This is a genomic window from Shewanella zhuhaiensis (genome assembly GCF_022484835.1).
In the GTDB taxonomy this organism is placed as follows: Bacteria; Pseudomonadota; Gammaproteobacteria; order Enterobacterales; family Shewanellaceae; genus Shewanella; species Shewanella khirikhana.
Genome location: NZ_JAKUDL010000001.1, coordinates 863,886 through 979,228 on the forward strand (window position 1 = coordinate 863,886; position 115,343 = coordinate 979,228).

The window sequence follows — 115,343 nt, forward strand, 5'->3', positions numbered from 1 at the left end:
AGGAAGCAGCAAAAGCTTGAATACCGACGCACGCACAGCAGACCTCTTATACATTCGGGAACTGGATTTTGGACTGATTATACCTATCGGAAATACCAAGGGCAGGGGATAGAGAAAGAAACGATGTAAAAACGATGCCATAGATAAAAGGCTATTGCATTGATTTTATTAAGCTAAATAAAAAGGAGGCCCAAAGGCCTCCTTAATGGTTCAAGCCATGCGCTTAAGCCAGGCTTATTTGGTCATGCGCTTGTACTTGAGGCGATGCGGCTCAACCACATCGGTGCCGTAGGTGTTCTTCAGCCAGGTAGAGTACTCGGTGTAGTTACCTTCGTAGAAGTTCACCTGACCCTCATCACGGTAGTCGAGGATGTGGGTACAGATACGGTCGAGGAACCAACGGTCGTGCGAAATCACCATGGCGCAGCCGGGGAATTCCAGCAGGGCTTCTTCGAGGGCACGCAGGGTTTCCACGTCCAGATCGTTGGTGGGTTCGTCGAGCAGCAGCACGTTGCCGCCGGCCTGCAGTAGCTTGGCCAGGTGCACACGGTTACGCTCACCACCGGAGAGGGTGCCGATGATCTTTTGCTGATCCGCACCACGGAAGTTAAAGCGGCCCACGTAGGCGCGGCTTGGGATTTCCATGTTGTTGATGCGCATGATGTCCTGACCGCCGGAAATTTCTTCCCAGATGGTGGCCTTGTTGTTCATCGAATCACGGAACTGCTCAACCGAGGCGATTTTCACGGTTTCACCGATGTCAATTTCGCCGCTGTCTGGCTGCTCGGCGCCGCTAAGCATGCGGAACAGGGTCGATTTACCGGCGCCGTTGGCACCGATAATGCCCACAATGGCACCCTTGGGCACGGTGAACGACAGGTTGTCGATAAGGATGCGATCGCCGTAGCTCTTGGTGAGGTTACGCACCTCAATCACCTTGTCACCGAGACGTGGTCCGGGCGGAATAAACAGCTCGTTGGTCTCGTTGCGGCGCTGGTAGTCAGAGTTGTTCAGCTCTTCAAAGCGGTTCATACGCGCCTTGCCCTTGGACTGACGGCCCTTGGCACCCTGACGCACCCACTCGAGTTCCTTGGAGATGGTCTTTTGACGGGCGCTCTCGGTGGCGGCTTCCTGCTTCAGACGGGCGTCTTTCTGCTCAAGCCAGCTCGAGTAGTTGCCCTGCCACGGGATACCTTCTCCGCGGTCGAGTTCCAGAATCCAGCCGGCGGCATTATCAAGGAAGTAACGGTCGTGGGTAATGGCCACTACAGTACCTGAGTATTCCTGCAGGAAGTGCTCAAGCCAGGCCACAGACTCGGCGTCCAGGTGGTTGGTGGGTTCGTCCAGCAGCAGCATCTCGGGTTTTTCCAAGAGCAAACGGCAGATGGCCACACGGCGGCGCTCACCACCGGACAGCACTTCAATCTTGGCATCCCACTCTGGCAGACGCAGGGCGTTGGCGGCGCGCTCGAGGATGTTGTCCAGGTTATGGGCATCCTGGGCCTGAATGATGGCTTCCAGCTCGCCTTGCTCTTTGGCCAGGGCGTCGAAGTCGGCGTCCGGCTCGGCATAGGCGGCGTAGACCTCATCGAGACGGGTCAGGGCGCGCTTGGCTTCGCCAACGGCTTCTTCGATGGCTTCACGTACTGTCTGGTTCGGGTCAAGCTGTGGCTCCTGGGGCAGGTAACCAATCTTGAGACCTGGCATGGGGCGGGCTTCACCTTCGATTTCGGTGTCGATACCGGCCATGATGCGCAGCAATGTGGATTTACCCGAGCCGTTCAGACCCAGAACACCAATCTTGGCGCCGGGGAAGAAGCTTAGGGAGATGTCTTTAAGGATTTGCTTCTTGGGCGGCACGATTTTGCCAACCCGCAGCATGCTGTAAACAAACTGAGCCATGTCGTCTCTCTGCGATTTACAAATAGAATTAAGCGCTGAAAATTGGCCGAAGTTTACCAAGTCGGGGCGTTATTCTCCAGATGGCGATGTGAAATCCCATCCCGTTGCAGGTTGTTTTGATGATGAAACACAGTCATCCGCACCGAGACGGATTTTCATCATATTGCGGCTGGGATTGTGATCGATTGCAGAGTAGAATACCGCGCAACCCTACCTATAAGATTTGCCAGCTGGAGTGACCAATGCTGAAGAAGACCATGAATATTGCCGACTATGATCCCGAGCTGTTCAAGGCGATTGAAGACGAAACCCGTCGTCAGGAAGAGCATATCGAGCTTATCGCCTCTGAGAACTACACCTCTCCCCGCGTGATGCAGGCTCAGGGCTCACAGCTGACCAACAAGTACGCCGAAGGTTATCCTGGCAAGCGTTACTACGGTGGTTGCGAGTATGTCGACATCGTGGAAAGCCTGGCCATCGAGCGCGCCAAAGAATTGTTCGGCGCCACTTTTGCCAACGTACAGCCACACTCCGGTTCTCAGGCCAACAGCGCCGTGTACATGACTCTGCTGCAGCCAGGCGACACTGTACTGGGCATGAACCTGGCCCACGGTGGTCACCTGACCCACGGCTCACCGGTTAACTTCTCCGGCAAGCTGTACAACATCATTCCTTACGGTATTGATGAGTCCGGCAAGATTGACTACGACGAAATGGAACGCCTGGCCGTTGAGCACAAGCCCAAGATGATGATTGGCGGTTTCTCTGCCTACTCTGGCATCGTTGACTGGGCACGCATGCGTGAAATCGCCGACAAGATTGGCGCTTACCTGTTTGTAGACATGGCCCACGTGGCCGGTCTGATTGCCGCTGGCGTGTATCCAAACCCGGTGCCACACGCTCACGTTGTGACTTCTACCACCCACAAGACCCTGGCCGGTCCTCGTGGCGGTATCATCCTGTCTGCTGCCAACGACGAAGACCTGTACAAGAAGCTGAACTCAGCGGTATTCCCAGGTGGTCAGGGCGGCCCACTGATGCACGTTATCGCCGGTAAAGCGGTGGCCTTCAAAGAAGCGCTGGAGCCAGAATTCAAGGTGTACCAGCAGCAGGTTGTGGTTAACGCCAAGGCCATGGTGGAAGTATTCCTCGAGCGCGGTTACAAAATCGTATCCGGCGGTACCGACAACCACCTGATGCTGGTTGACCTGATTGGTCGCGAGCTGACCGGTAAAGAAGCCGATGCCGCTCTGGGCCGTGCCAACATCACAGTGAACAAAAACTCTGTGCCAAACGACCCACGTTCACCATTTGTAACCTCTGGTATCCGTATCGGTACCCCAGCCATCACCCGCCGCGGTTTCAAAGAAACTGAAGCCCGTGAGCTGACTCACTGGATCTGTGACGTGCTGGACAACGCAAGCGATGACGCTGTTATCGAACGCGTGAAAGGCCAGGTGCTGGAACTGTGCGCTCGTTTCCCTGTTTACGGTTAACCTTTTAACCTGAATAGGATAAACTCAATGGCCGCTGCGATAGCGGCCATTTTTATTTGTATTGTGGTTCAATTTGCCCTTCAACCAGCGCGCCAGGAGGCCCCATGCACTGTCCATTTTGCAACGCAACCGACACCAAGGTGATCGACTCCCGTTTGGTGGGAGAAGGGCATCAGGTCAGGCGTCGGCGGGAGTGCACCGAATGCCACGAGCGTTTTACCACCTTTGAAGGCGCTGAACTGGTGATGCCGAGGGTTATCAAGCGTGATGGCACCCGTCAGCCATTCGATGATGAAAAGCTGCGCAGCGGTATGCTCAAAGCCGTGGAAAAACGCCCTGTGTCCATCGATCAGATTGATCAGGCGATGAACAAGATTAAGTCGACCCTGCGCGCCACCGGCGAGCGGGAAATCCCCTCAGAGATGATTGGCAACCTGATGATGGACAGCCTGATTGAGCTGGATAAAGTGGCCTATATCCGCTTTGCTTCTGTTTACCGCGCCTTTGAAGATGTTTCTGAGTTTGGTGAAGCCATCGCCAGACTGCAGAAATAAGTACATCAGCAATCATCAGGGTTTCAGAAAAGACAGCAGCGCGGCAATCATCCATGAGCACATCCGTCACAAGCCAGTTTTCCGCACATGACCATGCCATGATGGCCCGCGCCATCATGTTGGCCAAACGTGGCCAGTACACCACCCGCCCCAATCCTAATGTGGGTTGCGTGATAGCGAATGACGCAGGTGAAATTGTCGGTGAAGGCTGGCATATCCGCGCAGGTGGTCCCCATGCCGAAGTGCATGCACTGAGACAAGCCAGTGACCGCGCCCGCGGCGCCACAGCCTATGTCACCCTTGAGCCCTGCAGCCATTATGGCCGCACACCTCCCTGTGCCAAGGCGCTGATAGATAATGGTTTAAGGCGTGTAGTTGTCGCTATGACCGACCCGAACCCTCAGGTGGCGGGCAGGGGGCTTAAGCTGCTTCAGGACGCAGGTGTCGAGGTGGCCCATGGCTTGATGGAAGCCGAGGCTCGGGCGCTGAATCCGGGCTTTTTGTCGCGGATGGAGCGTGCTCGCCCGTTCGTTAGCGTAAAAGTAGGGGCAAGCCTCGATGGTAAAACCGCACTCTCGAGCGGTGAGTCCAAATGGATAACCGGCCCCGAGGCGCGCCGCGACGTGCAGCGCCTGCGAGCCAAATCCTGCGCCCTGATCACCGGCATAGATACTGTGCTGCTGGATGACCCCAGCCTGAATGTGCGCCATGGTGAGCTTGGCAGCCTGGGCAATACTTTATCCGCAGCCGAGCTTATCCAACCCATCCGGGTGGTGCTCGACAGCCAGCGGCGCATGAGCGCCGATGCCAAACTGTTCGGCATTGCCGGCCCGATTTTGCTGGTATCGGCCGAGCCCTACGATGCCCATTTTTTGCACTCACTGCCGGATTTTGTCACCTGTTTGACCCTGCCGGGCGGTGATGGTCGTATCGACCTTGTCGCTCTTTTGAGTCACCTCGGTGAAAACTGCAACCGGGTGCTGGTGGAAGCCGGCGGCACCCTCGCCGGTGCCTTTATCGCCGCGGGGCTTTGTGATGAGCTGGTGCTGTATCAGGCGCCCAAGCTCCTTGGCAGCCATGGCCGCGACATGCTGCAGCTGCCCGATTATCAGACCATGGCCGAGTTGCCGGGTCTTAAGCTTATTGATGAGCGCAAACTGGGCCAGGATTGGCGCTTTACCTTCACTGTGGCCTGAGTGTCAGCAGCCGCTGCATCGAGCCTAAAGAGGATTTATGTTTACCGGGATCATTGAAGCCGTAGGCCATTTAAGACGAATCGATCGCAAGGGCGATGATATTCGCCTGACGGTAGCAAGTGGCAAGCTGGATTTATCCGATGTGCGCCTTGGCGACAGTATTGCCACAAACGGCGTGTGTCTGACCGTAGTGGAATGTCTTGCCGATGGTTATGTGGCTGATGTGTCAGCTGAAACCGTGAAGCTGACCGGCTTTGGCGAGTATCGCCCCGGCCTGGCGGTGAACCTGGAAAAGGCGGTGACCCCGACCACCCGCCTCGGCGGACACCTGGTGAGCGGTCACGTGGATGGCCGCGCTGCTGTGGTCAGCCGCAGCCAGCTTGGTAAAGCCATCGAGTTTTGGCTCGAAGCGCCCGCCGAGCTTGCCCGCTACATTGCCCACAAGGGGTCGATTACCATCGATGGCGTGAGCCTGACGGTGAACGAGGTAGACGGCAGCCGTTTTCGTCTCACCATAGTGCCCCACACAGCCGGTGAAACCACCCTGATTGATTTGGCGGTGGGCGACAAGGTGAATCTCGAAGTGGATCAGATTGCCCGTTACCTCGAGCGCTTGATGCAACGCGGCGAAGAAACCGCGTCCGGCGGTGTGACCCTGGACTTGCTTGCCCGCAGCGGTTTTATGCGCTGAGCGCTGATGCGCCGGTCAGTCAAAGCACCGCTTTGTGCGCCCGGCCCTGTTTTTTGGCCCGCAGGCCGCTAAAATTCACAACACTCTTAAAAGAAAATAAAGGTCTTACAATGGCGCTACACAGTATCGAAGAAATCATCGAAGACATTCGTCAGGGCAAAATGGTGATCCTGATGGACGATGAAGACAGGGAAAACGAAGGCGACCTGATTATGGCCGCCGAACTGGTGACCCCGGAAGCCATTAACTTTATGGCCACCTATGGCCGTGGCCTGATTTGTCAGACCATGACCCGTGCCCGTTGCCAGCAGCTGAATCTGCCGCTGATGGTGAGCAATAACAACGCCCAGTTCACCACCAACTTTACCGTATCCATCGAGGCCGCCAAGGGCGTGACCACAGGGATCAGCGCCCATGACCGCGCCGTGACAATCCAGGCCGCCGTGGCCAAAGATGCCAAGGCTGCTGATTTGGTGCAGCCTGGCCACATCTTCCCCCTGATGGCCCAGGAAGGCGGCGTGCTGACCCGCGCAGGCCACACCGAAGCGGGTTGTGATTTGGCACGCTTGGCCGGTCTTGAGCCCTCCGGCGTAATTGTTGAAATCCTCAACGAAGACGGCACCATGGCCCGTCGTCCGGATCTGGAAAAATTCTCTGAAAAGCACGGTATCAAGATTGGCACCATTGCCGACCTGATTGAGTACCGCAACAACACAGAAACCACAGTCGTACGTGAAGCAAGCTGCAAACTGCCGACCCGTTTTGGTGAGTTTGTGATGCATACCTTCCGCGACACCATCGACAATCAGCTGCACTATGCGCTGGTTAAAGGTGAGGTGGATGATAATGTGCTGGTGCGGGTGCACCTGACCAACACCTTCAACGATATTCTGCACTCAGAGCGGGATCAGGAACGCTCCTGGCCGCTCGAGAAAGCCATGGCCCGTATTGGCAGCGAAGGTGGCGTGCTGGTTATCCTTGGTAATCGCGAGCACGACAGCGATATTCTCGCCAAGGTGAAAGCCTTTGAAGCCGAAGACAAAGGTGAAGCCGCAGCACCAGCCAAGTGGCAAGGAACCTCCCGCCGGGTGGGTGTGGGCTCGCAGATTCTGTCGTCCCTCGGTGTTCACAAGATGCGTCTTTTAAGCTCTCCCAAGAAGTACCATTCACTGTCGGGCTTTGGCCTTGAAGTGACTGAGTACGTCGCCGGCGAGTGAGATAAAAAACACGAATTCATTTAAATAGCATAGGGATTGGGGCAAAAGCCTGTGGTATGATATGCGCCACTTTTGCCCCGGCTCTGTCCGGGCACACTGCACCAAGCCGGGTGCCATAGCTTAACCAGGTGAGAGAATGCACATTTTAGAAGGTCAAATCGAAGCCAAATCTGCCAAAGTGGCCATTGTGGTATCACGCTTCAACAGTTTCGTGGTCGAGAGCCTGCTGTCAGGCGCCATCGATACCCTCAAGCGTTTCGGTCAGGTGAGCGAAGACAACATCACTGTTGTACGCGTTCCAGGTGCCTTCGAGCTGCCTTTGGCCGCTAAAAAAGTTGCCGCTTCCGGCAAGTTTGACGGCATCATTGCGCTGGGCGCCGTGATCCGTGGCGGTACCCCTCACTTTGATTTTGTTGCCGGCGAGTGCAACAAGGGGCTGGCCCAGGTTTCCCTGGAGTTCAACACCCCAGTATCTTTCGGTGTATTGACCACTGATACCATCGAGCAAGCCATCGAGCGCTCAGGTACTAAGGCAGGCAACAAGGGCGGCGAAGCGGCTCTGGGTCTGTTGGAAATGGTCAATGTGCTGAGCGCCATTGATAAAGAGCTGTAACAGTAGGAAAAAACATGAAGCCTTCAGAGCGCCGTAAGGCCCGTCGCCTGGCGGTCCAAGCCATCTATTCCTGGCAACTGAGCGGCAATAACGTTGCCGATGTCGAGCACGAGTTCCTTACCGAACAAGAGCTGGACGGTGTCGATGTTGCTTACTTCCGGGAGTTGTTTGCTGGCGCTGCGACCAAAACTGGTCAACTCGACGAGCTGTTAACCCCTTTGCTTGACCGTCCTTTAGAGGAAGTTTCTCCAGTGGAGAAAGCCATCCTCAGATTGGCAGCTTACGAGCTGACCTTCCGTAAGGATGTGCCATACAAGGTGGTGATTAACGAAGCCATCGAGCTGGCCAAATCCTTCGGAGCCGAAGACGGACACAAGTTCGTTAACGGTATCCTGGATAAGCTGGTTGCGCGCAACTAAATGAAAGACGGTGCCCCCAGGGTGCCGTTTTTCATTTTCGGGTGTTCATTTTTTCTATGGGCCGGAAGTCTGACTCAGACGCCGGAAATACAGTGAAAGAATTCCAACTCATCGATCAGTACTTTTGCGGCCGTGGCCCGGTCAGACGTGACGTTAAGCATGGCATTGGTGATGACTGCGCCCTGGTGCAGCCCGCCGAACACAAGCATATTGCCGTTTCCTGCGACACCCTGGTTGAAGGGGTGCACTTCTTTGCCGACATGCCCGCCTGGGCACTGGGGTATAAAGCGCTGGCGGTTAATCTTTCCGATCTGGCAGCCATGGGCGCCGAACCTGCCTGGTTCACCCTGGGGCTGAGCTTGCCCTCTGTAGATGAAGCCTGGCTTGCTGCCTTCAGTGAAGGCCTGTTCGAAGCCGCTGAATACTATGGCATTGCACTGATTGGCGGTGACACCACCCAAAGTCCGGTTAAGGTGATTGCCATTACCGTCAATGGCCAGGTGCCCGAAGGCAAGGCGCTGACCCGCTATGGTGCCCGCAGCGGCGACTGGATTTATGTAACCGGTACTCTGGGCGACTCTGCCCTTGGGCTTGACCTGCTCAGGGGCCGACAGCAAAGCCGCCCTGAGCATAAAGAATATCTGATGGAACGTCATTACCGGCCAACCCCCAGGGTGCTGGCGGGGCAATCGCTGCGCGGTTTGGCGTCCAGTGCCATCGACCTGTCAGATGGCTTGGTGTCGGATATCGCCCACATTCTCAAGGCATCCAACGTGGGGGCGAATATCGAGGTCGATAAGTTGCCGCTGTCGCAGGCGATGAAAGACTCGGTACCACTGGAACAGGCGCTGGGTTACGCGCTCACCGGTGGTGAAGATTACGAACTTCTCTTTACTGTGCCTGAGGCGCAGCGCGGCGCGCTGGAAATCGCACTGGCCCATGCCGGTGTGAAGTTTGTGCGTATTGGGCAGATTGGCGCCAGTGGCGGCCTTAAACTGACCTTGAATGGCGAGCCCTTCACGCCGGTAAACAAAGGTTTTGAGCATTTCTGATGGCGTTTTTCAGTGATGATGAGGCGTTAAAGCGCCTGTCTTTAACCAATCCGTGGCATTTTCTTGCGCTGGGCTTTGGCAGTGGTTTGGCCAAAAAGGCCCCCGGCACCTTTGGCACGCTCGCTGCCATTCCACTCTACCTGCTGCTAAGTCCGCTGCCGCTGGTGTGGTATTTGCTGGCCACTGTGATTGCCGTGGTCGCCGGGGTGTATATTTGTGACCGCGCCTCCAAAGATATGGGGGTGCACGACCATGGCGCTATCGTCTGGGACGAAGTGGCAGGGCTGCTTATCACTATGATTGCTGCGCCTGCCGGTATTGTCTGGCTGCTGGTGGGTTTCGTGCTGTTTCGATTCTTCGATATCCTCAAGCCCTGGCCTATTCGGGTGCTGGATGCCAGGGTACATGGCGGGCTTGGGATTATGGCCGATGATGTACTGGCCGGGCTGTTTGCCCTGGCGTGCCTCCATGGGTTGGCATACTTTTTCGCCTGAGCTTTTCAGCTGGCACTGCTAACTTCAGTACAAAACAAAGGGCGCTCAGGCGCCCTTTGTCGTTGTGAGCCGAGTGAACCGGCGATGCTATGAATGGCTAACAGGACGCTCGCTTGGGGCATATGAGCCGTTCTGCAAAACGTCACTGGGTGCTTAAATTTTACAGCTCGCCCTCGACTGTGACCTGAGTTTTGCCACAGAGTGAATACCAGGCGGCAACGGCGTCTGGCGCACCATTTTTGAATCCTATGTAGGTGTTCAGCTTCACGGCGATGGGGCTTAGGCTATCGTTGCTGGTGGCGGTCGGGATTTCAATCAGATGCAGTCCGCCAAGGCAACAGGTGTGCAGCACATCGACCAGTCGGTCGCGGCTGTCGCATTGGTGATAATGCCCGCCATAGGCTGCTATCAAACTCGCTGGACTGAAGTTTTCATCGTTGCAGTGATAGATGGGGGCATCGCCTGCTTTACCCAAATGAAACAGGTTATTGCGCATGTATAGAATGATGAGGTTTGCGCGCTGTTTTTGAAGGTTTATCAGCTCATTACACTGAAAGTTAAAGCCGCCGTCTCCGGTGATGAGCAGAATAGGTTGACGACTGTTTTTAACGGCAAGCTCATCGGCAATGGCCCGTGCGTAAGGCAGGCTGGTGCCCATGGCCGCATACCAGGGATTGGCAAGAAAGCTTCTGCCCAGATCAGAGCTTCTGGCTTCAAGGGCAAAGGCGGCAAAAAGGGCATTGCCCACTTCAGGCACCAAAATCAGATCCTGGCCGGCACTGCGCTGAAAATAGTTGATGGTGTCAGCGAGGTTGGCGTAACTGAGCCTTGCCTCGACAGGGCTGCTTTCTTCAGCATGTTCGGTTGGTGGCAGCAGTTCTGCCAGTGCAAGATTTCGTACTGGAAGTTTCGCTCGTTCCAGCTCCTCGATCACCGCCAATAAATCCAGTTCACTGCGAGCCGTGCCTTTCAGCAGGGTTTTATTCGGGTGCATGTCTATGGTGTGGGTGCCACTGGCAAAGGCATTGTTGGTATCTGAGTCATAAATTGCGGTGGCAAGTTCCAATACATAGTCTGCGTGCTGGTCAATGTATTCCTGCCCGCGGCAGGCGCTGAATACGCCATTGTAGGCACCAAGGCACAGGGGATGGGATTCATCTACCATGCCCTTGGCGAACCAACTGGTGGCGTATGGCAGCCCCAATCGCTGGCAAAAGGCCAATACCCGGGTCAGCAGTGCAGGGTTCATTCTGAGTCGCTCACCCAGGTAAAGCAAAGGCGCACGGGCTCGAATCAGCCGCTCGGTGATGTCGCTTGCAATAAGCTCAGCACCTTCCAGACCAAGACGGGTGTATGCGCTGAGCGCTTGCAAGGAGGAGGGGAGCCTGAGTGTTTGGGTAGGCATATTCACCAGATCCCGTGGCACTTCAATATATACCGGCTGACGGGTTTGCACGGCATCGCATACCAACTCAAAAAAGCGTGCAGCGGCCACATTGGGTTGCCCCTGATGACGCTGCCCCTGAAGCCGCTCGGCTCTGATCCCAAGCGCCTTAAATGCATTGAGCGCGGCATTAACATCGGTATGCCAGCCACAGGCGGGATACACCATATGATGCAGTGCCTGACCGTGGATTTCGCCTTCCCCCGGTGCACCGGACAGAAAAATCACCGGCAGGCCTTCGGTGCGGGCAAGGGCCGCTGCCGACACACAAGGCAGGCTGCCAACCGTGTAAGTGGTCAGGCAGGCGCCAAGGCCGGTTAGCTCGGCTTGGGCACAGGCGCTAAAACCCGCGTGCATTTCGTTACTTGAGGGCAGCACGCTGATGCTTGGGTCCAGCGCATTGATAAGGTTGGCGACAAAGTCGCCGCCGACACCGTAGATGCGCTCGAGTCCGAAAAATGTCAGCACTTCACACAGGCTTTGCCCCAGAGAGGGTAACTGTGCACGGTAGGCGTTACCGAGATTTTGACTGATGGCGTTCATCGCTTGTCCCGTTGAAAACACAATGGCATCAGCTTAGAGGGCGCTTTTCCGGCGGGTGTTGATGTAGATCAGTTCTGACAACAAGCCCCGGATGAACGACTGTCACCGGGGCTTGACAATAGAAAGGGATTTTTAGTTAACCATCTGACTTTTATGGGGTAATAACTGGCATTCTGCAGTTACGCCCCTTGCAGCAACTCGCGGGCATTGGCCAGCGTATTACTGGTGATGGTGTCGCCACCCAGCAACCTTGCCAATTCCTGCACCCGCTGCTCTTTGTCCAGCGGTTGCATGGAGGTCTCTGTTTGCCCGCCCTTGCTGGTTTTGTTGACGAACATATGTTGATGGCCGTTACCGGCGACCTGCGGCAGGTGCGTGACACAAAACACCTGAGTCGCTTCGCCCAGTGAACGCAGCATGCGACCCACAACGGCGGCGGTGGGGCCGGAGATCCCTACATCCACTTCGTCGAAAATCAGTGTCGGGGTGGACACCTTCTTGGCGGTGATCACCTGAATACCCAATCCAATGCGGCTGAGCTCACCACCGGAGGCGACCTTGGCCAGCGGCGATAACGGCTGGCCGGGGTTGGTTGTCACCAGAAACTCGACGCTGTCACTGCCGCTGGGGCTTAGCATCTTGTCGTTGAAACTGACTTCGATGGTGAACTTGCCCTTGGGCATATTCAGCTCCTGAATAGACGCTGTCACCAGCTTATCGAGCTCTTTGGCGTAACGGCTGCGGCTCTGGCTCAGTTTCTGGGCGTGATTGAGATAAGCCTCTCGGCTGGTGATCACTTGCTGTTTCAGCTCATCCAGCTGGGCTTCATCTGAATCCAACCCGGCGAGTTCCTGTGCCAGCTCCTGATGATGCGCCGCCAGCTTGTCGGCTGCCACATGGTGCTTACGCGCCAGGGTCATGGCCTTGGACAAACGCTCTTCCAGCGCGGCAAAGTGCTCTGGATCCAGCTCAAGGTTGGACAGGTAGCGGCCAAGTTCGCTGCTACTTTCCTGAACCTGAATAAGGGCGTCATTGAGCATATTGCCGATGGGAGCCAGGCTTGGGTCGAGGGATTCCAGGGTAGCTGCCAGTGACAATGCCCGGTTCAGCAATGACTCGATATTGCCTTCATCGGATTCACTCAGAAGCGATAAGGTGTGCTGGCAATCTTCAATCAGCGCTGTGCCATTGGCCAGGCGTTTGTGCTCGGCCTCAATTTGTTCGAACTCACCTTCGGCAAGGGCAAACTCATCCAGCTCTTCAACCTGATATTGCAGCAACTGCTTACGGGCGATGCGTTCCTGCTGGCTTTGTTCGAGTTGTCTGAGCTCGGATTCAACCTGACGGCAGCGCTGATAGGCGCTGGAGACCGATTCCTGCAACATGCGGTGGTTGGCATAGCTGTCGAGCAGTTGTAATTGATGTTCATTTTTCAGCAGTGCGTGGTGGGCATGCTGACCATGAATACCCACCAAATACTGACCTAGGGCCTTTAACTGCGATAAGGGCACTGGATTACCGTTGATGTAAGCGCGGGAGCGGCCATCTGCGGTTATGGTGCGTCTGAGGATGCATTCATCTTCCAGCTCAAGATCGTTATCTTCCAGCCAGCGGCGGGCTAAAGGCACATCGTCCAGTGAGAAGCGGGCACTGACTTCGGTTTTTGACGCGCCCGGGCGCACGGCGGCGGCATCGGCCCTGTTACCCAAACACAGACCAAGGGCATCGATGGCAATGGACTTACCGGCACCGGTCTCGCCGGTAATGCTGGTCATGCCGGGGCGGAAATCCAGTTCCAGAAATCTGACGATGGCAAAATTATTGATGCTGAGCTGACAAAGCATGATGGCAATCCTGTGTGATACGTCACCAAACCACTGTATTGATAAACAGTATATACTGATTTTTTGTACAGTAAATCTTTGCAAACATCCCGATGAAAATATTTTTTATCGTTTTGATTAAACGATGAATTTAAGTCCGCTTGCCAACATCGGCAGGCTGAGCAGGGTTAACACTGTACCTGTTACTATGCCGCGGGCGGTTTGTTTATCCAAGGTTTGGTCGCGGTACGCCAGCAAATACACACTGGCGGCGGTTGGCATGGCGGCCAGCAACACACCCATGATCAGAAGCTCTGACGACACCCCCAGCACGGCCAGCAGACCAAGCGCCAGCAGCGGCTGGATAGCAAGTTTTGCCAGGTTTATGGGCCAGAAGGGTAAATCTTTCGCTGGCAGTGGTGGCTCTTTGAGTGACCGGGCCAGGGCTATGCCGATTGCAAACAGGGCGCAGGGGCTGGAGCTTTGGCCGACAATCCTCACCAGCGTTTCGACTGAGGCTGGCAGTATGAGCTCAAGATACGAGGCCAAAACCCCTAATGCGCTGCCAAGTACAATGGGATTTTTTCCCACTACTTTGGCCATCAGCCACAGGCGCTGAACGGGCGGCAGTGACTCGTGCACCAGCCTTAGCTGCACCACGGTGACGGCAAACATCAGCACAGATAACAGGCTCGCCACTGCGGCGGCCATCATGGCGGTGTTATTACCTGGGTAGAGCGCCATTAATACCGGAATGCCAATAAAGGCGGTGTTGCCGAAGGTGGCTGCCAGCGCACGGATGGCGGCGGGACGCGCTTTTCCTTCGGCGCGGCAATAGATTTGATACACGCTAAAGTAGGTCAGCGCCATCGCGCCGAGATAACCAAGCACAAAGCCTGGGTTCACGATGTCATCGAAGGGTGTGGCGGCCAGGCTTATGAATAAAATCGCCGGAAATGCCACAAAGTACACGTATTGATTCAGCACCCCTTCCACCGGCCTTGGCAGGATGCGATTGCACAGGGCGCCTGCTGCCATAATGGCAATCACGGCGAGGAGCGGCAAAAGCAGTTGCGACATACAGGCCTCTTGGGGTCACAAATTCGGTAGGGGGATCACGCGTAAGGGGCAAATTAGCATATGATAAAGCGGCCTGACCATTGGCAGTTGGTCGCAGTAACAAAGGAGTGCGGGTGATGAGAGAGCATCCCGGCAGCGAACTCGAGCTGATTTACCTATTTGTGCAGTTGGTGGATGCCGGCAGTCTGTCGGCACTGGCTATGCGCCTCGACATGCCGGTGGCTACCGTGAGCCGCAAATTATCCCGCCTCGAGCAAAGCCGTGGTCGTCAGCTGCTGATGCGAAGTACCCGCAAAATCCGCCTCACCGAAGAGGGCATGGCGCTGTACGAGCGTTACAGGGCGCTGGTGAGCGCGGTGGATACCTTGTATGGCGGTGGTGAAGATTTGCTGGAAGGCACCTTGAGGATTGCTGCGCCCATTTCCATTGTCTCGATGATCTTTATGAAGACTATCAACGAGTTTCGTCGCACTTATCCGGGCATTCGATTACACATTACCCAGAAAAACGAGGTGGTGGACCTTATCGATAAGGGTATCGACATTGCCATTGTAGGCGGCATTCAGCCGGACTCATCCTGGGTGGCAGTGCCTCTGGGCACCTTGGATTATCGGCTGGTTGCTTCACCTGCCTACATCGAGGCCAGGGGTAAGCCTCTGCATCCCAGCGCGCTGGCAAGCCATGACATCATTAAGGTGTGGCCGCTGTATAACTGGTCACTGCGTCACCCCCAGGGGGAAGCATTTTACTATGATGGCCCCGCCAGTTTGACCCTGACCGATTTACAGGGCGCCATCAGCGCCTGTGTGGACGATGGCGGTATTCTTTATGGGCCGGAGCTCTTCTTCAAGCAGGAGCTGCAATCGGGTGCCTTAGTGCCTGTTCTCACCGATTGGGTTGGCGAGCGGCGGCGGATCTCGATTCTGTGTCATCAGCGCCAGCAGCAGCCCGCCAAGGTCAAAGCCTTTATCGACTTTATGAAATCCCGTGCCGATGGCCTGTTTTCGATGACTGGTGTGGTGGATTAGAGCGCGCTGTAAGCCAAAGTCGCAAGACCCGCAACTGGCGTTTGCGGGATATTGGGGGCATGAGGACCTTGCGCAAGCGGGAAAGCGGGAAAGCGGTTAAGCAATGAAGACTGAGGGCGGGAGTTAAGGGCGGCTGTTGCAATTGGCAGCAACTGCGCCTGAGCCTGCAGCTTATCGCCACAGGTCAATAGGCCTGTTATCGCTTTATTTTGAGGCTGCCTGCGGCCTTGCGCGGCTTTTCGCCCGGTTTGCCTCTGAGCTTGAATCCGGCTTCGCCGCTGGCGTATTCCTTTACAGGCGGCAGTATCCCCAGCTGCTGAAAAAATGCCACCTGACGCCTGAGCTCAAACAGGGAGCCAATACGCACCTCGTCACCTATGGTGAGCTTCCAGCTGTTGGTCTTGCCGTCGCTGTTGGTGAGTACATATCCCTGATAGAGCAAGGTTTTCATCGATTAACCCTTTCAGGCCTGCGCAGTGTCCTGCACGCTGATCCCGATGTTGGATACGCCACTGCTGACGATTTCCTTTCTGAGCGCCTTGATAAAGTCGGCGGACATATCCGGGTTATCTTCAACCAAATCCAGCAGTGACGCCTGCAGTTCGCGCTCGGCGACCATGGCTTCGTGGGCGAATACAAAGTCGTCCAGCGCCTCATCGTCCAGCTCTACATCACTGATGGCTTCGATATAGTTGGCCACGGTTGCCGAAGACAATTTACTGATGTTGGTGATGTCTTCTTCGATTTTGCTCTCGATGCCGCTGAGCAGACTCACCAGAGCCACAGCTGCATCCATGGCAGGGTAGGCGCCATAAACGTCAAATTGCTCAGGCTCAGGCGTCACTTCTTCCAGGCGATCTAGGTGCAGCTCAAGGTTCAGCTTCAGCTTGCGGTCGTAAAGCGACTGCCACAGCAGGTTCAGTACGGTATCCAGCACCTTGGGGTCGCCAAACTCGCATACCTCGGAGAACAGTTGGTAGTTGGGGTACATGCGCTGGCACAGAGCCACGGCAAACAGTTGCTTTTGAGGCAGGGACAAGGCCTTGAGGCGCTTGAAAAATCCGGGTTTAGAGCTCATTGGGAACTTCCGCTGACATCTGGGAAATAACTTGGGTTGCCGCCGATTCTACCTTAGTCAGCTCATCAAGTAACTCAAGGATTTCCGGTTCTACATCTGCCACCTCGGCGCCGCGCTTGAGCGCAGACTCGATTTGCTGGCAAAGTTTCTGGGTGGTGGGCACGCCGCAATAGCAGCTGGCACCATGGAGTTTGTGTACCGTGTACAACATGGCTTCGTTGTCGCTGCGGGCCATGGCAAGTTCGATATCGTTTACTGTGCCGGGCAAAGATTCCAGCATCATCTTCAACATGTCGATGGCGAGGTCTTCTTTTTGGTTGGCCTGGCTTAAACACAGCTCCCAGTTGAGGGTGTTGCTGTCGAAGTGGGTGAACTTGGGGCGGGTCAGCCAACGGGCAATCACGCCTTTAAGGGCCGCTTCGTCAATCGGTTTCGGCAGGTAGCCATCCATGCCGCTGGCCTGAATGCGCTCGCGCTCTTCGTTAATCGCATGGGCGGTCACGGCAATAATCGGGGTATTGCGATTCAGCGAGTCCTGACGGATAAGCCTTGTTGCTGTAATGCCATCGGTGCCTGGCATTTGAATATCCATAAAAATCAAATCAAAGGCGCGACTCTTGGCAAGAGCAACCGCCTGATCGCCACTGCTGACGGCCACCACGTTGGCAACCAGTTCTTTAAGCAGCGTATCAATCAGTTTCAGGTTGGCGAGGTTATCGTCCACCGCCAGCACGTTCAGCGGATGGCGGGTGGTCGGCGCCTTGGTAATTTGCGGCTTGGGTGCTACATCGCGCTTCACCGGCGGGAAAATCAGGTTTTGCGCCAGCTTAAGCTCGCTCACAGGCAGCTGCAGTACCAGGTCAACAAAGGGCTCCATTTCCTGGGTGTAGACCTCTGGGTCGAGGCAGTCGTTCAGCAATAGTAAAGAGCCAGTGTGATCTTTTACCTTGGCCAGATGGCGCTGCAGATCTTCGCAGGTTTCGCAGCTTTGGCCCGACAGCAAAATTGCATCGTAGTGTCTGTCGCCAAGGTGTTGCTCAAGTTCATCTTCGCTGCTCGCCAGGGTCACCATCATGTGCCAGTCCTTGAGCTTGCGGGCGATGGATTCACGGGTAAGTTTACGTGGCTCGAACAACAGCACCGAATGGCCAATGAGTTTTTCCAGCGGCAGGGTGTCGTGGGCCGGGAAGGGGCTCAGTTGCAGTGGCACGGTAAACCAGAAGCTTGACCCTTTGCCCACCTCGGAATGAAACCCGATGCGGCCGCCCATCATCTGCACCACCAAACGTTTGGTGATCACAAGGCCTAATCCGGTGCCGCCATAGCGACGGGAAATCGATGAGTCGGCTTGACCGAAGGCCTGGAACAGCAGCTCCTGCTGCTCGGGGTCAATGCCTATGCCTGTGTCGGTTACTTCACAGCGCAGGGTAATGTTGTTCTCTTCCTGAGACAACAGGCTGATCCTGAGATGCACGCTGCCCTGCTCAGTGAACTTGATGGCGTTGCCCACCAGGTTGGTGGTGATTTGCGACAGCCGCATCACATCGCCGCTTAAGTTTTCGGGTACCTTTGAGTCGACATCCACCACAAATTCAAGCCCCTTGGCGTGGGCGCTGCCAGCCAGCAGGTTGATGGTGTCTTCCAGCGATGAGCGCAGCCCAAAGGGCATGCTCTCCAGCACCATCTTGTTGGCTTCAAGCTTGGAGAAGTCGAGGATATCATTGATGATTTGCAGCAAACTGGTGGCGCTGCGCTCGATGGTCTTGATGTATTCCATCTGGCTTGAGTGCAGCGGCGTCTTCAGCAATTGTCTGGCAAAACCAATCACCCCGTTGAGCGGGGTTCTGAGTTCGTGGGACATATTTGCCAGGAACTCGGATTTAATCCGGCTGGCTTCCTGCGCATCCTTCTTGGCTCTGTCCAGGGCGATGTTCTGGATTTCAATCTGCTCCAGGGTTTCACGCAAATCTGAGGTGGCCTGGTCGATGTTTTGCTGCATCTCGTCGTGGTATTCCGACAGCGACGAGGCCATGGCGTTAATACCGCGGTTTAGCAAATCCAGCTCGCCGATAAGGTTGCCTTCGAGTCTGGCGTCGAGCTTCCCTTCGCGAATTTTGCCCACCAGTTTCACCATGTCGGTGATGGGTTGGGTCACGTTTTTCACCAGGCGGAAGGTAAACAGCAAGTTCAGCTGCACCCCAATCAGCACGATAATAAAGGCGGCAACCGCGGCCCTGTGCTGCTCCAGCAGCGCCTTCTCTTTGTTGAGCATCAAAGAGACGTAACCCAGCAGGGTGGCGTTGGAGTTGTCGGGCATCACCACAGCATCGTTAAAACGGCCGCTGCCATCGTCGCTGCGATCGGCGCCGCTGGGGGCTTTGCTGTTAATGGCGAAAATAGGCGTGCGCACTATGAGGGTATCGCCCTCATGCTCAAATTGGGTTTCCTTAAGACTGTCCAGCGCCTCTTTGTAGCGCATTACTTCGAAGTCTTTGTGGTAATGGGAGGTAACAAACAGTTGATTATTAATGTCGAAAATCGCAATGGATTTGACCAGGGTCGACTTATTCAGCTGTGCCCGGGCCAGCAGCACCTTGGTAATTTCGCGATTGTTGGTCGACAGACTTTGCTCTGCAGAAATGGCCAGCGGTTCGATGATGTTGCTGCCCATCTCTTTGAGCGTGTCTTCGAGATCATAGAAGCGGTTTATGGTAAAGTAGCTGCCCAAAAGAATACCAACGAGGATCGTGGGCGCCAGCGCCAACACCAATACCCAGGACCGCAGACTGTATTTTGTCATATTGTGCGCGGTATTCATGTGCTGGGTTATCCCTGTTTTCCTTTGAGTTTGAATGTTCTAAGACTGCCAGAAACCCGGCCGTCTTAACAGATTTTTCTTGTGTGAGACCACAATGGCACAGTTTTTCAAAGCAAAGCCCAATAACGCGAAAAAGCTTTCCCAAAAGATAGCACTCAAGGTGCAAAGGCTCGATCATTTGGGGGCAGGAATTTCCGAATATCAGGGCAAGGTAGTCTTTATTCCGGGCGCGTTGACGGGTGAAACCGTTGAAGTGCAGCTTACCGACCAGAAGAAAAACTATGCTCACGCTCGCCTGATTAACGTGATTGAGCCGAGCGAGTCGCGTCAGGCTGCGGATTGCCCCTGGTATGGCCGCTGCGGTGGCTGTGATTTGCAGCATTTGTCGCTTGCATCCCAGCGAGAGTACAAATCTGCCGCCCTGGCTGACATTCTCGGCCGGGGTCTTGGTGAAGCCGTGACCATCAGTGAAGCCCCCTTAGTGGCCGAAGGCTGGCATTATCGTCGCAGGGCGCGTCTGGCTACTCTGCTCAGCAAAGACAATCAGCGCCTGTCGCTGGGCTTTCGTGAAGAGGCCAGCAAAACTGTGGTGGGGATTGAGCACTGCGCCGTGCTGGCAAAGCCTTTGTCCGATTTGATAGCCCCTTTCTCCGAGCTGCTTAACCGCTTGAAGGGCAAGCAGCGCCTTGGGCATCTGGAGCTGCTACACACCGAGCGTGGCATTTATGCGGTACTTCGTATCACGGCAGCGCTGGCTCAGAGCGATAAAAAGCTGCTGCAGGCCTTTGCCGATGACAAGCAGATAGCGTTGCTGCTGCAGGGTAACGAAGGCGAGCTTGAATTCATGTCCACTGACAGCGCACTGCCGGCGTATCAGCTGAGCGATGGTATTGAGCTTGAGTTCGCTCCCGGTAACTTTATTCAGGTCAATAGCAAGGTGAATCAGGCCATGGTCACTCAGGCCATTGACTGGCTTGATATTCAGCCCGGTGAGCGGGTACTGGATCTCTTTTGCGGTGTGGGCAATTTCAGTCTGCCGCTGGCAAAGCGTGGCGCTGAAGTGATTGGGGTGGAAGGCGTTGCCGAAATGGTGGAACGCGCCCGTAGCAATGCCGCTAAAAATGGCCTGGAAAATGTGGCATTTTACTGCGCCGATTTGAGCGCCGATTTAGCTGCCGAACCCTGGCTTGGCAAAATCGACAAGCTGCTGCTGGACCCAGCCCGCGCCGGCGCCTATGAAAGCTTAAAGTGGCTTAAAAAGATGAAGCCTGCCAGCGTGCTTTATGTCTCCTGTAATCCAGCCAGCCTGGGCCGGGATGCAGCGCTGCTGAAAGAGGCTGGTTATCGTTTGAGTCGTTTGGGGCTGGTGGATATGTTCCCCCAGACTCACCACAGTGAAGGCATGGCACTTTTCGAACTTGTAAAATAATCGATGGATTTTGCGTGATGTAGCAAATTTAATGGCCAATTGGCCTGCTATGGTTTGACAAGTTCGCAGCAATCCTGAAGATAAAGGCTTTAGCTGTTTTAGTCGCTGTGAAAATAGCAGTGAAGAGGGATCCTTAAACCTATGGTGTCAGTCCGCGAAGCACACTTCACCGACGTCGATTTCAACCTCGAAGACTGGGTTGCCCGCTATGTGGAGGAACCACAGGACGCCGAGGTCCTGCTTGCGCTGCTGCGCAGCGTGCAAGCCATGCCGGTCAAGGATGTGAAAGCCCATCAGGCGCTGATGTTCCGTGCCCGGGAGATGATTGAAATCCTGGCACCGCTGAATATGGATCTTGAAACCCTGCAGGCGGCGGTGCTGTTTTCGGTGCAGGAAGCCGGGCTGCTGCCACAGGAAAAACTCATCGAAAAGTTCGGTGACAAGCTGGGCAATCTCGTTGCCAGCGTGGTGACCATGAACGCCATCGGCAGCCTCAAACTCGGTGAGCAGTCGCGCTCCGCCGAAGTGCAAATCGACAACATCCGTAAGATGCTGCTGGCTATGGTGGAAGATGTTCGCGCCGTGGTGATTAAGCTTGCCGAGCGGGTGTGTTTGCTGCGGGCGGTGAAAAACGCCGATGAAGAAACCCGGGTGCTGCTGGCCCGTGAAATCGCCGATATTTATGCGCCGCTGGCAAACCGTTTGGGCATAGGTCAGCTCAAGTGGGAGCTTGAGGACATTTCCTTCCGCTATCTGCATCCTGAAACCTATAAAGAAATTGCCAAACAGCTTGATGGTAAGCGCATCGATCGCGAAACCTTTATCGAGCAGTTTGTAAACGACCTGCAGGCCAAGCTCGACGAAGAGCATATTCGCGCCAAGGTCTATGGCCGCCCCAAACACATCTACTCCATCTGGCGCAAGATGAAGGGCAAGCACCTCAAGTTCGATGAGCTGTTTGATGTACGCGCTGTGCGGATTGTGACCGACCGCCTGCAGGACTGCTACGGCGCCCTGGGTGTGGTGCACACCCTTTATCATCATATTCCGCGGGAGTTTGACGACTATGTCGCCAACCCCAAGCCCAACGGCTATCAGTCTATCCACACAGTGGTGGTAGGGCCTGAGGGCAAAACCGTCGAAATTCAAATTCGTACCGAAGAGATGCATCAGGACGCCGAGCTTGGCGTGGCGGCCCACTGGAAATATAAAGAGGGCCATGCAGGCAAACAAAGCGGCTACGAAGAGAAAATTAACTGGCTGCGTAAAATTCTGCAGTGGCAGGAAGACGTGGTGGAAAGCGGCAACCTGGTGGAAGAAATTCGCAGCCAGGTGTTCGAAGACCGGGTGTATGTGTTCACTCCCTCCGGCGAGGTGGTGGACTTGCCTGCTGGCAGTACCGTGCTCGACTTTGCCTATTACATCCACTCTCAGGTGGGCCATAAGTGTATTGGCGCCAAGGTGGATGGCCGCATTGTGCCCTTCACCTATCAGGTGGAAACCGGTGAGCGGATTGAAATCATCACCTCCAAGCACCCCAATCCCAAGCGCGATTGGCTCAACCCCAACCTGGGTTATATCAAGACTTCCCGTGCCCGCAGTAAAATCCAGCACTGGTTTAAGCAGCAGGACAGGGACAAAAACCTGGCCGCCGGCCGCGAGATGCTGGAGGCTGAGCTTAGCCGTGTCGGACTGACCCTGAAGGATGTTGGCAGCGCCATTGAGCGCTTTAACATGACCAATATGGACGACCTGCTGGCGGCTATTGGTGGTGGCGATGTGCGTCTTAATCAGGTGGTGAACCACATCCAGAGCCGGATGCGGGTGCATGAGATTTCCGATGAAGAGGCGGTGGATGAGCTGGTTAAAAAAGGCCAGCACAAGCCGATTGCCAAGACCCGGGATCAGATTGAAGTGAATGGCGTGGGTAACCTTCTAAGCCATATCGCCCAGTGCTGCCGCCCTGTGCCCGGTGATGAAATCTTTGGCTTTATCACCAAGGGCCGCGGTATTTCGGTGCACCGCGCCGACTGCGAGCAGGTGAAAGAGCTGATGCGCGCCCATCCCGAGCGGGTGGTGGATGTGGTCTGGGGTGAGAATTACTCAGGCGGTTACAAAATCCGTCTGCGGGTGCTGGCCCATGACAGAACCGGTTTGCTGCGGGATTTAACCTCGGTGCTGGCGGCGGAGAAATCCAATGTGCTTGCCATGAGCAGCTCCTCGGATATCAAAAACCAGACCGCGGCCATTGAGCTTGAGCTCGAGCTTTATAACGTTGATGGCCTCTCAAGGGTGCTGTCGAAGCTCGGTCAGGTCGATGGCGTGATTGAGGCCAGACGCCTGTGATACCGGTGAACCCGTGAATATTCGATAAAGGCTGCTGTGCAGCCTTTGTTTTTACCGTCTTGTACGTTTTGGCTGCGTGCCGAGCGCAGTTAATGGGGATAGCAAAATGAGCACCGAAATCAGTGCAAATGAACAGCCAAACGCCGACATCAATCCGCTGCTGGCCATTATGGCCAAATTGCGCGACCCGGAGCATGGCTGCCCCTGGGACAAGGCGCAGCGCTTCGACACCATAGTGCCCTTTACGCTGGAAGAGGCCTACGAAGTGGCCGACACCATAGAGCGCATGGATCTTGATGAGTTGCCGGATGAGCTGGGCGATCTCTTGTTTCAGGTCGTATTCTACTGCCAGCTTGGCAAAGAACAGGGCCTGTTTGACTTCGAAGAGGTGGTAAAACGCATTTGTGCCAAGCTCACCTCCCGCCATCCACACGTGTTTGGCGATATTGAAGTGAACTCCAGTAAAGAAGTGAAAGACAACTGGGAAGCCATTAAGGCCGCTGAACGTAAAGCCAAAGACAAACACTCGGTTTTGGATGACGTGCCGGTTGGACTGCCGGCCCTAAGCCGCGCCGCCAAAATCCAGAAGCGGGTTGCCCGGGTGGGCTTTGACTGGGGCGAGTTGCCGCCGGTGGTGGCCAAGGTGGAAGAAGAAATTGCCGAGGTACTGGCCGAAGTGCAGGTGGATAATCCCGACCCGGAGCGGGTTGCCAGCGAAATGGGCGACCTGTTGTTTGCTGTGGTGAACATGGCGCGCCATCTGGGGGTTGAGCCTGAGCAGGCGCTGCGCCAGGCCAATCAAAAGTTTGAGCGCCGTTTTCGCGGCGTAGAGGAACTGGCATCCCAGGGGGGCAGACAATTGACTGATTATTCCCTTGCTGAGCTTGATGGCTTCTGGGAACAGGTAAAAGAGCAGGAAAAATCTCCCCGTTGAGGTTTGTCGAAAGCACAGGGCTTTGATATACTGTCGCCCCGTCCTGGTGCTTTCTTACAAGCACATATTTTCACACTCATATTTTCTCAGGTTCAGCATGACGACAAGGTATATCTTCGTGACTGGCGGCGTGGTTTCGTCGCTGGGCAAAGGCATTGCAGCAGCATCATTGGCAGCCATTCTTGAGGCACGGGGCCTCAACGTGACCATCATGAAGCTGGATCCTTACATCAACGTTGACCCAGGTACCATGAGCCCGACACAACACGGTGAAGTGTTTGTGACTGAGGACGGCGCAGAGACGGATCTGGACCTGGGTCACTATGAGCGTTTCATCCGTACCAAGATGAACCGCCGTAACAACTTCACCACAGGTCGTATTTACGAAGAAGTTCTGCGTAAAGAGCGCCGTGGTGACTATCTGGGCGCCACCATTCAGGTGATTCCACACATCACCAACGCCATCAAGGCCAAGGTGCTGGAAGGCGGCGAAGGCCATGACGTGGCCATCGTTGAGATTGGCGGCACCGTGGGTGATATCGAATCCCTGCCGTTCCTAGAGTCTATCCGCCAACTGGGCGTTGAACTGGGCCGTGACCGCTCCATGTTCATGCACCTGACTCTGGTACCATTCCTCGGTGCTGCCGGCGAAGTGAAAACCAAGCCAACTCAGCACTCGGTAAAAGAATTGCGTTCTATCGGTATTGCGCCTGATATCCTGGTTTGCCGCGGTGACCGCGCCATTCCTGCCAACGAGCGGGCCAAGATTTCCCTGTTCTGTAACGTGGAAGAGCGCGCCGTTATCTCTTTGAAAGACGTTGACTCCATTTACAAGATCCCAGCGCTGCTGACTTCTCAGGGCCTGGATGACCTGGTTTGCAAGCGTTTCCACCTGGAATGCAAAGAAGCAGATCTGTCTGAGTGGGAAAACGTGATTTATCAGGAAGCCAACCCCAACGGTGAAATCACCATTGGTATGGTGGGTAAGTACATCGAGCTGCCAGACGCTTACAAGTCTGTGAACGAGGCGCTCAAGCATGCGGGTCTGAAGAACCGCGTGACCGTAAACATCAAGTACATAGATTCACAAAGCGTAGAAGCTAAAGGCGAAGAAGCCCTGGCTGGCCTGGATGGTATTCTGGTACCCGGCGGCTTCGGCGAGCGTGGCGTGGAAGGTAAAATCCTGGCCGCCAAGTATGCCCGTGAAAACGACCTGCCTTACTTCGGTATTTGTCTGGGTATGCAGGTGGCGCTTATCGAGTTCGCCCGTAACGTGGCAGGTCTTGAAAATGCCCACTCAACCGAGTTCAACAAGCAAACTCCGCACCCGGTTGTGGGTCTGATCACAGAATGGATCGACGAAGAAGGTAATATTGAGCAGCGCGACGAAGCGTCCGATCTGGGCGGCACCATGCGCCTTGGCGCTCAGCTGTGTCACCTCAAGGCCGGTACCAAGGCTGCCGAGGCTTATGGCTCAGAAAGCTGTATCGAGCGTCATCGTCACCGTTTTGAAGTGAACAACAACTACGTGAAACAGCTTGAGAAAGCCGGTCTGGTATTCAGTGGCCTGTCTTCTGACCGCAAGCTGGTTGAAATGATTGAGCTGCCGAACCACCCCTGGTTTGTGGCTGGTCAGTTCCACCCAGAGTTTACTTCCACACCCCGTGACGGCCATCCGCTGTTCGAAGGTTTTGTGGCAGCAGCCAGAGCGCATCAAAAACGCAACCTGAGCTGATAAATACAAGCCGGCGCTGTGATGGCAGCGCCGGCTTTTTACTCTGGGGTTGGCGCAAAAATAAGCACGGGTAAATCCTGCCTGTGTGCGATGGACAAACAGAAAAAATCAGATACCCATATCAGGGTGCATTCAATTTGGTACATGAGCTCAATGTAGCGCTGAGATGGGTATGGGTTTTTTCTTTTCAACTTAACCTTTAATTCAAGACTAAATCGAGGACATTATGGCTAAGATTATCAAAGTGATCGGTCGTGAAATCATGGATTCACGCGGCAACCCAACCGTGGAAGCCGAAGTACACCTGGAAGGTGGCTTTGTTGGTATGGCAGCTGCGCCATCCGGTGCTTCTACCGGTAGCCGCGAAGCGCTGGAACTGCGTGACGGCGACAAAGCCCGTTACCTGGGTAAAGGCGTGCTGAAGGCCGTTGACAACGTAAATGGTCCTATCCGTGAAGCCCTGCTGGGTAAAGACGCCACCGCTCAGGCCGAGCTGGATGGCATCATGATTGCCCTGGACGGTACCGAGAACAAAGACAAGCTGGGCGCCAACGCCATTCTGGCTGTGTCTCTGGCCGCTGCCAAAGCCGCTGCCGCTGCCAAAGGTATCCCACTGTACGCTCACATCGCTGAGCTGAACGGCACCCCAGGTCAGTACAGCATGCCTGTGCCTATGATGAACATCCTTAACGGTGGTGAGCACGCTGATAACAACGTGGACATCCAGGAGTTCATGGTGCAGCCAGTGAGCGCCAAGAGCTTCCGTGAAGCCCTGCGTATGGGCGCCGAAATCTTCCACAACCTGAAGAAAGTGCTGAAGGCCAAAGGTCTGAACACTGCCGTGGGTGATGAAGGTGGTTTTGCACCAAACCTGGCGTCCAACGCCGACGCTCTGGCTGTTATCAAAGAAGCCGTTGAAGCTGCCGGTTATAAGCTGGGCACCGACGTGACTCTGGCGCTGGACTGCGCTGCCTCTGAGTTCTACAAAGACGGTCAGTACGACCTGTCTGGCGAAGGCAAGGTATTCAGCTCAAACGGTTTCTCTGACTTCCTCAAATCACTGACCGAGCAGTATCCAATCGTGTCTATCGAAGACGGTCTGGACGAGTCTGATTGGGAAGGTTGGGCATACCAGACCCAAATCCTCGGCGACAAGGTACAGTTGGTAGGTGACGACCTGTTCGTGACCAACACCAAGATCCTGAGCCGCGGTATTGAGCAGGGCATTGCTAACTCAATCCTGATCAAGTTCAACCAGATCGGTTCTCTGACCGAAACTCTGGCCGCTATCCGTATGGCCAAAGAAGCCGGTTACACTGCCGTTATCTCTCACCGCTCCGGTGAAACCGAAGATGCGACCATTGCCGATCTGGCCGTCGGTACCGCTGCCGGTCAAATCAAGACAGGCTCACTGTGCCGCTCTGACCGTGTTGCCAAGTACAACCAGCTGCTGCGTATCGAAGAGCAACTGGGTGAGAAAGCACCATACCGCGGTCTGACCGAAATCAACGCCAAGGGCTAATCGCCTGATAAAATTTGATTGAATGCGCAAAAGGCCACCCCCAAGGTGGCCTTTTTTGTTGTAATATCTCCCCAAATTCACCCAATCACCTCAATTCTTCCATGAAGCGATTCGTTCTGGTTCTCTTTGCCTTGCTGGTGCTGCTCCAGTACCGGCTATGGTTTGGCGATAACAGCCTGACCGAATACTTCAGCCTTAAAGACAAAATCCAGATGCGTCAGCAAACCAATGCGGAACTGCAGGAGCGCAACGACGTGCTTAAAGAAGAGATTCTGGATCTGAAAAGCGGCACCGAGGCGCTGGAAGAGCGCGCCCGCAACGAATTGGGGTTGATTGAGAAAGGCGAAACCTTCTTCCGGGTTGTGGGCAGCGATGGTCGCGGCACCCAAGCGCAGGAACAGCCACAGGACAGTCAATGAATTCCCAAATACCTTCCGGTGGCAATATCGTGGCCATAGTGCCCGCCGCCGGTATTGGCAGCCGCATGGGCGCCACTATTCCCAAGCAGTATTTGCCATTGTTGGATAAACCGATTTTAGCCCACACCCTGGCAAGGCTGCTGTCTCACCCTGCGATTGATAAGGTCATAGTTGCAGTGGCGGCAGACGACAGCTGGTTCGACAGTTTAGCTGAGGCGCACCACCCCAAGCTCACCCGGGTTTTGGGCGGCAAAGAGCGTGCCGATTCGGTATTGGCGGCCTTGTCTGGCTTGCCGGATAACAGCAATAGCTGGGCACTGGTGCACGATGCGGCCAGACCCTGCTTAACCCATGGCGACATAGACGCACTGCTCGAAAGTCGGCAAGGTTTCCCCCAGGGGGCGATCCTCGCCATGCCGGTGCGGGACACCATGAAACGGGCGGCAAAGGATGGCAGCATAGAGACCACTGTGTGCCGTGAAGCCCTGTGGCATGCATTAACGCCGCAGCTGTTTCCCGCCACGAGCCTTAAACTGAATCTTAAGCAAGCGCTGGATGCCGGCGTTGCAGTAACCGATGAAGCGTCGGCGATGGAATGGGCCGGAGTGCATCCGGGGCTGGTCAGTGGCCGGGCTGACAATATCAAGGTCACCCATCCGGACGATTTACAGCTGGCGGCCCTATTTTTAGAAGCCCAGCAGGTTCTGCAGGCCCAGCAGCAACACAATTAAGGAATTTCGATGAAAATCAGGATTGGCCACGGTTTTGATGTGCACAAGTTTGGCGCCGACCGTCCACTCATTCTCTGCGGCGTTGAAGTGCCTTATGAGACAGGGCTTATTGCCCACTCCGATGGTGATGTAGTGTTGCATGCCATCAGTGACGCCATCCTGGGCGCCATGGCGCTCGGTGACATAGGCAAGCACTTTCCCGACACCGATGCCGCCTATGAAGGCGCCGACAGCCGGGTGCTGTTACGCCACTGCTTTGCGCTTGCCCGTGAGCGCGGCTTTGCTATTGGTAACTTGGATGTGACCATCATCGCCCAGGCGCCGAAAATGCTGCCTCACATAGAAGCTATGCGCGCAGTGCTGGCGCACGATCTGCAAACTGAGCTTGATAATATCAACGTAAAAGCGACCACCACCGAGAAGCTTGGCTTCACCGGTCGCAAAGAAGGCATCGCCGTGGAAGCTGTGGTGTTGATGGAGAATGTGAAATGACTGAGCTGACTTATCTTTACGGCAAGCCGGCTGTAAGCGCCGATATCCGCACCCATAACAGCGATTTTCAGGTGAAGGAAATCCTGCCATTCCTGCCCGATGGTGAAGGCGAGCATCACCTGCTGCATATCCGCAAAGATGGCCTGAACACGGCTCAGGTGGCGGAGATGATTTCCAAATTTGCCAAGGTGCATCCCAAGGAAGTGACCTTTGCCGGTCAAAAAGACAAAAATGCCATTACCGAGCAGTGGTTTGGGGTGCGCATTCCCGGTAAAGACACCCCGGACTGGGCTGCAATGAGCAATGAGCAGATGCAGGTGTTGTCGTTTGCCCGCCATGGCAAAAAGCTGCGCACCGGCGCACTTTCAGGCAATCGTTTTACTTTGGTGCTGCGCAACGTTTCCGACCCACAGGCGCTGGTTACCCGCCTCGAGCAGGTGCGGGATGGCGGCGTGCCCAACTATTTTGGTGAGCAGCGCTTCGGCCATGATGGCGGTAATCTGGTGAAGGCGCGGCAGATGTTTGAAGGCCGCAAGGTAAAAGACAGGAATAAGCGTAGCCTGTATCTGTCGGCGGTGCGCTCGGAGCTCTTTAATCAGGTAGTCAGCGCCCGTTTGGCAAAGCAAGATGCGTCCGGTTTGGGTTTGCTTGAAGGGGACTGTGTGATGCTTTCAGGCAGCCGCAGCTTCTTTGTGGCCGAAACTTGGGATGAGACGCTCAAAGGCCGTCTGGCCGAGAAAGATATTCAGCTGTCGGCACCCCTGTGGGGCCGCGGTGAGATGCTCGCCAAGGGCGACGCCGCCGAGTTTGAAGCTTCGGTGCTGGCGTCTTACGAGCTTGAGCGCAGCGGCCTTGAAAAAGAAGGCCTGACCCAGGAGCGACGCGCGCTGCTGCTGCGCCCTGAGCAGCTGAGCTTTAAGCTGGACGGTGATGCCCTGACTCTGGATTTCTGCCTGCCGGCCGGAGCCTTTGCTACCAGTGTGCTCAGAGAGCTTTGCGAGTACAGCGACGTGAAAGAGCTGGAGTGGCGCCGCGCGGTGGCCGAACGTCAGGCACAGGAGGCGGCCAATGCGCCTGTTGGTGAGTAACGATGACGGGGTGCATGCTCCGGGTATCAAGGCACTCGCCGAGGCCTTAAAGGCCATTGCTCATGTGGACGTAGTGGCACCGGATCGCAACTGCTCCGCCGCCAGTAACTCGTTAACCTTGACTAATCCATTGAGAATTAATAGGTTAGACAACGGCTATATCGCGGTTAACGGTACGCCATCAGATTGTGTGCACATTGCCATTCGGGAGATTTGCACCGAAGAGCCGCAGCTTGTTGTCTCGGGAATTAATGCCGGGGCTAACATGGGGGATGACACCCTCTATTCCGGCACTGTGGCTGCGGCCATGGAAGGGCGGTTTCAGGGACTGCCGGCGATTGCGGTGTCTTTGTCTGCCCGCAACCCGCAGCACTATGATGCCGCTGCGCAAATAGCGCTGCGCATCGTGCAGGGGCTCAAGGCTCACCCTTTGTCTGCTGATCAAATACTCAATGTGAATGTACCCGATTTGCCCCTTGAGCAAATCAAGGGCATCAAGGTTACTCGCCTGGGCGCGCGTCATAGGGCCGAAGGCGTGGTACGAACCACCGATCCGGCCGGGCGTGAAATCTTCTGGCTCGGCCCGCCGGGTGAGGAGCTTGATGCCAGCGAAGGCACTGACTTTGGCGCCGTGGCCGACGGCTATGTGTCCATTACGCCATTAACCGTGGATTTAACCGCTCACAGTCAACTTAACGCACTGGCAAATTGGATAGAAAAGATATGAACCCGACCGGCTCGACGGTGGCCATGAATCTGGCAAAAAAGCTGTATGAAGCGGGGATCCGCGACTCAGCCGTATTGCAGGCCATTGCCAATACCCCAAGAGAATTGTTTCTCGACGCGGCATTGGCGCATAAGGCCTATGAAAACACCGCCTTGCCGATAGGTCAGGGGCAAACCATTTCTCAGCCCTATATTGTGGCGCGCATGACCGAGCTTGTGATGCAGGCCAGGCCGCAGCGAATGTTGGAAGTGGGTACAGGCTCAGGTTATCAGGCCGCCATTTTGGCACAGCTGGTACCTGAGCTTTGCACCATAGAGCGCATCAAGGCGCTGCAAATTCAGGCGCGGCAACGGCTCAAGCGCCTCGACTTGCACAATGTGTCTTTTAAATACGGTGATGGTTGGCAGGGTTGGCCCAACCGTGGCCCCTTCGATGCCATCATGGTCACAGCGGCCGCGTCTTCGGTGCCCAGCGCGCTGCTTGAGCAGTTGGCCGAAGGTGGCTTATTGGTTATCCCGGTTGGGGATGACTCTCAGCAGCTGATGGCGATACGCCGCCAGGGACAGGACTTCAGTTCGGAAATCATTGAAGCCGTGAAGTTTGTGCCACTGGTTAATGGCGTCTTGGCTTAATCAAGGAAAAGAGCAGCTCGCCATGGCCAGACTGACACTGATGTGCCTATGTTTGTTACTGTTTGGAGGTTGCAGCCTGCAATCTCATCAACCTGCGCCAGTCGAAAGTGCGACATCCAAAAAAAAACCTGCCTATCCCAAAGGAAGTCTGACCAGTTCCACTTATCGGGTCAAAAAAGGTGACACCCTGTACTCGATAGCCTGGGGGGCAGGACGTGACTTCCAGGAAATTGCCAAGATTAATCAACTAAATAAACCGTATACCATCTTTCCTGGGCAGGTCCTCAAGCTCACTTCTAAAGCCTCTGTTACAAAAGGTTCAACCGCTAAAACCGGTGTCAAAAATCAACCTACGACAGCGGTGTCAAATAGCAAAATTAATAATAAACAATCTGTTACGGTAGTATCATCTGGTAGCAATGCTGCTACAGGGGCGTCAAAAAAAACACTTGATCCCAAAAATAAAGCTGATTACGCTGTAACAAGTTCACAACAAAAAGCTAACCGTAGTGCTACGACACCTGAAGGTTTGCCTGAAGAAGTCAGTCGCTGGTTATGGCCTGCCAAGGGTCGCTTGGTTGGAACCTTTTCTGCCAGAGAGCAGGGAAGTAAAGGGATTAAAATTGCAGGGCGACGGGGCGACCCCATCAGAGCAGCGGCAGAAGGCAGAGTGGTTTACGCCGGTAACGCGCTTCGTGGATATGGCAATCTCGTGATTATCAAGCACAGTGAAGATTTTCTCAGTGCTTACGCTCATCTCGATAAGATCCTGGTGAAAGAGAAGCAACAGGTCAGTGCTGGACAGACAGTTGCGAAAATGGGAAATACCGATGCTCAACACGTGATGCTCCACTTCGAGATCCGTTTGCACGGTGTGTCGGTTAACCCACTGAAATATTTGCCTAAGCAGTAACTTTATGGCAGCCAATTTTGGCATTTGGAGGATAAAAAAGTGTATTAGATTCATTAACATATTCGGGTTTGGGAGAGTATATTATGAGCTTGAAAAACAATACCCTTGTTGCCGAAGAGCTTGTAGATTTTTCCGGAAAGGAGCCAGGATTCGATGCCAATGCGGAAGGTGAAGAAGTCAATCTGGTTCAAGACCTGGAGCTGGAACAACAGGTTCAGGACGATTTACAACGCAATCTCGATGCCACTCAGCTCTACTTGAGCGAGATAGGCTTTTCCCCACTGCTGACCGCGGAAGAAGAAGTTTATTATTCCCGTAAGGCACTTCGCGGCTGCGAGAAATCTCGCAATCGAATGATAGAAAGTAACCTCCGTTTGGTAGTGAAAATAGCGCGTCGCTACAACAATCGCGGTTTGGCTCTGCTTGATCTTATCGAAGAAGGTAACCTTGGCCTGATCCGGGCCGTCGAAAAGTTTGACCCTGAACGGGGCTTCCGTTTCTCTACTTATGCGACCTGGTGGATCCGTCAGACCATTGAGCGCGCCATCATGAATCAGACCCGCACCATACGTCTGCCGATTCACGTGGTAAAAGAGCTCAATGTGTACCTGCGGACTGCAAGGGAGCTGGCGCACAAGCTGGATCACGAACCCACAGCGGAAGAAATTGCCGCCAAACTGGATTTGCCCAGTGTTGAAGTCAGTCGGATGTTGAAACTGAACGAGAAAATTACTTCGGTCGACATTCCCCTTGGTGGTGACAACGACAAGGCGCTGCTGGATGTGTTGCCGGATGATGACTCAGTAGGCCCTGATTATAAGGTTCAGGATGAAGACATCTCCAACTCAGTAGTGAATTGGCTTAATGAGCTCAATACCAAGCAGCGGGAAGTGCTGGCACGCCGTTTTGGATTGCTTGGCTATGAGCCCTCAACCCTGGAAGACGTAGGCGCTGAAATCGGTCTGACCCGTGAGCGGGTACGGCAAATTCAGGTAGAAGCCCTGAAACGCCTGCGGGATATTTTGAGTGCCCAGGGGCTGTCAGTAGAGGCTTTGTTCAGAAACTGACGTCCCCTATTCACGCCATATAAAAACGCCTCTGTTTTCAATAAAAACGAGGCGTTTTTTAATGTGCCTTAATTGGCGCTGTTATTTATACTCGTCGCTTACATCAAGCGCTTCAGTTCATAAATCAGCTCAAGTGCAGCCCTTGGGGTCAGGTCGTCGGCAACAATTCGCTCGAGCCTTGCTTCCACTGCAGAAGGCTCCGGCTGGGCGGCCGACAGTGGCAAGCTTTGCTGCGCCGGGTTGCCTGACTGGTGGTCGCGGCTTTCCAGTTGATGCAGCTTATGTTTGGCCGCCTTGATGACATTTGCCGGAACCCCGGCAAGCGCCGCCACTTGCAGACCATAACTCTTGCTGGCAGCGCCTTCCTGTACGGCGTGCATAAAGGCGATGGTATCTTCATGCTCAATGGCATCCAGATGCACGTTGTGCACCCCGGGCAGTAATTCAGGCAGCTGGGTCAGCTCAAAATAGTGGGTGGCGAACAATGTCATGGCGCCGAGTTTCTGTGCCAGGTACTCAGCCGCTGACCATGCCAGCGACATCCCATCATAGGTGGAGGTACCGCGGCCAATCTCATCCATCAATACCAGGCTGTTTGCCGTGGCGTTGTGCAGGATGTTGGCAGTTTCAGTCATTTCCACCATAAAGGTCGAGCGGCCGGACGCCAAGTCATCACTGGCACCAATGCGGGTGAAAATTCTGTCCACCGGACCAATCAGTGCACGCTCCGCCGGTACAAAACTGCCGATATGCGCCATCAGGGTAATGAGCGCGACCTGACGCATATAAGTGGATTTACCGCCCATGTTGGGGCCGGTCACAATCAACATACGGCGCTGGCTGGACAACTCCACTGGGTTGGGGATGAAGGGGCTTTGGCTGACACGCTCGACCACAGGATGACGACCTGCTTCAATCAGGATCCCGGTGGTGTCGCTGAGTTCCGGGCAGTGATAGTTGAAGATATCGGCCCTATCGGCAAAGTTTGCCAGTACGTCGAGCTCAGAGGCGGCGCGGGCAAAGTCCTGCAATTCCTGAAGCTTGGGCAATACCAAATCGAACAGCTCTTCCCACAGCTGCTTTTCAAGCGCCAGTGCCTTGCCCTGGCTCGACAGTACCTTCTCTTCGTACTCTTTAAGCTCAGGAGTGATGTAGCGCTCGGTGTTTTTCAACGTCTGGCGACGCTGATAAGCAAGAGGCACCAGGGCTGATTGCGCACGGCTGACTTCGATGTAGTAGCCGTGAACCCGGTTGAAGCCAACCTTGAGGGTGGCGATGCCGGTTCGCTCTTTTTCACGCAGCTCCATCTGCTCCAGATAGTCGATGCCGCCATCGCTGAGTTTGCGCCACTCATCCAGTTCACTGTGGTAGCCTTCACGAATAACGCCGCCATCACGGATAAGTACCGGTGGATTATCCACAATTGCGCGGCTAAGCAGTTCATATTCCTCGGGGAAGTCACCCAGAAGAATATTGAGTGACTTCAGATGGCGCGACTCACAGCGCTGCACGCGCTCGCGGATAAGCGGCAAAATTCCGAGGGCATCTCTTAACCGGGCAAAGTCCCGTGGGCGGGCGCTTCGCAGCGCCAGACGCGCCAGAATACGCTCGATATCGCCAAGGGCTTTAAGTTCAGCACGAAGATCGTCATAGAGTCCGGTTTCCAGTAATTCCTGCACTGCCTGCTGGCGACCACGAATGGTATCGTGGCAGCGCAGTGGCTGGTGGATCCAGCGCTGCAGCATCCGACTGCCCATGGCGGTAACGGTATTATCCAGTACGCTGGCAAGGGTGTTTTCCCGCGAGCCCGACAGACTGATGGTCAGTTCCAGATTGCGGCGGGTGGCGGCATCCAGAATGATGCTATCGCCCTGATTGAAGCGCACGATGGAATTGATGTGGGGCAGGGCGGTGCGCTGAGTGTCTTTCACGTATTGCATCAGACAGCCTGCGGCCTGCAGCGACAGGCGGGCGTCGGTAATGCCAAAGCCACGCAGATCGCGGGTACCAAACTGCTCAAGTAGCAGCTTGATGCAGGTATCATAGTCAAATTCCCACTCGGGGCGGCGGCGCTTGCCCTTGATATGATTAATCAGCGCCATGTCGGCAAAGTCTTCGCTGTATAAAAGCTCTGCCGGGCATGTGCGCTGAAGCTCGGCCTCAAGTGCTTCACGGCTTGGTAATTCAGCAATGACAAAGCGGCCGGATGCCACATCCAGAGTGGCAAAACCATAACCCACCTTGCCCTGGTAAACCGCAGCCAGCAGATTATCCTGGCGCTCCTGCAGCAGCGCTTCATCGGTCAGCGTACCCGGCGTGACGACGCGCACCACTTTACGTTCTACCGGGCCTTTTGAGGTGGCCGGGTCACCTATTTGCTCACAAATGGCAACCGACTGACCCAATTGCACCAACTTGGCCAGATAGCCTTCCACCGCATGGTAGGGGATACCGGCCATGGGGATTGGATCGCCGCCGCTCTTGCCGCGGGCAGTAAGTGAAATGGCCAGCATTTCCGAGGCACGCTTGGCATCATCGTAAAAGAGTTCATAAAAGTCGCCCATGCGATAAAACAGCAGCATGTCGGGGTGCGCTGCCTTCATGGTCAGATACTGACGCATCATGGGGGTGTGTTTTTCGAGATCAAGCAGGTCTGTGCTGTTCATTGCCACTCTGTTATTGCGATGGGGCTTGTCTGGTCAAGCCGCGGGTAAAGCCTATGGGCGCCCAGTCTACCAAGTTTTTCGCTAAAGTGATCCTTTTCAATTCAAGGCGATGAAACAGCGGATTTCGGCGCCGCAGAAAATTATTTCATCCAGGGGTTGATACTGTATGATTGTACAGTATACTAGCTTTCAATATGTACAAATACACAGGGCTTTTGCCTGAACCGCATTAACCGTTGCGTCTTCACAGCGCCTGCTGTGTGTGAGAGGGAACAATGAAAATCGATCCAAATAAAGAGAAAGCACTTGCCGCCGTTCTTGGCCAAATTGAAAAGCAGTTTGGTAAAGGCTCTATCATGAAGCTGGGTGAAGACCGCTCCATGGATGTGGAAACCATCTCCACCGGCTCGCTGTCTCTGGACGTGGCGTTGGGTGCCGGCGGTCTGCCAATGGGCCGTATCGTAGAAATCTATGGTCCTGAATCATCAGGTAAAACTACCCTGACTCTGGAAGTGATTGCTGCGGCTCAGCGTGCAGGCAAAGTGTGCGCCTTTATCGATGCTGAACACGCCCTCGACCCAGTATATGCCCGTAAGCTCGGCGTAGATATCGACAACCTGCTGTGTTCTCAGCCAGACACGGGTGAACAGGCGCTGGAAATCTGTGATGCCCTGACCCGTAGTGGCGCCGTAGACGTTATCATCGTCGACTCGGTTGCAGCACTGGTTCCTAAAGCGGAAATCGAAGGTGAAATCGGTGACTCTCACGTAGGTCTTGCGGCCCGTATGATGAGCCAGGCGATGCGTAAGCTTGCCGGTAACCTCAAGCAATCCAACACCCTGCTGATTTTCATCAACCAAATCCGTATGAAGATTGGTGTGATGTTCGGTAACCCAGAAACCACTACCGGTGGTAACGCTCTGAAATTCTACGCATCCGTGCGTTTGGATATCCGCCGCACCGGCGCCATCAAAGAAGGCGACGAAGTGGTGGGTAACGAAACCCGCGTGAAAGTGGTTAAAAACAAGATTGCAGCGCCTTTCCGTCAGGCTGACTTCCAGATCCTTTACGGCCAGGGCATTAACCGTACCGGTGAGCTGGTTGACCTGGGTGTACTGCACAAGCTGATTGAGAAATCCGGTGCCTGGTACAGCTATAAGGGCGACAAGATTGGTCAGGGCCGTGCCAACGCGACCAAGTTCCTGGCCGAAAACGGTGAAATCGCTGCCGAGATTGAAAAGTCACTGCGCGATCTGCTGTTGTCTCACACCAGCTCTGCGGAAGCGACCAGCGCCGAAGGCGATGAAAACATCGACTTCGAAACCGGAGAAGTGTTCTGAGTCAGGAACTGATGAATCACGCACTGGCATCTCTTGCCAGGCGTGATCACAGCCGCAACGAACTTAAGCTTAAACTGCTCGCCAAGGGGCATGAGGCCCTCGAGATTGAGCGAGTACTGGATGAGTGTGAAGCCAAAGGCTACCTGAATGACAGTCGCTATGGCGCATCAGTTATTCGCTCGTCAGTATTGAAAGGCCATGGCGCTGCCCGAGCGCGTCAGGCCATGATAGCCAAGGGATTGGATAAAGAGGTTATCCAAAGCAACCTCGAAGGCTGTGATGTGGATTGGTATGCCCAAGCCAGGGAAAAGGCACTGAAAAAGTTTGGTGCCACCAAACCTGTCGATGCCAAAGACAGGGCGAAACGCATCCGCTACCTTGCAGGGCAGGGGTTCAGTTTCGATGAAATATCCCACGCGTTGGATTTTGACCCTTACGATATGGATTAAAGACCGCACCCGAGGCGGTCTTTTTTATTTTAATCAGCCTTGTCCGCTGACTTTGTTTCTCTAGTGATTGAGAACCCCTGTTCCCACCCCGATTGACCCGGATTTCGCGGCCTGTGCGCTATCTTATTCGAAACTCTTGAGGTTATAATGAGCCCCAAATTTTTGTCGGCAGCCCGTGGAAGTGGCTGCGGCTTGTCGTATCAGGCTTATCCAACTCAGGACGTTTTCATGTATCAAACCACAGCCGCGCTTCGCAGTGCTTTTCTCGAGTATTTCAGGCAGCAGGGTCACCAGGTAGTAGACAGCAGCTCTCTGGTTCCCGGTAATGATCCAACACTGCTGTTCACCAACGCCGGTATGAACCAGTTCAAAGACTGTTTCCTTGGCATGGAAAAGCGCAGCTACGTTCGCGCCGCGACTGCACAGCGCTGCGTTCGCGCCGGTGGTAAGCATAACGACCTGGACAACGTGGGTTACACCGCCCGTCACCACACCTTCTTCGAAATGCTGGGTAACTTCAGCTTTGGTGATTACTTCAAAGAAGACGCCATTCGCTTCGCCTGGGAATTCCTGACCGGCACCCTGAAACTGCCGAAAGAGAAGCTGTGCGTTACCGTGTACCACACCGATGACGAAGCATTCGATATTTGGAATAAGCAAATCGGTGTTCCAGCCGAAAACATCATCCGTATCGGTGATAACAAGGGCGCGCCATTCGCATCAGACAACTTCTGGCAGATGGGCGATACAGGTCCTTGTGGTCCCTGTACTGAAATCTTCTACGATCACGGCGCGCATATTTGGGGTGGCCGTCCCGGCAGCCCTGAAGAAGACGGCGACCGTTTCATCGAGATCTGGAACATCGTATTCATGCAGTACAACCGTCAGTCCGACGGCACCCTGGATCCGCTGCCAAAGCCAGCCGTAGATACAGGTATGGGTATCGAGCGTATCTCTGCCATCATGCAGGGCGTGCACTCAAACTACGAAATCGATATTTTCCAGAAGCTGATAGCCAAGACCGCCGAAATCATCGGTGTGACTGATTTGGAAAACAAATCCCTGCGCGTTATTGCCGACCACATTCGCTCCTGTGCCTTCCTGGTTGCCGATGGCGTGATGCCATCCAACGAAGGCCGTGGCTATGTGCTGCGCCGTATTATCCGCCGCGCTGTGCGCCACGGTAACAAGCTGGGCGCCACTGACACCTTCTTCTACAAACTGGTACCAACCCTGATTGATGCCATGGGCGATGCCGCCAAAGACCTGGCTGCCACTCAGGCCATCGTGGAAAAGGCCCTCAAGGCTGAAGAAGAGCAGTTTGCCCGTACCCTCGAGCGTGGTCTGGGTATGCTCGATGCCGCATTGGCTGAGCTGAAGGGCGACACCCTGGACGGCGATACCGTATTTAAACTCTATGACACCTACGGCTTCCCGGTGGATTTGACTGCCGACGTGTGCCGTGAGCGTAACCTCAAGGTAGACGAAGAAGGCTTTAATGCCGCCATGGCCGAGCAGCGCAGCCGCGCTCAGGCCGCAGGTCAGTTCAGTGCCGACTATAACGCCGCACTGAAAATCGATACTGCCACCGATTTTTGTGGTTACTCCGAGCTTGCCGCTGAGAGCAAGGTCGTGGCCCTGTACCGTGATGGCGAATCTGTCGATGCTGCCCAAGCTGGTGCCGATTTGGTTGTGGTACTCGATAACACCCCATTCTACGCTGAGTCCGGTGGTCAGGTTGGTGATAAAGGTCAGCTGCTGGCTGAGGGCGTTGAATTCACGGTTGTTGATACCCAGAAGTTTGGTCAGGGCATTGGTCATAAGGGCCAGCTGGCGCTTGGTAGCATCAAGGTTGGCGATAGCCTCAAAGCCATGGTGGATAAAAAGCTGCGTCACCGCACCGAACTTAACCACTCTGTGACTCACCTGCTGCACGCTGCGTTGCGTCAGGTGTTGGGTACCCACGTAACCCAGAAAGGCTCTTTGGTTGACCCAGAGCGTCTGCGTTTCGACTTTTCCCACTTCGAAGGCGTTAAGCGTGAAGAGCTCAAAGCGGTTGAAGATCTGGTGAATACCCAGATTCGTCGTAACCACGAGCTGAATTTCGCCGAGATGGATATCGAAGAAGCCAAGGCTAAAGGTGCCATGGCGCTCTTTGGTGAGAAATACGACTCCAAGGTACGCGTTGTGACCATGGGCGACTTCTCTATCGAGCTGTGTGGTGGTACCCACGTTGGCCGTACCGGTGATATTGGTCTGTTTAAGATCACCTCTGAAGGGGGTATCGCTGCAGGTATCCGCCGTATCGAAGCTGTGACCGGCGCCGCTGCCATGGCCTATGTTGCCGAGCAGCAGTCAGAGCTCGAAGAAGCCGCTGCACTACTCAAGGGCGATGTTGCTTCCGTCGTTGCCAAGCTCAAGGCCCAGCTCGACAAAGCCCGCCAGCTTGAGAAAGAAAACGCGCAGCTCAAAGACAAGCTGGCAGCTGCTGCCAGTGCCGACCTTGCCGGTGACGCCCAGGAAATCAATGGCGTTAACGTACTGGTTAAGCGTCTCGAAGGCGTGGAAGCCGGCGCTCTGCGCGGTTTGCAGGACGAGCTTAAGCAGAAGCTTAAGTCCGGCGTTGTGGTGCTGGCCATTGGCGCTGGCGATAAGGTGAATCTGATTGCCGGTGTGACTCAGGATCTGACCGGTAAGGTCAAGGCTGGAGAGCTGGTCGCCATGGTGGCCGCTCAGGTGGGCGGTAAGGGCGGCGGACGTCCTGACATGGCCCAGGCCGGTGGCAGCGAGCCTGCCAAGCTCGATGGCGCACTGGCATCTGTGTTGCCTTGGCTGACTGAACGCCTTTAATCCCGTCGGGGTCTGAGCAGTAGCAGGCTTTTTGTGACAAACATTTATGTGAAAAAGTTCGGAGGAACCTCTGTGGGTTCCTTCGAGCGCATTGATGCAGTGGCCGATGCCATTGCCCGGGCCCATTTCAGTGGTGAGCGACAGGTACTGGTGCTCTCAGCCATGGCAGGGGAAACCAACCGCCTTTACGCTATGGCGGCCAACGTTGACACAGTCGCGCCCGCGCGGGAGCTGGACATGCTGGTTACCGCTGGCGAGCAGGTCAGCATTGCCCTGATGGCGATGGCGCTGCACCGGCGTGGCGTTAATGCCCGCTCTTTGCTTGGCAGTCAGGTAAAGGTGCGTACCGACAGTCAATTCGGCCGTGCCAGTATTGAATCTGTTGATACTGAGCTGCTGACTCAGCTGCTGGATGATGGTGTTGTTCCTGTGATTGCCGGATTTCAGGGGGTGGATGCAGCAGGTGAAGTGACCACCCTTGGACGCGGCGGTTCAGATACCACTGCCGTTGCTGTTGCTGCCGCTCTCAACGCGGCCGAGTGCCAAATCTTTACCGATGTGTGCGGCGTGTTTACCACAGACCCCAACATCGACCCCAATGCCCAGAAGCTCGACAGCATCAGCTTTGAAGCCATGTACGAAATGGCGCGTCAGGGCGCCAAGGTGCTGCACCCTGATAGCGTGGCCTGTGCCCGTCGTCATGGGGTGGTGCTGAGGGTATTGTCGAGTTTTGAGCCCGGCAGCGGTACTTTAATCCGGTTTGATGAGCCGGATCACACGGTATCCGGCATTGTAGGTATTGCAGTGTCGCGCGCTCAGGGGCTAGTCTCTGTAGCTGGGGTGCTGGAAAACCCTCAGGCGGAAGTCGCGCTGTTTCAGGCGCTTTGCGCCGCTGGCATAGATACCGATCTGGTGGTGCAGGCCCGCGCCGACAGGGCATTGGCCTTTACCTTAAGCCAGGGGGCTATCGAGTCAGTATTGGCCGAGGTTGATAAGTTGGCTGTGGTTCATGCGTTGGGCGAGGTGCATTTTGAGCCCAGTTTAGCCAAGGTGTCACTTATCAGTACCGGCAAGCCAGCCATGGCTGAAGTGGCGATGCGGGTTAACGAGCTTTTGGAAGCCGAGAACATCCGTGTTAAGTTGACATCCATGTCGGAAATCAAACTGTCGGTGATGATCGATGAGGCGCACCTTCAGCAAGCCGTAAGAAGTTTGCACAGGGCATTTGGCCTCAATAAAGTATGAATATCCAAGAGTTTTGGTATTCAATACTATAATTTGTACTAAGCTGACTTTATAATAGAGCAATGTCCAGGCGTCAGTCCTGGCGTATGGAATGGGACTAAAGGAGCAAGCGAATGCTGATTTTGACACGTCGTGTTGGCGAAACACTGATGATCGGTGACGAAGTCACGGTGACAGTGCTGGGTGTAAAGGGAAATCAGGTGCGCATTGGTGTGAATGCACCTAAAGAAGTGTCTGTTCACCGCGAAGAGATCTACCAGCGTATTCAATCTGAGAAAACGGGCTCACCTGAGGGTGGCAACTACTAAGCCGGTTTTCATGCTCCTTGAGGGGCGTCCGGGACGGACAATAGAAGAGTCAGCCAAGAGCTGGCTTTTTTATTGGCTGCGACTTAAGAATGGCAACTTGTGACGGCGCGCAAATGCTGATTGTGCTTGGCTTTCAGGCATGTGATTAAAAACAGGGCAATCAGATCTGCTTTGGGAAAAAGGGTTTGACTTATTTTCTTCAAACAGTAATATGTGCGCCAAGAAAAGACGGAGAGGTGGCCGAGTGGCCGAAGGCGCTCCCCTGCTAAGGGAGTATGGGCTTTATATCCCATCGAGGGTTCGAATCCCTCCTTCTCCGCCATTTTCCTAAGCGATTAAAGTGTGCGCATGTAGCTCAGCTGGATAGAGTACCTGGCTACGAACCAGGCGGTCGGAGGTTCGACTCCTTCCATGCGCGCCGCGCATGTAGCTCAGCTGGATAGAGTACCTGGCTACGAACCAGGCGGTCGGAGGTTCGACTCCTTCCATGCGCGCCATATTAAAAGCCCCTGATAATTCAGGGGCTTTTTCTTTTTCAGCAACTTGCTGCATTCCGTATTGCATAAATCCCTCCGCGCTTTGACTTAAGCTGGCTGATTGTCCCGGTCAATAAACGCTGTATCTGCCTTAGCCGTTGCCAGTATTGCTTTTTCGAATTCATCGCTATCAAATTCTCCTTTGTGTAATTTCACGGCTATATTTTTGAGAATTACTCAAACTCATCCTGCTTAATCAATAAATATTGGTAAGACCAATTTACAAGGCGTTGCCTTCATCGTTAATAAAAGGTTATCTTTCGGGATGCTATTTTTGCCGTCTGTTACATTTTGGCGTCGATAACGCTGAATGAAATGTGTAAATGTGCGCATTTTTATGCGAGAAGAGCCAACAAACCTTTGAGGGGAAGTCATGACATCAGTTATGGATCAAATGGGCGAGGCCCTGTGGATCATGGTGCTGGGCATGGTGCTGGTGTACTTGTTTCTGGGGATTTTGATCCTTGGGCTTAAGTTGATTGCCAATCGTTATGCACCCAAAGCCACAGACACAGTCAACAGGCCAGAGGCGCCCAGTATTTCATCTAAGCCCCAGGGGCTGGATCCGCGTCTGGTGGCCGCCATCACCTCTGCCGTACAACAATATCGAGCCCAGGAGGGACGTTCATGACCAAAGCCTTGGCCCTTACCGATGTGGTGCTGCGCGATGCGCACCAATCTCTGCTAGCTACCCGTTTACGTATTGAAGACATGTTGCCCATCGCTGCCAAACTGGATCAGGTGGGCTATTGGTCACTGGAGACCTGGGGCGGCGCGACTTTCGATGCCTGTATTCGCTATCTGGGGGAGGACCCCTGGGAGCGGCTGCGACTGCTCAAGCAAGCCATGCCCAACACCCCGATGCAGATGCTGCTGCGGGGGCAGAACCTGCTGGGTTATCGCCACTATGCCGACGATCTGGTGCACAGGTTTGTAGAGCGCGCCCACGACAACGGCATGGACGTGTTTCGGGTATTCGATGCCATGAACGATGTGCGTAACCTGCAAGAGGCGGTGCGTGCCGTGAAGCAGGTGGGCGCCCATGCCCAGGGCACCATTTCCTACACCACCAGCCCGGTACATAATCTGGATACCTGGGTGGATATGGCCAAGCGCCTTGAGGATCTGGGCTGCGATTCGCTCTGTATCAAAGACATGGCCGGTCTGCTGCGCCCTATGGAAGCCTTCGAGCTGGTGAGCAGGCTTAAGTCGCAAACCGGGCTGATGGTGGCCATGCACAGCCATGCCACCACCGGGCTTTCTACCGCCACCTATCAAAAGGCGATTGAGGCCGGTATTGATGTGCTGGATACCGCGATTTCGTCCATGAGCCAGACCTATGGCCACAGTGCCACCGAGACCCTGGTGGCCATGGTAGAAGACACTGAGCGCTCAACCGGATTGGATATGGCGCTTTTGGAAGAGATTGCCGCCTATTTCCGTGAGGTGCGTAAAAAGTACGCCAAATTCGAAGGCGCGCTTCAGGGCATTGATTCCCGAATTCTGCGAGCTCAGGTGCCAGGTGGCATGCTAACCAATATGGAGAGTCAGCTTAAAGAGCAGGGCGCCAGCGATAAACTTGATTTGGTACTCGATGAAATCCCCCGAGTGCGTGAAGACCTGGGCTTCCTGCCTCTGGTGACACCGACCTCGCAGATTGTGGGCACCCAGGCGGTGATCAACGTGCTGACCGGTGAGCGTTACAAGTCGCTCACCAAGGAAACTGAAGGGGTGCTTAAGGGCGAGTACGGTGCCACCCCGGCGCCGGTGAACGCCGAGCTGCAGCAGCGGGTGCTCAAGGGTGCCGAGCCTGTCACTTGCCGTCCTGCCGATTTGCTGACCCCAGAAATGGAGCGGCTTCGCACCGAACTGGCGCAAAAGGCAGCTGCTGACAACATTAAGCTCAGTGAAGATCTCGATGACGATGTGCTCACCTATGCGCTGTTTCCGCAGATTGGCCTGCAATTCCTCAAAAATCGCGGCAATGCCGATGCCTTTGAGCCTGCTCCAGTGGCAGTGGCTCAGGCCGCCTCTGCCCCAGCCAGGGCAGCCTCTGGGCCGGAAACCTATACGGTGAAGGTGGATGGTCAAACCTACGTGGTTGAAGTCGCCGCTGGCGGTGAAATCAGTCAAATCCAGCCACAGGGAGCGAGTCAGTCCAGCGCAGCAGTTGCCCCTGCCGCCACAGCGGCTGCGCCTGTAAGCCACGAAATCAAACTGGAAATGAGCGCGCCCCTGTCTGGTAATATCTTCAAAATTCACGTGTCGCCCGGCGATACTGTGAAGGCCGGGGATGTGGTCATCATCCTTGAAGCCATGAAGATGGAAACCGAGATCCGTGCCCAGGCCGACGGGGTTATTGCCCGTCTATGGGTGAAAGAAGGCGACTCGGTTGCCGTTGGCGCTCAGCTGTTGTCGTTGGCCTAAGGAGGCATCATGGAAGGATTGATGGCTTTTTGGGCCGAAACAGGTATTGCCCACTTCACACTGGGGCAACTGCTGATGATGGCGGTGGGGCTGGTGCTGCTGTATCTCGCCATTGGCAAGGGGTTTGAGCCCTTGCTGCTGCTGCCGATTGGTTTTGGCGCTGTGCTTGCCAATATCCCCAACGCCGGATTTACCGACGAAGGGGGCTTACTCTACTACCTCTACCACGTGGGGCTGGAAACCGGCATCTTCCCGCTGCTGATTTTCCTCGGCGTCGGGGCGTTGACCGACTTTGGCGCCCTTATTGCCAACCCCAAAACACTGCTGCTGGGGGCGGCAGCGCAGTTCGGCATTTTTGCCACACTGCTGGGGGCGATTGGGCTCAACCTGGTGCCCGGCTTTGAGTTTTCCATGAAGGATGCGGCGGCCATTGCCATTATTGGCGGCGCCGATGGACCGACGGCCATCTTCCTCTCTACCAAGCTGGCCCCAGAGTTGTTGGGAGCCATTGCGGTGGCCGCTTACTCGTACATGGCGCTGGTGCCCATTATCCAGCCGCCCATCATGCGGGCGCTCACCACCAAGGAAGAGCGTGCCATCAAGATGGAGCAGCTGCGGGAAGTGAGCAAGATGGAAAAGGTGCTGTTTCCGCTGATGGTGCTGGGGCTGACAATCCTGTTTTTGCCTGCGGCAACGCCTTTGGTGGGGATGTTCTGCCTTGGCAACCTGATGCGTGAATCCGGCGTGGTTGACCGTCTGTCCAACACCGCCCAGAACGAGCTGATTAACATAGTTACCATCTTCCTCGGACTGGCGGTGGGCTCCAAGCTGTCGGCCGAGCAGTTCCTGCGGGTCGAGACTCTGGGCATTCTGGTGCTCGGCGCTGTGGCGTTTTCCATTGGTACTGCGGCTGGAGTACTGATGGCCAAGCTGTTGTGCAAACTCAGTGGCGGCAAGGTCAATCCACTGATTGGTGCCGCCGGAGTGTCTGCCGTGCCTATGGCTGCGCGGGTGGCGAATAAGGTAGGGCTCGAAGCCAATCCGCACAACTACCTGCTGATGCATGCCATGGGGCCCAATGTGGCCGGGGTGCTTGGCAGCGCAGTGGCGGCGGGTATTCTGCTGGCCGTGTTGGGCTAGTCTGCTGATAACGAAAAAGCGCCCTTGGGCGCTTTTTTTGTTTTATCTGTGGGCTATTTTGACGGGGCTTATTTTGGCCGGGGCTCATTGAACCCGGGTCAGCCAAAGCAGCAATGCCATCAGAACGATTAAGGTGCTGCTGATAGCAATGATGTAGACATAACCCGTCTTGCCCTTGGCCAGCGGGATGCCATTAAAGCGCAAAAATGCCGTCCACAGCAGGCACAGAATAATGGGAAACAGGAAAAGCTTGGTCATGGCAAGGGCTTGTTATTATTGATAACACTAAGGTCAGTGTAGGTGCTTTGCCAACCAAGGTAAACAAAAAGGCCATCCCGGAAGGAATGGCCTTTGATGTTAACAACCCCGTATATTGCCGGGCCTACACTCAGGCGTAGCTGGGTGAATGGACTCAGGCATTATCGGCGACGATTTTGTCTTCTTCTGTTTTATAAAAGCGCTCGCGGTCGAGTTCGCCTTCTGAGTTACCCACCACCACTGCGGTCATCATATCGCCGGTGACGTTGGTGCAGGTACGTATCATATCAATCACCCGGTCGATGGCGGCGATAAAGGCAATGCCTTCCAGTGGCAGGCCAATCACCCCCAGAGTCACGGTCAGCATCACCATGGCGCTGCCGGGAACGCCTGCAGTCCCCACCGAGGCCACAGTCGCTGTCACGGCAATCAGCATGTAGTCAGTCATATCCAGCGGAATACCGTAGATCTGCGCGATGAAAATTGCCGCGATTGCAGGATAAATACCGCCGCAGCCGTCCATGTTCATGGTGGCGCCCATCGGCAGTACAAAGGCGCTGTAGCGCTTGGATACGCCCATGGACTCGGCGCACTTGGTGGTGACCGGCAGGGTGCCAAAGCTCGATGCCGTGCTGAAGGCAACCAGCTGCGCTGGCATTGCCTTACGGAAAAACTGCAGCGGACTTAAGCGGGCTGCAAACTTCACCAGGCCGCCGTAGACAAACACTATGTGGATAAGCGCTGCCACGTAGATGGCGATAATAAATTTACCCAGCGGCAGCAGGGTTGAGAGGCCATATTCGCCCACCACCCAGGCCATCAGGCCAAATACACCTATGGGAGTGAGTTTCAGCACCATACGGGTCAGCTGGAACATTACCTCGGCGCCGGCATCGAATACCTTTTTCAGAGGCTCGGCTTTCTCGCCCACAGCGTTGATGGCAATACCCACCAAGGCCGCAAATACAATGATTTGCAGTACTTTGCCGTTGGTCAGCGAGGCAAAGGGGTTCACCGGGATCATATCCAGCAGCACCTGAGCAAAGCCGGGTACAACCCGCTCGCGCACTTCTGAGCTGGCCAGCTGCATGCTGCCACCCATATCAAAGCTGCTGCCGACCGCCAGACCAATCAGTGAGGCGAGGGTACCGGTCAGCATAAACAGCGCCAGGGTTTTGAAACTCAGGCGTTTGAGGTTGGATGAGCTGCCAAGAGAGGTGATGCTGACCACAATGGCGCACAGTACCAGCGGCGCAACCAGCATCTTAATGGCGGCAATAAAGAGATCGCCAAGGGGCTTGAACAGGGTAGCCGATTCACCCAGCGCTACGCCGGCCAGGATCCCCAGTGCAAAACCTGCCAGCACTTTCTGCCAGAAGGGAATTTTATTTAACGTTTGAATTATCATGGAAATTTCCAATGTTTCTTAACTAAAGGCCCGCAGTGAAACTGCACTTGCCCAAAAAAGACGACGGGGCAAAACCGCGGCAGCCAGGTCAGCTGACTGCCATAGGCAGTTAACCGCCAGAGTGCGGGAAAAATTACAGTGCAGCCGCATTGTATCGACACAAGGAGATCCAAAACAAACCGTTTTTGATATAACTTATTGTGATATCAGGATTTGTTTTTATAGCGTTAAAATGATCCGTTTTTTTAACGCTGCTGTCTGGAGTCTGAGTATGGAGCCGTTATGGCTGATGTTTTCCGGCGCTTTTCTGGCGGCCACCTTGTTGCCCGGGGGCTCAGAGGTATTGCTGATGGCACTGGTGAAATCCAGCCCCGAGCTGTGGCTTGGGCTGTTTGTGGCCGCTACTCTGGGTAATACCCTGGGGGCTCTTACCAGTCTGGGGCTCGGCCGCCTTGGCCGTATCGCCTGGGAGCCTGAGCAGTTGTCAGCATCCCAGCGTCGTGCCATGGCGTTAGTGGAAAAATACGGTGTCTGGAGTTTGCTGCTGTCCTGGGCGCCGGTGATTGGTGACGTCCTGTGCGTGCTTGCCGGCTGGCTCAGGTTGCCGCTGCTGGCATCCACAGTGCTTATCCTTATCGGTAAAGCGCTGCGTTACGCCTTGTTATTGCTGCTGATGCAGGCGTTTTGACATCTTTTTTTACAACCCACGTTTTTACAAGCCAGGCAGACAAAACCATAATGCCCCACCGGGGGACTCTGTTATAGTCAGACGGATCTGTTGGTGACTAACTACAAGTAAAATAAGGGATAGCTAATGAAAAAATGGATACTCGCAGCCGCCGTTTCGGCCGCACTTGCGGGCTGTGCCCAGCATTCTTCCGACTCACTCGCCTTACCCGCCGGGGTGACGCTTCTGGAAACGGTCAGTGCCACTGAGGCTGGCGTAGGCATCCCCTACAAGAAATTCCAGCTGGCCAATGGCCTGACGGTCATTCTGCATCAGGACAGCTCAGATCCACTGGTGCATGTGGATGTGACTTACCATGTGGGTTCAGGCCGTGAGCTGCCTGGCCGCAGCGGCTTTGCTCACCTGTTTGAACACATGATGTTCCAGGGCTCAGAAAACGTCGCCGATGAGCAGCACTTCAAGGTGGTTACCGAGTCCGGCGGTACCCTCAACGGCACCACCAACACAGATCGCACCAACTATTTCGAGACAGTACCCAGCAATCAGCTGGAAAAGATGCTGTGGCTTGAATCGGACCGCATGGGCTTCTTCCTGCCGGCGCTGACCGAAGAGAAATTCGAAGTGCAGCGCGAAACCGTGAAAAACGAGCGTGCCCAACGTATCGACAACCAGCCCTATGGCCGTATGTACGAGCGTTTCAGCCAGGCCATGTATCCGGCGGGTCATCCTTACTCCTGGCCTGTGATTGGCTGGCCGGATGATTTGAACCGCGCCGAGCTTAGCGACGTGAAGCAATTCTTCCAGCGCTGGTACGGCCCTAATAACGCCACCCTGACCATCGGCGGTGACTTCGATGAGCTGCAAACCCTGGCATGGGTAAACAAATATTTCGGCGATATTCCCCGTGGCCCTGAGGTTGAACCACTGCCAAAGACCAAGGTAACCCTGGATAAAGACAGATACCTGTCGATGGAAGACAAGGTGCACCTGCCGCTTATTCGCATGGCGTTGCCCACAGTGTATGGCAGTCATCAGGATGAAGCTGCGCTGGATTTGCTGGCCAATATTCTTGGCGGCGGCAAAACCTCGCTGGTATACAAGAATCTGGTGAAAGAAGGTTATGCGGTGCAGGCGGGCGTGAGCCATCCTTGCCGCGAGCTTTCTTGCGAGCTGTCGTTCTTTGCCCTCGCTAACCCAGCTAAAGGTGGCAGCCTTAAAGAAACAGAAGCCAAGCTGCGTGCCTCCATTGCCGAGTTTGAAAGCCGCGGCGTGACCGATGAAGACCTGGAGAAGGTGAAGGTGCAGTTTGAAGCCGACACCATTTTTGGCCTGCAGAGTGTGCGTGGCAAAGTCTCGACTCTGGCTGCCAACCAGACCTTCTACGGCAACCCCAACATGATTGCCAAGGATCTGAAACGCTACGCCAACGTTACCAAAGAAGATGTTATTCGCGTATTCAATCAATACGTTAAGGGCAAGCCTATGGTGGTGATGAGCGTAGTGCCGGAAGGCGCCGGAGCCCTGATTGCCGCCGAAGACAACTTCGTAGCCCCCGCGCCTCAGGTGGCAGCCCATGCCATCGACGGTGAGCTGAAGGTGGCCGAGGCCAAGTCATCCTTCGATAGAAGTGTTATGCCCAAAAGCGGCGATGCGCCCAAGCTGAAAGTGCCTACCCTGTGGCGCGACAATCTGGGTAATGGCATTGCCGTGCTTGGCACCGAGAGTCGTGAAACTCCCACCACCGAAATCGTGGTGTACCTGGCAGGTGGTCACCGCCTGGCCGATGTCAGCAAGGCGGGTATCGCCAATCTGACGGCGGCGGTGCTGAACGAGTCCAGCGCCTCGCGCTCCAGCGAAGAGTTGACCCAGGCGCTTGAACTGCTGGGTGCTTCGGTGCAGTTTTCTGCCAGTGATTATCAGAGTGAAATCAAGGTTTCGGCGCTGACCGACAAGCTGGATGCCACCTTGGCGGTACTGAAAGAAAAACTGCTGACTCCAGGCTTTAAGGCTGCCGATTTTGAGCGGGTCAAACAGCAAACCCTGCAAGGGCTTAAGCACTCTCAGTCAAACCCGAACTATCTTGCCAGCACGGGTTTTGCCCGGTTGCTGTTTGGCAATGACAATGCGCTGGGTGTGGATGCCGGTGGCACCATAGAGTCGGTGCAGGCATTGACCCTGGATGATGTGAAAGCCTTCTATGATGCCCAGTACCGCGCCGGTAACGCCCAGATAGTGGCGGTATCCAGTGCGCCCAAGGCCTCTTTGATGCGCTCTCTCAATGCCCTTGGTGAGTGGCAGGGTGCAGCTACGTCGCTGCCAGCCCTTGGTGCACTGCCGCAGCTTGAAGGTGGCACCATCTATGTGCAGGATAAGCCGGGTGCGGCTCAGTCGGTGATTTCCATCGGTAAGGTGTCGCTGCCGTTTGATGCCACCGGCGAGTACTTCAAGGCTGGTCTGATGAACTATCCGCTGGGCGGCGCCTTTAACAGCCGCATCAATCTTAATCTGCGTGAAGACAAGGGCTATACCTATGGTGCCCGCAGCCGCTTCCGTGGTGGGATTGAAACCGGCCAGTTCCTCGCAACGGCCAGTGTGCGCAGCGATGTGACCGCGCCGGCGGTTTCCGAGTTCATCAAGGAAATTTCCGGTTATCGCGATGGCGGGATCCGCGCCGATGAACTTGAGTTTATGCGCAGCTCCATCTCTCAGGGGCAGGCACTGGATTATGAAACGCCTTACCAGAAAGCCGGTTTTATGCGGATGATCCAGCGTTATCAGCTGGCCGACAATTTCACCTCTGAGCAGGACAAAATTGTTGCTGGTATTGGCAAGGGTGAAATCGATGCTCTGGCTAAAAAGCACCTTAACATCAATGAGATGGTAATCTTTGTGGTGGGCGATAAGGCCAGCATAGAGAAAGATCTCAAGGCGTTGGGGTATCCAGTTAAGGATTTGGCGTTGTAATTCAGCCGCCAAGACCCCATATGGCAGTTAGCAAGGGTGGCGTTTTCGTCACCCTTGCTTGTGTTTCTTGCCGCCACTGGCAAATAGCATTATTTTGGACGAAAGCCGAAAGACCGGATGCGCCATTCGGGTCTGCTGTGTACGGCGGCGCCGCGCGCCATTGCAACCAGGAAGAATCAATTGACAGTATTCAATGAGACGCTCGGGGCCCTCTCCGATGCACAAGGACGTCAGGCTCTGGCGGGCCTGAGACGGGGATTGGAGCGAGAGGCACTGCGCATCACCAGTTGTTGTAATCTGGCGATGGATACTCACCCCGAAGCCTTGGGCTCAGCGTTGACCCACTCCCGGATCACCACCGATTACAGTGAGGCCCTGCTCGAGTTCATTACCCCGGTCAATGGCGATATCGACGCCCTGCTCACCGGGCTCACCGAAACCCATGCCTATACCTTGCGTCACCTCGACGGGCAGAAACTCTGGCCGGTAAGCATGCCGTGTTTTGTCGGTGATGAAAAAGACATCCCTATCGCCCGTTACGGTAACTCCAATACCGGCAAGATGAAGACCCTGTATCGTAAGGGCCTGACATACCGCTATGGCCCGCTGATGCAGATTATCTCCGGCGTGCACTTTAACTTTTCAGTATCCGATGAACTCTGGCCGCGCTTGCATGCCATCAAGGGCAGCGAGCTTAGCCTGAGCGACTTTATTTCTGAGTCTTATTTCGGTCTTATCCGCAATTATCGCCGTTTGGTGTGGGTGCTGCCGTATTTGTTTGGCGCATCGCCAGCGCTGTGCTCGTCTTTCCTCAAGGGCCAGAAAACCAGTGTGCAGTTTGAAAAGACCGAACGCGGCACCCTGTATTTGCCCTATGCCACCTCGCTTAGGATGAGCGACCTTGGCTATACCAACAAAGAACAGGCCAGCCTGAATATCAGCTATAACTCGCTTGCGGAATACCTCGATGGCATCCGCGCCGCCATCTGTTTGCCATCGGCCCATTTTGCCGAAATCGGCGTTAAAGTGGATGGCGAATACCGTCAGCTCAATGCCAATGTGCTGCAGATTGAAAACGAATTTTACGCGCCCATCCGTGCCAAGCGGGTAACCCGCAAGGGGGAAAAACCCTCAGAAGCGCTGGCGCGGGCAGGGGTAGAGTACATCGAAGTGCGGGCGCTGGATGTCAATCCTTTCAGCCCTGTGGGCGTTGAAGCATCGCAGCTGCGGTTCCTCGATTTGTTCCTGCTGTACTGCCTGTTGGACGACTCTCCCAAGGAAGATGCCAGTGGCGAGGCTGAGATTGCCGCCAACCTCAAGGCAGTTATCCACGAGGGCAGAAAGCCCGGGCTGATGCTGAGTCGTCATGGCGAAGCGGTTGATATCAAAGACTGGCTCGAGCAGCTCTTTGGCGAGCTTGGCAAGATAGCCAGCCTGCTTGATGGTGAAAACGGCGTGTACGCCGAGGCCCTTGGCCACTGGCATAAAGCGGTGCTGGATCCATCGCTTACCCTGTCGGGCCGGGTGCACAAGGCGGTGATTGAAGAAGGGCACGACCATGGCGAGTTTGTTATGAGCCTAGCCGCCAAGTATCAGGATTATTTCCTCACCTATCCGCTGAGCGAGAAAACCGAAGCGGATTATCTGGCCGAGGCAGCCTCGTCGCTGGCAGCCCAGCGTGAGATTGAAGCGGCTGATACCCAGAGTTTTGATGACTTTTTGCGTGACTATTTCAAGGATGTACCATGCGCGCTCTAGTGCTTGGACTGGCTGCTGTTGCCGTACTTGGCGGCTGTGCCAGTCAGGTGGATACCAGTCGTCAGTGCGGCTGGGTATCCGGTTATCAGGATCCTCCTGAAAATGAGCGCCTCTACCGCGCCATTGTCACTCACCTCAATGGTACGCCGGTGATCTCCCGGCCCAATTATCAATTGGCACCGGGCAGTTACGAGTTCACTCTGGTGGAGCTGATTGATGCGGTCGATTTGCGGGTGGCGCCCGAGGCCCATCAGAAAAAGACCCTCAAAGTCGATGTGGTGGCCAATACTCGCTATCACTTTGCCGCCCGCTTTAAGGACGATAAGCGTTACTTTGGCAAAGATGCTGACTTTTGGGAGCCGGTCATCTGGCAAACCGAAGCCGCAGAATGTGAGATAGAGACGCCTTAAGCGTCTCCTTCGCGATCGACCCCTCAGTTAGCTTTATCTGAATTGCATCTTAATCAATGACATGGGACACTCAAGCTCCCTGTGAACGCTATCCCTGATATAAAGAGAAGCGCTATGTCAAAGGCCGTTATTCTGCTGTTTCCACTGGCACTGCTGCTTGGCGGCTGTGCCACTTCGCCTCCCAAAGACCCCGACAATATTTGCGCCATTTTTAAAGAGCACCGTGGTTGGTACGACGCGGCGCTGGATACCCAGGAAAAGTGGGGCGTGCCTGTGCATGTGCCGCTGGCGATGATGTATCAGGAAAGCTCGTTCAAACACAACGCCGCGCCGCCTATGGAGTATTTTCTGGGTTTTATCCCCATTGGCCGTGCCAGTGATGCCTATGGTTACGCCCAGGCTAAAACCATGACCTGGGACGATTATGTGCGTGAGACGGGCAACAGCTGGTCGAGTCGCAGCGACTTTGACGATGCCATGGATTTTATGGGCTGGTTCATCACCAAAACGCATAAAATCAACGGTGTATCCAAGTGGGATGCCCGCGCGCAATATTTGAATTATCACGAAGGCTGGGGCGGTTATCGCCGCGGCACCCACAAATCAAAGAAATGGCTTATTAAAGTGGCCGCCAAGGTGGACGAGCGTTCCCGCCGTTATGCCGCCCAGTACAAGGGCTGTAAAGAAGAGCTGGATTCATCCTGGCTGTACCGGTTGTTCTTTGGCTGAGCCTGCCATTGGATGAGGGTCCGCTTAAATCCTTAAATAACTCGCTGAAACAAAAGGGGCATTCGTCTGGAATGCCCTTTTTTGTGCCAGCAGCTGTTATTGTCAGTTATGGTGCTCAGTTTTAATCAGCTTGCCAAATTGGTCGAAGAACTGCCAGTCGCCGGATTGGCGGTCGGCAATATAACTGCCCTGAATGCGTTTCTCGCCGCCGGGCCAGAAGCTCAGCCACTGACCTTCCTTTCGATCCCTGATGTAGCTGCCCTGCTCTGAAGGTTTGCCGTTGGGGTGGAAGTAGCGGGCTTCGCCTTCGCGGTAGCCAGCAATCCAGATCTCTTCTGCTTTCAGGGTGCCGGTGGGGTAATACTGCTTGTGGCTGCCGTTTGGCTTGTCATCTTGGTATTCACCCTCGGCCATGGGCTGACCATCGGGAAAGAACTCTTTGCGTGGGCCATGGAGCTTGTCATTGTCGTAGCTCACGAGCAGCTTTTGCAGGCCGTTTTCGTACCAGTATTGCCACTGGCCGGTCTTTTTACCTTTGATAAGCTTGCCGCTGGCTTTTTGCTGGCCGTTGCTGACATAAAACTCCTGATAATCACCGTTTTGTACGCCCATCTCCCAGGTGGTCAGGCGATAACGCACACCATTGAAGGCGAATAGCTCTTCGGTGCCGTGGGGTTTACCGGCGCGAAACTGGGTCTTACTGTAGACGTTGCCTTCGGGAATAGGGCCGAAGGTCGGGTCTTTCTCTTCGTAGCGATACTGAGTCCATTCACCTTCCTTTTGGTTATCCAGGTATTCACCGCTGCTGCGGCGCCTGCCCTGATAGTATTCGGTGAATTTGCCATGGCGTTTGCCGTCCAGATACTCCTGCTCACGGCTGACTTTGCCGTCAGCGTACTGGCGCCACAGCCCGGTTTTTTGGCCGTTGCTGTACTGGCCGGTTTCGGTTAAATCGCCGTTGGCGTACCAGCGGGAGTATTCCCCATCCAGTGGATACCGGGAGGCGTTTTCAGGCTTGGTTTGGGCGTAATGCTTGAGTTCCTGCGCTGTTCCTTCGCGGTAGAAGCTTTGGTACTTACCCACCCATTGGCCATCGCGTTGCAGCCCCTGATACTGGGGTTTGCCATCTTCAAAGTAACGCTCGGACTTACCGTTAACTTTCCCGTCCTGATATTCATCCAGTGACGCCAGGTTGCCATTTTTATGGAAGCGGCGGCTTTCGCCGTGACGAATGTCGGCTTTCCAGTGGCTGGACTCCACGAGGGTGTCGCCCTGATAACGTTGATACTCGCCTTCGCGCAGGCCACGGGCCAGGGTCACAGACTCCTGCAGCTGCCCATATTGGTCGTAGCGCTCCTGCTTGCCATGGCGCGGGTACTGGCCATTGTCGGCCGGTTTGTCATCGGCCAGGGTTTCGAGACTCGCGAGCTTACCATTGGGGTGGAAGCGTTTTTGCCCCCCGGCGCTCAGGCCTTCTTTGTAGTTGAGGCTCGCGGTCAGGGTGCCTTCATCGTTGTAATACAGCTGCTCGCCATCGAGCTTGCCGCGATAGAAATGCTCTTTGGACAGCAGCAATCCTTCGCTGCTGAAGCTTTGGCATTCGCCGTGGGGCAGGTTGTCCAGAAACTCACACTGGCTTTGGGGCTGGCCGTCGGGGTAAAAATGCTGCTCCTGGCCGTTTTTCTGGTTGTTGCTGTATTGGGTCTGGCTGGCCAGTCTGCCGCCCTCATCCCAGGTTTGCCAGCTGCCGGTGCGCTGGCCCTTGTTATCGTATTGGCCCTGCAGTCGTTTACTGCCGGAAGGATACTGCTCGGTCAGCTCGCCGCTTGCCAAATCGTCCACAAAGGTGGCGCTGCGTTGTGGATTGCCGTTTTCATAAAAGCTCAGCCACTTCCCGTGGCGTAAGTTCTGGCGATAGCTCTCCTGCGACTCGAGCTGGCCATTGGGGTAAAAACGCTTGATTTCAGTGTTGTCACCAAGCTCGAACAGGCGCTCTTCAATTACATCGCCCTCGGGGCTGTAGCGCAGCCACTTGCCGTGGGCCAGACCTTGTTGGAAATGTTGCAGCTCAACCATGCCCCCTTGGAGGGCAAAAAGCTGCCATTCGCCTTCCTGTTTGCCTTGAGCAAACTGGCCACGGATCATCGGGGAGTCTTTTTTGTAGAAGGCGTGCCAGTTGCCATTTGGCAAACCGTCGCTGAACTGGGCTTGGGTAAAGCTGCCATCTTCATGGTTAAGGGTTACTTCACCCTGTAATGGCTGGCCGGTGGTGCGTTTGAAATAACGGCTCAGGCCATCCTGGGTGCGGACATCAACCAGCTGCAGCGCAATAGATTCGGCGGCCATTATCGGCGCCGGGTGCAACAGCAGTGTGGTGGCGAGCAAGGCTGCCGTTAACTTTGGATACATCTTCTCTTCCTTGTGGATTGTCCTTGCCCAGCCATCCGACCAGGGCTGCCTTTTTTATTGCGAGGCCTGGGTGCGGCTTAGCTTGCGGGTACGCTTGTGCTCGTACATCCGCTCATCCGCCAGTTTAAAGCTTTGGGCAAACTGGCCTGTGAAGGGCGCTACCCCGGCACTGACAGAAATTGGCTTTTCGAGTGCAGCCAGCGTCGCCTGCAGCTTATTCAGTCGCTCCTGCAGTGCATCCTCAGGGCCATGGGAAATAATGGCAAATTCATCGCCGCCAAAGCGGCTGATGAGACTGCTTTGGGGCCAGTGTTGTTTCAGTGCCGATGCCAGCTGTGCCAATGCTTCATCACCTGCCTGATGACCCATAATGTCGTTGATGGCCTTGAGGTTATCCATATCCATCAGGGTCAGGAAACTGCCAAAGGCACGGTTGTGTTTCCACTGCGCCAGGCTGTCTTCAAAGTGACGGCGATTGAACAGCCCCGTAAGCGCATCAAAGTTGGCCAGCCGATAAATTTCGCGGGACTTTTGATACAGCGAGATCGCATTGGCTGCCTCGTGGGTCAAAATGGCCACCAGATTGCGGTCGTAGTCGCTGAAGGCACTCAGCAGACTGCTGTCGAGGTTTAACATGGCGTACAGCTTGCCATCGATATGGATGGGGCTTGAGAGGGTGGAGCGAATAGGCTGGTGTGCGGCGGTGAGCAGTATTTCCTGCTCGGCCTCGGTCAGGGTGCTTTCGGCGTTGATATGGCGCATATCGTCCACCACCACAACCCGGTCACAGCGGCCGTCGGTGAGACGATACTCAAACGACTGTTCCAGCGAGAAATCAATTTGTCGCAGCCGCTCAAGATCCAGCCCGACGCTGGATTCAAACATTAGCTTATGGCTGCCCGGTTCAACCCGGATAATGCTGCCCATTTCGGCACCGTTAATCACATTGACCGCCTTGGTCAGCAGCGCATCCAGAAACGCGTGTTCATCCTTATACTGGCTGGATAAATGCACCAGCTCGAAGGTGGCGTCGTTGATATTGACCACCTGTTCCAGGTGTTCCCACAGCCGCTGCAACCGGCCCTGATGCAGGTAATAACTGAGGCTGTAACCCACCAGATACACCAGGCAAACCAGGGTTAAAATCATCCACGGCAAAGACCCCTTGGGGGAAAAGAGGTAAAAAATCCCGATAAATACTGAGAGAGGGATGAGCAATAATGTGAGGTGGTAACCCAGACCAAGGCTGTCGATGCGTTTGCGCTTGAGGCTGTCCCGTTGCTTCACTGAAAATATCCATATCGAATCTCTGGCCCGACCATTATACGGAGGAAATCCGGCGGTTGCACAGGCCAAATACAGCACAAACGTCATAAAAAAGCCCCGACATTTCGGGGCTTTGATGCTGATGCTCCCGGCAAGCTCTGTCAGAGCAAGCGCGGGAGGGGGGCGCCTCGTTAAAAGTCGGCGTTATCGAGGATCCACTGCAGCGGCGCCTGATATTGCTCCGGCATCCAGCTTTTCAGCTGAGTGATGCTGCTTTCGAGCATGGCAGCATTGTGCACCGACAGGTTCAGGTGACCTACCTTACGGCCCGGACGCACCTCTTTGGCATACCAGAACAGCTCGGCATTGGGCAGGCTCAGCCAGCGGTCGTCCTTGTCGATACCGATAAGGTTAACCATCACACAGGGGAAGTTCACCTGAGGCTGCTGAATAGGCAGGTCGCACAGGGCGCGCAGGTGCAGCTGGAACTGATCCATATGGGTGCCGGCCTGGGTCCAGTGGCCTGAGTTATGTACCCGCGGCGCCAGCTCATTCACCAGCAGGTGGTCGCCAACCCGGAAACACTCCATGGCCATCACACCCACATAATCCAGGCCCTGCATGATGGTGCCGAGCATGGTTTCGGCCTCGGCCTGCAGCGGTGCCAGGCGTGGCAGCGGCGACACAGAAGCCATCAGAATGCCATCCTGATGCAGATTCAGGGTCAGCGGGTAAAAGAAGCATTCGCCGCCGTGGGTGCGAACGCCCACAACAGATACTTCTTCATCAAAATTAATGGCTTGCTCGGCAATGGCTTCACCGCGCCAGTCGGCGGGGATCTGGCCATTTTCGGCTTGCTTGAGCCAGTGTTGCCCCTTGCCATCGTAGCCACCGGTGCGACGCTTCATCAGCACCCGCTCGCCATACTTGCCATAGAGGGCATTGACGTCGGTGTCGTTATCCACCAGCTCCCAGGGGGCGGTGGCCACCTTCAGCTCATCCAGCAAGGATTTTTGGGTATAGCGGTCGGCCAGACGGCCAAACACAGGGCCATTGATGAAGTTTTTGTGGGTGGAGAGCTGCAGGCTCAGGCTGGACTCGGGCCACTGCTCACGCTCGGCGGTGATGATGTCATCATCCGCCAGCGGCAGTTTTTCATCGCTGGGGGCCATGATATCCACCGGCAGCACCTCGATTGCCAGCGGCTGACCTGCGTGGGACAGCATGGCACCGAGCTGACCATTGCCCAGTACCCAAACACGTTGTTTGTTGGCCATGATTACGCGTCCCTCGGATCCGGATTTTCCAGTACGCTTTGGGTTTGCTCGGCGCGGAAGGCTTCCAGACGCTCGGCGAGGGCAGCATCGTTGTTGGCAAGGATCTGACAGGCCAGCAGACCTGCGTTAAAAGCACCGGCTGTGCCGATAGCGAGGGTGCCCACGGCAATGCCCTTTGGCATTTGCACGATAGACAGCAAGGAATCCATGCCGTTCAGTGCCTTACTTTGAACAGGTACGCCCAGTACCGGCAGACGGGTTTTGGAGGCCAGCATGCCTGGCAGGTGGGCTGCACCGCCGGCGCCGCCGATGATCACCTGAAAGCCCTTGTCTGCAGCTGTGGCTGCAAAGTCCATTAACTTGTCCGGGGTCCGGTGGGCGGAGACCACTTCAACATGGTAGGGCACCTGCAGTTTATCCATGATCTCTGCGGCGGCTTCCATGGTGGGCCAATCACTCTTGGATCCCATTACGACAGCAACGAGGGCTTGCATGATAACTCCTTAACGACTGATTTTAATTATATTTGCCTGTTTTCAGGCTAGGGTACTGGTAGCCCTGGCGGCGGGGGAGTCCCCTCGGTAGTCGTTGCCAGGGCGAGATGGGGCGCAATGATAGCATGAAGGGCGTGGTTTCGCTGCCTTTTCAGTTGCCTTTCTGTGTGCCTGAATGGCCGCTGTAGAAGATGCGATAGAGGCGGTCGCGGCCATCGTCACTCACCAGCAGACTGCCGTCGGGCGCCACCAGCACATCTGCGGGGCGACCATGCACTGCATCGCCCTGCAGCCAGCCTTCAGCAAAGGTTTCCAGGCTTTCTACCTCACCATCTTTTAGCTTGGCAAAGCGCACCCGGTAACCGACTTTTTCGCTGCGATTCCAGGAGCCATGTTCAGCGATAAAGATGCCGCCATGGTATTTTGGCGGAAACTGTTTTTGGGTATAGAAGGTCATGCCGAGGCTTGCCACGTGGGCGCCGAGCCTGGCCTTGGGCGCTTCATAGTCCTGAATGCGTTTACCGGTGCCAAATTCCGGGTCAAGGGTGTCGCCCTGATGCACATAGGGGTAACCGAAGTGCTGGCCGCGGCGACTGAGCCGGTTCAACTCATCGGAAGGCAAGTCATCGCCCATCATGTCGCGGCCATTGTCGGTAAACCAAAGCTCGCCTGTGGTGGGGGAAAAGTCGAAGCCGACGCTGTTACGTACGCCTAGGGCTTCATCCCGTGTGCTGAGGGTGTCCAAATCCAGGCTGATGATTTTGCTGTAATTTGGCCCGGCATCACAGATGTTGCAGGGGGCACCTATGGGGATGTAGAGCCGACCATCGGGGCCAAATTTAAGGTACTTCCAGCCGTGGTGTAGATCTTGTGGCAACTTGTCGTAAATGATTTCCGGTGCACTTTTGCCGGGGGATTCGGCATCCTTAACCCGGTAGAGCTTGCCTATATCGGCGATGTAGAGACTGCCGCCCTTGATGGCGATGCCCGATGGCATGGTGAATTTCATGCTGATGGCACCACTGGGCACGCCGGCCTTGGCGGCCGCAGAACCCGGCAGCGGAAAATAATGCACCTTGCCTTCTTTGCGGGAGCCGACGTAGAGCATGCCTGAATCGGTCAGCGCCATCTGGCGGTAGTTTTTAAAGCCATCATGGAGCACTTCAATCTCAAAGCCCGCCGGCAGTTTTATCAAATCCAGCACGGCCTGATTTTCTTCTTTACTGTAGGCTGTCGCCAGCAGAGGCGTCAGCGCCAGCAGCAACAGGGCGCGGCTAAGTTTGCCTGATGTCATGGTTTTCTCCTGCAATCATCGCCATGGGGAAGTGGGTGTATCGCCACGGGGAAAGTCGGTAAATGCCATCAAGCATGCCAAAGCTGCAGTTAAAAAAACAGCGCCGAGGGGCGCTGTTTAACATGGGAAAGAGGCAGTTACTGTTTGGTTTGCTGACTCAGCTCTTTGCTCTTATCCATTAATCCAAGGGCGGAGAAACCGGTGATCACATCCAGATTGGAGGTCATGCCGCCATTGCCGCCAATATAATTTTGCGGCATTTCCACTTTGAACTTGGGCAGGTTCTCGTACAACACCTTGGCCACATCGCGGTTCATCTCGGCGGTGTAGATTTTCTCGTAAGTACCGAGGGCCTTGTATTTGGCCGCCAGAACTTCCGCTTCGGCAATACCGGTTTCGCGGATAGCCTTGGCCTCGAAGGAGGCCGCAGCGGCGTTGGCCTTTTGAATTTCCAGGTTAGCCTGGGCCATTTCCAGCTCTTTGGCCTTGGAAAGGGCGGCAATTTCTTTCTTCTTGCGCTCTTCCACCAGCTCCCGCTCGGCAATTTGACGGGCAATTTCCACTTCTTTTTGCTGGGAAATTACCGCCAGCTCCTTGGCACGCTGGGCATCCTGAACCTCGCGGGTACGCTGAATTTCTTTGCGAAGTTGCTCGGTCTTGGCCTGGGCTTTGGAGGTCTCCTGCTCTTGAATGGTGCGGATGCGCTCGGCAACCAGTTTCTTTTTGTCTGTCAGCAGTTTATCCAGCTGATCTTCCGGCTGTGGATCGCCAATGGTCACCTGAGTAACGGTAATGCCGTACTGGCTTAAGGGGTTGTCCTGACGCACCGGTTGACCGGTTTTGTCTGTTACAGGAATGGTCTTCCACACCAGCTGTTTGGTGGCCTGCAGCTTGTTGGAGTCGTCCTGATCGAAGCCTACCGGCACCAAATCCACCTGTTCCACTTCCACCTGGCGACGCTCGGTGGTGTAGATACCGTTGCTGAGCTGATCCGCCAGTTGCGCCTTGAACTGGTTCAGGCCGCCCTGGAAGAACTCTTCGCCGGTGTACTGGGTTGCAGTTATTACGGTCACGTTGCGGGCGTTCTTGATCAGCATGGTTTCAATCAGGTTGTCGTTGGAGCGAAACTCCCGGTGCATCTGGATAATTTGCTCAGGGGAGTGGGACAACTTGAAGCGGAAGGTGGCGGGCACCTGGCCTGTGTAGGTGTCGGCAAAACGCACCTGCAGCGAGGGCAGTCGCTGATAAAAGGCTTCGCCCTGATTGTTACCGAAAGAAACGGTAACTACCTGATCGTAGCGCGTTATTTTGGATAAAAACGGCATGCGTACGTGGATGCCCGGCTCGGTAAATACATCCAATGCCCCGGTAATGTTGTTCTGATGAACATAGGTGTAACCGGCGTCAGTCATCAGAATTGAGCTCTTCAGCACCGCCACGGCACCTATGGCACCCAGGGTGAGCAAAATGGCTTTGGGGGAGAGGGCCTTTTTGGCGCGGGTGATGTTGCTGTCGTTCATGTGTCTTCCTTGCAAGCTGAACCGAAAATGTAAGTCGGCCGCCATGTTACCGGGAACCCGGTTCCCGGTCATGAATTTTTACAAGGGATTATCACCAAAATTTCAACATGTTATGCGGTTTGTCGGCTCGCGCTTTCCATGAAGTGAGGCTTAGCCTGGCAGGGCGTGCCCGTATTCATTTGCGGCTGGGGCACAGGCCGAGGTGAGGTCGGCATGAAAACTCAGCAGCCCCGGGATTTCTGCCACCCGTGCCCGCACCAATACCCGCAGGGCGTGGAAGGGCACAGAGGCGATACGAAGTTCGCGCCCTTCGGCTTTTAGCTGCGACAGGGTTCGCTCCAGCGCCGCCACGCCACCGGCATCGAGTAAGGTCACATTCTGCCAGTCAAGGATCAGGGTCTGAACGCCCTGGCTTCGATGCAAAAGCTCGCTGAATACATTGTCGGCAGCGGCAAAAAACAGCGGTCCATCAATGCGGTAGAGCGCGCTGCTACAGGCGGCCGTGTCGTCCTGAGAGTTGTTTTGCGGGTCGTCATCGGGATGGCAAGGCATGTCCTGGGCCACCAGCCGGGTGGTGGCGGCCAGCTGCCCCATCAGCAGCAATGAAGCCAGCACTATGCCGGCGCCTATGGCTATCACCATATCGAAAATAACCGTCAGCAGCAGGCAGGTCAGCAGCACCAGCACGTCGGCAAGGGGCGCAGTTTTCACAAGGTGCAGGCTCTTTGGTGCCTCACTCATGTGCCAGGCTACCACCAGCAGCAGTGCGGCCATGGTAGCCATGGGCACGTACGCCAGCACAGGCGCAAGCACCAGAAGCCCGGCCAGCACCGTTAGAGCATGGAATACTGCCGCCAGCGGGCTCCTGGCGCCGGCGCGCACATTGGCAGCGCTGCGGGCAATGGCTGCAGTGGCGGGAATGGCGCCGAAAAAAGGCGCGATAAGGTTGCCAAGCCCCTGTCCGAACAGCTCACTGTTGGCACTGTGGCGTTTGCCGGTCATGCCATCAAGCACCACGGCGCACAGCAAAGATTCGATGGCGCCCAGCATGGCAATGGCCAGCGCCGAGGGCAGCAGCGCCTGCAGTAAGCTCCAACTGAGCGCCAGTGGCTTGCCATCACTGCCGGGGAGATGCCAAGGGGCAATCCATTCCGGCAGGAAGGGCGGGATCCCCGGCGCCAGGGTGCCGTCGGCCAGCGCATAGGAAAAACGTGAGCCTATGGTGTCTACTGCGTGTCCGTTGCCGCTGAGCCACAGGGCGGTGAGGGTACCGATAACGATGGCTGGCAGGTGCGGCGGCACCTTGCCGGTGAGTTTTGGCCAGCCAATCAGCACTGTCAGGGTGACGATAGCCACCAGTGCGCTGGGCCATTGGCTGCTGGGCAGCCCTTGGATGATGCCTTGCCACAGCGGCCAAAAGCCTTCACCGCTCGAGTCGATGCTGAGCCCAAGCAGATCTTTTACCTGCAAGCTGGCAATCACAATGGCAATACCACCGGTAAACCCCAGGGTGACAGGCTCTGGAATGTACTGAATAAGCCTGCCAAGTCGCATCAGCGACATTAGCATCATAATGGCGCCGGACATCACGGTCGCCAGCATTAAGCCGCCCAAACCATAGTGAGCCGAAATTGGCGCCAGCAGCACCACAAAGGCTGCGGTAGGGCCGGATACCGACAATCTGGAGCCGCCGCTGAGCGCAATAATGATGCCCGCCACTATGGCGGTGTACAGGCCGTGCTGCGGCGGCGCGCCACTGGCGATCGCAAGCGCCATGGCCAGTGGAATGGCGATAATGCCCACGGTGATCCCGGCAAGGATATCGGCCAGCAGGGATTTTCGGCCGTAGGGGGACTCAAACAGGCTTTGACGCAGGGCGATGCCAGGTCTTAAAGAGGTAAGGTGCTGACGGTGTGGCATGTAAGCTTCCTGCCGCGGGTGCGGCCAAAGACGATTATTGTAGTCAGGGCGAGCTGGTCAAAGTGTGAGCGAGTCATCATTTTTCCGGTTTATGGGGCCTCGATTGAATCGGCGCCACCAACGGGCAAATTCATTAACCCTTTTGGCGTGGGGCTACGTTAATAAGCATAGACCCACAAATACGAGGTGAATATGGACTTTGTACTGGCTGCTGTGCACACTGAGATCAAAGTTAGCCATATCAAAGGGCAGGACGGCCCCCCGCGCTGTTCCCGGCCTTTGGGTTTCAGGATTTATGGTTTCAGAGCAATCATGACAGCAATCCAATCCATTTCACTGCCGGGTAACGATGAAGACGAACTGCTGATGCAGCGGTACGCCAAAGGCGACATCAAGGCCTTTGACACCCTGTATCAACGTCATCGTGGTGGCCTGTACCGCTATTTTGTCCGTCAGATTGGCGACAGCCAGCTGGCCGAAGATCTGTATCAGGAGACCTGGGGCCGGGTCATTAAGGCCGCCCCTGCCTATGAGGTCAGTGCCAAGTTCACCACCTGGCTGTATCGCATTGCCCACAATTTGTTGATTGACCATGTGCGGGCGGTTAAACCCCTCGATGATGCCGAAGCGTTTGAAGAAGAGTTGCAGGAGTTGCCCGACGGCATGACGCCCGCCCGCTCACTTGAACAGGAGCAACGGGTGCAGGCGCTGCGTCATTGCGTGACTTTATTACCCCAGGTGCAAAAAGAGGCCTTTTTGCTGTCGAGCGAAATGGGCTTCACTGCGCTGATGATAAGTGAAATTGCCGCGGTGTCGCTGGAGGCGACCAAGAGTCGGATCCGCTATGCTTACCAGAGCCTTCGCAGTTGCGTGGCCAGGCGTCTGGGGGAGGATGACGATGAAAGATAGCCCTCACAGTGCGCTGAGTCCCGAGCTGAAGCAGGAAATGGATAGCCTTTATCGTCAGGGAGCACGGGAAATACCACCGGCCAGGCTCGATGAGGAAATCCGTTCCCTCGCTCTGCGACATCTGGATACCCATCAGCAGCCTGCAGTGAAACGCCAGGGGGTAAGGCGTTTCCCCTATGTGATATCAACCGCTGCCTCGCTGATGTTGCTGGTCAGCTTGGTGCTGATTAACCCAAGGTTCAGCTTTTTTGGCGACAACCTGCCGGTACCGGCCGAAAGTGACATGATGGGCACCGCACCGGCTGCGCTGCAAGAGTCCGCCCCCGAGGCCGCGTCCGGTGCACAATCGGCACCGGCTCCGGCGATGATGAAAATGGCGCCCAGACAGGAAACCATGCAAATGGCGGCGCCGGCCAACACTGACCCTGCCGCCGATGCCCTGCTGCAGGGGGATATTGATTCGCGGCTGGATGCCATCGCTGCCGCCATTGATGCGGGCGATACCGTCCTTGCCAGGGAACTGATTGATACCCTGGAGCTTGGCCGCGATAAACTGACTGAGGCGCAACGCCAGCGTCTCGATGCTCTTGCCAGGGTTGTTGCCAACTGAGATTGGCCAGCCTTTCGGAGGTGACGATGACAGAGTTCGCCGCACGCACAATGACAGTTGCACTGGTGCTGCTGTCGTGGCTGCTGCCACTGTCATCCAGTCAGGCGGCCTGCAGCCATGTGCTGCACGTGGGTTTTAACGACTGGCCGCCTTATTCCTGGTCTGAAGATGCCGGTCCGGCGCTTGGGCTCGATGTGGAGCTGCTGAAGGTATTTGCCGAGCGGGCGGGCTGTGAAATCGTGTTTGATAAGATGCCCCCCAAGCGCTCACATCAGCTGATGCGTTCGGGAAAAATCGACATCATGATGGGGGCCAGCAGGACGGAAGAGCGGGTGTCGTACGCGTTTTTCTCTTTGCCTTATCGGCTGGAAGTGGTGAGCCTGTTCAGCATGGAAAGTGCCTCGGTAAACGATATCAGCAGCTGGGCCCAGGTGATGACCGCCAAGCACAAGCTGCTGGTGCCCCAGGCCGGTTGGTATGGCGACGATTTTGAGCAGAATAAAGACCATATGCTGCGCCGCGACCTGCTGGTGGAAAGCCCGGATCTACTCAGAAGCGTGCAGATGCTGGCCCGTGGCCGCGGTGATTTGGCGATTGGCGACTCCCTTTCTTTGCCCTATATCGCCAGTCAGAGTGAGCAGTTGCATCTGTATCGCCACTCGGTGCGCCTCAGTGAAAGCGAAATCCACCTGATGTTCAGCCGCGAATCCATGTCAAAAGAGGAAGTAGACGCCTTCAACCATGCCATTGGCCTGGCCGGTGAAGAAGGTGAAATCGCCCGGCTGCAATTCAAGTGGGAGCAAATCTCGTTAAGCCGGATTGAAGGACATTCAGATACCGGTGCCGGCCGCGAGCGTGCCGGCCCAGTGATGGCAGAGTGACGGCCGAATACTGGCCGATTGATACTCGGTTGACCTGTCAAAAGGTGATTGCCGCTTGAATAAGCTTGAATCAGCCCGCTTAATCCGTGCCCTGACGGTAAATCGCAGGCTCTTCCCAAATCGCTTTCATCCCGGGATCGGCCAAAAAGGTATCCACCAACAGCGGATCCAATGCCGTACCCTTAAGCCCTTTCAGATGCGCCAGCGCCTCGGTAAAAGACATTCTCAGCCGCTCGTCCGGGTGGCACAGCAAATCATCGAAGATATCCACCAGTGACACTATCCGTGCGGCCAGCGGAATTGTTTTGCCCCGTAGCTTGCCCGGGAAGCCCTCGCCGTCCCAACGTTCATGATGGTAGGCTGCTATATCTCGGGCGAGCTCCAGCAGCATGCAATCGGGAGCCTCTTTTTGCAGATCCGCCAGCAGCCGCTCGCCAATCTGGGTGTGCTTGTATCTGTCTTGCTCCATCGAGGGCGTCAGTTCCAGCATCTTGCTTTGCAAACTGTCCGGCAGGCCAATCATGCCAATGTCGTGCAGGGTGGCGCTAAGGCCAATGTGCTCGGCAAATACCGGGGTCAGTTCTTCGGGCTTGTGGGGCGAGTGCAGCAGGGCTTCGGCGAGCTTTTCACTGGCAATGGCAATCCGGTCGAGGTGCCGGGCTTTTTCGCTGGTGCGGTAACTGGAAACGCGTGCCAGCCCCAATACGGTCGCCCGTCTGGAGGCGTTGGTCCGCTCCAGTGACTGAGCCAACTTATCGGTCAGGTAGCCGGTGCCAAAACACAGCATGGCGTTGATAACCAAAAAATTAAGCATCACCACCAGATAGATTTCCAGGCTGTACTCGGGTAGTGGTGGCCAGGGTAGCCAGTGATTGCCATAGGCGATGGCGGTGATGATCAGCGTCAGTGCCGCTAAGCCCTGAGAGGCGAACCCCATGCGACTGCCAAGCAGCAAGGTGGCGATAAGCGGGAACATAAACAGCCAGAAAAATCCGGCTCCCGTGGGGCCTATAGCCCAGATAAAGGCCACGCCTATGCCGTAGCACAACAGGCTGCCCAGCAGGTAGCGCTGGCGGTCTTCCAGCTCAGGGAACAGCAGCAAGGCCAGCAGCATCAGGTAGGCAAGGGTGTCTACCACCACCATGGACCAGAAGCCTTGCTTCATACATAGATATACGCTGGTGAAGTAAACGGGAATACAAATGATCGCCATGGCCCCGAACAGGCGGCGAAAGATGATTTGGCGCCAATGGGCAAGATCCGTCGGGTGTTCGTCCCTGGACAGTGTGGACATGCAGCGTCAGCCTATGGATGCAGTAAATTTGTAAAAAAAAGATTAATACCCCTGTTTTAGCCATAGTGGCAAGGGATTTCAACTCTTAAACCAGTCCCAAATCCCAAGGGATGTCTCTGAAAAGAGGTCAATACCGAGCATGGATTTGAGCAAATACAGCCCCAGCAGTCCAAGCAGCAGGGAAATGAGTAAAAATGCCAGCACACAGCCGACAAAAAATGCCAGCGAAAGATGCTTCTCGGTGCGGGTGTAGGCCCGGCGGTTTTTACCGAGCAAAAATACCCAGTAGTAGCGCCAGCGCATAAAAGGCAGCGAAAAAGTGCCACGACTGTCGATGCTGTGACGGCCCCAGGTGCGATCGCCAAGCAGAATACGGATCCCTTCTACCTGCTCGTCACTGTAGCTGTCGGCAAGCTCTGTCGGTAACTTACCCAGCAGCTTGGATCTTAAGTCATCCGCCTTGGCGACCTGGGGTTCGCTGAGGGCGTTGGCGTTATCTGCAGCCATTGAATTTCCACACAAAAGTGGCAAACCATCCACAGAGTGTAGGTCAGGAGGCCAAAAAAAACAGGGCGCCGCAGCGCCCTGTTTCCGTGGAACCGAGGTTACTCGTCCTTGGGCAGACCGCCCAGGGCTTCCACCAGCGCGTGCATCAGCGCCACCAACTCACTGCCCATCAGGGCGAAGTCGGCATCGAGGCGCGCCATCGGGTCATCGTTACCCAAGTCATCGTTACCTGCACGGAACTCTTCAGAGAACTTAAGGCGCTTGAGGCTTGCATCAGACTGCAACACCAACGCAATGGACTGACCGAAATGCAGTGCCAGCTTGTGCACTTCCTTGCCGGTTTCCAGGTGCGCCAATACTTCTTCTTCAGTCAAAACCTGCTGTTTGAAGCGAACGATACCGCCTTCATCGGCTGCAGACTTGAGTTCCGCCTCATCCTGCATGATAAACGGCGCCGCCGCTTCACCGGCCTTGAGCCATTCGGTGAGGGTATGTTCAACCGGCACAGTGAAAGACACTGGGATCACCGGCAGTGAACCCATGGCCTTACGCAGCAGTGCCAGCAGCTCTTCGGCCTTGGTGGCACTGGAGCTGTCCACCAGGATCATCTCGATTTCCGGCAGGATCAGGGCATGGATTTGGCTTCTGCGGGAGAAGGCGCGCGGCAGCAGCGTGGTGGTGATTTCTTCTTTAAGCGCGTCTTTCTCTTTCTTGGTCAGCTTGCGGTTTTCTTCGGCTTCAATCTGACCGGCTTTTTCTTCCATCGCCTCTTTAATTACCTGGCCAGGGAGGATTTTCTCTTCCTTGGTGGCGCAGATAAGGTGGCGGTTATTGGCACTGTGAACCAGGGCACTGCCGTGTTTGCCCAGGGCCTTGGAGAAACCGAACTTGCTGATGTCCTGGCTGGAGCAAGGGCTGAAGGTAAAGTCGGCCAGGGCCTTTTCCAGCGACTCGGCGTCGATGTTGATTGGCTTGTTAAAACGATACAGGGTGAGATTTTTAAACCACATAATTGCACTCGGCCACGAAACGAAAGCCCGAGTGTAAGCCATCGCCCGTGGCGGGTAAACCGGAAATCGAGATGACAGCCAGATGGCAGCAAAGCAAATTCACAAAAGTGTCATTAAAAGTTGTATCAAACATAAGGTGTTGAAATATAAAGATTGTTAACTTTGGGGGTGACGCACTTGCCGGAGATGTAACCACTTGAGTAAAAACTGAAATAAAACTGAAACACTTGCCTTGCAAACTTGCGCTCGTTCCAAACCAATAACCAGACGCACTGAACGTCGCAAGGATTAAATGATGAACGCTTTTAACAAAACTCTGCTTGTTTCCGCGCTGACCATGGCTTCACTGGCTTCTGCACAGGCTGCCGAGCCTATCACCGTTTACGGTAAGCTGAATGTTTCTGTACAGAACAACGACGAAGCCGGCGAATCTGAAACTGTAGTTCAGAGCAACGCTTCCCGTCTGGGTGTTAAGGGTGCTTTCGAACTCAGCTCTTCTCTGGAAGCCTTCTACACCATCGAGTATGAAGTGAACACCGGCGATGATGCCAAGGAAAACTTCCTGGCCCGTAACCAGTTTGTGGGCCTGAAGGGCAACTTCGGTGCTGTATCCGTGGGTCGTAACGACACCATGCTGAAAATCGCTCAGGGAAAAGTTGACCAGTTCAACGACCTGTCAGGCGACCTGAAGAGCCTGTTCAAAGGTGAAAACCGTATCGAACAGACTGTAACCTACGTTTCTCCTTCTTTCGGTGGTTTCAAAGTAGGTGCTACTTACGCCGCTGAAGGTGCCAAGGCTCAGGCCGGTGAAGACGGTTTCTCTCTGGCTGCCATGTACGGTGATGCCGGTCTGAAGAAAACCAACTTCTACGCATCTGTGGCTTACGACAGCGAAGTAAAAGGTTACGACATCCTGCGTGCCACTGTACAAGCCAAACTGGCTGGCCTGATCCTGGGCGGTATGTACCAGCAGGAAGAAAAATCTGTTAACGGCGACAGCAAGACCGGTTACCTGGTAAGTGCTGCCTACAACATCTCTGACGTGACCCTGAAAGGTCAGTATCAGGACATGGAAGACAAAGGTGATTCCTGGTCTATCGGTGCTGATTACAAGCTGGGCAAGCCAACCAAGCTGTTCGCTTTCTACACCAGCCGAGACATGGAAGCTGCTGAAGACACTGACAACTACATCGGTGTTGGTATTGAGCACAAGTTCTAATCAGAACTTCATGCGCAAAAGAAAGGAGGCTTAGGCCTCCTTTTTCATTTTTATAAACAGATAGTTAATTCGTCTGATTATGACAATTCTTACGGAAATATGGCACTATAATGGGGCTGCTTCATATTTTTGTCACAAAACTGACCAATAATGTTCAGCGTGGACATTCACTGACAGAAAACCGCTTATGACTGCAAGGATTTTGATTGTTGAAGATGAGTTGGCAATCCGCGAGATGCTGACTTTCGTGATGGAACAGCACGGTTTCAGTACCACGGTTGCCGAGGACTTTGATTCTGCGCTGTCTCAACTTGCCGAGCCATACCCGGACCTCATCCTGCTCGATTGGATGTTCCCCGGTGGCAGTGGCATCCAGCTGGCCAAACGCCTCAAGCAGGACGAGTTTACCCGCCAGATCCCGGTGATCATGCTTACCGCCCGTGGCGAGGAAGAAGATAAGGTCAAGGGCCTGGAAGTGGGCGCCGATGACTATATCACCAAGCCGTTTTCGCCCAAGGAGCTGGTGGCCCGAATCAAGGCGGTACTGCGCCGCGCGGCGCCAACCCGCCTGGAAGAAACCATCGATGTGCAGGGGCTTACCCTGGATCCGGTCAGCCACCGTGTCACCGCCGGTGATACCGTGCTGGACATGGGCCCAACCGAGTTCCGTTTGCTGCACTTCTTTATGACCCACCCTGAGCGGGTGTACAGCCGCGAACAGCTGCTGGACAACGTGTGGGGCACCAATGTGTACGTGGAAGACAGAACTGTGGATGTGCATATCCGCCGTCTGCGCAAGGCGGTAGAGCCGTCAGGTCACGACCGTCTTATTCAAACCGTACGCGGCGCCGGCTACCGTTTTTCCACCCGGGTGTAGTCCGGGATAGGCACAGGAAGCCCGATAGGGTATCTTGTGCCTCCAACGGACCCCTTAGCTGGACATACTTATGTTCGACTCCTATTCAGGGTATCGCCTGGCTTCCAGGCTGATGGTTTACCTGTTTGTCACCCTGGTACTGGGCCTGCTGCTTGGACAGGTGCTGTGGACGCTGCTGATTGGCTGCGTTGCGCTGCTTATCTGGCATTACCGTCAGCTTGGGCGCCTGACCCACTGGCTGTGGCACGACCGCCGCCTCACGCCGCCCCAGGGCAGTGGCAGCTGGGAAGGGATTTTCAACGGTATTTATCGCCTGCAGGGCAAAAATCGCCGTCGGGTTTCCCAACTGGCCGGTCTGCTTGGCCGTTTCCGTCAGGGCGCAGAAGCATTGCCCGATGCTGCTGTGGTGCTGGACTCCGATAAAAATATTCTCTGGTGTAATAAGTTGGCGCAGCTGATGCTCGGGCTGGTGTGGCCCAAAGACAACGGCCAGCGCATCGACAACCTTATTCGCCACCCCGATTTTGCCGCCTATCTGAAAACCCACGATTTCAACGAACCGCTGGAGCTGCCATCGCCTGTGTCGGACAAGCGTCAGTTGGAGCTGCGGCTGATGAAATACGGCGATCGGCAGATGCTGCTGATTGCCCGGGATATCACCCGTATTCGTCAGCTTGAAGGCATGCGCAAGGAGTTTGTGGCCAACGTGTCCCATGAACTGAAGACTCCGCTCACAGTGCTGCAGGGTTACCTTGAAATGATGCAGGGCATGACTGAGCCCGATAACATCAACGCCAAGCCGCTGGCATTAATGCAGCAGCAAACCCGGCGGATGCAATCCATGGTGGAGCAGTTGCTGACCCTGTCACGCATCGAAGATGCCACCGATGTTGACCTCGAAAAAACGGTTAATATGGCCGCCCTGATGGGCACTATTAAGGATGAAGCCGAGGCGCTGGCACAGGGCGAGTACACATTGCAGTTTGATATTCAGCCGGGGCTCAACGCCCACGGCAATGAAGTGCTGCTGCGCAGTGCCTGTATCAATCTGGTGTCCAACGCCATCCGCTACACGCCACCAGGCGGTATTATCAAGGTCAGCTGGCGGCTGATTGCCACCGGCGGCCGCTTCCAGGTAGAAGATAATGGCGAGGGCATTGCGCCCCAGCATATTGGCCGCTTAACGGAACGCTTCTACCGGGTCGACAGTGCCCGCTCCCGTGCCACCGGCGGCAGCGGTTTGGGTTTGGCGATTGTAAAGCATGCGCTGGCACACCATCACACCGAGCTTTATGTCAGCAGTCAGCTGGGTAAGGGCAGTATCTTTGGCTTTGTGATCCCCCAGCATCTGCTGGAGCAGAAAAGCGGCCAGTAATACTGCTGTACAAGCTAAAAAAGACAGGCTTATGCCTGTCTTTCTTTTTGATTCAAAAGTACTTTTCAAAAATTTGAATTAAATGTGTCACTGTCATGTAAGTGTCACATCAAGGTCATAGACTTGTCATCGTGGCAGTTGATACTGGCTGCGTCTAAACAAAAATGGTTCAACACTGGAGCAATTATGAAACTGAAACAGCTTGTCGGCGCCATGACCCTGACCGCCGCCGGTTTATTCACCGCTGCCGCCTCGGCTGCACTGGACCCTGCACTGCCTACTTATGAAAAGACCAGTGGCGTGTCTGGTAACCTGTCTTCTGTCGGTTCTGATACCCTGGCCAACATGATGACCCTGTGGGCTGAAGAGTTCAAAACCATCTACCCCAATGTGAACATCCAAATTCAGGCTGCCGGTTCTTCTACTGCGCCACCAGCCCTGACTGAAGGTACTTCTCAGTTCGGCCCAATGAGCCGCAAGATGAAGCCTAACGAAATCGAAGCCTTCGAAAAGCACTACGGCTACCAGCCAACTGCTATCCGTGTTGCTATCGATGCGCTGGCGGTATTCGTGCACAAGGACAACCCAATCCAGGGTCTGACCATCGAGCAGGTTGATGCCATCTTCTCTTCTACCCACAAGTGTGGCGGTGCTGACGTTCAGCGCTGGGGCGACCTGGGTCTGGATGGCAGCTGGGCAGCCAAAGACGTACAGCTGTACGGCCGTAACTCAGTATCTGGTACCTACGGTTATTTCAAGAAGCACGCCCTGTGTAAAGGCGACTTCAAAGCCAACGTAAACGAGCAGCCTGGTTCAGCTTCAGTAGTGCAGTCAGTGTCTCAGTCTCTGAATGCCATCGGTTACTCAGGTATCGGTTACAAGACTGCCGGCGTTAAAGCGGTGGCCCTGGCCAAGAAAGGCGACAGCTTCATCGACGCCACTGTAGAAAACGCTGCCAACGGTACTTACCCACTGTCTCGTTACCTCTACGTGTACATCAACAAGCACCCTAACAAAGACCTGTCTCCAATGGAGCGTGAGTTCGTCCGCTTCATCCTGTCCAAGCAGGGTCAGCAGGTTGTTGAGAAAGACGGTTACGTGCCACTGCCAAACAGCGTAATCGCCAAAGATCTGGAAAAAGTGGGCATCCGCCTGTAATTCCAGCTCGCTGAATAAGCCTCCTTCGGGAGGCTTTTTGCGTTTTTGGGGCAGGTGATGACAATCAGGATGCGGCGCCAGGCAAAACGCAGGCATAAAAAAACGGCTCCCAATGGGAGCCGAACAAGTGTCTTTCCAACTCAGCTTTAACACTCAGGATGGTTGCGCTAGAAACCATCAAAAAGGGAGGATGATGATGAACGATGAAAAACTCGGTTCACTTATTCAGACTCGCACTTTTTCAGTTGGTTCCCTCTGGCGGTAAATTTTTTGCAATTTTTTTCAGCCACAGCGAAAACTCTTCATCCATGCCGGTTCCCCACTCCCGTACCAGCGCCTGATAGCGCGGGTAATCACCCTTGCGGGTAAAGCCAAGCATGGTCTCCAGCTTGTCTTTGTGGTTTTCCATCATAAAACGCACGGCAAGGTAGCCCCAGCGGTAGACGCGGTCGCTGCCGCCGTTGTGCTCGTAGCTGGTATCGAATATCTCACTCAGGCGATAGGTCCCCTTGGCGGCTTGCTTAGCGGCGGCCTTGTTGTCGTCACCCTGCGCCAGGTATTCGGCCAGGCCTTCTGACCACCACACCAGATGGGGCAGGGCCGGCGCTGGTTTGGGGCAGTATTCCGGGGCACTGTGGGAGTCGTGCAATGAGGCGCAAAAGTCGCCATACAGGTTAAAGCGGCCATCGAGATAGTGCACATACTCGTGGCGCAGATTCCAGATGGCGCCGTTTTTCTGATAGGCCACAAACTCTGCCTGATTGCCGGGTTTGTCTGGGTAGCCCTCGAGATACATGCCGCCGTTGTCGCTTGGCACATCGAAGTGCGCCGTCACATAAGTGCGATAGGCCTCGGCGTCGGCATAAATATTGGCGCGCATGGCTGTGTTGTTATCGTGCTTTACCGGGCGGTTGTGGGTATTGAGCAGCTGATGGAACTTAGCTTCCTGTTGGCTCAGCATCTGGCAGGCATCATCAATCTGCGCCTGGGTCAGCGCCTGGGCGCGGATGATCAGGGTTGGGCTGCACTGCTGCTGAATTTTCAGTACCGCTTCCAGCGGCAATGGGCTGGTGGCAAGCGACGGCAAGGCCAGCAAGGAGCCGACAACCAGGCTTGAAAGTGAAACGGCAAAGGTGCGCATGATAGAATCCTATTTGTGGATATTGTATGCAGATGATGCCTTGGCGAGACAATTTGTCAATCTTTCACGGTATTGCCACTTGGTTGGCTAAGCTTGGATATGCATACTTGGGCAAATTTGGTTAACCGGGAACACTATGCTGCAGTGGGACAATCGGCGGGATTATCATTCCTTCGCCAACACCGACGAGGTGCAGGTTACGCATCTTACGCTTGATTTGAATATTGATTTTGACGCCTGTGTGCTGGATGGACGCATTCGGCTTGCGCTCTCGCCCAAGGCGGCGTCGGTGACAGAGTTGGTGTTGGACAGCCGGGCGCTGACCATAATACAGATAACCGATGAGGGGGGCCGCGCGCTTGCCTGGATGCTGGGTGATGAGCATCCGGTCCTGGGTCAGCCGCTTACCATTGGCATCGACAGCAGGGTAACGGCGGTGGTGATTGAGTATCGCACCAGCCCCGAAGCCGAAGGGCTGCAATGGCTGGATGGTCCCCAGACCCAAAGCGGCAAGCCGTTTTTGTTTTCCCAGTCGCAGCCCATCAATGCCCGCAGTTGGTTGCCGCTGCAGGACTCGCCCAAGGCCAGAATCACGTTCGATGCCAGGGTGTCGGCCAATCGCGACTGCCGGGTCGTGATGAGTGCCTTAAACAGCGCCAGCCTGCCGGGCGATGGTGTATTTACCTTTGTGATGGATAAACCCATGCCAACGCATCTGCTGGCCATCGCCGCGGGCGAGATTGAGCGCATCGAGGTGGGACCGCGCAGCGCCGTATTCGCAGAGCCGGAAACAGCAAGGCTTGCTGCCAAAGAGTTTGATGATATTGAGGCCATGATGCAGATGGCCGAGTCAATTCTCGGTCCTTATGCCTGGGGCCGCTACGACATGCTGATTTTGCCACCAAGCTTTCCTTTCGGGGGCATGGAAAACCCCTGTCTGGCGTTTTTAACCCCCACGCTTATTGCCGGAGATAAGAGCCTGGTCTCCACCGTGGCTCACGAGCTGGCGCACTCCTGGACCGGCAATCTGGTCAGTAACGCCACCTGGCGCGACTTATGGCTCAATGAGGGCTTTACCACCTACTTTACCAATCGGATTGTGGAAGCCGTGTATGGCAAGGAGCAGGCTGAGCTTGAGTTGATGATTGAGTATGGCCGCCTGCAGGAGGAGATGACGGGTATGCCCAGTGCACGCCAGACCCTGCCCGCCAATCTGCAAACAGACGATCCCAATGCCGCCTTTAACCGCTTTACCTACGACAAGGCGTCGATGTTTGTGCATTTCCTCGAAGCCAGGCTGGGGCGACAGGACTTTGATGCCTTCCTGCGCCGATATATTGAAAAATATGCCTTCGTCGCCATCACCACCGAGGATTTTGTTGAGTATGCCAGTGAAACCCTGCTTAAAGACCATGCCGATAAGCTGACTGAGGCTGAGCTGCGGGAGTGGATTTACGCGGAAGGCCTGCCGGCCATGTTCAGAGCGCCAACGTCGACCAGCCTGGATAAGGTGGATTGTGCCCTTGAGCGCTGGCGCAGCGGCGTATCCCTCACCAAGGCCGATACCCATCTATGGCGGGTGCAGCACTGGCAGTATTTTCTCGCAGGACTGCCGGAGAATATCCCCCAGGCACGGCTGCTTGAACTGAACGATAGCTTCAATCTGGGGGCTTCGGGCAATGCTGAAATAGCCTGTGATTGGCTCAGGGTCGCTATTCGTAATCATTTTGACCCGGCGCTGCCACAGTTGGAGGCTTTTTTGGGGCGCATCGGCCGCGCCAAGTTTGTCAGGCCGCTGTTTCTCGAGTTGCAAATTGCAGGCTATCACGCTGAACTTTCGGCTATTTATGCTAAAGCCAGAGCCTGCTATCACCCGTCGCTGCGGGTACAGCTCGACAAGTTGCTTGGCGCGCCTGTGTGAGCTGGTGAGCGGATAAAAAAGAGGGCAACCAAGAGGTTGCCCGAGATGTTCAAGTCAGTCACTTAAGCTTGCTACATGCGCCAGCAAAACAAGCAGATGCTGAAAGGGAGAATGATGATGAACGTTACCCATGCGCTGCTGGCTCAGCCAGCTGCAAAAATTCGGTTCACAGTATCTGACCCGGTGTTTTTGAAGAAGTTCAGACTGATGGCAAAAAAATTCAAAATTTTTTTAATTTCTTAAAAAAGGCGAAAATCGGGCATAAAAAAAGGCAACCTGGGGGAGGTTGCCCTGCGATCCTTCAGTGGACCAAGGGGACTGCGCTAGAAGTCCCAGGGAGAATGATGAACACGAAAACCCATTTCAATGTTCACTATGTTTGAGCTCCCCGTGCGGTAAAAAGTTCCACCGAAACGGATAAAAATATCAAAAATTTTTTATCCCTATGAATTCCATTGAATTTTAATTTGTCTTTTCCGCCAGCAAGGCTTCAATGTCTTTTTCCAGCTTGGCGGGATCAGTTGTGGGAGCAAATCTGTCCCGTACCTTGCCATCACGGCCAATCAAAAACTTGGTGAAGTTCCACTTGATGGACTGGCTGCCAAGCACGCCCGGTGCTGCCTTTTTCAGGTGCACGAACAGCGGATGGGCCTGGTCGCCGTTAACATCGATTTTGGAAAACAGCGGGAAACTCACCCCAAAATTCAGCTCGCAAAACTGGGCTATTTCAGCCTCGCTGCCCTGTTCCTGGGCGCCGAACTGGTTGCAGGGGAAGCCGAGAATTTCCAGCCCTTGTGACTGATACTTGCGATACAAACTTTCAAGTGCCTGATATTGTGGTGTAAAGCCACATTTGCTTGCGGTGTTCACCACCAACAATACCTTGCCGCGGTAGTCGTTGAGGGTGCGGTTGTCACCGGCAATACCGGTCAGGGAAATATCGTAAATCTGGCTCATGGTCTGGGTCCGTTTAAAAAATCATCTAGGCCATTGTAGCGGTAGTTGTAGTTGTGCGCAAATAAGTTGTGTGCAATATAATTGCTCGGTTGCGATCACTCTGGAATCCCCATATAGTCAGCCACAAGATGTAACGGATGGACACCGCCTTGACTGAAAATATCCCCGAGCAAGAACCCAACCTGGCACCCCAAAATGAAGTGGGGCAAGTCGTTCAGCAACTGACCGGCGCCTTTGGTGAGGCGCAGGCAGAGGTATTTTCGGAAATTCTGGAAGAGGTTGAACCAGGCACAGTGGCGGTATTGCTCGAAGCCTTGCCGCTGGATGAACGTTACGAGCGCTGGCAGCAGGTAGAGTTTGGTGACCGGGTTGAAGTGCTCAGCCTGATGCGCGCCGACCCCCGTATGGGGATCTTAAAACGCATGCCCGACGAAGAAGTCGACATGCTGTTTGCCCAGTTAAGCCCTGAAGATCTGATTGAGTGGAGTGACTACCTCCCCGAAAGCTTCACCGACCGTGCGCTGGCCCAAATGGGCGAGCGTCAGCGCCAACACTTTGAACTCTATAATCAATACTCTGAAAACGAAATTGGCCGTTATGCGGACCACCAGATGCTGGTGCTCTCAACCAAGGCCACCGTTGGCCAGGCCCAGCGCTTCTTTCGCCGGATAGAGCTGGATTGTAACGACTCCCTGTTTCTGGTGGACGAGCAGGAGCATTACCGCGGCGCCGTGAGTCGCTATGAGGTGTTCCGCTCAAGCCCGGATGCGCCGCTGCTGAGTCTGATGGATGAAGACAGCCGCGCCATTAGCGCCGATGCATCCTTGATGGATGCCGCCGAGCTGCTCGAGCACAGTCGTGAAGTGGAGTTGCCGGTCGTGGACGAAGAGGGCGGGCTGATTGGCCGTGTTACCCTGCGTCAGGCCACCGAGCTTGTGCGCGAACACTACGAATCCCAGCTGATGGCCTCCGCCGGTATGGGCGAAACCGACGACTTGTTCGCCCCCATAGTCACAGGTGCCCGTCGCCGCGCGGTCTGGCTGGGTATCAATCTGCTGACGGCCTTTTTGGCCTCGGCCACCATAGGTCTGTTTGAAAACGTGCTGTCGCAGGTGGTGGCACTGGCGGTGCTGATGCCGATTGTGGCGTCCATGGGCGGTATCGCTGGCAGTCAGTCGCTGACACTGATGATCCGTGGCATGGCCATGGGGCAGATTTCGGCCGGTAACCTCTGGTCGCTGATGAAAAACGAGCTGGGCATTGGCGCCCTCAACGGTGTGCTGTGGGCCATAGTGATAGGGCTGGTGTCTGCCTGGTGGTTTAACGACCAGATAATCGGTATTGCCATTGGCTGCGCCATTTTGGTGAACATGCTGGTGGCCGCTGGCGCCGGGGTGATTATTCCGATGATATTGCAGAAAATGGAGCAGGATCCGGCGCTCTCCGGCTCGGTGATCCTGACTACTGTGACCGACGTGGTGGGCTTTTTCAGCTTCCTCGGTCTTGCGTCTATCCTTTTCCTGTAACCGTTTTAGTTCAATAAACAGCCAAACTCTATGACCCACATTACAAGCCTGCAATTGCGGCCTGCCACGGACGCCGCTGACTATATCGCGGCGGCTGCGCTTATCGACAGCCGTGATGACAATCATCATCCACTGGACCATGAGGCGCTCAGGCGAGCGCGGCTGCTGATGCTGGCGTGGGATGGCGATGTGCTGGCGGGCTGCGGTGCTATTAAGGCCGGTAGCGGCGAGGTGGCAGAGCTTGGGTATCTGGTGGTGTCCAAAGCGTATCGGCGCCAGGGGATTGCTGCCCGGCTGACCGAGGCCCGTATTGCCTGGGCGCGGCAAGCGGGTATCAAGCTTTTGTGGGCCACGGTCAGAGCCGAGAACAGTGCCAGTCGTGACAACCTGCTTAAGGCGGGTTGGCAATTTTTCGGCGACTATCTCAGTATTCGCGGCACCGGCAATACCATAGGTTGGTATGTGATGCCTTTGGAGCTGGGACTCAATATCAGCGCTCTGATGGCTCCTGTGGTTGGCTCGCGGATCCCCGCGCCCGCCAGGCCCTGAAGCGGCCCTTCAGATCCGGATACACAGGCAGCACTGCCGACCACAGCACTATGAAAGTGCCTGCGATACTCAAAAGGTTTGGTGTTTCTCCCAAAAACCACAGTCCAAACAGGGTGGCAAACACCAGCCCTGTGTATTCCGCCGGGGCCAGCTGGCTTGCATCGGCCTTACGGTAGGCATGGATAACCAGCCAGGTCATGCCAAGGTAAAAGAGCGCCAACGACAGCCCGACGCCAGTTACATCCAAGGCCAGCGGCGCACCTTCAATAGCGGCTGCAGGCAGCAGAAACACCATGGCAAAGGCATTGGACCAAAACAGGGTGCTGAAGGGATGTTCGGCTGTGGCATATCGCTTTAAAATTAAACTGTTGCTTGCACTTATCAGGGCGCCAAGGGCGGCCAGCAGCAGATAGGGGTTAACGCCTGACGGCTGACTTATCATCAAAATGCCACAAAAGCCGACAGCGGCTGCAACAGAGCGGCGGTAACCTATGGATTCATTGAGTACCAGCGCCGACATCAACAGCAGCATCAGTGGTGCGAGATAAAGCACGGCAGTCACCGAGGCCAGCGGCAGATTGAGAATGGCAATGAAGAAGACCCCGTTGCCCAGACCAATCAGCAGTGCCCGCACCATATGCACCTTGTACAGTGGGCTTAGTTTCAGGTTGCCCTGCAGCTTCCACACAAAGGGCAGCACCAGCAGGGTAGCGAACAGCTGACGATATAGTACCAGCTGAAATACGCCGGTATTTTGGTCGAGAAACTTAATCAGCAGATTACCTGTGGCAATGAGCAGCTGGGCCAGCAGGATCAGAAACAGGGCGTGCATTGGGCGGGAAATAACCAAAATAGGTGTCAGCGGCTTAAAATAACACCCATCAATGAGTACGTCTTGTTGAAAATAACTAACTACAATTGAAAAAAGGGAGATGTAGCAATAAAGTTGCAAGTTGGCCGTCAAAAATTTGTCGACAGGGAAGAAGCGCAACTCGAGGGTCAACAGATGAGGAGAGCCGCCGGGTGCCCACGTGGGTGCGTCGCCGGTTCTTCAACCAGAGCAGCAACAAACAACAATAACGAATTATGGCTCGGATACTTGTACTGTTTTTAACCTGTTTTCTTCCCCTTTTATGGTCCTCTGGCGCCAGGGCAGCTGTTGCCCTGGATGACCCCTACCAGTTTGTCGCTACCGAAGACCATGCTATGCCCACCTCTTTCGAGGACATGCCAGGCTGGCTCAATAGCCATCAGGAAGTAAAACGCATGCCGCTCAGTGGTGGCAGCTACTGGCTGGTGGTGCCCTTTATGGTGAATGAAAACCGCAGCGACTGGGTGGTTAACCTGCATAACTCCATCGCCGAGCGTGTCGATTATCTGGTGCTGGGCCGCGATGGCAGTCGCCAGATGGCCAGCAGTGGTTATTACTCGCCTCACCAGTATCTGTTTGATTATGGCCGGAATATGAACCTGCGCTACGGGGTTGAATATTGGCTGGTGGTGCGGGTCGAGTCGCGCTATTTTTCATCCATCCCCAAGCTTGAAATCAATCCGGCCACTGAACATAAACAGCTGACCGATGGGCTGGCGGTGGCTGTGGTGCTGTGTTTGGGCGGGCTGCTGTTTATTGCGTTTTATAACCTGCTGATTTTCGCCTCCACCGAAGACAAGGCCTTCCTATACTACGGCCTGTATGTAATTACCTATTTGCTGGGATGGGCCTTTACTTTCCATATCCCGGCGCAGCTTCTGGATATTCATCTGCTTGAGCTGCACCATGTATTTTTTATTGGCTTGCCCATATTCAATATCTTGTTTTACAAGCATTTCCTTCAACTGCCCAGCTACTCGCCCAAATTGTGGCGGCTAAGCAAATACCTGCTGTGGGCCTGTGTGCTCGCGCTGCCAACCAGCTGGTTGCTGCTGTCCTATACCGCGGTTATCGCCTCAGTGTTGATAGGTGCCTGGATAGTGCTGGCGATTGTGGCCGGTAATGTATGCCTGATGAAAGGTTTTGCCCCGGCCAAGTATTTCATTATGGCTTTCAGCTGCTTGCTGCTGCCTGCGCTGCTTATTCTGCCCGGCAATATGGGGATCACCTCGGATGTGATTGAGTATGCGGAGCTTGCCACCCTGGCAGGCGGCACCGCCGATGCGCTCTTGCTGTCGCTGGCGCTGGCCAACAAACTCAAGCTGCTTTCTGAGGAGCGTAAGGCCTACATTGAAGAGCTCAGTGAAGCCTGGGAAAAGGCGCGGATAGACAGCCTTACCCAAATCGGCAACCGTTATGCCTTTGATGAGTTTATGCAAACCTGGCCTGCTTTTGGTGAGGCAGTAAAAGAGCCCTCGGCACTGCTGCTGTTGGACGTTGATGGCCTCAAACAGGTGAACGATTTGCAGGGGCACCAAGCGGGGGATGAGCTGCTGCGCACCCTGGTTGAGGCGCTGAAACGGCTTAAATTCTCCAAGCTTCGTATGTACCGCCTCGGCGGCGACGAGTTTGCCCTGATCGTGGATGAGCCTCACCTCGGTGCCCTGATTGATGAGCTGACCAAGGTTGATGCTTTCTTTACCAGTCGTGGCTTTCGTGACGCCGGACTGAGCTTTGGCTTCGCCCTCGACAGCCAGGTGCAGAAATCCCACGAATGGCTGCGTGCCGCCGATACCCGTATGTACAGCAACAAGGCCGAGCGGCGACGTGAGATGGTGTTTGAAACCGTAGAGGGGGCGCAAAGCAGCAATCAGCGGCTGCTGGCAGATAAGCGCACCTTTGATGACGTACGGCATGCTGACGGAACTGTCGACGGCGGGCAAGATACTGCACAGGAGCAAAGCTCTGCCGCCAAAGTTATCTAGGCTCATCAAATCCAAGGCTCATCACCTAAGCGAATAACCTAAGCTCATAATTTCAGGCTGATAAACTGGTGCTAGGTCGCCAATACATAGCCAGTCGAATCGTGCCAATTCGTTTGCTTTGCAGATACTCAGAGCCGATTGGTGACTCAAACGTACGCATAAAAAAAGCGGCTTTAAGCCGCTTTTTTATGTCTGAAGCGCAGTAGCGCTGCTATTAGAAGTCCTTCTCTCCACGGATAAGCTCGGGATAACCGCAGATGGCCTTGGAGGTGTGCATGCCCGCCATGGTTGCCGCTTCCACGCAGCCTGCATTGAGGCCGGTTTTAATCCAGTCGCCGGTCACATAGAGGTTGGCAATGCCGGTGCCATCTGTGGTGATGCGATAGGCGGAGCTGCCTTTCACCGACAGCACATAGCGCTCTGTGGGTGACACATTGGCACGCCAATATTGGCTGTTGAAGCGCGCCTCACCACTGGCACCGGAGTTATCATGCAGCCACTCCCAGGGGAAGCTGTCTCCCACTTCGGTCCAGAGTTTACCAATTTCATGCTGCAGCTGGCCTATGGCGCCTTGCCTGGCGGTGGCATCCATCGCGGTTTGAAAACCACTGCTGCCGGGTGCCGGGTAGTTCGCCACTGGCAAGGCCGAGCAGAAGTAACTGGCATTTTTGGGCTCATGGGCGCCCCATTCCTCCTTGTCGAGCAGCTGGTCCATGCTGGCCCAGGTATCGTAGGGTTCAGAAAACCCTGACAGTACGGGCTCCTCACCGCTTGCTGGCCGTTCAGGCCAGCCAATTTGGCCAAGGTCTTTGTCCATCCACAGCTGATAAGCCTGGGTGGCAACGGTTTTGACTTTCTCCACACAGGTGGCCAGCGGCTGGCTGTGGGCCATCACCTCGGCGGCCACATGGGGCACGGCGCCGATGGAGAGGCCAAAAATGACCTTATCGAAGTCTTCTCCAAGGGTGAGGGTTTTGCGTGGCAGCGGCTTACCGAACTGGGCCTGATACAGGCTGTCCCAATCGTTCCAGAAGTGCTCCAGATTGACATTGTGCTGCTTAAGCAGCGCAGCCTCTTCGTCATCGATAAACTCATATCTTGGCATGCTTGGCCAGCAGTCCAGGCCTTTGACCTCTACCAATGGCTGGTATTCAGCTTTGAGTTTTACCTGCTCGGTGATCTCGATGGCGGTGACGGCCTTGCCATCACAGTGAAGTTTATCTACCTGATTGAAAAAGTGGAAATTCACGCCGCGACGTTTCAGCACCTCGTAGTAGGGAGTAAACACGGTATCGCCCATTCCCGCTTGCATCTTCCACATGACCCCGCCTTGGTAGCACAGGGCAATGCGCAGCATGGAGCGGATAATGCTGCCGGCCTCCACATTGGGCTTGTCGAAGTTGCCATCTTCGTAGGCAAACACCAGATCGTAAAAGCCGCGTACCGGCGCGCTGTCTACCGTATAGCGCTCGTTGGCGCCGTGGCGGCGCAGCCACTCGCGATAGTCCCACTCGTTAATGGCATCAAAGCCATGTTTGAACACCCCATCGGCAAACATGCCCTTAAGAATGGTAAGCCCCAGGTCAACGCCAATGTAGAGGTGGCGCAGGGCATGATTGTTATCCAGACGGTGGGCAAAGCGTCGCTCAAGGCGGCCATGCAGCCGGGCTACGGCGGCTTCAATCAGGCTGTCTTCCTCGGGATGTGCACCATGCTCACATTCCCGGCCAATCAAGGCATCAAAGCGGCATTCCAGCCGTTCACCCAGTGCCTCAAGGCTGTCCATGGCATCTTCCACCGATTCCTCAAGATGCTCTTTGAGGCGCTCAAACCAGCCGGGCTCGAACCAGTCTTTGGGGCTGTCGGCACTGTCGTCGATAAGCTCGTCCATGTCTTTGAGCCATTCTACCACCCAGAAGAACACCGCTTTTACCAGCTTCCACAGGGTGAGGGTCTCGGTACTGTCGCCGGGAATGCCGGGCATCAAAGGGAATTCTATCGGCCAGTTAACCCGCTCGCCGTTGATGTCTTCCGAGAGCACAATAAAGCTGTGGGGCTTGAAGGCATCTTCAAAACGGGCCAGCGGGCTGCCTGCGGGGCGGCCAAGTTCTTCGTAAGCTTCACGCATCAGCTTGCAGGCATTTTGATAAAAGCCAAACCAGATATGCAGGCCATGCTCTTCAATGCGCTCGCCCATGTCGGGATTGCGGCCGCTGGCGCCTTTGCCGCCAATACGCCAGCCCAACTGATACACATCAATCTGATAGCGGTTTTGCCAGCCCGGCTGGGAGGTGAGGCACATGGCGGCGGTCATGGCCGAGACGCCGCCTCCCAGAATGGCGATTTTTTCTTTTTTCACCACGCTGTTATCCACCAGCACTTCGCCCGGTGGCACTTCAAAATCAAAATTCACATGGTAGGGCAGCAGCACATGTTGCTCGCCGGGCGTTACACCCAGAGCCTCTTCAAAGGGGAAGCTCGCGTTGTCAAACACTTCGGCTACCCAGTCGTTTTCAAGCAGCGCCAGGCTGTGAACTTTATTCACCTTGGAAGGGGCACTGATAATGGCCTGATACACGGCGTCGATACCGGCGCTGTCTGGCAGCTGCTTGAGAAATACCTGACTGACAGCGGGCTTAAACAGCATCTCAAATATTTGCTCTTCGCCGAGGGTATCGAGATCTGGCAGAAAATCGGTTTGATCTTTGAAGAGCTGCCAGGTGCGGGCGATGGCATCCACCGTCGACATGCGCTCTTCGTCGCGCGCCTCGCAGTTAATCTTCAGCAGCGGGTGCAGCGCCAGCTCTTCATCAGGGCTGAAATGTTTGAAGCTTTTGGCCGCCAGGCTCAGTTCGGTCAGTGGCTCGCCGGGATTTGGCATGCTGTATTCGCACAGGTATTTGGGGTAGCCAAACAGCTCGCGGCCATTGATAAGCGCCATGGCATCGTCGACCCAAATAAACAGCGGCAGAAAGTGAATGGCGCTCAGCTTGCCATTGGCGCCCTTGTCCTCCTGGCCCACCATCACCCAGGTGATGATATCTGTCTCTTTAATCCAGCCCTTGTTGCGGTCAACTTCTACCGCTGAATAGGCCTTCTGAATGCGGGTAAAGGTGGTGAGTACATAGGGGGAGAGCACCTTAAACTGCATGGCATTGCCAGCGGCCTGATTCAGTACCTTATCGACACTGCGCTGCAGGTTTTTGCGCTTGCCCTTTAAAAAGCAGCCATACATGTCGGCGTTGGTGAGTACCAGTGGCGAGTGCATCAGCATGCTGCCGGGGCCATAAATAAACGGGGGGCGGAGTGTTTCCATCGGCTCATCCTTTGACTATTTCAAGAAATCCATACCTTATCGGCATCGTTCGAGAGTAGTAACAGAATGGATGGCAGGTAAAGAATTTTTACATAAACTCAGCCGCTTGGCGGCTTTATTAAGCAGATACGAAGCCGATACGAAAAAGGCAAGCCGGTTGGCTTGCCTTAAAAATTCACTGTGGGAGCAACCGGGCGTTATTGGTCTTTGAAAGACCCGCTTTGGCTCATTGGCTCAGCGCCATTTGCTTTGGATGTGTTCCACCTCGGTGTTCTCATCAAAGTAGCGGCGTTTGGTGTCTCGCCGGCGCTGTTTTACACGCTTGTTTTTTTGCTTCCCTTTGACGTGATCGCCCCATGGCATATCGTCGTCATCAAATTCGTAGGAGTGTGACATGACCTTAGTTCCAACTAAAACACTGTGCCACTCTGGCACAGGATCTTTTTACCCAATGGTCATGACAAGCTAAAGCGAAAAATTTATTGTTTTATGGTGAAAAAAATTGCCCGAAGCAGAGAGGCGGCCACAGTCTGAAACCAGCCTTAAATCCCAGCCCCGGGCGATTCGTTTGTGTTCGGTTTTATGAAGGCCGCAAACCTGCCTCAGCGGCGACGCATGCGGGCTACAAACATGCCGTCGGCATTAGCCTGCTGCGGCCACAGGGTGAGAACTGCACTCTGTTCACCACTGAAGGGATGCGCAGTGGCATCGAGCTCAAAATCTTCATTTGAGGCCAAAAAGGCCTCGACCACGCCCTCGTTTTCGGCACGGGCCAGCGAGCAGGTGGCGTACACCAGCACGCCGCCGCTGCGCACAGCAGCGCTGGCGCGGCGCAAAATATCCAGCTGCAGTGCAGGCTTATCCAAAATAGTGCTGTCATCGTCAATCCAGCGCATGTCGGGGTTGCGGCGCCAGGTGCCGGTGCAGGAGCAGGGCGCATCCACCAGTACACCATCAAAATAGTCTGCCTTGACCGGCAGTTTGTCACTGCGCCAGGGGCTGACTTGGATCGGCGCAAAACCGGCTTTCTCTGCGCGGCGCAGCAACTCCTCCAGTGCCTTGGGGCGAATGTCGGAGGCGATGAGTTCACCCACGCCGCCTTGCTGTTGCATGAGTGAGAAAAGCTGCAGGCTTTTACCACCGGCGCCGGCGCAGGCATCCCACCAACGCTCACGGGCGCCGGGGGCGGCCACTTCACCAATGGCCTGAGAAGCCAAATCCTGCACTTCAAGTTTGCCCGACTTATAGGCCGCCACCGCATCCAGGTTAATGCTTTGGCTGGCAAGTTCGATGGCATCATCAAATACCTGGCTTGCCTTCGCGGTAATCTCATCGGCCTCAAGTTGCTTTATCACCTGCTCGCGGGATCCGCCCTGGGCTCGGGTCCACAGGGGCGGGCGGCGGCAAAGCGCATCGACAAAGGCGAGCTTGTCACCCTCGGCCAGGCTGATGTGCTCCCAGGCCCAGTCCGGCAGCAGGTCCCTTGGGGCGAATTCACCGCCAAACTGGCTACCTAAGGCGGTGCAAAGGGTGTTGAGGCTTTCCGGGGTATCGCCAAAGGCGGGTATTTCCAACGTAGCCAGATTGGCCTGTGACAGCCAGCCGCTCTGGATATCCTGCCAGGGATGGTTTTCTATGGCGGCCACCAGGCTTAACTGGGTAAACCAGCGCTGTCCCTGATCTGAGCTCATACCAGCCGCATCAATGTCGTCGCCCTCAGCCGCAGGCAGGTTTTTCAGCCAGCCCCACCAACGGAACAGGCCAAACAGGGTCTCACGGATAAGCTTGCGGTCTTTGGAACCGTGCTTTTTGTGCTCACGGAAATAGTTGGCCAGTACCCGGTCGGCGCCTTCGCGCTGCTTAAAAATATGCGAAACCAGCAGATGCAAAGTGTTGGCATAACTGATGGCGCGGCGCTCGGCCGACGAGAGAGGTGCTGGATGTGACATGGGCGTGCCTGCGTAAAAAAACCGGCGCCGATTGTAGCAGATGCGCCGCAAGGGCGCATCTGGGATAGCGGGAGCCAAACTGCTGAGACTCACTTCTCAGCGGGTGACCATCTTGGCGATGTCTTTGGCGCGCTCTTCGGCGGATTTCTCGCTTGGCGGCGGCACTGCCAGACCCTTGGCTACGGCCGGCCGGGCAGCGATGCGCTCGAGCCAGTTTTGCAGTGCATCCAAACCACTGATATCCACGCCGCTCCAGTCATAGATGCGCACCCAGGGGAAGGTGGCGATATCGGCAATGCTGTACTCGTCTCCGGCGAGATACGCATGCTTTTCAAGCTGGGTATTCATCACCTCGAACAGGCGCCGCCCTTCCTTTTGATAGCGCTCAATGGCGGCTGGAATTTTTTCCGGGAAGTAGCGATAAAACACGTTCGCCTGACCCATCATGGGACCAACGCCGCCCATCTGGAACATCAGCCATTGGATAACCTGCGAGCGCGCCTTGGGCTCGGATGGCATTAACTTGCCGGTTTTCTCGGCCAGATACAGCAAGATGGCGCCCGACTCAAATACCGCAAAGTCGTCGTTATCGGTATCTACTATTGCCGGAATGCGACCATTGGGGTTAATGGCCAGAAACTCGGGCTTTTTTTGCTCAAGGGTCATGAGATCAAGGCCATGTACCCGATACTCGAGCCCAAGTTCTTCAAGGGCAATGGAAATTTTATGGCCGTTGGGGGTTGCGGCGGTATAAAGCTCAATCATGGTGTGCTCCTTTTATTGCTGGCTTGCCAGCAGGGCGGCGACGGCGGGACGCGCGGCGATGGCGTCGTGCCAGCGGCGAATGTTGGGCATGGCGTCGGTCAGTTCGATCTCGAGCCGTGGCAGGAAGCCAATCAGCACAAAACCTGTGATATCGACGATGCTGAAGCGGTCGATGGCAACAAAATCCCGGCCCTCCAGGCGTGCTTCCAGGGTTGGCAGAAATTCTATGATGCGTTCACGGGACTCGCTGCCCCAGGCCTCAACAAAGCGCTCACGGTCTTTGAAAAAGCCGGTGAGGTTACGAAATGCCTGAAACGCGACCATCAGGCCGTTCAGTTCCAGTACCCGGTTCCACATTTCTACCTGTGCCTGCTCCAGCGGGCTGTTGCCAAACAGACTTTGGTCACTTGGGTGCAGGGCATCGAAATAGCGGCAGATGGCGACCGATTCACAGATGTGGGTGCCGTCGTCGAGCGCCAGCACCGGAATGCGGCCATTGACACTTTTACGTTTAAATTCAGGGGTCAGGTTGTCACCGCCACGTAAATCCAACTGCTCTCTTGGTACATCCAGGCCAAGTTCGGCCAGGAAAATACCCACACGGCGGGCGCTGGGAGTCGGGGCGAGTTCGAGGATTTTCATAAGGTCTCTCTTTATCTGAACGATCGGTTAGGATAGAATCTACCCCATAACTGAACGAGCGGTCAATAATTAGATTGTCTGTTCATATTCACTTTAGTGACGAGATATGTCCCGATGGCGAGAAGCTGTAATTTTTGCAAAGAGGAAAAGCTGGAGCAGGCCATGAACCTGTTTTGGCAAAAGGGCTATGAGGGCACTTCGGTGGCCGATCTGGTCGAGCACCTGGGGATAAATCGCTTCAGCCTGTACAACAGCTTTGGCGATAAGCTGACTCTGTACCGTGATGCGCTCAGGCGTTATCTGTACACCCGTGGCCTGACCGGGCTCGAGGCGCTGGAAGCCGACGATGCCGATATGGACGCGCTGATAAATTTGGTTGAAGAGTTTGCCGCCAAGCAAAAAGATCAGCAGTTTGGCTGCTTTATGCAAAACGCGCTCTTGGAGCGCTGCGTGGAAGATGACGAAGTCAGGCGTCTTGGCAATGCGCTGTTTGAAGGGCTGGAGCAGGCATTTTTCAAGGTGATTGCACGCTATCAGACCAAGGCGCGTGCCGCCGAGCTGGCGGCCTTTTTGGTAATGCAGCTGCAGGGCATCCGGGTGCTTGGCAAGTCAGGGCAGTTTGCGCTGCTCGACGCTGCCATGGTGGTACTCAGGGGCGAAATCCAGCGCTGGAAAACGCCTGCCTGAGCCTATCTTGCAGTTCGGCTGAAAGAACCGGCAGAAAAACTCAGTAATCCAGCTCCAGCGCAAAGCATAAATAGCGCATCAGCTGTTGGCAGTGCGCAAACTCGGCGGCGAGGCTTGAGGCAAAGTCGGCTTGCAGCACTGCTTTGGCTGTTAAAGGTTTAACGGCGATAAAGTCTTTGCGCTTCAGCTCATCAATTAATGGGTGGCTCTTGTCAAAGCCGCGCGGCGGCCGCGACAGGCTGTCACCGTCCATGGCAAAGCCGCCGTCAGTCAACGCCTTCAGCGCCTTTTGATAGCTTGTAGGATTTTCATCGATACAGCTTCGGATGGCATTCAGCGCCTTGGGCTCGGGGTGCCAGATGCCGGCGCCAATAAAGCAGCCGTCATTGGCTATATGCAAATACAGCCCGGGCGCATGCACATCTTTGCCCTGAAAATGGCGAAACTGAATACCGACATTGGTCTTGTAAGGGCGCTTATCGTGGCCAAAACGGGTGTCCCGCTGGGGCCGCATCAGGCTGCCGCCCACCTTTTTGGCAACGGCGGTAAGGCGCGGTGACAGGGCGACAATGCCGGGGGCGGCAGCTTCGATTAACTTAAGGGCGGGGGTGCGCACCTGGTCTTCGTAGGTGGGCTGGTTGGCCTTGAACCAGTCGCGCTCGTTATTGGCTTCGAGGGCAGCAAGAAAGTCGAAGGTCGCTTGGGTGAACATGATTTACTCCATGAACCGGGCTCGCTTTTTGGGGAAGATCACTGACGGCGAGTAAGGTTTTTGATAGAATCCTTGGTTTTGGTAAAAGTGACAGATCAAGATGACTGATGCAATCAGCCGTGCCTGCGGCAAATGTGAACTCTGCAGCGCAGAGACCGAACTTTCCCTGTTTGAAGTGCCAGCCAGTGGCGATCGTACTGACAACGATATCGCTCTGTGCGGTACCTGTCAGGCGCAAATCGCCGATACCGCCACCCTGGATGTAAACCACTGGCGCTGTCTGAACGAAAGCATGTGGAGCACTGTACCTGCGGTGCAGGTGATGGCCGCCCGTATGCTGAAAGAACTTTCCAGCGAAACCTGGGCTCAGGATCTGCTGGATATGATGTATCTGGATGAAGACACCCAGGCCTGGGTCGACGCCGCCAATGCCGAAGCTGCGCTGGATGCCGACGCCGAGCCAACCCTGGACAGCAATGGCGCTCAGCTCGCTGCCGGTGATACCGTGGTGATCATCAAAGATCTGAACGTGAAGGGCACCAGCTTTGTGGCCAAGCGTGGCACCGCCGTGCGTAACATCGGCCTGACCAGCAACCCCGAGCACATTGAAGGCCGGGTAAACGGTACCCGAATCGTTATCTTGAGCTGCTACGTGAAGAAGGCCTAAGGGTACTCTATCAGCAAGAAGGCTGCCTGCGGGCGGCCTTTTTTATTGGTCATAGCGTTTATAAAACAATCGGATAAGTTGCAGCAGCTGACCGAAGTGCTGTTACCTCCGGGCGATGTTGGCTATAGTGACAAAATAAGCAGTAGTGGGGGGCAACTTATGAAAAAGCAGCAGGGCTTTACCCTGATAGAGCTGGTGGTGGTTATCATCATTCTGGGAATTCTTGCGGTAACCGCCGCGCCCAAGTTCATCAATTTGAGCAGTGATGCCTACAAAGCCCAGCTCAAAGGCGCCGAAGCGGCCATGAAAGGGGCTGTGACCCTGTTTAAATCCGCGTCTGAAATTCGCAATGCCGGCAGCAACCGCGTGGTTTACGAAGACATTCGCGGCGAGCTGGGTCAGCCCTGGGCAGCCAGCAGCAATGGCACCTCGCCCAGTACCGGTTACAGCACCCCTCCGGAGATCTTTAAAGCTGCCAGCATGGATGTGAACGACTGGCGCTATCGCATTTTTGTTAGCGGCACTTATCAGGTAGTGGCAGCGCCCGCAGCCAAGCTCACCAGTGCTCAGCCGACTCAGGCCGAGGTGATTGCCACCAACTGCTATATCCATTACATCTGGCAATCGAGTGGTACACCCTCCATCAGCGTGGTCGACAGCGACTGCTAACGCGCCACAGTGTCGGGGCTTCCCTTGCTAATGGTCTGAGTTACAATGGATAAAAATGCCTGCGGGAAGCAAATATGGCCAAAAAACGCGAACCCTTCGAATTGGGCGGCACTCAGGTTGTCGCCGGAACCCAAACCACGGTGCGTCTGCCGGTAGCAAGGCTGTACACAGACACGCCGGTGGATTTGCAGGTGGAAGTCTTTCACGGCAATAAACCCGGTCCTGTGCTGTTGGTATTGGCGGCCATTCACGGCGATGAACTTAACGGCATCGAAATCTGTCGCCGCCTGCAAGGGCGTATCAACCCCAAGGCGCTCTACGGCACAGTGCTGATGGTGCCCGTGGTCAATGTGTTTGGTTTTATTCAAAAATCCCGTTACTTGCCCGATAGGCGTGACCTTAACCGCTGCTTCCCCGGCTCGGAAAAGGGTGCCCTTACCAGCCGCCTGGCCCATCTGGTGACCCGTGAGCTGGTATCCCGCGCCACCCATATTCTCGACCTGCACACAGGCGCCATTCACCGCGATAATCTGCCACAAATCCGCTGCAACACTGACGATGAGGTGTTGATGGGCATGGCGCGCGCCTTTGGTGCGCCGCTGATTATGCACAACGAAGCCAAGGGCAGCTCGCTGCGGGGATATGCCGCCAGGGCTGGCGTGCCCTGTATTTTGTACGAAGCCGGAGAGGCGCTGCGCTTCTCCGAGGCTGCCATACGTACCGGGCTTAAGGGGGCGGTGAATTTGCTGCGTCATCTGGGCCTGCAAAAGGGCCGTCTGTCGCGGGGCGCTTCGGATGTGGCCTCTATCAGAAGCTACTGGATCCGCTCCGAAGCCGATGGTCTGGTGCTGCAAAAAGTGAAACTGGGGCAGCGGGTGAATAAGGGCAATATCCTTGCGTATCTGGCAAGCCCCCACAGTCAGGACACCCTGCCAATTCGCGCCCCCAGCGACGGTATTGTGATTGGCATTACCAATATTCCCGTGACCAACGAAGGCGAGGGGCTGTATCACATTGCCCAATATGCCGGAGACGAGATTGAAATCGTCAACGAACAACTCGATGAATTTTTGATGGAATACGCTTAAGGAGCGCAGATGAAAGCCGTGTTTTTAGCCGGAAAAGCCATTTATCCATCAAAGATTGTCTGCATTGGCCGCAACTATGTGGCCCACGCCGAGGAGCTTGGCAACGAAGTGCCCAGCGAGCCTGTGGTGTTTGTCAAACCCGCCAGCGCCATCGGCAATGTACTGCACAGCGAGCTGGGTGAAGCGCTTCACTATGAAGCGGAAATTGCCTTTATGGTTGCCAGTGGCAAGCTGGTGGCCGCCACTGTGGGACTCGATTTGACCAAAAGGGCCAGCCAGAGTCGGCTCAAGGCCAAGGGATTGCCCTGGGAGCGAGCCAAAGCCTTTGACGGCTCGGCGCTGTTTGGGGAGTTTGTGCCCTGCCATGGCAGTGACATCCTTGGGTTAACCTTCAGCTGCGACGGTAAAAAGCTGCAGGAAGGGCACACCGGGCTGATGCTGTTTTCGCCGCAGCAACTGCTGGAAGAGGTGCAGAGCTTTATGACGCTGGAAGATGGCGACATCCTGATGACCGGCACGCCCGCCGGTGTCGGGGCGCTCGTGGCCGGTGGCAATTATCATGCAGAGCTTCTTTTGGACGGCAAGGTACTGACCAGCGTCAGTTGGCTGGCGCGCTGAGGCTGCTTTTTTGGCTGACGCCATACTTGCCTTGGCTTAGGCCCCGCCTGCTGCTCGGCGGGGTGTAAGCTGATGATGGTCGTAAAATCAGCCAAAAGAAGTAATACTTTGGTTATGTCCAGAGTGGAGCCCGATTGATGATCCTGCGTGCAAGTGTCGTTATTGTGCTTTTTTGCGCGTTTGGCGTTTGCTCTGCCGAGATGCGCGCCTGTGTCGATGAGTTTCCGCCGTACCAGAGCCTTGAACCCAAACCCCACGGCGATAACATTATTGCCCTGATGAAACTGGCCGAGCTTATCGACCACCAGCCGGTGTTTGTTCCCAGCCCTAATTTTGCCCGTTGCCTGCATATGCTCGACACCGGCCGGGTCGACATTGTTGCCGGTATTATCAATTCTGAACATCGTGACCAGCGTTGGATGCTGCTGCCTTATCGTCAGGATGCCCGGTATGTGTTTTTGCACCGCCCGGGCACAGAGCCGGTTCGCCGTTACGAAGATTTACGTGGTCAGCGGATAGCGGTTAGTCGCAACACCTTGTATTTCGAACGTTTTGATGAAGATAAGCAGCTTCAGCGTGAGGTGGTCAGCGATTTGCCCACCGGTGTGCGCATGTTGCTTGCCGACCGGGTAGGGCTGGTGATTGCGCCTGAAAATGCGCTGCCGTTTCTCGCCAGCCAGTTCAGTGGTTTCCATGAGGCGGTGCGGGTGTCTGAGTTTGGGGTGCAGCCCGAGCGCATTATCCATTTTGCGGTCAGTCGCCGACACAAACTTGCCATCAGCAACAATGAATTAGCCACATTGGCCGACAAGGCCTATCACGACGGAGTGTTTGAGCGGGCGATTTTTGGCGAGCCTATACCGATCGCGCCACAAAACAAGTAATAGCAATGGCAATCGAATTGGCGCTGACAGCAGTGGCTCTGGCAGCGTTGGGAGGAGCATCCGCGCTGCCTTCTGCCATTTTCGGCCACTTGCTTTAGGGTTTGGGTAAACAAAAGCGCCCAATGCATGGCTGCAATTGGACGCTTCAAAGGGCAGCGCTTCGCTTATTGCTGCTGATGATGGGCGCGGAAGTAATCCCAGGCATTCACGACCTGACCGTCTTTGAGGTGGCAATAACCCACTTCACCGGCTTCTTCCTTCACAACTTTGTGCTCGCCGCCGATTTTTACGCAGTACTCAGCGGCAGGGTTCGCCATGCCAATGGCGGCAACCGCATCTTTGGCGTCGGTGGCCATCTTGTCAGCGGCAGCCGTTGCATGGCCGCGATACAGCGCCATGGCATCTTCAACGCGGCCATCTGGCAGGTGACACTCTCCACGCTGGCCATCGGCACCTTCAACAATCTTGTACTCGCCACCAAGCTTGATACAGAAATCAGCGCCTGGGTTGGCAAGGCCGGTGGTTTTTTCCTGATATTGGCCTTCAGTGGCCGCCGTTTCGGTGGCTGGCGCTTCCTTGGCAGGCTCTTTTGCGGCTTGTTCTTTGGCGGGTGCCGGCGCTTTTGCTTCTGGCGCAGGCGCTTCACCGCATGCGGTTAACAGGCTGCCAACGAGCAGAGCAGAAAGGAGCGCTTTGGCTGAGTTTTTCATAACACCTCCTGTGGTCGGGAGTCTTCCCCTAACTGAAAAGAGCCGCAGAATGCGGCCATGATTACAACTTAAACTGAGCCAGAATAAGGTGTTGAATACGAAAGTTCCAGACTGCACGGGACTGATTTTTGCCTGTGTCACAAAAGTTTGCGATCCCGTACATACTCCCGGGAGGCCGTGCTATTGTCTGAACTCAGGAATGCCAATCAATTTCAGGAGAAAAACATGGCTTCACTGCGCCCATTACTGCTGGCTGCAGCCCTTGGTGTGGCATTGCCCGCTTGTCAAAGCACTGAGCCGCCGAAGGAGATAACCCTGGCTGAGGCCAACCCGGTCATGCTGACACTGTTTTCCTTAAAAACGCTGTCGGCTTTCGAGATTGCGGTGCCCGATAGTAACGCCAAGGCCCCGCTCAGCAAATTTATCGAGGGGCATGGGCAAAAATTTGTGATTGGTGAATATGTTGACGGGCCAGTGCGCGGCACAGTGGCGCTGGATTACACCAGGATGCAGGCACTCAATGCCCCGTTTAACAATACTCAGCTGCTGCTGGCGCCCTTTGTGGTGTCCAATCAGGGCTCGGGCAGTTTCTGGTATCTGGGACTCTTTTCCTTTGATATTCCCAAAGGGACCATTCGCCAGCTCGATGCCAGCTTTCTGGGTGACAGGATTGCGGTGCAAAACCTCAATGTTGGCAGCCAAAGTCTGCTGCCTGTGAGTATTAATGCGGAGCTGTTGGTACATGGTCCACAGCAGTCGATGGCTGAGCCACCGCGGCTGTTGGAAATTCGCCGTCTGAATGTGACGGCGGATGGCAAGTTACTGGCAGATCAATAATTATTCGACTTCGAGCTCAATGTCGGTGCAGCCCTTGGCACAGCGGATATGGCCCAGGATCTGGGTGTCGGCCTTGCCCGGCATCGAGGCTGACAGCGGTTTGCCGCACTTCTCACAGGGAATGGTTTGCCCGGCCAGCAGTGCCTTGATCAGTCGTTTCTGACTGTTGAACGACTGGCTGCTGCTTTTGTTGATAAGGCTGAAATCGGTCATGGTGTTTGCCCACAATTACTCTGTTGTGGGCAATTATACCCATGGCCGGGTGTTTGTGTCCGTGAAAACTGCATTTTGCTGAAAAGGCGGGCAATCCGCCTCGAAGCGGTGCACAATGCAAGCCGTTCACAGGAGGAGAATACATGAAAATGAGATTGAAATTCAGGGACGTAACACTGGCTGTGGCATTGTTTGGCGCTTTGTCCGCTGCATCATTCACAGGAGTCGCCCAGGCGGAGTTGGCGCTGGCCGATTCAGATTTAATCGACACAGTGCCGGCTGGCCCGCAAATGGCAGAAAAACCGGCCGCTGAGGCAACAGAGCCCAGCCAAATCATCACACTCAACGGCAGCTGGACTCTGGTGTCTGGCCGCTATCTTGATGGCGAAGGTAAGTGGATTGACTATGCCAGCCTGGAGCTCAGCGCCATCAAGGTTATTTCAAACGGCTATTTCAGTTTTACCACCATGAAAACCGTGAAAAACAAAACTGAGTTTTGGGCCGCCGGCGCCGGTGAGTATCGTCTCGAAGGCAACGAGTACACCGAGTACCCATCGCTGAACTCGTTCAACGTGCCCAAGGGGCAGGGGTTTGGTTTTGAAATCGAGCTTATCGGCAACGAATGGCACACCCGCAGAGTGGAAGATGGCGTTCTTAAAGAAGAGGAAGTCTGGCGCCGCCTGGACTGAAATTCACCGATAAAAAGCGCGAAAATCGGCCCAAAAACAATGTGTTTTGACCGAATTCCCGCCTTTACAGTCTCCCATCGGCTCCCTACACTGGCGCAATGCTGATGGGGGAATCGCATTATGTCCGTTGGGGCCTGGCTTAAGTTATTGCTGCTTTCCGCGATTTGGGGAGCATCCTTTCTGTTTATTCGCATTGGTGTGACCGAACTTGGCCCCGCGTGGCTGATGTTTTTGCGGGTCACCTTTGCGGCCTTATTTTTGCTCGGCGGCGCCTTTTATCTGAAAAAGGCACTGATTGGCAGCGCGCCACTGAAGCACTTTATTATTCTTGGTGGCATTAATACTGCGCTGCCGTTTCTGCTGTATGGCTTTGCTGCCACCGAACTTGCGGCGTCCTTGATGTCGGTGTTGAACGCCACGGCGCCGCTGTGGAGTACTTTGCTGCTGGCCATCTGGCAGCGCGCCATGCCCAAAGGGGCGGCGCTCGGTGGTCTGGTGACCGGCTTTTGCGGTGTGGTGCTGCTGGCCGGGGTCGAAAGTTTGTCGCTGTCGAGTCAAGGGCTGTGGGCGTTGGCCGCCGGGCTGGGTGCAGCCATCTGTTACGCCATCGCCAGCATCTACACCAAGGCCTCCAGCCACGGCAGTGCCTACAGTAATGCCCACGGCTGCATGTGGGCGGCAAGCGCCTGGTTGTTGCCAACGCTGCTGTTTGCCACGCCCCCGGCGGCCATGCCATCTATTGGCACCATGGCGGCGGTCGTTACCCTGGGGGTGCTGTGCAGCGGCGTGGCTTATCTTTTGTATTTCCGCCTGATTGATGATGTGGGCGCCACCTCGGCATTAACCGTTACTTTTCTTATTCCTGTGTTTGGCATTCTGTGGGGGGCCTTGTTCCTTGGCGAACATATCGGTTGGCACACTGTGGTGGGCACTGCCATCATTTTGCTCGGCACGGCTATCAGCACCGGCAGCGTGCCTCGCTTGCGCCGTTTGGCCGGAGAAAGCTGATGGACTTTATCCTTGATGAATCTGCGGCTTTTGCTGACGAGGTGAAATCACAGATTGCTACCTTTAACGCTGCGCATTGGGATGCCAGCTTGCGCCGTGCGATTGGCTTTAAAAAGCTTGGCGACCAGGGCGAACTGCTGGCTGGGATTGCCGGACGTACCTTTGGCAACTGGTGTCTGATTGATAACTTTTGGGTATCGGCAACGCTGCGAGGGCAGGGCGTTGGCAGCGCCATGCTGCAAACGGCGGAGGATGAGGCCCGAACCCGGGGCTGTCGCTGGTTATTGCTGGATACTCTTGATTTTCAGGCGCCGCAGTTTTACCGCGCCCGCGGTTATAGTGAGGTGTGGTGCCAGCAGGATTACCCGGTTGAAGGTGGCAAGCGCTGGTATCTGGTCAAGACCTTGTAAGCTGCTGGCTTATAGAGAAAAAAGTAAAGCCGCCCGAGGGCGGCTTTGTTGGCTCAGGCCAATCAATACTTGGCTTCGAAGGTCAGCCACAGCTTGTCGGTATCGTTGCTGAAGGCGTAGCCTGCGTCAGCACCCGAGAAGCTGGCATACTTGGCGCCCACGCTGTAGTGCTTGGCGAAGGGGTAGGTTACGCTAACGCCCCATTCGTCGCCCATGTCGATGTTGTCTACATCGGATTCAAACTGATGGTATACCGCCAGCAGTTTCACCCCGGCAACTGCGCCGCCCACGCTGAAGTACAAATCCTCAATACCCTTGTCCCAGTTACCGGCGCCGCCAAACAGGAACTTATCGGTCCAGCCCTGGAAGGCATGCAGGGTGGCGAGCGGCGTGATAAAGCCGGCGTTGCCGTTATCAGAGCCCAGCACTTCATAACCCAGCTTGGCTGTCACGCCGCTGAAGCCAAGTGAGGCTTCTGCCAGCTGGTAGTCGGCATCGTAAGAGAGGGTATTGTTACCGCCATCGCTCTGCTTGGCGTATTCCAATGCGTAAGCCAGTTTCAGGCTGCCCACATCGCCCTTACCGGTCAGGCGCACACCATAGGTGTCGGTGGAGAAGCGGCTGACGTTCTGGTTGTCGATAAGGTAAGCGTAACCCGAGATATCGGCCCAGTTGTTGGCCTTGTAGTTCAGGTTCAGCAGGTGAGTTTCGTTCTTGTGATCTGACTTGCCGGAGGCTTCGCTGAAGATGCGGTTTACATTGTTGATGTAAGCATAGAAAGCGGTCAGGTTGGTCACGCCCTTGGTTTGCACTGAGAAGGCATCATAGGTCTGCTCGTTCTGACGGAAGCCTACGCCACCGACAAAACGCTGATTATCCAGCAAAATGCGCTGGCGGCCGTACTTGAGCACTGTGTCGCCCGGGGCCTTGTAACCAATAAAGGCCTGGTTGATTTCGGTGTATTCGTAGTCGGCAATCCAGGGCTCTTCATCGGTAGAGCGCACATCATCTACTTCGGCCAGGCCAAAGAAATTGGACAAATCGCCGGTTTGATAGGTCAGGCGGGTGCGCAGTGAGGTTAAATCCTGGGTATCGGAAAGCTGGTCAACTTGCTCAAAACGGGCGCGGAACTGCACATTCACCTTGGCATCTTCAACCAAAGCCTTGCTGACAGGGTCGGCAGCGGCAACATTGGACAGGCTGAGCAGGGCAGTGGAAACGGCTAGCGCGGCAGTGCTGAATTTCATGATGTCATCCTCGGGACTTTGATTGTTATCATTTGGGTGTTTCCTGTATGCGCGCATGTTATTGGCATGTTCGCCGCCCGGTTCTTGATCTGGCACAAGTTTTCCCTGAAGTCGGGGTTTGTCGGTTGAAAGTGTGAATCAGATCAATGGCTTATACCCATATAGGTGTACCTCTAAGTAGGTATTTTTGAGCGATGCAATACGCTAACCTCAACCTTCTTTAAAAACGGCTATGCGCATTGCAATGCGCCGGATGCGCCTTACAATGGCTCAAAAAGCACAATAAGGATCCCCCGTGAAATTTGCCCGCCCGACTAGTGCACGCCCGGCTATTGCCAGCGCGATTGCGACCTGCACCTTGCTGTTTAGCCAATTGCCGTTGCAGGCCGCGCCGCTGACTTTCGATGAAACCGCATTCCGCGAAGACGTGAAAACCCTTGCCAGTGACGCCTTTGGCGGCCGCGCGCCCCTCTCCGGTGGTGAGCAAAAGACCCTCGAATACCTCACCCAGGCCTTTAAGTCTATGGGCCTGAAAGGGGCGTTCAATGGCGAATATTTGCAGGCAGTGCCTATGGCGAAAATCACCGCCGATCAGAGCATGGTGCTTAAGGTTGGCGAGCTCAGCTTTAGCCCGGGCGAGGATTTCACCGCCCGTACCCAGAGGGTGGTACCCAAGGTAGAACTGAGTGGCAGCGACATGGTGTTTGTGGGTTACGGCATCAATGCCCCCGAATACGGCTGGAATGACTACGCAGGTATCGATGTGCGCGGCAAAACCGTAGTGCTGCTGGTTAACGATCCGGGCTTTGCCACCCAGGATCCCAAGGTCTTTAAAGGCAATGCCATGACCTACTACGGCCGCTGGACCTACAAGTATGAAGAAGCGGCCCGTCAGGGGGCAGAAGCCGTGTTTATCGTCCATGAAGATGCTCCGGCGGCGTACGGTTGGGGCGTGGTGAAAAATTCCAATACCAATACCAAATTCACTTTGGTCGATGGCAACAACAACCAAAGTCAGGTTGGGGTGATGGGCTGGCTGCAATATACGGCGGCCAAGCAGATTCTGGCGGCTTCCGGCCAGGATATTGAAGTGCTGAAAGCCGCTGCCAAGGCGCCTGGCTTTAAAGCCGTGCCTTTGTCGGTGAAGGCCGATTTGGCCCTCAATAACCATATTGAGCGCGCCGAGTCCCATAACGTGGCCGCTATACTGCCCGGCAACAAAAATGCCGATGAAGCCGTGGTGATGCATGCCCATTGGGATCACCTTGGCCAAACCGAGGAAGCGGGCAAAACCGTTATCCTTAATGGCGCCGTGGATAACGCCACTGGTGTGGCCGGGGTGCTGGCGCTGGCAAGGCACTATGCTGCGCTGCCAGAGGCTGAAAAGCCCGCCCGAAGCATTATTTTCTCGGCCTTCACCGCTGAAGAAACCGGCCTGATTGGTGCCCAGTATTTTGCTGAAAATCCGCCATTGCCGACATCGAAGCTGGTGGCTTTTTTAAACATTGATGGCATGAATGTGGGCGAGGGCGTGGATTACATATTGCGCTACGGTGAAGGGGTCTCTGAGCTGGAAACTATGCTCAGTGACGCCGCCAACGTCCAGAACCGACAGGTAAAGGCCGACCCACGACCTCAAAATGGCCTGATGTTCCGCTCAGATCATTTTGCTCTGGCGCAGCAAGGGGTGCCCGGACTGCTGTTTATGAGCCTGGGTGACACTGACCCTGACTACATTGCCCACAAGTACCACAAGGGCGCCGACGATTACTCCCCGGACTGGCAGCTCGGTGGCGTAAAGCAGGATCTTAAATTGATTGAGCAGATCCTCTCGCGCCTTGCCAATGGCAGCGAATGGCCCAAGTGGCTGGAAGAGTCTGACTTCAAAACCCGCCGCGCCAAAGATGGCCGTTAAGTTTTTGCTGGTAAATAAAAAGAGCGGCTAAGCCGCTCTTTTTTCTTGCAGTGCTTTCAATGTTTGCCCTGCGTGCCTTATCGAGGCAGGGGTACCTGGCGATATCTTGTGAATGCCAGTCCCAAAAGCAGCAGTGACCACAGCGGCATAGAGCCACCACCAGTGTTGGTTGCGGGTGTCTCAGGCTCCACCACTGGCGCAAGGCTCACGGTCACATGTACCTCACCCTGGGCGCTGCCGCCAAAGCCATCGCTGACCTGATAGCTGATCACCACCTCACCGCTGAATCCGCTGCTTGGGGTATAGCGCAGGGTATTGTCGGCAAGCAGCTCTACACTGCCATGATCAACACTGGCGCCGATAACGCTTAAGCTGTCGCCATCGGCATCGGTGTCGTTGGCCAGCACGTCTATCACCAGCACCTGGCTATCCAGGATGGAGGCGGTGTCCAGTTGTGCCACCGGCAGTTGGTTCTGACTCAGTACCGCGATAACCCCCGGGTCTTCTATCACCGCATTCGCTTGGTCATCAGCGTCATTCGGGCCGCCGTCCTGCAGCAGCAATTGCACGCACTGATAGCCTGCCACCAAACCGGGTTCATAGCTGGCTGCGCCAACCGCTGGGCATTCGCCGTCAAGCAGCGGCGCCGAGCTTATGCTGTTGTTGGCATCTTCAACAAAGTCATACCAGCCTTGTATGGCGTTGTACTTACGGTACACAGCGTCCTCGGGCAGCGCAGTGCCCCGTGGCATGGCGAATACCACGGCAACCGATTGCCCCGGCTGAATTTGCCCGCTCAGGGTAAAGTCCAGCACCGCCGACACTTGGCTAAAGTGACTGTCGCTGCTGTCCGCCGCGCTGCTGTCATCAGCAACTGAGCCTGCCAGCTCTGCCATCGTCAGTCCGGCACCACTGCTAATCATCGCGCTGGCAGTATTACCCAGGCTAAGTTGCACGCCCGCCGTGGTGTGCATTGGCTCTGTGCTGCTATTTACCGGTAAACGGCTGCCATCGACATCGTTATCCAGATAGTCGGCAATACCATCACCATCGCTGTCACCATAACCTTCCAGGCTATCGACAATGCCATCACCATCAGTATCAAGCGTGCTGCTTAACTCCGGCAGTGCATCAACCTTAAAGCGGATGCGACGCTTGGTGCTTAATAGCTCGGCGGTGTTGCTTTCGGTTACCGTGATATCCACCGCATAGCGGCCACTGCTTAACTCGCCCGGGTTAAAGCTCATACTCAGACCATCTGTCGCCACGCTGCCAGTGAAGGCCTGCCCCACCACTTGCCAGCTCACCTGATGCGTGTCGTTGATGTTCACATCACTGATAGCCAGCACTATCTGTGCCTCGCCCGATAGCGGGTCCAGCAAACGGGTCGCTACGCCTTGCTGCTGTACGTCCGCACTAAAGGTCGGTGCCAGGTTCTGCTCGGTCAGCACCAGGGTTGCAGACTTGTCATCCGCCACAAAGGCATGGCTGACGCTATCAATCTGCACTTGCAGTGAGGTCGTTACAGCCAGGCCCGCCGGAATGCTGATAGCCAACTCACCCTCAGTGCCTGAGACAATGTTAGCGCTCTGATTGGCTTGAGCCTGTCCATCCACTAGCAGCGAGTACGCTACAGTCACCGGATACACCGGCGCGTCACCGGTTAACTGCAGTGGCATTGCATAGCTGCCACCGGCTTCTACCGTCATGCGTTTGGTCAGTTTTAACTGCGGCAGAATATGCACGGCAAGCATTGCTGTAGCACTATTGCCTGAGCTGTCCGTGGCAACCAGTTCCAACTGATGCGCGCCGCTTGGCAGCTCGCTGCTACCGCTAAGCCCGGCCACTACGTCACCGTCAACCAGGTCAAACGCAACGTAGTCCAGCATAGGGTTGATATCAGTTAAGCGACCACTCGCGTTAAGCTCAAGTGTTTCAAGCGCATCAAATTCCGGCGCTGTGGTGTCCACTATCGTCACCACCTGCTCTGCGGTCGCCGTATTACCGGCACCATCCGTGGCTGTCCAGGTAATAACATGCTCACCCAATGCCAGTTCGGCAGCCATGTCTGAGCTTAGCGATGCAACACTGATGTTGTCGCTTACCACCGGCTCTGGCAGCGTTACCGCCGTCTTTGGCCCTGTCGCTTCAAAGCTCAGCGGCGCTAATGCGGCAAATACCGGTGCCTGCGTATCACCAATACTTGCATCCAGCGGCGCAGCATCGTCTTCATCCGCAATGCCATCGTTATCGTCATCCGGATCGGCGTTATTGCCTATGCCGTCGTTGTCCGTGTCGACAGATTCGGAACCATCCAAGGGGAAGACGTCGACATCGTCGTTGACACCGTCACCGTCACTGTCGGCCTTATATGGATCGGTTCCCTGAGTCATTTCAACACCATTACTCAGGTTATCGCCATCGACATCGGCGTTGAAGAAGTCAGCCGTGGCCGTCGTGACCGCACTATCAACCGACTCTATGGTACCAAAGCCATCGGTGTAATAGGCGGTAATCGTGATGTCGTGATCCTTATCCGCCAGCACCAGCACATATTCAGCACCATTGTCGATTTCGACGCCATCGCGCATCCAGATATAGCCAACTGTCCCTAAACCATCAAGGTCTGCCAGGGTGTTAGCGGCGGCCAGGGTTTGGCCATTTGGCGTAGTGGCGGCTATGGTCACAGAGCCGGTCGGCGCATCATTAACGTTGACGACTTGAATATCGAAGGCCGGCAGGTCGCTAGTCAGTTTACCGTCGCTGACCGAAATGATGATGTTACCTACAGTGCCGACATCAGCCTGAGCGGGCGTACCGGAAAGCATGCCAGTGGTGGTATCAAAACTCGCCCAGCTCGGCTTATTTTGAATGCTGAAAGTCAGGCCATCATTCTCCGGGTCGCTGCCGACCGGGATGAATTCGTAGGCGGCGTTCTGATCAATGGACGTAGCAGGTGAGCCACTGATCACCGGCGCAGAATTCTCGGTCAGGTGCACCAGAATGCCGCGGTCGTTATTGAGCATGTAATAGCCCGCCGCCACCAAATCGCCGTTCGGCTTGATGGCTAGAGATTCAAAATCTACACCGTTGCCGAAATCAAAGGTCTGCACGCCGCTGGTCGCGAACGTCTCGTCCGGGGTACCGTCGGCATTAAGGCGCTGCACGAAAGACAAATCGTAGGTATCGGTGCCGACCCAGCCGGCAAACAGGAAACGCCCGGCACTGTCCTTTTGCATGTTTTGGGGATAGAGAAACTGGCCGGCGCCGAACTGCACCGGCGTGCCGCCGTTAAAGTTGGTGTCGACCACGCCCGAGGCATCGAGGCGCAGCAGATAGTTGAATTCCTCCGTGCTGTTGCCCCCGCCACTCACCGCCAACCACAGGGTGTCTCCTTCGATCATAGCCTCTGCATGACTGGTTGAGCCATACGCTGTAAACTCGTTCGGCAGGGTATAGATCGTCACACCATCGGTGCCGAAGCTGGTGTCCAGGGTACCGTCGGCATTGACCCGCATCGCCATCGACGGCCTGTCTCCCCCAACATATTTATAACCTGCCAACAGAATACGACCTTGGCTGTCTTCGCCAGCAAATGAAGAATAATCGTTGTAGGCAAGTCCTTGGGCTTCAAATAAGCCGTTACTTCCGAAGCTGGTATCCGTGCTGCCGTCGGCATGAAGGCGCATCAAATTAAATTTGTCGCCGAGCACAACCATGCTGCCGTCGCCATGCAAGGTTAATGCGACTGGCTTCAGACCGCTAACAGTCAGCAGGCCGTCGGTGCCAAAACTTGCGTCCGGTTGGCCGCTGGCATTGAGCTTATTGAGGAAAAACTGGTTGTTGTTCCACTCAAACAGCCCCAATAACCAGATATTACCGGCGGCATCAAACTGCAAGTCTCTCACAGTATCAGCGCTGCCGACATGCAGCTGATAAGCACCGCCGCTGGCAAAACTGGTGTCCAGGCTGCCGTCGGCATTATAGCGGCGAACGATAGCATCGCTGCCTGTGGTCTTAGTGCTGTCCTGGCCATAACCGACCACCAGGGTGCGGCCCTCGGCATCGACACGCACCAGGTTGTAACTTTCACCAGCGTCAAACGGCACGGTCAGGTCGTCGGCGCCGGCAATCACCACACCGTCTTTGGCAAACGGACGGGTAGCATGGCCGTTGGCATCGACCTTGATCCAACCGAGGTCGTCACTATAGCCCGTTTGATGTGAGAAAATATCGAGATTGCCGTTGGCGTCCAGCTGGATCAGTACAGGATCGCTGTTGGCGTTGCCAGGCTCGAGATAATAGCTACCGATGCCATTGGTACCGAAGCCGGTATCCAGCACACCGCTATTACTGAGGCGCAGCAGCGCCATATGCGAGGTGTTGCCGTTATAGATCTTACCGCCGAGCACAATACGGCCCTGACTGTCGATCTTGATGCGGGTCGAGGTATTGCTGCCACTGTTGCCCTGTCCGTTAACGTCCAGGCCGAACCAGCCATTGTCGGCAAAACCGGTGTCCAGAGTGCCGTCGCTGTTGTACCGGTAAAGGTTAAAGATTTCCGTGGTGTCTTGATCGCTGGCATTTTCGTTGGTGGTAACCAAAATCTTGCCGTTGGCGTCGACGGCCAGGTCGTAAGCCTCGTTGCTCTGGGTCGCGGAGCGGCTCACCGTCACCATGCCGCTTGTGCCGAAGTTGGCATCAAAGCTGCCGTCTTCGTTAAAGCGAAACAATGATGATTTGAACGCGATATGGCCGGCAGCCAGCAGTGCACCGTCGCCGGCAAAGGCCAGCGCATTAATTAAATCGTCGTTGCCGGCCTGACCCAAAATCTGATAGCCGCTGCTGTTGAAGTTGGTGTCGATGTTGCCGCTGGCGTCAAAGCGGGCGACAAAGGCATCCCAGCCAGTCTGAGGCACCCTACCGCCCAGGTAGATACGACCCTGGGCGTCGCTAAGAATGCTGGTTGGATGCGGGGCAGAGCCGCTAATGTCGAAGATGGTTTCACCACCTACGCCAAAGCTGGTATCCAGGGCGCCGTCAGCCAGCAGGCGGTATAGGCGCATCTCACTATTGCTACTGGTACCCGCTACCAAAATGCGGTCCTGGCTGTCGGTGGTAATAACCATACCGAATAGACGATAACTAGCATCGCTGATTTGCACCTTGCCGCCATTGCCGAAACTGGCATCAAGACTGTTGTCGTCTAAGCGACGTTCGATATTGATAACATCGTTCTGTTCCACGCCCGGCTCTGAGCTACCGACCATCAGGGTTCGCCCCATGGCATCAACCACAACTCGGTCAGACACGTCAAAATTAGTGTCAAAATAGCCCTTGCCATTATCGAGCGTCACTATCTGGAACGAACTGCCGCCTATAGAGGTATCACGGTGGATTTCTGCCTGTGCGCTCTGGCTCGACAAAGCACAGAGCACCCCGGCGGCCACCAGGCTGCGAATAGGATGCTTCTTCTGCCTGCCTTTGCGGTCAAGTTCTGCGAAGCGGTTAGTTACGCCCGAGTAAAGGTTTTTCATTACGACTCCATGAAATCAGATAAAGCTGTTGATTTAATTCTGTTAGTCTCTACTGCAGTAAAACAGGCAAATGTGCAGCAAATATGCAGACCAAAAAATCCGCCTTATCCACAAAAAAAGAGCGGCCTAGCCGCTCTCTTTTTGTTTACTACATGACTCAGGCTCTGCGCTGACGCCGTAATGCCGTTAAGCTCAGTAACAACACCGCCCACAGCGGCAGCGAGCCGCCACTGCTTTTCGGCTCTGGTGTTTCAGGCTCTACCACCACCGGTGTCAGGCTTACAGTAACGCTCACCTCACCTGCTGCTTCACCACCATAACCATCAGCAATCTGGTAGCTAATGGTCGCCATGCCGCTAAAGCCCACGGCTGGTGTGTAGCGCAGCGTGTTATCCGCTAGCACTTCAACGACTCCGTTTTCGGTTGCTGCCGCCGTGACTGTCAGGCTGTCACCATCGGCATCGCTGTCGTTCGCCAGTACATTGATAATTATCGCCTGCGTATCCGTTGTTTCCGCGCTGTCGGCCACGGCCAGCGGCAGCTGGTTCTGACTCAGCACAGCAATAACACCCGGGTCTTCAATAACACCATTGGCGATACCATCAGCGTCATTCGGGCCGCCGTCTTCAAGCTGCAGCTGCACGCACTGATAGCCTTCAACCAGGCCTTGCTCATAGCTGGCGTCCTCCACTTGCGGACACTCGCCTGCAGCATTAAGTTGCGCTGAGCTGATGCTGTTGGCACTGTCTTCAACGAAGGTATACCAGCCCTGCTCCGCCGTGTATTTGCGGTATACCGCATCCGCTGGCAGTGTCGTACCGCTTGGCAGCGGGATAACCACACCAACCGATTGCCCCGGTTGAATTGCGCCACTCAGCGTAAAGTCCAGCACCGCTGTCGCCTGGCTAAAGTGGCTATCGCTGCTGTCCGCTGCGCTGCTATCATCAGCAAACGAGTCTGCCAGCTCTGCCATCGTCAGTCCGGCACCACTGCTAATCATCGCGCTGGCAGTATTACCCAGGCTAAGTTGCACGCCCGCCGTGGTGTGCATTGGCTCTGTGCTGCTATTTACCGGTAAACGGCTGCCATCGACATCGTTATCCAGATAGTCGGCAATACCATCACCATCGCTGTCGCCATAACCTTCCAGGCTATCGACAATGCCATCTCCATCAGTATCCAGCGTGCTGCTTAAATCCGGCAAGGCATCAACCTTAAAGCGGATACGGCGCTTGGTGCTTAAAAGCTCTGCTGTGTTGCTTTCGGTTACCGTGATATCCACCGCATAGCGGCCACTGCTTAACTCGCCCGGGTTAAAGCTCATAGTCACGCCATCTGTCGCGACAGTGCCGCTAAACGCCAGCCCCACCACTTGCCAGCTTACCTGGTGCGTATCGTTGATGTTCACATCACTGATAGCCAACACAATTTGTGCCTCGCCCGATAGCGGGTCCAGCAAACGCGTCGCTACGCCTTGCTGCTGTACGTCCGCACTAAAGGTCGGTGCCAGGTTCTGCTCGGTCAGCACCAGCGTTGCCAAATTAGCATCCGCCACAAAAGCATGGCTGACGCTATCAATCTGCACTTGCAGTGCCGTATTCACCGACAGGCCCGCCGGAATGCTGATAGCCAACTCACCCTCAGTGCCGGAGGCAATATTAGCGCTCTGATTGGCTTGAGCCTGTCCATCCACCAGCAGCGAGTACGCTATAGTCACCGGATACACCGGCGCGTCACCGGTTAACTGCAGTGGCATTGCATAGCTGCCACCGGCTTCTACCGTCATGCGTTTGGTCAGTTTTAACTGCGGCAGAATATGCACAGCAAGCTCTGTTGTGCCACTATTGCCTGAGCTGTCCGTGGCAACCAGTTCCAACTGATGCGCGCCGCTTGGCAGCTCGCTGCTACCAACCAACTCTGCAGTCACGTCACCGTCAACCAGGTCAAACGCAACGTAGTCCAGCATAGGGTTAATATCGGTTAAGCGACCACTCGCATTAAGCTCAAGTGTTTCAAGCGCATCAAATTCCGGCGCTGTGGTGTCCACTATCGTTACCACCTGCTCTGCGGTCGCCGTATTACCGGCGCCATCCGTGGCTGTCCAGGTAATAACGTGCTCGCCCAATGCCAGTTCGGTAGCTGCATCTGAGCTTATAGATGCAACACTGATGTTGTCGCTTACCACCGGCTCTGGCAGCGTTACCGCCGTCATGGCACCTGAAGCTTCAAACGTCAGTGGCGTAAGTTCTGCAAATACCGGCTTTTGTGTATCGCCGACATTTGGATCCAGCGGCGCCGGATCGTCTTCATCCGCAATGCCATCGTTATCGTCATCCGGATCGGCATTATTACCTATGCCATCGCCGTCGGTATCCAGCCACTCCGTTGCATCCAGCGGAAACGCATCGTCGGTATCGGCAAAGCCATCGTTATCGTCATCGGTGTCGGCATTATTGCCAATGCCGTCTAAGTCGGTATCCAGTGCTTCAGCCGGATCAAACGGAAACGCATCATTACCATCCTGCACGCCGTCATTATCATCATCCGGATCAGCGTTATTACCGATGCCATCTAAATCTGCATCCAGCCATTCCGTTGCATCTAATGGGAACGCATCATCACCGTCAAGCACGCCATCGCCATCATCGTCGGTGTCAGCATTGTTGCCAATACCATCCTTGTCTGTATCCAGTGTTTCTGTTGGATCTAACGGCAGCGCATCATTAACATCCAGCACGCCGTCGTTGTCATCGTCAGTATCAGCATTGTTACCAATACCGTCTAAGTCGGTGTCCAACCACTCAGTGCCATCGAGCGGAAAGGCATCATCAGTGTCGGCGACGTTATCACCGTCATCGTCCTCATCAGCGTTATTGCCTATGCCGTCAAGGTCAGTATCTAACTGCTCGTCTGGATCATTGGGGAAGGCATCGCTGTTATCACCGACGCCATCGCTGTCGCTATCAGCCGTTTCGGTGGCATCGTTCGGGAAGGCATCTTCGCTATCAGCGACACCGTCACCATCAAAGTCACCGGCATACACATACTCAATGGCGCCAATATCCATTTGCGGATAAATCGGTCCGCCGTCTTCTACCGGATTATCCGGGTTGTAGGGGCCCATCACGCGGGCATTACCGAGCAAATCAACCGCGTCTGCTGGAAGTTCACCCGTCTCAGCGGCTTCGATATTGGCACTGCCCGGCACCGGCCGGTAGTCGCCGTTTTCCGGATCGGCCAGTTCAACATAACCGGTTGAGGTAATACCGCATTCGCTATCTTCTACCCAGCTGGCGGTTTGTTGCTCCCAGGTGTCAACATTACACACGGTTGAGCCATTCGGACCTTTTAACAGCAAGCTATTACGCAGTTGGGCACTGCCGGTGCTGCCCACAGACATAACGCCGCCTTCACTGTTATAAACAGTGCTGGAAAACAGCGCGATTTGGCCACTTGCGGTAACTAGCGCAGGGGCAAGGCCACTGACATTCGCTATCAGGCTGTTCTCCAGATACAACTGCACGTTGTTGCCGCTAATAGCCGGTGCAGTCATATTTTCAATCAGTACATAATCCAGGTTCAGAAACATACTGGAACGTACATGAATAGCACTGGCCTGACGTTGCATATCCAATTCGGTTTCAATATTCAAGTTGGTTGCCGCGTTGTATGCCTGGCCAGCGCCATTGCGTAACGTTAAACCTTTTAAATGCGGGAACTGCGTATTGAGCATCCTATCTGTTATCGCCGCAGCAAAGATGGTATTTGCGTTCTGGCCGTCAATGACAACCTCTCTGTTACCATCGATTTGCATCCCTTTGGTGATCACCAAGGGACTCTCCAATTGAATCGTCATGGCGCCATTGAAGCTAATCTTGTTTAAATCACCGTAAGGATCGCTGGCACACAGGTCGGCCATGGCCTGACGCAATGTACCAGGGCCGCTGTCAGCATTGCTGGTTACTGTAATTGAATGTGCAGTACAGGCCTGGTAAGGGTTATCATCCCAGCGGAAAGTCGCCACCACCACATCACCTGTTTCGAGACTGGTTTGCAGACCAGGTTTGTTCTCAACTGCATAAAGAAAATCAAGCACCCCGTCATTGTCGCGATCGGTATCCAATTCATCGGCAATGCCGTCATTATCGAAATCAGGTAAATCACCATAGATTGTTGGGCGTGGGTCGATGCTATCAACTAACCCATCACCATCAGTATCAGCATTGAGCGGATCTGAGCCCAAAGTGATTTCGTCGTCATCACTTAAGCCATCGTTATCATCATCGGTATCGGCATTATTGCCAATGCCATCACCGTCCGTATCTAGATATTCGCTGGCATCTTTTGGAAAGGCATCTTCCCAGTCATATTTACCGTCATTGTCATCATCGTTATCTCTGCTATCTCCTATACCATCAGCGTCAAAATCCGCCTGAACGGTAACGACGGGAGAGCACACTTCAAAGCCATGCACGTTTTCCAGTGTGCGTGGGGTAATGCAAAAACGCACCTCTGTGCCACCCACAATATTTTCTATTAACATTTGCTCTTTAGCGGTCGAACCGGATAAATCAAGCCATTGACCATCTACCCGATACTGCCACTGATACAGGCTGTGGGATTCAACATCATAGTTACCGCTGCCAGGCGCAAAGTAAGTGTAATTCCCAATTAACGGTCGCCCGACAATAGGCGCTTGAACACCCTGCTCAGTTTTAATATGAACGTCTGTGACATAGGGCAGTTTGCCGACATAATGCCAATCGCCACAGCGTTCAATATCCAGATACGTCATACACATGGTCACATAGTTATTCCCATCTGCATGCTGTGCCTGATAACCAAATACATCTGTCGCTATGGTGATGGCGTCATCTATGGTGCCTGTCGCGGAGCGAACCCAGCGAAAATGGGTCGCATCGGCTGCCCAGATAACATTGGCAAACAGGTAGTCGCCATCACGCAGTTGTTTAGTCAATGGGCTAACAAAGGGTTTTACCCATAATTTAAAGCCGATGTCACGCCAACCTTCCCATTCAGAAACGAGTGATGGCACTCTGATCATGGCTTTATTGATGGTTTCAAAGTTCCCCTTATCGCCTAAAGGTAATTTAAAGAACTCCACCACCTCTTCAGGGATAGGGCCGTCACAGGTGTCGCACCAAAATTCAGTGGCATAGGCCATCAGGTTGGTTGCATGCAGCATCCAGGTTTGCGCGGTTGGACCTGAGTTAAAGGCGTTATAAAATAATGAATTTCTTCCGTAGTAACCCGTGTTCCAACCGTAATCTTCGGTCGGCAACGAATCTTGATACAGGTACTCGACCGTTTGCTCAGAAGCCCATTTGGGTGCGGTCAGACTTTCAGCAAAAAAGTTGCTGTCACGCAGTGCAAAATCATGATTTACAAATATTTCCTGAGCCAGATCCACTTCAGGAAGATGGCCCCAGCCGCTATAATCAATAAGGTATTGGTAAGCAATCGACGCATCCCACTGCAGGTCGTCGTTGTCGATAATACCTTGGCCCGGCAAATAATCGGTACAGGCTGTGCGCACGCTATCAAAGGTGCAGCTGTTGAAATGGTAGAGTGCAAACCAATGCCAATGGCTGTCACTGCCAAATATGACGTGATCCCAGCCTCGGTCGGCAACAAAATTGGGGTGCATTTGAGCCAATGCACCTGTAATAGCTGCGCCACTGCTATCCACCGTCGGATGAACGATGTCGGCTTCCAGTACCTTTTCCCAATCCCATCCTTCAAATTCTGAGTACAGAGTGCGTTCCATTTGCAGCGGATCGTAATTTGCGTTGACATAAGGAATACGCGGCGTTTCAAAGGTGCTGCGGCTGAACATGTCTACCGGCATGCTGAGGTAGGCACAAAAGTTTTGCACATCGTCGTCTTCAGCACAGGCTGCCTTGTTGAATAAGGGGGAGGTGGCAGCGCTGTGTGGGAAGTTGCGGAAATTGGCTAAGGGTACTGTGAGGTAGCTGCCTCCGCGAATATTGGTGTTGGTGTCTTCGACATAATGAAAGTCGTTTTCCAAGGCGGTGAGATTACCCAGCACCATAAAACCAATGCGGCCAGCATAAACGGTATCGGACGTAGTGGCTTCCACGCCATTTTGCTGCATCAAGCGCAGGCCAATACTGTCAAAGTCACCCACTCCGCTGGTGACTGTCGCGCCCTGATACACCTCCATATTGAATAACTGACGAAAGCCTAAACTGTTTTTAAACAGCATAGGGCGCTGCAGCTGCGCTACCGTCACAGCATCAGTAAAGCTGGCGCCCAGTTCAATGGTTTTACCGCTAAAGCCGGTATGCTTAACTTCAGCGCTTGAAATCAGCAGCATGCGGCCATCCGCCAATCGGTGCCAGCCCTCCTCAGCAACCAAATAATGCACCTTGGCACCTGTTAAATCGGCAGCAAAACTATCAGTCTGGCGCACATCAAACAGGAACTGATTGCCATGGGTAATAGGGGCGGTTGGAACGATACTGACGCCGTTGTTGAGGTTTGGGTCTTCGAAGCTGACAAATACCACGGGTCTGGCATAAACACGCTGAGTCCAGAGGTCGGCAATCTCATTGTTGGCACCAATGGTCAAAGTGCCTGATTCCGCCGGAATCCCCAGCAGCGCCGGCGCACCGTTAAACTGCATAGCAATCGCAGTCACATCTGGTGTGTTGGAACCGTCATTGGTGGCGAAGCCCCACTCACCGTTGCCTTGAGTAATAAAGCCCGGCTTGGACGGATTTATCGCCTGCAAAAACACCAGATTATCGACGTCATTGACCACTCCGATATCTTTGGCACTTCCAGAAAAGTTGACTGATTGTTTTGTCAGGCTGGCGGCGAACAGGCTGTGAGAGCTGCACAGACCCACAACCAAGGCCATTGTTAACAAGCGCTTCATGCTGCATTTCCTTGCATAGAATTATCTACCCTGTAGTAAAACAGGCAAATGTGCAGGAAAAATGCAGAATGCGGTGAATGGTCTAAAAAATAAGTGCGGTGGCGCTGTTGGTCTCGCCGGGGGAGAAGCCGATGGTGGCGAATGTATAAATTTGGCAGGCTTTTACTTGGTCAGAGGCGCACTGTTGGCAAATCAGTGGCTAATCAGGCTCAGTCCGCCAGTGCCGGCA

Annotated in this window: 95 protein-coding genes and 3 tRNA genes (2 of these 98 cut by a window edge); 62 read left to right on the forward strand and 36 right to left on the reverse strand. The window is 55.0% G+C overall.

Going from position 1 to position 115,343, the window contains the following annotated elements:
- Together MJ923_RS03735 and ettA are read right to left on the reverse strand one after the other, a co-directional pair.
- On the reverse strand, positions 1-54 hold the 5' end (the start) of the coding sequence (locus tag MJ923_RS03735) for a metallophosphoesterase (RefSeq protein ID WP_240589950.1). Its footprint begins 1,092 nt before the window's first position; the window shows 54 of its 1,146 coding nt (coding positions 1-54); the start codon lies at positions 52-54; the stop codon falls past the left edge of the window.
- 180 nt (positions 55-234) lie between these two features.
- Positions 235-1,902, reverse strand: a complete 1,668-nt coding sequence (ettA, locus tag MJ923_RS03740; RefSeq protein WP_220077539.1) for an energy-dependent translational throttle protein EttA — start codon at positions 1,900-1,902, stop codon at positions 235-237.
- 242 nt (positions 1,903-2,144) lie between these two features.
- On the opposite strand from ettA, the gene glyA reads away from it, so the two are divergent.
- From glyA to MJ923_RS03785, 9 genes are all read left to right on the forward strand, one after another.
- Positions 2,145-3,398, forward strand: coding sequence for a serine hydroxymethyltransferase (glyA, locus tag MJ923_RS03745; protein WP_240589951.1), 1,254 nt, complete (start codon positions 2,145-2,147; stop codon positions 3,396-3,398).
- A 104-nt stretch (positions 3,399-3,502) separates the two neighbouring features.
- Complete coding sequence (gene nrdR / locus MJ923_RS03750) at positions 3,503-3,952, forward strand: transcriptional regulator NrdR (protein ID WP_126166148.1); 450 nt, start codon at positions 3,503-3,505, stop codon at positions 3,950-3,952.
- Between the two features lie 53 nt (positions 3,953-4,005).
- On the forward strand, positions 4,006-5,148 hold the full coding sequence (gene ribD, locus MJ923_RS03755) for a bifunctional diaminohydroxyphosphoribosylaminopyrimidine deaminase/5-amino-6-(5-phosphoribosylamino)uracil reductase RibD (protein WP_240589952.1): 1,143 nt from the start codon (positions 4,006-4,008) through the stop codon (positions 5,146-5,148).
- 37 nt (positions 5,149-5,185) lie between these two features.
- Positions 5,186-5,839, forward strand: a complete 654-nt coding sequence (locus tag MJ923_RS03760; RefSeq protein WP_240589953.1) for a riboflavin synthase — start codon at positions 5,186-5,188, stop codon at positions 5,837-5,839.
- Between the two features lie 110 nt (positions 5,840-5,949).
- Positions 5,950-7,056, forward strand: coding sequence for a bifunctional 3,4-dihydroxy-2-butanone-4-phosphate synthase/GTP cyclohydrolase II (gene ribBA, locus MJ923_RS03765; RefSeq protein WP_240589954.1), 1,107 nt, complete (start codon positions 5,950-5,952; stop codon positions 7,054-7,056).
- A gap of 136 nt (positions 7,057-7,192) precedes the next feature.
- Positions 7,193-7,669, forward strand: a complete 477-nt coding sequence (gene ribH, locus MJ923_RS03770; RefSeq protein WP_126166152.1) for a 6,7-dimethyl-8-ribityllumazine synthase — start codon at positions 7,193-7,195, stop codon at positions 7,667-7,669.
- A 14-nt stretch (positions 7,670-7,683) separates the two neighbouring features.
- Entirely contained in the window at positions 7,684-8,088 is a 405-nt protein-coding gene (nusB, locus tag MJ923_RS03775; protein ID WP_126166153.1) for a transcription antitermination factor NusB, read from the forward strand.
- Between the two features lie 92 nt (positions 8,089-8,180).
- Positions 8,181-9,140 carry a thiamine-phosphate kinase gene (gene thiL, locus MJ923_RS03780; RefSeq protein ID WP_240589955.1) on the forward strand — a complete coding sequence of 320 codons (960 nt, stop codon included), beginning with the start codon at positions 8,181-8,183 and terminating at the stop codon, positions 9,138-9,140.
- The gene (locus MJ923_RS03785; protein ID WP_240589956.1) at positions 9,140-9,634 is read left to right on the forward strand and encodes a phosphatidylglycerophosphatase A family protein; all 495 of its coding nucleotides are present in this window, start codon (positions 9,140-9,142) and stop codon (positions 9,632-9,634) included. Before thiL ends, MJ923_RS03785 begins: the two co-directional genes overlap by 1 nt.
- A 160-nt stretch (positions 9,635-9,794) precedes the next feature.
- On the opposite strand, the gene MJ923_RS03790 is transcribed toward MJ923_RS03785, so the two are convergent.
- The 3 genes from MJ923_RS03790 to MJ923_RS03800 all read right to left on the reverse strand — a co-directional run bounded on the left by MJ923_RS03790 (position 9,795) and on the right by MJ923_RS03800 (position 14,524).
- Positions 9,795-11,621, reverse strand: a complete 1,827-nt coding sequence (locus MJ923_RS03790) for a thiamine pyrophosphate-binding protein (protein WP_240589957.1) — start codon at positions 11,619-11,621, stop codon at positions 9,795-9,797.
- 179 nt (positions 11,622-11,800) lie between these two features.
- On the reverse strand, positions 11,801-13,465 hold the full coding sequence (recN, locus tag MJ923_RS03795) for a DNA repair protein RecN (protein ID WP_240589958.1): 1,665 nt from the start codon (positions 13,463-13,465) through the stop codon (positions 11,801-11,803).
- A 117-nt stretch (positions 13,466-13,582) separates the two neighbouring features.
- The gene (locus MJ923_RS03800; RefSeq protein ID WP_240589959.1) at positions 13,583-14,524 is read right to left on the reverse strand and encodes an AEC family transporter; all 942 of its coding nucleotides are present in this window, start codon (positions 14,522-14,524) and stop codon (positions 13,583-13,585) included.
- Between the two features lie 116 nt (positions 14,525-14,640).
- Here MJ923_RS03800 and MJ923_RS03805 point away from each other — a divergent pair, with 116 nt between their 5' ends.
- On the forward strand, positions 14,641-15,552 hold the full coding sequence (locus tag MJ923_RS03805; protein WP_240589960.1) for a LysR family transcriptional regulator: 912 nt from the start codon (positions 14,641-14,643) through the stop codon (positions 15,550-15,552).
- 196 nt (positions 15,553-15,748) lie between these two features.
- Here the strand turns inward: MJ923_RS03805 and MJ923_RS03810 are convergent, their stop codons facing one another.
- Genes MJ923_RS03810 through barA form a run of 3 tightly spaced genes read right to left on the reverse strand, consistent with a single transcriptional unit; the run spans position 15,749 to position 19,448 of the window.
- Positions 15,749-16,003 (reverse strand): DUF3319 domain-containing protein, encoded by a 255-nt coding sequence (locus MJ923_RS03810; RefSeq protein ID WP_240589961.1) that lies wholly within the window; start codon positions 16,001-16,003, stop codon positions 15,749-15,751.
- A 12-nt stretch (positions 16,004-16,015) separates the two neighbouring features.
- Positions 16,016-16,630, reverse strand: coding sequence for a YjaG family protein (locus MJ923_RS03815; RefSeq protein WP_126166161.1), 615 nt, complete (start codon positions 16,628-16,630; stop codon positions 16,016-16,018).
- Positions 16,620-19,448 carry a two-component sensor histidine kinase BarA gene (gene barA, locus MJ923_RS03820; RefSeq protein WP_240589962.1) on the reverse strand — a complete coding sequence of 943 codons (2,829 nt, stop codon included), beginning with the start codon at positions 19,446-19,448 and terminating at the stop codon, positions 16,620-16,622. Before barA ends, MJ923_RS03815 begins: the two co-directional genes overlap by 11 nt.
- 94 nt (positions 19,449-19,542) lie before the next feature.
- On the opposite strand from barA, the gene rlmD reads away from it, so the two are divergent.
- From rlmD to rpoS, 13 genes are all read left to right on the forward strand, one after another.
- Positions 19,543-20,877 carry a 23S rRNA (uracil(1939)-C(5))-methyltransferase RlmD gene (gene rlmD, locus MJ923_RS03825; protein ID WP_240589963.1) on the forward strand — a complete coding sequence of 445 codons (1,335 nt, stop codon included), beginning with the start codon at positions 19,543-19,545 and terminating at the stop codon, positions 20,875-20,877.
- A gap of 141 nt (positions 20,878-21,018) precedes the next feature.
- Complete coding sequence (gene relA / locus MJ923_RS03830; protein WP_240589964.1) at positions 21,019-23,223, forward strand: GTP diphosphokinase; 2,205 nt, start codon at positions 21,019-21,021, stop codon at positions 23,221-23,223.
- 106 nt (positions 23,224-23,329) lie between these two features.
- Positions 23,330-24,157 carry a nucleoside triphosphate pyrophosphohydrolase gene (mazG, locus tag MJ923_RS03835; RefSeq protein WP_240589965.1) on the forward strand — a complete coding sequence of 276 codons (828 nt, stop codon included), beginning with the start codon at positions 23,330-23,332 and terminating at the stop codon, positions 24,155-24,157.
- A 97-nt stretch (positions 24,158-24,254) separates the two neighbouring features.
- Positions 24,255-25,892, forward strand: a complete 1,638-nt coding sequence (locus MJ923_RS03840) for a CTP synthase (RefSeq protein WP_240589966.1) — start codon at positions 24,255-24,257, stop codon at positions 25,890-25,892.
- Positions 25,893-26,118: 226 nt separating this feature from the next.
- A complete protein-coding gene (eno, locus tag MJ923_RS03845; RefSeq protein ID WP_011759152.1) occupies positions 26,119-27,414 on the forward strand; it encodes a phosphopyruvate hydratase in 1,296 nt (431 codons plus the stop codon).
- Positions 27,415-27,515: 101 nt separating this feature from the next.
- Positions 27,516-27,833, forward strand: coding sequence for a cell division protein FtsB (gene ftsB / locus MJ923_RS03850; RefSeq protein WP_126166167.1), 318 nt, complete (start codon positions 27,516-27,518; stop codon positions 27,831-27,833).
- Complete coding sequence (gene ispD, locus MJ923_RS03855) at positions 27,830-28,564, forward strand: 2-C-methyl-D-erythritol 4-phosphate cytidylyltransferase (protein WP_240589967.1); 735 nt, start codon at positions 27,830-27,832, stop codon at positions 28,562-28,564. Before ftsB ends, ispD begins: the two co-directional genes overlap by 4 nt.
- Positions 28,565-28,573: 9 nt before the next feature.
- On the forward strand, positions 28,574-29,056 hold the full coding sequence (gene ispF / locus MJ923_RS03860; RefSeq protein WP_240589968.1) for a 2-C-methyl-D-erythritol 2,4-cyclodiphosphate synthase: 483 nt from the start codon (positions 28,574-28,576) through the stop codon (positions 29,054-29,056).
- A complete protein-coding gene (gene truD, locus MJ923_RS03865) occupies positions 29,053-30,144 on the forward strand; it encodes a tRNA pseudouridine(13) synthase TruD (protein ID WP_240589969.1) in 1,092 nt (363 codons plus the stop codon). The genes ispF and truD overlap by 4 nt, the downstream gene beginning before the upstream one ends.
- The gene (gene surE / locus MJ923_RS03870) at positions 30,125-30,871 is read left to right on the forward strand and encodes a 5'/3'-nucleotidase SurE (protein WP_240589970.1); all 747 of its coding nucleotides are present in this window, start codon (positions 30,125-30,127) and stop codon (positions 30,869-30,871) included. The genes truD and surE overlap by 20 nt, the downstream gene beginning before the upstream one ends.
- Positions 30,868-31,503 carry a protein-L-isoaspartate(D-aspartate) O-methyltransferase gene (locus MJ923_RS03875; RefSeq protein WP_126166172.1) on the forward strand — a complete coding sequence of 212 codons (636 nt, stop codon included), beginning with the start codon at positions 30,868-30,870 and terminating at the stop codon, positions 31,501-31,503. Before surE ends, MJ923_RS03875 begins: the two co-directional genes overlap by 4 nt.
- 22 nt (positions 31,504-31,525) lie before the next feature.
- A complete protein-coding gene (locus MJ923_RS03880; RefSeq protein WP_240589971.1) occupies positions 31,526-32,416 on the forward strand; it encodes a peptidoglycan DD-metalloendopeptidase family protein in 891 nt (296 codons plus the stop codon).
- An 83-nt stretch (positions 32,417-32,499) separates the two neighbouring features.
- The gene (gene rpoS, locus MJ923_RS03885) at positions 32,500-33,483 is read left to right on the forward strand and encodes an RNA polymerase sigma factor RpoS (RefSeq protein WP_126166174.1); all 984 of its coding nucleotides are present in this window, start codon (positions 32,500-32,502) and stop codon (positions 33,481-33,483) included.
- A gap of 98 nt (positions 33,484-33,581) precedes the next feature.
- On the opposite strand, the gene mutS is transcribed toward rpoS, so the two are convergent.
- Complete coding sequence (gene mutS, locus MJ923_RS03890; RefSeq protein WP_240589972.1) at positions 33,582-36,149, reverse strand: DNA mismatch repair protein MutS; 2,568 nt, start codon at positions 36,147-36,149, stop codon at positions 33,582-33,584.
- Between the two features lie 275 nt (positions 36,150-36,424).
- On the opposite strand from mutS, the gene recA reads away from it, so the two are divergent.
- From recA to MJ923_RS03945, 11 genes are all read left to right on the forward strand, one after another.
- Positions 36,425-37,489 (forward strand): recombinase RecA, encoded by a 1,065-nt coding sequence (gene recA / locus MJ923_RS03895; RefSeq protein ID WP_126166176.1) that lies wholly within the window; start codon positions 36,425-36,427, stop codon positions 37,487-37,489.
- A gap of 11 nt (positions 37,490-37,500) precedes the next feature.
- Entirely contained in the window at positions 37,501-37,938 is a 438-nt protein-coding gene (locus tag MJ923_RS03900) for a regulatory protein RecX (protein ID WP_240589973.1), read from the forward strand.
- A 228-nt stretch (positions 37,939-38,166) separates the two neighbouring features.
- Positions 38,167-40,788 carry an alanine--tRNA ligase gene (alaS, locus tag MJ923_RS03905; RefSeq protein ID WP_240590245.1) on the forward strand — a complete coding sequence of 874 codons (2,622 nt, stop codon included), beginning with the start codon at positions 38,167-38,169 and terminating at the stop codon, positions 40,786-40,788.
- Between the two features lie 33 nt (positions 40,789-40,821).
- Positions 40,822-42,033, forward strand: coding sequence for an aspartate kinase (locus MJ923_RS03910; protein ID WP_240589974.1), 1,212 nt, complete (start codon positions 40,822-40,824; stop codon positions 42,031-42,033).
- A 113-nt stretch (positions 42,034-42,146) separates the two neighbouring features.
- Positions 42,147-42,341, forward strand: coding sequence for a carbon storage regulator CsrA (gene csrA, locus MJ923_RS03915; protein WP_011759166.1), 195 nt, complete (start codon positions 42,147-42,149; stop codon positions 42,339-42,341).
- A gap of 230 nt (positions 42,342-42,571) precedes the next feature.
- Positions 42,572-42,663 (forward strand) — tRNA-Ser (locus MJ923_RS03920).
- 22 nt (positions 42,664-42,685) lie between these two features.
- Positions 42,686-42,759 (forward strand) — tRNA-Arg (locus tag MJ923_RS03925).
- 2 nt (positions 42,760-42,761) lie between these two features.
- Positions 42,762-42,838: transfer RNA gene (locus tag MJ923_RS03930), tRNA-Arg, on the forward strand.
- A 412-nt stretch (positions 42,839-43,250) separates the two neighbouring features.
- The gene (locus MJ923_RS03935) at positions 43,251-43,508 is read left to right on the forward strand and encodes an OadG family protein (protein ID WP_240589975.1); all 258 of its coding nucleotides are present in this window, start codon (positions 43,251-43,253) and stop codon (positions 43,506-43,508) included.
- A complete protein-coding gene (gene oadA / locus MJ923_RS03940; protein WP_240589976.1) occupies positions 43,505-45,304 on the forward strand; it encodes a sodium-extruding oxaloacetate decarboxylase subunit alpha in 1,800 nt (599 codons plus the stop codon). Before MJ923_RS03935 ends, oadA begins: the two co-directional genes overlap by 4 nt.
- 9 nt (positions 45,305-45,313) lie before the next feature.
- Positions 45,314-46,444, forward strand: a complete 1,131-nt coding sequence (locus tag MJ923_RS03945) for a sodium ion-translocating decarboxylase subunit beta (RefSeq protein WP_126166179.1) — start codon at positions 45,314-45,316, stop codon at positions 46,442-46,444.
- 84 nt (positions 46,445-46,528) lie between these two features.
- Here MJ923_RS03945 and MJ923_RS03950 read toward each other — a convergent pair whose 3' ends face one another.
- Both MJ923_RS03950 and MJ923_RS03955 read right to left on the reverse strand, forming a co-directional pair.
- Entirely contained in the window at positions 46,529-46,702 is a 174-nt protein-coding gene (locus MJ923_RS03950; RefSeq protein WP_240589977.1) for a hypothetical protein, read from the reverse strand.
- A gap of 154 nt (positions 46,703-46,856) precedes the next feature.
- Positions 46,857-48,110, reverse strand: coding sequence for a dicarboxylate/amino acid:cation symporter (locus tag MJ923_RS03955; protein ID WP_240589978.1), 1,254 nt, complete (start codon positions 48,108-48,110; stop codon positions 46,857-46,859).
- Between the two features lie 271 nt (positions 48,111-48,381).
- Here MJ923_RS03955 and MJ923_RS03960 point away from each other — a divergent pair, with 271 nt between their 5' ends.
- The 5 genes from MJ923_RS03960 (at position 48,382) to MJ923_RS03980 (ending at position 54,659) form a co-directional block, all read left to right on the forward strand.
- Positions 48,382-48,798: a YqaA family protein gene (locus MJ923_RS03960; RefSeq protein WP_240589979.1), complete on the forward strand. Its 417-nt coding sequence runs from the start codon at positions 48,382-48,384 to the stop codon at positions 48,796-48,798.
- A gap of 126 nt (positions 48,799-48,924) precedes the next feature.
- Positions 48,925-51,762 carry a M16 family metallopeptidase gene (locus MJ923_RS03965; RefSeq protein ID WP_240589980.1) on the forward strand — a complete coding sequence of 946 codons (2,838 nt, stop codon included), beginning with the start codon at positions 48,925-48,927 and terminating at the stop codon, positions 51,760-51,762.
- 117 nt (positions 51,763-51,879) lie between these two features.
- The gene (gshA, locus tag MJ923_RS03970; protein ID WP_338092212.1) at positions 51,880-53,520 is read left to right on the forward strand and encodes a glutamate--cysteine ligase; all 1,641 of its coding nucleotides are present in this window, start codon (positions 51,880-51,882) and stop codon (positions 53,518-53,520) included.
- Positions 53,508-53,930, forward strand: a complete 423-nt coding sequence (locus MJ923_RS03975) for a hypothetical protein (protein WP_240589982.1) — start codon at positions 53,508-53,510, stop codon at positions 53,928-53,930. The genes gshA and MJ923_RS03975 overlap by 13 nt, the downstream gene beginning before the upstream one ends.
- 114 nt (positions 53,931-54,044) lie before the next feature.
- The gene (locus tag MJ923_RS03980) at positions 54,045-54,659 is read left to right on the forward strand and encodes a transglycosylase SLT domain-containing protein (RefSeq protein ID WP_126166185.1); all 615 of its coding nucleotides are present in this window, start codon (positions 54,045-54,047) and stop codon (positions 54,657-54,659) included.
- 102 nt (positions 54,660-54,761) lie between these two features.
- Here MJ923_RS03980 and MJ923_RS03985 read toward each other — a convergent pair whose 3' ends face one another.
- The 7 genes from MJ923_RS03985 to dauA form a co-directional block, all read right to left on the reverse strand.
- Complete coding sequence (locus MJ923_RS03985; RefSeq protein ID WP_240589983.1) at positions 54,762-57,068, reverse strand: toxin-antitoxin system YwqK family antitoxin; 2,307 nt, start codon at positions 57,066-57,068, stop codon at positions 54,762-54,764.
- Between the two features lie 54 nt (positions 57,069-57,122).
- A complete protein-coding gene (locus MJ923_RS03990; RefSeq protein WP_240589984.1) occupies positions 57,123-58,355 on the reverse strand; it encodes a sensor domain-containing diguanylate cyclase in 1,233 nt (410 codons plus the stop codon).
- A 170-nt stretch (positions 58,356-58,525) separates the two neighbouring features.
- The gene (gene purK / locus MJ923_RS03995; RefSeq protein ID WP_240589985.1) at positions 58,526-59,611 is read right to left on the reverse strand and encodes a 5-(carboxyamino)imidazole ribonucleotide synthase; all 1,086 of its coding nucleotides are present in this window, start codon (positions 59,609-59,611) and stop codon (positions 58,526-58,528) included.
- A gap of 2 nt (positions 59,612-59,613) precedes the next feature.
- Positions 59,614-60,105 (reverse strand): 5-(carboxyamino)imidazole ribonucleotide mutase, encoded by a 492-nt coding sequence (purE, locus tag MJ923_RS04000; RefSeq protein ID WP_126166189.1) that lies wholly within the window; start codon positions 60,103-60,105, stop codon positions 59,614-59,616.
- A 151-nt stretch (positions 60,106-60,256) separates the two neighbouring features.
- Positions 60,257-61,399: a PQQ-dependent sugar dehydrogenase gene (locus tag MJ923_RS04005; protein ID WP_240589986.1), complete on the reverse strand. Its 1,143-nt coding sequence runs from the start codon at positions 61,397-61,399 to the stop codon at positions 60,257-60,259.
- 137 nt (positions 61,400-61,536) lie between these two features.
- Positions 61,537-62,919, reverse strand: a complete 1,383-nt coding sequence (locus tag MJ923_RS04010) for an SPFH domain-containing protein (RefSeq protein ID WP_240589987.1) — start codon at positions 62,917-62,919, stop codon at positions 61,537-61,539.
- 150 nt (positions 62,920-63,069) lie between these two features.
- Positions 63,070-64,839 (reverse strand): C4-dicarboxylic acid transporter DauA, encoded by a 1,770-nt coding sequence (gene dauA, locus MJ923_RS04015; RefSeq protein WP_240589988.1) that lies wholly within the window; start codon positions 64,837-64,839, stop codon positions 63,070-63,072.
- Between the two features lie 312 nt (positions 64,840-65,151).
- Here dauA and MJ923_RS04020 point away from each other — a divergent pair, with 312 nt between their 5' ends.
- The 3 genes from MJ923_RS04020 to MJ923_RS04030 are packed head-to-tail and all read left to right on the forward strand — an operon-like array spanning position 65,152 to position 67,239.
- Entirely contained in the window at positions 65,152-65,748 is a 597-nt protein-coding gene (locus MJ923_RS04020; protein ID WP_240589989.1) for a sigma-70 family RNA polymerase sigma factor, read from the forward strand.
- Positions 65,738-66,358 carry a hypothetical protein gene (locus tag MJ923_RS04025; RefSeq protein WP_240589990.1) on the forward strand — a complete coding sequence of 207 codons (621 nt, stop codon included), beginning with the start codon at positions 65,738-65,740 and terminating at the stop codon, positions 66,356-66,358. The genes MJ923_RS04020 and MJ923_RS04025 overlap by 11 nt, the downstream gene beginning before the upstream one ends.
- A 26-nt stretch (positions 66,359-66,384) precedes the next feature.
- Complete coding sequence (locus MJ923_RS04030) at positions 66,385-67,239, forward strand: substrate-binding periplasmic protein (protein ID WP_240589991.1); 855 nt, start codon at positions 66,385-66,387, stop codon at positions 67,237-67,239.
- A gap of 79 nt (positions 67,240-67,318) precedes the next feature.
- Here the strand turns inward: MJ923_RS04030 and MJ923_RS04035 are convergent, their stop codons facing one another.
- The 3 genes from MJ923_RS04035 to rdgC all read right to left on the reverse strand — a co-directional run bounded on the left by MJ923_RS04035 (position 67,319) and on the right by rdgC (position 70,050).
- A complete protein-coding gene (locus MJ923_RS04035; protein WP_240589992.1) occupies positions 67,319-68,533 on the reverse strand; it encodes an HD domain-containing phosphohydrolase in 1,215 nt (404 codons plus the stop codon).
- Between the two features lie 78 nt (positions 68,534-68,611).
- Positions 68,612-69,040 (reverse strand): hypothetical protein, encoded by a 429-nt coding sequence (locus MJ923_RS04040; protein WP_240589993.1) that lies wholly within the window; start codon positions 69,038-69,040, stop codon positions 68,612-68,614.
- 98 nt (positions 69,041-69,138) lie between these two features.
- Complete coding sequence (gene rdgC, locus MJ923_RS04045; protein ID WP_126166198.1) at positions 69,139-70,050, reverse strand: recombination-associated protein RdgC; 912 nt, start codon at positions 70,048-70,050, stop codon at positions 69,139-69,141.
- Positions 70,051-70,342: 292 nt separating this feature from the next.
- Here rdgC and MJ923_RS04050 point away from each other — a divergent pair, with 292 nt between their 5' ends.
- From MJ923_RS04050 to MJ923_RS04065, 4 genes are all read left to right on the forward strand, one after another.
- Positions 70,343-71,269 (forward strand): porin, encoded by a 927-nt coding sequence (locus MJ923_RS04050; RefSeq protein ID WP_240589994.1) that lies wholly within the window; start codon positions 70,343-70,345, stop codon positions 71,267-71,269.
- 187 nt (positions 71,270-71,456) lie between these two features.
- A complete protein-coding gene (gene phoB, locus MJ923_RS04055) occupies positions 71,457-72,146 on the forward strand; it encodes a phosphate regulon transcriptional regulator PhoB (RefSeq protein ID WP_126166200.1) in 690 nt (229 codons plus the stop codon).
- A 70-nt stretch (positions 72,147-72,216) separates the two neighbouring features.
- Positions 72,217-73,521 carry a phosphate regulon sensor histidine kinase PhoR gene (gene phoR / locus MJ923_RS04060; RefSeq protein ID WP_240589995.1) on the forward strand — a complete coding sequence of 435 codons (1,305 nt, stop codon included), beginning with the start codon at positions 72,217-72,219 and terminating at the stop codon, positions 73,519-73,521.
- 186 nt (positions 73,522-73,707) lie between these two features.
- A complete protein-coding gene (locus tag MJ923_RS04065) occupies positions 73,708-74,679 on the forward strand; it encodes a PstS family phosphate ABC transporter substrate-binding protein (RefSeq protein WP_240589996.1) in 972 nt (323 codons plus the stop codon).
- 241 nt (positions 74,680-74,920) lie between these two features.
- On the opposite strand, the gene MJ923_RS04070 is transcribed toward MJ923_RS04065, so the two are convergent.
- A complete protein-coding gene (locus tag MJ923_RS04070) occupies positions 74,921-75,820 on the reverse strand; it encodes a collagenase (protein ID WP_240589997.1) in 900 nt (299 codons plus the stop codon).
- 136 nt (positions 75,821-75,956) lie between these two features.
- Here MJ923_RS04070 and MJ923_RS04075 point away from each other — a divergent pair, with 136 nt between their 5' ends.
- On the forward strand, positions 75,957-77,741 hold the full coding sequence (locus MJ923_RS04075; protein ID WP_240589998.1) for a M1 family metallopeptidase: 1,785 nt from the start codon (positions 75,957-75,959) through the stop codon (positions 77,739-77,741).
- A 462-nt stretch (positions 77,742-78,203) separates the two neighbouring features.
- On the opposite strand, the gene MJ923_RS04080 is transcribed toward MJ923_RS04075, so the two are convergent.
- A complete protein-coding gene (locus MJ923_RS04080) occupies positions 78,204-78,698 on the reverse strand; it encodes a glutathione peroxidase (protein WP_126166206.1) in 495 nt (164 codons plus the stop codon).
- 137 nt (positions 78,699-78,835) lie between these two features.
- On the opposite strand from MJ923_RS04080, the gene MJ923_RS04085 reads away from it, so the two are divergent.
- A complete protein-coding gene (locus MJ923_RS04085) occupies positions 78,836-80,224 on the forward strand; it encodes a magnesium transporter (protein ID WP_418856595.1) in 1,389 nt (462 codons plus the stop codon).
- A gap of 30 nt (positions 80,225-80,254) precedes the next feature.
- The gene (locus MJ923_RS04090) at positions 80,255-80,773 is read left to right on the forward strand and encodes a GNAT family N-acetyltransferase (RefSeq protein ID WP_240589999.1); all 519 of its coding nucleotides are present in this window, start codon (positions 80,255-80,257) and stop codon (positions 80,771-80,773) included.
- On the opposite strand, the gene MJ923_RS04095 is transcribed toward MJ923_RS04090, so the two are convergent.
- Entirely contained in the window at positions 80,715-81,605 is an 891-nt protein-coding gene (locus tag MJ923_RS04095) for a DMT family transporter (protein ID WP_240590000.1), read from the reverse strand. The two genes, MJ923_RS04090 and MJ923_RS04095, sit on opposite strands and share 59 nt — an antisense overlap.
- Positions 81,606-81,859: 254 nt before the next feature.
- On the opposite strand from MJ923_RS04095, the gene MJ923_RS04100 reads away from it, so the two are divergent.
- Positions 81,860-83,629, forward strand: a complete 1,770-nt coding sequence (locus tag MJ923_RS04100; protein ID WP_420854408.1) for a GGDEF domain-containing protein — start codon at positions 81,860-81,862, stop codon at positions 83,627-83,629.
- Positions 83,630-83,843: 214 nt separating this feature from the next.
- Here the strand turns inward: MJ923_RS04100 and MJ923_RS04105 are convergent, their stop codons facing one another.
- On the reverse strand, positions 83,844-86,945 hold the full coding sequence (locus tag MJ923_RS04105; protein WP_240590002.1) for an acetoacetate decarboxylase family protein: 3,102 nt from the start codon (positions 86,943-86,945) through the stop codon (positions 83,844-83,846).
- 70 nt (positions 86,946-87,015) lie between these two features.
- Between MJ923_RS04105 and MJ923_RS04110 the strand changes: the two genes are divergently transcribed.
- On the forward strand, positions 87,016-87,156 hold the full coding sequence (locus tag MJ923_RS04110; protein ID WP_240590003.1) for a hypothetical protein: 141 nt from the start codon (positions 87,016-87,018) through the stop codon (positions 87,154-87,156).
- 23 nt (positions 87,157-87,179) lie between these two features.
- Here the strand turns inward: MJ923_RS04110 and MJ923_RS04115 are convergent, their stop codons facing one another.
- The 4 genes from MJ923_RS04115 to MJ923_RS04130 all read right to left on the reverse strand — a co-directional run bounded on the left by MJ923_RS04115 (position 87,180) and on the right by MJ923_RS04130 (position 90,301).
- On the reverse strand, positions 87,180-87,341 hold the full coding sequence (locus MJ923_RS04115; protein WP_126166212.1) for a small highly charged protein: 162 nt from the start codon (positions 87,339-87,341) through the stop codon (positions 87,180-87,182).
- 206 nt (positions 87,342-87,547) lie between these two features.
- A complete protein-coding gene (locus MJ923_RS04120; RefSeq protein ID WP_240590004.1) occupies positions 87,548-88,894 on the reverse strand; it encodes an RsmB/NOP family class I SAM-dependent RNA methyltransferase in 1,347 nt (448 codons plus the stop codon).
- Between the two features lie 96 nt (positions 88,895-88,990).
- On the reverse strand, positions 88,991-89,659 hold the full coding sequence (locus MJ923_RS04125) for a glutathione S-transferase family protein (RefSeq protein ID WP_240590005.1): 669 nt from the start codon (positions 89,657-89,659) through the stop codon (positions 88,991-88,993).
- Between the two features lie 12 nt (positions 89,660-89,671).
- On the reverse strand, positions 89,672-90,301 hold the full coding sequence (locus tag MJ923_RS04130; protein ID WP_240590006.1) for a glutathione S-transferase family protein: 630 nt from the start codon (positions 90,299-90,301) through the stop codon (positions 89,672-89,674).
- Positions 90,302-90,415: 114 nt separating this feature from the next.
- On the opposite strand from MJ923_RS04130, the gene MJ923_RS04135 reads away from it, so the two are divergent.
- Positions 90,416-90,988, forward strand: coding sequence for a TetR/AcrR family transcriptional regulator (locus MJ923_RS04135; RefSeq protein WP_420854409.1), 573 nt, complete (start codon positions 90,416-90,418; stop codon positions 90,986-90,988).
- 40 nt (positions 90,989-91,028) lie between these two features.
- Here the strand turns inward: MJ923_RS04135 and MJ923_RS04140 are convergent, their stop codons facing one another.
- Positions 91,029-91,700, reverse strand: a complete 672-nt coding sequence (locus MJ923_RS04140) for a DUF2461 domain-containing protein (protein ID WP_240590008.1) — start codon at positions 91,698-91,700, stop codon at positions 91,029-91,031.
- Positions 91,701-91,800: 100 nt separating this feature from the next.
- On the opposite strand from MJ923_RS04140, the gene MJ923_RS04145 reads away from it, so the two are divergent.
- The 5 genes from MJ923_RS04145 to MJ923_RS04165 all read left to right on the forward strand — a co-directional run bounded on the left by MJ923_RS04145 (position 91,801) and on the right by MJ923_RS04165 (position 95,626).
- Positions 91,801-92,367: a PhnA domain-containing protein gene (locus MJ923_RS04145; protein WP_126166218.1), complete on the forward strand. Its 567-nt coding sequence runs from the start codon at positions 91,801-91,803 to the stop codon at positions 92,365-92,367.
- Positions 92,368-92,526: 159 nt separating this feature from the next.
- Positions 92,527-93,036 (forward strand): type II secretion system protein, encoded by a 510-nt coding sequence (locus tag MJ923_RS04150; protein ID WP_240590009.1) that lies wholly within the window; start codon positions 92,527-92,529, stop codon positions 93,034-93,036.
- Positions 93,037-93,110: 74 nt separating this feature from the next.
- Positions 93,111-94,124 carry a succinylglutamate desuccinylase/aspartoacylase family protein gene (locus MJ923_RS04155; protein ID WP_240590010.1) on the forward strand — a complete coding sequence of 338 codons (1,014 nt, stop codon included), beginning with the start codon at positions 93,111-93,113 and terminating at the stop codon, positions 94,122-94,124.
- A gap of 9 nt (positions 94,125-94,133) precedes the next feature.
- The gene (locus tag MJ923_RS04160; RefSeq protein ID WP_240590011.1) at positions 94,134-94,742 is read left to right on the forward strand and encodes a fumarylacetoacetate hydrolase family protein; all 609 of its coding nucleotides are present in this window, start codon (positions 94,134-94,136) and stop codon (positions 94,740-94,742) included.
- Between the two features lie 137 nt (positions 94,743-94,879).
- Positions 94,880-95,626, forward strand: a complete 747-nt coding sequence (locus MJ923_RS04165; RefSeq protein ID WP_240590012.1) for a substrate-binding periplasmic protein — start codon at positions 94,880-94,882, stop codon at positions 95,624-95,626.
- Positions 95,627-95,790: 164 nt separating this feature from the next.
- On the opposite strand, the gene MJ923_RS04170 is transcribed toward MJ923_RS04165, so the two are convergent.
- Positions 95,791-96,336: a putative hemolysin gene (locus MJ923_RS04170; protein ID WP_240590013.1), complete on the reverse strand. Its 546-nt coding sequence runs from the start codon at positions 96,334-96,336 to the stop codon at positions 95,791-95,793.
- A gap of 225 nt (positions 96,337-96,561) precedes the next feature.
- On the opposite strand from MJ923_RS04170, the gene MJ923_RS04175 reads away from it, so the two are divergent.
- On the forward strand, positions 96,562-97,173 hold the full coding sequence (locus MJ923_RS04175; RefSeq protein ID WP_240590014.1) for a hypothetical protein: 612 nt from the start codon (positions 96,562-96,564) through the stop codon (positions 97,171-97,173).
- On the opposite strand, the gene MJ923_RS04180 is transcribed toward MJ923_RS04175, so the two are convergent.
- Complete coding sequence (locus MJ923_RS04180; protein ID WP_126166224.1) at positions 97,174-97,386, reverse strand: hypothetical protein; 213 nt, start codon at positions 97,384-97,386, stop codon at positions 97,174-97,176.
- A 143-nt stretch (positions 97,387-97,529) separates the two neighbouring features.
- Between MJ923_RS04180 and MJ923_RS04185 the strand changes: the two genes are divergently transcribed.
- The 3 genes from MJ923_RS04185 (at position 97,530) to MJ923_RS04195 (ending at position 99,493) form a co-directional block, all read left to right on the forward strand.
- Positions 97,530-98,075, forward strand: a complete 546-nt coding sequence (locus MJ923_RS04185) for a hypothetical protein (RefSeq protein ID WP_240590015.1) — start codon at positions 97,530-97,532, stop codon at positions 98,073-98,075.
- Positions 98,076-98,195: 120 nt separating this feature from the next.
- Positions 98,196-99,083: a DMT family transporter gene (locus MJ923_RS04190; RefSeq protein ID WP_240590016.1), complete on the forward strand. Its 888-nt coding sequence runs from the start codon at positions 98,196-98,198 to the stop codon at positions 99,081-99,083.
- A complete protein-coding gene (locus tag MJ923_RS04195) occupies positions 99,083-99,493 on the forward strand; it encodes a GNAT family N-acetyltransferase (RefSeq protein ID WP_240590017.1) in 411 nt (136 codons plus the stop codon). The genes MJ923_RS04190 and MJ923_RS04195 overlap by 1 nt, the downstream gene beginning before the upstream one ends.
- A gap of 62 nt (positions 99,494-99,555) precedes the next feature.
- Here the strand turns inward: MJ923_RS04195 and MJ923_RS04200 are convergent, their stop codons facing one another.
- Complete coding sequence (locus MJ923_RS04200; protein ID WP_240590018.1) at positions 99,556-100,740, reverse strand: alginate export family protein; 1,185 nt, start codon at positions 100,738-100,740, stop codon at positions 99,556-99,558.
- Between the two features lie 331 nt (positions 100,741-101,071).
- Here MJ923_RS04200 and MJ923_RS04205 point away from each other — a divergent pair, with 331 nt between their 5' ends.
- On the forward strand, positions 101,072-102,655 hold the full coding sequence (locus MJ923_RS04205) for a M28 family metallopeptidase (protein ID WP_420854416.1): 1,584 nt from the start codon (positions 101,072-101,074) through the stop codon (positions 102,653-102,655).
- 77 nt (positions 102,656-102,732) lie between these two features.
- Here the strand turns inward: MJ923_RS04205 and MJ923_RS04210 are convergent, their stop codons facing one another.
- The 3 genes from MJ923_RS04210 to MJ923_RS04220 form a co-directional block, all read right to left on the reverse strand.
- The gene (locus MJ923_RS04210; RefSeq protein ID WP_240590019.1) at positions 102,733-108,192 is read right to left on the reverse strand and encodes an Ig-like domain-containing protein; all 5,460 of its coding nucleotides are present in this window, start codon (positions 108,190-108,192) and stop codon (positions 102,733-102,735) included.
- Positions 108,193-108,349: 157 nt separating this feature from the next.
- Complete coding sequence (locus MJ923_RS04215; protein ID WP_240590020.1) at positions 108,350-115,114, reverse strand: Ig-like domain-containing protein; 6,765 nt, start codon at positions 115,112-115,114, stop codon at positions 108,350-108,352.
- A 209-nt stretch (positions 115,115-115,323) separates the two neighbouring features.
- A protein-coding gene (locus MJ923_RS04220) for a sensor histidine kinase (protein ID WP_240590021.1) crosses the window boundary here: on the reverse strand, positions 115,324-115,343 show its final stretch. 1,417 nt of this gene lie beyond the right edge of the window; the window shows 20 of its 1,437 coding nt (coding positions 1,418-1,437); the start codon falls outside the window, past its right edge; the stop codon is at positions 115,324-115,326.

What these genes read in the sequence shown, in the direction of transcription:
- ettA (WP_220077539.1), bottom strand. Translation starts at nt 1,902, where the DNA reads ATGGCTCAGTTTGTTTACAGCATGCTGCGGGTTGGCAAAATCGTGCCG.
- glyA (WP_240589951.1), top strand. Translation starts at nt 2,145, where the DNA reads ATGCTGAAGAAGACCATGAATATTGCCGACTATGATCCCGAGCTGTTC.
- nrdR (WP_126166148.1), top strand. Translation starts at nt 3,503, where the DNA reads ATGCACTGTCCATTTTGCAACGCAACCGACACCAAGGTGATCGACTCC.
- ribD (WP_240589952.1), top strand. Translation starts at nt 4,006, where the DNA reads ATGAGCACATCCGTCACAAGCCAGTTTTCCGCACATGACCATGCCATG.
- MJ923_RS03760 (WP_240589953.1), top strand. Translation starts at nt 5,186, where the DNA reads ATGTTTACCGGGATCATTGAAGCCGTAGGCCATTTAAGACGAATCGAT.
- ribBA (WP_240589954.1), top strand. Translation starts at nt 5,950, where the DNA reads ATGGCGCTACACAGTATCGAAGAAATCATCGAAGACATTCGTCAGGGC.
- ribH (WP_126166152.1), top strand. Translation starts at nt 7,193, where the DNA reads ATGCACATTTTAGAAGGTCAAATCGAAGCCAAATCTGCCAAAGTGGCC.
- nusB (WP_126166153.1), top strand. Translation starts at nt 7,684, where the DNA reads ATGAAGCCTTCAGAGCGCCGTAAGGCCCGTCGCCTGGCGGTCCAAGCC.
- MJ923_RS03785 (WP_240589956.1), top strand. Translation starts at nt 9,140, where the DNA reads ATGGCGTTTTTCAGTGATGATGAGGCGTTAAAGCGCCTGTCTTTAACC.
- MJ923_RS03790 (WP_240589957.1), bottom strand. Translation starts at nt 11,621, where the DNA reads ATGAACGCCATCAGTCAAAATCTCGGTAACGCCTACCGTGCACAGTTA.
- recN (WP_240589958.1), bottom strand. Translation starts at nt 13,465, where the DNA reads ATGCTTTGTCAGCTCAGCATCAATAATTTTGCCATCGTCAGATTTCTG.
- MJ923_RS03800 (WP_240589959.1), bottom strand. Translation starts at nt 14,524, where the DNA reads ATGTCGCAACTGCTTTTGCCGCTCCTCGCCGTGATTGCCATTATGGCA.
- MJ923_RS03805 (WP_240589960.1), top strand. Translation starts at nt 14,641, where the DNA reads ATGAGAGAGCATCCCGGCAGCGAACTCGAGCTGATTTACCTATTTGTG.
- MJ923_RS03810 (WP_240589961.1), bottom strand. Translation starts at nt 16,003, where the DNA reads ATGAAAACCTTGCTCTATCAGGGATATGTACTCACCAACAGCGACGGC.
- MJ923_RS03815 (WP_126166161.1), bottom strand. Translation starts at nt 16,630, where the DNA reads ATGAGCTCTAAACCCGGATTTTTCAAGCGCCTCAAGGCCTTGTCCCTG.
- barA (WP_240589962.1), bottom strand. Translation starts at nt 19,448, where the DNA reads ATGAATACCGCGCACAATATGACAAAATACAGTCTGCGGTCCTGGGTA.
- rlmD (WP_240589963.1), top strand. Translation starts at nt 19,543, where the DNA reads ATGGCACAGTTTTTCAAAGCAAAGCCCAATAACGCGAAAAAGCTTTCC.
- relA (WP_240589964.1), top strand. Translation starts at nt 21,019, where the DNA reads ATGGTGTCAGTCCGCGAAGCACACTTCACCGACGTCGATTTCAACCTC.
- mazG (WP_240589965.1), top strand. Translation starts at nt 23,330, where the DNA reads ATGAGCACCGAAATCAGTGCAAATGAACAGCCAAACGCCGACATCAAT.
- MJ923_RS03840 (WP_240589966.1), top strand. Translation starts at nt 24,255, where the DNA reads ATGACGACAAGGTATATCTTCGTGACTGGCGGCGTGGTTTCGTCGCTG.
- eno (WP_011759152.1), top strand. Translation starts at nt 26,119, where the DNA reads ATGGCTAAGATTATCAAAGTGATCGGTCGTGAAATCATGGATTCACGC.
- ftsB (WP_126166167.1), top strand. Translation starts at nt 27,516, where the DNA reads ATGAAGCGATTCGTTCTGGTTCTCTTTGCCTTGCTGGTGCTGCTCCAG.
- ispD (WP_240589967.1), top strand. Translation starts at nt 27,830, where the DNA reads ATGAATTCCCAAATACCTTCCGGTGGCAATATCGTGGCCATAGTGCCC.
- ispF (WP_240589968.1), top strand. Translation starts at nt 28,574, where the DNA reads ATGAAAATCAGGATTGGCCACGGTTTTGATGTGCACAAGTTTGGCGCC.
- truD (WP_240589969.1), top strand. Translation starts at nt 29,053, where the DNA reads ATGACTGAGCTGACTTATCTTTACGGCAAGCCGGCTGTAAGCGCCGAT.
- surE (WP_240589970.1), top strand. Translation starts at nt 30,125, where the DNA reads ATGCGCCTGTTGGTGAGTAACGATGACGGGGTGCATGCTCCGGGTATC.
- MJ923_RS03875 (WP_126166172.1), top strand. Translation starts at nt 30,868, where the DNA reads ATGAACCCGACCGGCTCGACGGTGGCCATGAATCTGGCAAAAAAGCTG.
- MJ923_RS03880 (WP_240589971.1), top strand. Translation starts at nt 31,526, where the DNA reads ATGGCCAGACTGACACTGATGTGCCTATGTTTGTTACTGTTTGGAGGT.
- rpoS (WP_126166174.1), top strand. Translation starts at nt 32,500, where the DNA reads ATGAGCTTGAAAAACAATACCCTTGTTGCCGAAGAGCTTGTAGATTTT.
- mutS (WP_240589972.1), bottom strand. Translation starts at nt 36,149, where the DNA reads ATGAACAGCACAGACCTGCTTGATCTCGAAAAACACACCCCCATGATG.
- recA (WP_126166176.1), top strand. Translation starts at nt 36,425, where the DNA reads ATGAAAATCGATCCAAATAAAGAGAAAGCACTTGCCGCCGTTCTTGGC.
- MJ923_RS03900 (WP_240589973.1), top strand. Translation starts at nt 37,501, where the DNA reads ATGAATCACGCACTGGCATCTCTTGCCAGGCGTGATCACAGCCGCAAC.
- alaS (WP_240590245.1), top strand. Translation starts at nt 38,167, where the DNA reads ATGTATCAAACCACAGCCGCGCTTCGCAGTGCTTTTCTCGAGTATTTC.
- csrA (WP_011759166.1), top strand. Translation starts at nt 42,147, where the DNA reads ATGCTGATTTTGACACGTCGTGTTGGCGAAACACTGATGATCGGTGAC.
- MJ923_RS03935 (WP_240589975.1), top strand. Translation starts at nt 43,251, where the DNA reads ATGACATCAGTTATGGATCAAATGGGCGAGGCCCTGTGGATCATGGTG.
- oadA (WP_240589976.1), top strand. Translation starts at nt 43,505, where the DNA reads ATGACCAAAGCCTTGGCCCTTACCGATGTGGTGCTGCGCGATGCGCAC.
- MJ923_RS03945 (WP_126166179.1), top strand. Translation starts at nt 45,314, where the DNA reads ATGGAAGGATTGATGGCTTTTTGGGCCGAAACAGGTATTGCCCACTTC.
- MJ923_RS03950 (WP_240589977.1), bottom strand. Translation starts at nt 46,702, where the DNA reads ATGACCAAGCTTTTCCTGTTTCCCATTATTCTGTGCCTGCTGTGGACG.
- MJ923_RS03955 (WP_240589978.1), bottom strand. Translation starts at nt 48,110, where the DNA reads ATGATAATTCAAACGTTAAATAAAATTCCCTTCTGGCAGAAAGTGCTG.
- MJ923_RS03960 (WP_240589979.1), top strand. Translation starts at nt 48,382, where the DNA reads ATGGAGCCGTTATGGCTGATGTTTTCCGGCGCTTTTCTGGCGGCCACC.
- MJ923_RS03965 (WP_240589980.1), top strand. Translation starts at nt 48,925, where the DNA reads ATGAAAAAATGGATACTCGCAGCCGCCGTTTCGGCCGCACTTGCGGGC.
- gshA (WP_338092212.1), top strand. Translation starts at nt 51,880, where the DNA reads ATGCGCCATTCGGGTCTGCTGTGTACGGCGGCGCCGCGCGCCATTGCA.
- MJ923_RS03975 (WP_240589982.1), top strand. Translation starts at nt 53,508, where the DNA reads ATGCGCGCTCTAGTGCTTGGACTGGCTGCTGTTGCCGTACTTGGCGGC.
- MJ923_RS03980 (WP_126166185.1), top strand. Translation starts at nt 54,045, where the DNA reads ATGTCAAAGGCCGTTATTCTGCTGTTTCCACTGGCACTGCTGCTTGGC.
- MJ923_RS03985 (WP_240589983.1), bottom strand. Translation starts at nt 57,068, where the DNA reads ATGTATCCAAAGTTAACGGCAGCCTTGCTCGCCACCACACTGCTGTTG.
- purK (WP_240589985.1), bottom strand. Translation starts at nt 59,611, where the DNA reads ATGGCCAACAAACAACGTGTTTGGGTACTGGGCAATGGTCAGCTCGGT.
- purE (WP_126166189.1), bottom strand. Translation starts at nt 60,105, where the DNA reads ATGCAAGCCCTCGTTGCTGTCGTAATGGGATCCAAGAGTGATTGGCCC.
- MJ923_RS04005 (WP_240589986.1), bottom strand. Translation starts at nt 61,399, where the DNA reads ATGACATCAGGCAAACTTAGCCGCGCCCTGTTGCTGCTGGCGCTGACG.
- MJ923_RS04010 (WP_240589987.1), bottom strand. Translation starts at nt 62,919, where the DNA reads ATGAACGACAGCAACATCACCCGCGCCAAAAAGGCCCTCTCCCCCAAA.
- dauA (WP_240589988.1), bottom strand. Translation starts at nt 64,839, where the DNA reads ATGCCACACCGTCAGCACCTTACCTCTTTAAGACCTGGCATCGCCCTG.
- MJ923_RS04020 (WP_240589989.1), top strand. Translation starts at nt 65,152, where the DNA reads ATGACAGCAATCCAATCCATTTCACTGCCGGGTAACGATGAAGACGAA.
- MJ923_RS04025 (WP_240589990.1), top strand. Translation starts at nt 65,738, where the DNA reads ATGAAAGATAGCCCTCACAGTGCGCTGAGTCCCGAGCTGAAGCAGGAA.
- MJ923_RS04030 (WP_240589991.1), top strand. Translation starts at nt 66,385, where the DNA reads ATGACAGAGTTCGCCGCACGCACAATGACAGTTGCACTGGTGCTGCTG.
- MJ923_RS04035 (WP_240589992.1), bottom strand. Translation starts at nt 68,533, where the DNA reads ATGTCCACACTGTCCAGGGACGAACACCCGACGGATCTTGCCCATTGG.
- MJ923_RS04040 (WP_240589993.1), bottom strand. Translation starts at nt 69,040, where the DNA reads ATGGCTGCAGATAACGCCAACGCCCTCAGCGAACCCCAGGTCGCCAAG.
- rdgC (WP_126166198.1), bottom strand. Translation starts at nt 70,050, where the DNA reads ATGTGGTTTAAAAATCTCACCCTGTATCGTTTTAACAAGCCAATCAAC.
- MJ923_RS04050 (WP_240589994.1), top strand. Translation starts at nt 70,343, where the DNA reads ATGATGAACGCTTTTAACAAAACTCTGCTTGTTTCCGCGCTGACCATG.
- phoB (WP_126166200.1), top strand. Translation starts at nt 71,457, where the DNA reads ATGACTGCAAGGATTTTGATTGTTGAAGATGAGTTGGCAATCCGCGAG.
- phoR (WP_240589995.1), top strand. Translation starts at nt 72,217, where the DNA reads ATGTTCGACTCCTATTCAGGGTATCGCCTGGCTTCCAGGCTGATGGTT.
- MJ923_RS04065 (WP_240589996.1), top strand. Translation starts at nt 73,708, where the DNA reads ATGAAACTGAAACAGCTTGTCGGCGCCATGACCCTGACCGCCGCCGGT.
- MJ923_RS04070 (WP_240589997.1), bottom strand. Translation starts at nt 75,820, where the DNA reads ATGCGCACCTTTGCCGTTTCACTTTCAAGCCTGGTTGTCGGCTCCTTG.
- MJ923_RS04075 (WP_240589998.1), top strand. Translation starts at nt 75,957, where the DNA reads ATGCTGCAGTGGGACAATCGGCGGGATTATCATTCCTTCGCCAACACC.
- MJ923_RS04080 (WP_126166206.1), bottom strand. Translation starts at nt 78,698, where the DNA reads ATGAGCCAGATTTACGATATTTCCCTGACCGGTATTGCCGGTGACAAC.
- MJ923_RS04085 (WP_418856595.1), top strand. Translation starts at nt 78,836, where the DNA reads ATGGACACCGCCTTGACTGAAAATATCCCCGAGCAAGAACCCAACCTG.
- MJ923_RS04090 (WP_240589999.1), top strand. Translation starts at nt 80,255, where the DNA reads ATGACCCACATTACAAGCCTGCAATTGCGGCCTGCCACGGACGCCGCT.
- MJ923_RS04095 (WP_240590000.1), bottom strand. Translation starts at nt 81,605, where the DNA reads ATGCACGCCCTGTTTCTGATCCTGCTGGCCCAGCTGCTCATTGCCACA.
- MJ923_RS04100 (WP_420854408.1), top strand. Translation starts at nt 81,860, where the DNA reads ATGGCTCGGATACTTGTACTGTTTTTAACCTGTTTTCTTCCCCTTTTA.
- MJ923_RS04105 (WP_240590002.1), bottom strand. Translation starts at nt 86,945, where the DNA reads ATGGAAACACTCCGCCCCCCGTTTATTTATGGCCCCGGCAGCATGCTG.
- MJ923_RS04110 (WP_240590003.1), top strand. Translation starts at nt 87,016, where the DNA reads ATGGCAGGTAAAGAATTTTTACATAAACTCAGCCGCTTGGCGGCTTTA.
- MJ923_RS04115 (WP_126166212.1), bottom strand. Translation starts at nt 87,341, where the DNA reads ATGTCACACTCCTACGAATTTGATGACGACGATATGCCATGGGGCGAT.
- MJ923_RS04120 (WP_240590004.1), bottom strand. Translation starts at nt 88,894, where the DNA reads ATGTCACATCCAGCACCTCTCTCGTCGGCCGAGCGCCGCGCCATCAGT.
- MJ923_RS04125 (WP_240590005.1), bottom strand. Translation starts at nt 89,659, where the DNA reads ATGATTGAGCTTTATACCGCCGCAACCCCCAACGGCCATAAAATTTCC.
- MJ923_RS04130 (WP_240590006.1), bottom strand. Translation starts at nt 90,301, where the DNA reads ATGAAAATCCTCGAACTCGCCCCGACTCCCAGCGCCCGCCGTGTGGGT.
- MJ923_RS04135 (WP_420854409.1), top strand. Translation starts at nt 90,416, where the DNA reads ATGGCGAGAAGCTGTAATTTTTGCAAAGAGGAAAAGCTGGAGCAGGCC.
- MJ923_RS04140 (WP_240590008.1), bottom strand. Translation starts at nt 91,700, where the DNA reads ATGTTCACCCAAGCGACCTTCGACTTTCTTGCTGCCCTCGAAGCCAAT.
- MJ923_RS04145 (WP_126166218.1), top strand. Translation starts at nt 91,801, where the DNA reads ATGACTGATGCAATCAGCCGTGCCTGCGGCAAATGTGAACTCTGCAGC.
- MJ923_RS04150 (WP_240590009.1), top strand. Translation starts at nt 92,527, where the DNA reads ATGAAAAAGCAGCAGGGCTTTACCCTGATAGAGCTGGTGGTGGTTATC.
- MJ923_RS04155 (WP_240590010.1), top strand. Translation starts at nt 93,111, where the DNA reads ATGGCCAAAAAACGCGAACCCTTCGAATTGGGCGGCACTCAGGTTGTC.
- MJ923_RS04160 (WP_240590011.1), top strand. Translation starts at nt 94,134, where the DNA reads ATGAAAGCCGTGTTTTTAGCCGGAAAAGCCATTTATCCATCAAAGATT.
- MJ923_RS04165 (WP_240590012.1), top strand. Translation starts at nt 94,880, where the DNA reads ATGATCCTGCGTGCAAGTGTCGTTATTGTGCTTTTTTGCGCGTTTGGC.
- MJ923_RS04170 (WP_240590013.1), bottom strand. Translation starts at nt 96,336, where the DNA reads ATGAAAAACTCAGCCAAAGCGCTCCTTTCTGCTCTGCTCGTTGGCAGC.
- MJ923_RS04175 (WP_240590014.1), top strand. Translation starts at nt 96,562, where the DNA reads ATGGCTTCACTGCGCCCATTACTGCTGGCTGCAGCCCTTGGTGTGGCA.
- MJ923_RS04180 (WP_126166224.1), bottom strand. Translation starts at nt 97,386, where the DNA reads ATGACCGATTTCAGCCTTATCAACAAAAGCAGCAGCCAGTCGTTCAAC.
- MJ923_RS04185 (WP_240590015.1), top strand. Translation starts at nt 97,530, where the DNA reads ATGAAAATGAGATTGAAATTCAGGGACGTAACACTGGCTGTGGCATTG.
- MJ923_RS04190 (WP_240590016.1), top strand. Translation starts at nt 98,196, where the DNA reads ATGTCCGTTGGGGCCTGGCTTAAGTTATTGCTGCTTTCCGCGATTTGG.
- MJ923_RS04195 (WP_240590017.1), top strand. Translation starts at nt 99,083, where the DNA reads ATGGACTTTATCCTTGATGAATCTGCGGCTTTTGCTGACGAGGTGAAA.
- MJ923_RS04200 (WP_240590018.1), bottom strand. Translation starts at nt 100,740, where the DNA reads ATGAAATTCAGCACTGCCGCGCTAGCCGTTTCCACTGCCCTGCTCAGC.
- MJ923_RS04210 (WP_240590019.1), bottom strand. Translation starts at nt 108,192, where the DNA reads ATGAAAAACCTTTACTCGGGCGTAACTAACCGCTTCGCAGAACTTGAC.
- MJ923_RS04215 (WP_240590020.1), bottom strand. Translation starts at nt 115,114, where the DNA reads ATGAAGCGCTTGTTAACAATGGCCTTGGTTGTGGGTCTGTGCAGCTCT.